Origin of the sequence: Myroides fluvii, from assembly GCF_009792295.1 — a bacterium.
In the GTDB taxonomy this organism is placed as follows: domain Bacteria; phylum Bacteroidota; class Bacteroidia; order Flavobacteriales; family Flavobacteriaceae; genus Flavobacterium; species Flavobacterium fluvii_A.
The window spans coordinates 3,679,472-3,766,904 of sequence record NZ_CP039934.1 but is presented as its reverse complement, the minus strand read 5'-3'; the positions used below and the strand labels follow the sequence as shown (position 1 = coordinate 3,766,904).

Here is an 87,433-nt window from a genome sequence, read left to right as displayed (position 1 = left end):
CTACTAATTTGAAACGTATTGTTATCAATATATTCACTTTTAAGCCAATAGAGCAAATTGATTAGTTAGTAAGTAAAAAGCTATGAAGAGAATTTATTTACTGTTCTATTTATTAATCACACTTTAAAACTATTACACTATGGAGAAAAACGCTTACTACTTAGTTTATTCTAAATTGGTTAATGTAGAATTAAGCTATTAGTGAGCACTTAAACACACAACACAAAATATGGCTTAAAGGGATTTTAAGACATATAAAAGTCCATGACTATCTCCTTGCTCTATATCGCATTTTGGGAGACATGCTTTAGAGTAAAGGAGATGGTTTTAAAACTCAATTAACTAACCCCTTGATATAACAGACTTATCTAATACTACGGCAATAATAATCTTAATGATTTAAAGCTCTCTTATATCACTTCAATTATAAATATTATGAAACTCAAATTTTAACCAATTATGGTTACAGGATAACTATGCTTTTAAGTTTCTTAATCTGTTATCCAAACTATGCCGTATCAAATAATTATTACTTATTTTACAATGCCAAATACCTTACCTGATAATAAGCAAAAAATTAAATTAATTGGAATTGTAAAAGACAGTCAAGGTGTTCTTGGTGGTGTACACATATCTACCAGTGACAATAAAGTCGCAGCAACTGATTTAAGCGGGAAATACACTATTGAGATAAGCGCAGGTGATAAAATTACTTTTTCAATGATAGGGTATAAACAGCAGACTATTACTTATTCAGATTATCACGGTTCTATATTAAATATTACTCTTTTAGAAGATAGTAGTACACTGGATGAAATTGTGGTTAATGCAGGATATTACAACGTTAAAGATCGTGAACGTACAGGAAGTATTGCTCGTGTAACTGCAAAAGACATTGAATTTCAACCTGTAGTTAATCCATTGCAGGCTATACAAGGAAGAGTTGCAGGGGTTGACATAACCCAAAGTAGTGGTGTCGCAGGAGGTGGAATGAATATAGAAATACGAGGACGTAACTTTTTAGATAGTTCTAATTCTGGAAGGAATAACCCAATGTATATTATTGATGGGGTACCGTTTATTTCGGAAAATTTAGGTAAGAACAATGGAAATTATGCAACGGAAATACTACCCAATAACATCTCTCCTTTAAATGCCATTAATCCATCAGATATTCTAAGTATAGAAATACTAAAAGATGCTGATGCTACAGCTATTTATGGCTCACGTGGGCTAATGGCGTAGTTTTAATTACTACAAAAAAAGCCAATAGCGATAAAATGCGCTTTACTATTTCTTCCTCTACTGGTTTTAGTAAAGTACCAAAGTTTGTACAGATCATGAATACCGATCAATATCTTCAAATGCGTGAAGAAGCATTTAAAAACAGTGGTGTTACTTCTTACCCAATTAATGCTTATGATTTAAACGGAACATGGGATAGAAATCGCTATACCAATTGGCAAAAAGAATTAATAGGAAACACTGCTATTGATAAAAACATTGCTTTAAACACAAGTGGAGGAAATCAATATACATTATTTAATATCAATCTTAATCACAATGAAAACACTACTGTTTTTCCAACAGACAAAGGATATAAAAGAAATAACCTCCTACTTAGTTTAAATCACCGAAGCAAGGATGATCGCCTTGCAATAAACACAACCACTACCTACTCAACTCAGAGCAATAATCTTTCTGTTACAGATATAACTCAACAAGCAATTAAATTGGCGCCTAATGCACCAAAACTGTATGATGACAAGGGTAATCTTAATTGGCAAAACGGAACTTTTGAAAACCCAATTGCTCAATTAAATGAAACTTATGAAAACAAAACAAATACGCTAATCTTAAATGCTAATTTGTCTTATAATTTTTTATCTAACACTTATTTTAAAATAAATACAGGGTTAACCAATAATAACTTTGAAGAGTGGAAAATTAGTCCTTATACAATTAACAATCCAATCTATGGACTAACAAGTGATGATTCCTCAAGTAGTAAGGCGGATCAAAAATTCAATACTTATTAGTAGAGCCTCAAATAGAATATAAAAAAATCGATTAATAATCATCTTTTAGTGTTCTTGTTGGAACAACCTATCAAACATCTACCAGTACTAATTCACAAATTAGAGGAGTTGGTTATTCTTCTGAATCACTGATTAGAAATATTGGCTCCGCTAAGCAAAAAATATATAGGAAATACGTATAATTCAACCTACAAATATGTAGCCTTATTTACTCGATTAAATTACAATTACAGCAACAAAATATATTTAAAACTTAACTGCTCGAAGAGATGGCTCGAGTCGTTTTGCAGAAAATAATAGATTTGGAAACTTTGGGGCTATTGGAGCTGCGTGGTTGTTTTCTAACGAGTCACTATTATCTGGTAATAGTTGGTTGAGCTTTGGTAAATTAAGAGGAAGCTATGGTGTTACAGGAAGTGATAATATAGGAGATTATGCGTACTTAAATACCTATAGTGTTGTTTCAACTTCATATAATTCTGAGAGCGGATTAACTCCTACATCACTTTATAACGCAGATTACAAATGGGAAAAGACAACTAAACTTGAAGGTGCATTAGAATTTAGTTTGTTTAAAGATCGAATCAATTCTTCTATTGTTTATTACAACAACCGTTCAACAGACCAATTAGTTGGTCTAACTCTTGGTTCTACCACAGGTTTTTCTTCTATTTGACAAACTCTCCTGCTGTGGTTGAAAATAAAGGATGGGAATTTACTTTGAACACTCAGAACATAGTACATAAAGATTGGAAATGGACTACTAACTTTAATATCTCATTTCCTAAAAACAAACTGCTTTCTTATCCAGGATTAGAAGAAGGTACACAAAGTAGTTTTTATGTTATTGGAGAACCATTGAATATAGTTAAAACATACCAATACAAGGGAATTAATCCACAAACAGGTTTTTATGAGTTTACAGATTTTAACAATGATGGAAAAATAAATGCTCAAGATAAAGTACTTGTTCAAAATCTAAACCCAAAATTCTATGGAGGGATACAAAATACCATCTCTTACAAAAATTTTACCCTTGATTTTATTCTATTTCAAAAAACAAAAGAACTATAACATCAATAGACTATACAACCTTCCTGGTGCCGCAATCGTAAACTTACCATTTGAAATGACACAGCGTTGGTCTATCGATAATTTAAATGCGCCTTATATAGCTGCCAATACAAATTTACCTACTTCCAGTAGTAATACTCAAGCTTTTATAGATAGTGATAATTCTATTAGTGATGCTTCTTATCTGCGTTTTAAAAAATATATCTGTCTCTTATGTTTTAAAAATACCTACTGTAAATATTGAATCATTACGAATATATCTACAAGGGCAAAATCTTTGGACAATCACTTCCTATAAAGGAATGGATCCAGAATTTGCAACTTATGGGTATTTACCTCCCTTGCGCACATATGCATTTGGAATACAATTAATTTTTTAAAGCTTTAAATCATGAAAAAATATATCATAACCCAACTACTTTTTTTGATACTGGTCATTTTAACCACCTCATGTGAAAGCATGATTGAAGTTGACTTACCTGAAAATAAAATCAATGAGAAAGATGTGTATCAAAATATAAACACCACTAAAGCAGTGTTATCAACTATTTATTCCAATATAAGAGATAAGTTCTTTCTCTCTAAAAACAGCAGTGGTTTAGCATATAGTCTTAGTCTTTACACAGATGAATTAGATTATTTAGGTACTTCTACCAATGATTTATACTTAAATACGATCAATGCAGATAACAATAGTAGCCGTTTATGGTGGGATAACGCATATCAAAGCATCTATACTATCAATGCTTTTATCAATGGTGTTAGCCAATCATCTGCTTTTGAAAAGCAAATAAAAAATCAGTTATTAGGAGAAGCATATACTCTTAGAGCTTTACATTATCAGTATCTAATACAACTCTATGGAGATATTCCTTACACAACTTCAACAGATTATATCTTTAATACAAGTATTTACAAAACACCGTATCATTTAGCACTGATTGAAATTGAAAAGGATTTTTACATGCTGTAGAACTTCTTTTATGAATACAGGGACAATCAGCGGTTTTATGTTAACAAAGCAGTTGCGGAGTTACTTCTTGTAGAGAATTATTTACTGCAAAAAAAATATAGTGAAGCTGAAAGCCTTGCTCAAAAACTGGTTTATAATTCGTTGTACAACATTGAAATGAATCTTGACCAAACTTTCAAGAAAACTGCAAAAAGTACACTATGGCAAATCAGTCCACTACAAAACTCTGCTGCTACACCAGAAGCAAATCTATATCTATTTACGTCAATTACCCCAACAACAACGGTGTTAAGTAAAAAGCTAATAGATTCTTTTGACACTAACGATATGCGTTTTAAGCATTGGATAAAAGAAGTGAAATCTAATGAAAGTGTGTTATATGGTGTTTATAAGTATAAAAACAAAACAATAATACTGACGAGTACTCTGTTTTTTTCAGAATAGAACAAGCCAACTTTTTGTTAGCTGAAAGTCTTTATAGACAAGACAAAATTTCTGAAGCAGTACAAGTAATCAATACTGTACGAATCAAAAGAGGATTAAATGGTCTGCCTCTAAATATTACAAAACAAGAATTTGAAACACAATATCTTACTGAATCAAATAAAGAGTTTTTCACTGAATCTGGGCATCGATTCTTTACTTTAAAAAGACTTGAAAAACTACAGATACTTAAGGATGCTAAACCTAACTGGAGAGAATTTCATCAACTTTTTCCTATACCTGAGAAACAATTACTAATCAATAAAAATCTTAATCCTCAAAACAATGGATACTAATACACCTAAATCAATAACAAAACGTCTACCTATTTATCATTCATTGTTAATGCTTCTTTTAATTATGGGATGTAAATCACTTGATAAAACATCTCAACTAGCAGATAACAAAATAACAATACAAGGTAGAGTGACTGTAAAAGCAACGGATTCTGTACCACTTGGACTAACAACCATGAATATAAAGAACAAATGGGTGTGGAAAAACCAAGAACTACAAGTTTATGGAGAAAATGAAAGGGTGTTTGTAGATAAAAAAGGATACTATAAAATTCAAATAGAAAAAACAGATACTCTTGTTTTAATTCCAAACTATATCATTTATGGAAGGGACACAGCTGCTTATACTTTTACAGATTTCACAAAAGATGAAATACTAAATATCTCTGTTGAACCAAAGAATAAAGAATATGAGGCTCAAGTTAAAAATAATCCTACATTAAAAAATTACTTGGATAAGCATGTACAAACTGTAGATCCTGAAAAACTCATTACAATTAAGGGGAATATTTATAGTAAGAAAACACAAAAACCACTAAAAAACGTCGATGTAGGATCAGCTTTTAATAATAATACTGAAGGGACAGGTACTTATCATTTAACAGATACAAATGGTGCATTTTCTATAAAAGTACCAAAAGGATCTATGTGTAGCGTGTGGTCTTTATCTCCTAATGTTATTCGTTTTTATCCTCAAAATGATACCATTGTAAATCTTTATATGTAATTAGTTATGAAACATATTATAAATAGCATCTTGTTAGTACTGGCATTCTTGCAATTTGATTATGCAAATGCCAGTTTACAGCAAGATACTTTATCTATAGATGATAGATGGAACACTGTTTTTCCAAGTAAATTAAGTCCTGATGCTAAGTGGGGTCTTATCAGTAAAAGGTACCAAAACAAGTTCAATAAAAGCAAAGACTCTTTATTGTATATCAATACTTTAACTAAACAAAAAGTAGATATTGCTCACTTAAAAGATGTTTCCAATAATTTGCTTTACAATGATCTTGTTGTTGGAAAAGTTAATCAAGATATCATAATAGAAAAAATTGGATATCCATCAAGTAAATTACTTGTCAATAATATAAGAAAGTTTACAACCAAAGCTGTTGAAAATCAAAATCTATTAATCACTTTATCTTCTAACAATGAAATAAAAATTAGTATAATAAATAGTAAAGGACAGATTGACCGTGTTTTAATTAGTGATTTGGAAATAGGAAATTACTTTATAAACAGCAATAAAACAAAACTGGTATACCAGAAAAATGATACAGAACAATCGGTTTTTGTTGTTGATTTACAAACATTTAAAAATCAAAAGATTGATTCTTTTGACTACAAAATAGAAATGCTGTATTGGAACAAACAGCAAGATGTATTTGCATTTAAAGATACAAAAAACACAGTACATCTTGTTAACACTACAACTAATAGTGCAAAGTCCATAAAACTGAACGAAAAACAAATTGAGCGTTTTGAAATCAATTTTTACAGTAACAACGATGTGTTTGTCAGGTATAATGTTAAATCTGATAAGGAGATTCCTGCCACTGAGTATCTTGATATTTGGAATGGGAATTCAAAATTCTTATTTCCTAGTAATTTTAGAAGAAAGTATGAGATTATTTATAAAGCTTTTGTCTATAATTATCAACGTGATACTCTTGTAGAACTACACAGAACAAGAGAAAACGACTATGAATTTATTGATTTACCCAATCATCTCCTCGCTTATAATCCTTTTGATTTCCAGGACTTTGATAGTTACTTTGCAAAAATAAAGTACACACTTGTTAGAACAGATAACTTTGACTCTTTATTCTCAACTATTAGTAGAAGTAAACAATATTTAATACCTTCTCAAGACAATAAGTATGTTTTGTATATAGATAATAACAATTCAAAACAGTGGAAAATAGTGGATGTCCAAAGTAAAAAAACAATATCAATAACATCTGATACAGAGTATCGATTCATTCCTATGTGGTCGGAAAATTCACAGTTTGTTTTTTATGTAAATAATGATTTTCTAATTAAACTTAATGTGAAAAAGGGCACCCATCAAAAACTATTTAAAGTAAACAATCAATCACAGTTTACTTTTTTAAATAGTTTGACTAATAACAGTATTAACAATACTTTAGATACCAATAAACCAATCTTATTATTAACAAGTGATGAACAAGTCTCTTCAATTTATAAAATCAATAAAAACAAAATTGATACAATAGTAGAAATTAAAGATGATAATATTTCACAAGCTCGTTCAAGTTTAAAAAGTCTTACCAGTAAAGACCTTAGTACATTTATTTTTACTCAAGAGAATTACAATAAAGCAACTGATATTATGCTATTGAGAAATAATACGGTTTCAACATTACTATCAAGTGATATTCCTAAAGAGCTTTATTCTTGGAAAAAGAAAAAGAGTATCTTTTTTAAAGATAAATATCAAAAAGAGCTACAAGGAACACTTTATTATCCCAAAGATTTTGATTCAAATAAACAATATCCGATGATTGTATACACTTATAATTTCAATAGAACAGATACCAACATCTTTGAAGTTCCAACGCTTTTAAGTCAAATAGGATTTAATATTCCTTTGCTAACAGAACTGGGTTATTTTGTTTTTTATACTCAAACCTATGTTTCTGAGCAAGGTCCTGGAATATCTGCATTAGAGTGTATAACTAAAGGGATTGAAGCCATAACGCAAACCGAATCTTCTATTGATTCCAATAAATTAGGACTTATTGGGCACTCATTTGGTGGGTATAAAAGTAGCTTTATTGCAACTCAAAGCAATCTATTTAAAGCGGTTGTTAGTGGTGCAGCTGCTCATGACTTAATAGGAGGGCTTACCTATAGATATAGTAATATGAGAAATATACCGGATTGGTTCATGACAGAAAGTGCTCAATATGCATTTAATCAAAGTTATGCAGAAAATCCAGAAAAGTATTTGGCTAATTCTCCAATCTTACATGCACATAAAACAACTACTCCTATACTACTTTGGACAGGTCTTTTAGATGAAAATGTATATTGGGAAAATACCCGTAAAATGTATATTGCCTTAAAACGGTATCAAGTACCTACTATTGCTCTTTTTTACAAAGATATAGATCATGCCTTAGGATTAGATCATCCTATAGAATCCGAAGATTTAACAAAAAGAACTATTGATTGGTTTGATTACTTTTTAAGAGATAAAAAAGAAATTAAGTGGATAGAAAAGGGAATTAATTACGACAATACTTCTTGGAGTCCTTTGGATAACTTTTAAAATAAGAGAGCACCTAAAACATAGGTGCTCTCCGTTTTTACTTAATATTTACAATTCTGTAATTTCAAAAAGTGGCCTGTAATCATTTAAATTAGAATCCCAACCATACATTCTTGTTTGCTGGTTATTTACTTCTTCATAATAAGCAACTGTAGTCTCATCCAAAGTACAGTCTTTTCTATCTACAATAGTAGCTATTGGATAAGTACTTCCTACCTTATAGTGTAATGTACCAATGTATGGTGTTTGTGATTCAGCAATTTTTGTAGCTTCAATTTTATTATCAGCTTTATTACTAGCATTCATTGTGAATGCACCTACGCTTAGCATTGCAACAACGGCAAATGGCATAAGTAGGTTTTTTATCAAATGTTTCATAATGTTATCGTTTTTAAATTATATAACAAATCTCGTGTCTGTTATAAAAATGGTCGTCTTTTAAAGTTAATCTATGTCTCTTATTCACCGTAGTCGATTTATGTAGCTACCCTAAATCGAACTTTTCTATCCCTACTATACGTGTACAAAGTATAGTATTACAGCTTCAACTAAAAAAAATATAATCATGAAAAAATTCTATGAGGTAAACTTACAACTCTTTGTAATTCAAAACAATACGTGTTTTCCGCATATTTTCATAGTATAATTAATTCTATCATTTAAGTAGTAGAGTATTATTTTTATTAATAATAGCACAAAGTTAGGCAATGCCTTGCGGTTCGCTAACAAGAAATTCCCCCATAAATGCTTGACTAAAGTCTGCGCTTTATTGCGTTGCTTGCGCTCGCTAAGCCATTACCAATTGTGGTTCCATAATTAATTTAAAAATTTAATAGTATGGAAACTAAAGTTTTAAACAAAGAATGGCTTATCGCCTCAGAAGTAGAATTAATTTACAAATCAAAAGTAAAGGCTTCACAGAGACCTCAGATTACATCTTCTTACAGTGCTTATCAAATAGCATTAAAAGCGTGGGATGGTAATAAGATTGAATTATTAGAACAGTTTAAAGTCCTTATGCTTTCAAACAACAATAAAGTACTTGGAGTATTAGAAGTTTCCTCAGGAGGAATAACAGGTACAATAGTAGATTTGAGAATCATTTTTTCCGCTCTTTTAAAAGCGAACGCTGTGGGATTTTTGCTTATACACAACCATCCGTCAGGGAAATTAGCTCCAAGTGATGCTGATAGACAAATTACAAGAAAGATTAAAGAAGCAAGTAAAATACTTGATATTAATCTTTTAGATCATTTAATTATAACAGTAGAGAGTTACTACTCTTTTGCAGATGAAGGCATCTTATAAGGTGCCTTTGTTTTTTTAAAGAAGTAAAACTGTAAAAGTACTTTTACAGTTTTACTTCTTTAGTATTTTATTGAAATACTTAAAAAATAGGTTTGTTCTTTTCATTAAAGCTTGTGGTTATCTGTTGTTCGAACTCATTGAAATGATGTTCTAATAGATTATATAAATAAGCATAGATAGTAAGTTTATCTTCTGCGATGACCTGAACAATACGAGAAAGTACCTTATGATGCCCAGTATCTATATACACCGATTTCCCATGACGTGCTGTGCTTTTGACATCTTTAAAAAAGACTTCTTCATAATTTGTTGAATCGCATTCTTTAGTAGAGTTCTGTTCTTTTTTTACACGTCTTTTTTTCTTTTGGTTCATCCACAGTATCTTCCTCTTCATCTCTTATACCAGGAGCATTGAGTTCAGCCTCTGTAAATCCATTAGGTCTTAGTCCATCAACCATTAGTGCCATCATAGCTTCTTCGTCAATAGCACGTTTCTTTTTAAATTCTTCTTTCATAATTACTCATTTTATATCTGTTTATTTATGTTATTAGTTAAATGTTATGCTACCTTTTGAGTTGCAATTCCAATGTTTAAGACATCAAACTGTATAAAGGTTTTATTAACAGTCAATTTGTGTGTTTGATCGTTGGGAGCTATGTAAAGTTATAGCTACGATATTGCGTTTGTCCAACAAAAATATTGCTTAGACAAATAACCAGAGATATGGACTCACTATTTAAAAACAGGTCTTTAAAGAGTTAATTTGGCGTTTACTTATAGGTGTATAAACAGTATTTATATTATAAAAAACATATTGTAAATATGTTGAAAAAGTTACCGAAAAGTAACAGCAAGTTATGTTTTGAGGCACTCCAAATAAGGTTCGAGCTTTCAAAACTACTTGCTCTTGCAGAGGGCTAGAAAACTACTCCGAAGTCGTGAGTTTTTGTTTGAATAGCAGATAGACTCAAAATAATGTGGGGTTTACGGATTTCCGTAATATAGTTAGAGAAAGTTTTAATATGTTTGCTACAATTTTAGTTAAATATATTTGACAATGACGCTATATGAAATTCATAAGAATAATGAGATAAGCGTTCGCTCATACAATGTTTGTAGAGCTAACGGTATTGATAATATTAATACTTTAAAAGAATACTATTTAGCTAATGGTTCATTTGAGAAACTTCAAAACTGTGGATATAAGTCTAATAAGGAATTAATTGACATTTGCAATAAATTTCATTTAATTATTGAGCAAAATATGATCAAAGAATCATATAACGAATCGATAAATAAAATACAGCTTAATTTAACAAGGATACAAAGAGAAGTAATTAATAGCTTTATCTATGCTAATACAAATAGTCTTTCTGCAAGAACTAAAAATGCTATTTCACTGTTTTTAAATAACAACTTTAGTATTAGAAATTTCTCAGAAAAAATTTTATCTAATAAACACTTCAATATTGGCACTCTTGAAAAATATAGGAAAAAAATCAATTCCTGAATTAGAAAATTATATTTCAATAATAAAAGATTTTATAGCTAACGTTAATGAATCTGCTGATGAGAGACAGCTAATAATATTAAAGAACAATTTTCTAATTCAACGAACGTTCTCCTTGCCACAAATTCCAAACGAAATTTTAGAATCAGAATATATATTTCTACTTACCAATTTCTTATTAGATAAAAATGTTTTATTTACTGAAAATCAAACAATTATATTAAAACAAGCACTAAAAATATATCAAGGTGAAAAAGAATTAAATCTTGAAGAAATTGCAGAAAGAAACAATTTAACAAGAGAACGAGTAAGACAAATAAGGAAAACTTGTATAGAAGAATTGTCTAATAAATTGTTATTTATCAAGAGTTTCAATGATAATTTGTTTCAAAACTATGGTTTAGACCTATCTGCTAATTTACTTGAAATTAAAGAAAATATAGTAAATAGAGTTAACACATTGAATAGAACAAACTTTTCTAAAGAATTTATTGGATATATACTTGCTGTTTATTTAAGTGATGATTTCTATTTATTAGGCAATATAGAAGATCTATTACTCCCTAAATTTTCCAACAGTAGAAGTCGACATAATTGAGCAATTTTTATCTTATAAACAAATACCTTTCAATAATTGATTACACTTCATTTGTTAATGATGTAAGCGAAAGAATAAATGAACGCATTGAAGAAACTTATACTTTCAATTTCAAAAGCTATTTATCACGTTCATTAAAGATTTCGATGTTGAGACTATAAATACAGCTCTACCGATAGCAGAAAAAATACTTATCGATGAATTTGGATTGTATCTAGATGTAAATGATAATCTTATATTTCAAAGAAATACAGTAAAACAGGTATTTGAATATGCTATTGAAGTATTAGAAAATATAGGAGAACCATCCAAATTAATAGAAATATATGATCTTCTTGAAAAAAACAATCCTGGAATTACTAAAAGCCATGATGCTTTAAGAGGTAGTCTGCAACGAACAACTGAAATTATTTATTTTGGACGAAGTAGTACTTATGGCTTAAAAAAATGGGAATCGGAAAGAAATAACATAAAAGGAGGCACAATCAAAGATATTGTGACAGAATACCTTAAAAAAAACAACGAGCCTATTCATATTTATGAAATTCTAGAAGAAATTCATAAATTTAGAGCAGACACTAATGCTAAAAATGTAATTACTAATTTAAAACTTGATCCTCAAAAACAATTTGTGATTTTTAATCAAAGTTTTATTGGGTTAAATAACAATAGTTACCATTCTAATTTAGTTGATTTGCCTAAATTTTTAGGTAAAGCGATAACAAAACATATAAGAAAAAATCACAGCATAGACATTGATACTTTAAATCACTACTATTGTGGATTATTGAATATCACTAATAAAAATATGAATTACATTATACAGCAGCTTATTGATAATAAATTCATTAATATAAACGAAAAAAAAAATTGACTGTATGAAAATACTAGAAAATAAAATACGCCAAACGTATCCACCCGAGCAACGACATATTTCATAACCTAATGTAAGATAGTAAGTTTGTCTCAAATAATAAAGAGATGAGCAAACAAGAAATGATGTACTCTCATGTAGAGGATTACAAAGCAAGTGGATTAACCCAATCAAGATACTGTGAAAGCGTAGGAATTAAATTAGCAACATTTAGTTATTGGGTAATAAAGTATAAGAATGAAAATATTCAAAATTCATCGGAGTAACTTTATCACTATAAATAAAGAGCATATTACTGAGAGCAAAGAATACGATATTATCTATCCTAATGGAGTGAAACTTCGTGTAGAAACGAAAGATTTAAATGAACTCTATTCATTAGTGAACCTTGTCTAATGTTTAGTCTGAGTAGTAGTCACCAATTCCATTTATATAAATCAGCTTGTGATATGCGTAAGAGTTTTGATAGTCTGTGTGGCATTGTTCAAAACGAGCTTAATCAAGTAGCTCACAATGGCAGTGTGTACGTCTTTATCAATCGTCGAGGTAATCAGATGAAACTTCTGCACTGGGAAACAGGAGGTTTTGTGTTATATCACAAGCGATTAGAACAAGGTACTTTTGCCTTTCCATCTCATAACAAGTCACAGATAAGTTGGAGTGATTTAGTACTTATGATAGAGGGAATTCAAGTGATAAAAAGTAGTCAAAAAAGACGATTTTCATGAAGTAAAACCGTCTTAAATTCTTGTATAAACAAGGCTTTTGACGTATATTTACTTCATGGAAATAGACTTAGAAAACTTATCGAAACAAGAACTTTTGGCACTTATAAAACAGCAGTCAAAACTATTTCCAAGCAAGAGAAATAAATACTAAGTTAGAAAAGAAAGCTACTGAGTTAGAAGAAAAGACCTCTAAACTAGAAGAAAAAAAATACGATACTGGAATATCGAGTAAAGCTACTTGAACGCATGAAGTTTGGTCAAAGCCGAGAACGTTTTGAGGATCCTAATCAAACTCAGTTACCTTTGGATGTTGAACAAGCAGTCTTAGAGGAACAAGAAGAAGTAATCAAACAAGAGATTACCTACACTCGTGAAAAGAAGAAACATCCAGGACGAGCGAAACTTCCTGATCATTACCTGTAGAAGAAATAGAAATTCACCCAGAAGGGGATCTATCTGATAAGGTCTGCATTGGTAAAGAAATTACAGATGTGTTAGATTATGTTCCTGGTTACTTTAAAATCAAGCGTTACATCCGATATAAATACGCGACCAAAGACAAAGAAGATACCCAAATTAGTATTGGATTACTCCCAGAGCGAATTATAGATAAAGGAATAGCTTCAGAAGGACTTCTATCAACTATATTGGTTGACAAATATGTAGACCATCTTCCTCTATATAGACAAAAGCAACGCTTTTCAAGAGAGAATATCGATATTGCTTCCTCTACAATAGATGGTTGGGCAGCTCAAAGTATGGATGCTTTGAAGCCACTATACCAAAAGCTGGTGATGGACATCAAAAACGAAGGTTATCTTCAAGTTGATGAAACCACCATCAAAGTCTTAGATGAGAAAAAGAAAGATAAATCTCATCTTGGTATTATTGGGTGTATCACGCACCTATATCCAAACTCGTGATGTTTAATTACAGTCCTACTCGTGCTAGTAGTGCTGCATTACCCATATTAGAAAACTTCAAAGGATACCTGCAAACTGATGGTTATAGCGGGTACAAAAGCCTATGGAAATAAGTCAGATGTTACACATCTTGGGCTGTTGGGCACACGCTCGTCGTGAATTTGAGAGAGCATTAGACAATGATAAAATAAGGGCTCAGCATGTACTCGTAGAAATACAGAAATTATATGCTGTAGAGAAAAAAGCAAAAGAACAAAACTTAGCTCCTGACCAAATCAAGAACTTCGTCTAAAAGAGAGTTTACCTATTATCAATGAACTGGGTAAATATATGTTCGCTCAGATGAAACTTACATTACCTAAAAGTCAAATAGGTAAAGCTTTTGCTTACTCACAAACAAGATGGGATAACCTTAGTGCGTATTTATACAATGGAAACTTACAGATAGACAACAACCTTGTAGAAAATGTAATTAGACCTGTAGCCCTTGGACGTAAAAACTATCTCTTTGCTGGTTCTCATGATGCTGCGCAAAGAGCAGCTATGGCCTATACATTTTTCGCTAACTGTAAAAACATGACGTTAATCCATACCAATGGTTAAAGTATGTTCTTGAAAATATTCAATCCATAAACCACAAGAATATCACAGATCTATATCCTCATAATTATAAGAAGTTAATTACAAACATTGTAGAATAATAGTTACTCCTCACAAGATGTACTTGCTCGGGTGCATACGTCTAAAGGAGTCATTATAACGTTACTCAATCCAAATTTTGAATTACTAGCTTGGTAGTGGATCAATTCCCACCGATGTAAATCGCGCATGCATTTGCTATATGTAGTGGTGCTACCAATTTTACTGCGATTCATTAGCTCGGATCGGTTAATACCAAAGCTAGAAGCAAAGTGGAGGTTGTTCCAGATTTGAAATAGAGAATAATATAGAGCAATATGCGAAGGAGTTGCCTCTGTATTTGTTCTGAAAAATTCTGATAAAGCATTTAAGTGCCTAATGTAATTTGCCATGGGCTACAAGGGTTTATGTTAATAATAATGTCAAAATTAGGATGTGTTTTTGTTATGTTAGTTTTAGTTAATGTTTGGTATATTCTTATTTTTTGTTTATTGTTTGTTAATTATATTTATTAATTAAGTGTTTGTTGATTATTTCATATTTTTAGCCGTTTTATCATTGTGATAAATAAGATGTAAATCCATAAATTGATTAATGAAAAATTTAAATGAAGCTTTAAGGAAAAAAGAAAGGATTATGAATCAATATGCTCCCCATTTTGTCATGAATGAGAGAAGTTTGATCATTAGCGCAGTGCAACTGAAAAATTTGCTAGTAGAAATGCAAGAAATTACGAGTAAGAATCAATTTCGATCTCGCAAAAAAGAAATTGTCTTCTACAGCAAAGACCTCATGGATAGCATAGCCCGTTATTTTTTTATCAATGAAATAGGCCTTTTGTGTAGCACGATGCCACTAGATCAGTCGCTAAAAACACTTTATCTCAATCAGAAATGGCAGTACTACTGTAGTTTTAAAAAGCAATATTACCAACAGTATAGCGCGTACTGCACTGAAAGTGAGGTGCTAGATTGGCAAGCAATCAAACATTATTTCCAAACCAATGATCTACAGTATGCATTTACCTTTTTTGATCCCGACCATGACTTTTTATTTTCTGCTTATTTTAAAGGGCTGCAACTTATTTTAGAACAATTAGAATACGCAATGTCTATTTCTTCAGTTTTAACCAATCACCAGCCTTTGCGGTGGACTAAATCTAAGGTAGACTTAAGCTTGTTGGTGTACGCCTTGTATGAGTTTAATAAAAATGATCAAGAAAAAGTATTGTTAATTGAATGGACAGATGCTTTTGAAAAACTATTTGATACCTCAATTAGCAAGAACTTCCATCAAACCTTAAGTGCTTTTCAGAAGCGAAAAAATATAGATCACACTATTATTTCTCAATTAGCCGACATTATTCAAACCAAATACATGGATATAGAAGTGTAAGGCAATGCATTTGTTTTCAGAAAAACCTGTTTAAAACTAAGGAGGTTCTAAACCTCCCTAGTTGTTTTGAATAATTCAGCTTGCTATTCTTCTTCTTCAGTAATTTGGCTTACCGCTGATAGGATACCTCCTGCAACTGCCATATAAGTTGCAATGGTGGTAGCAATAACGGGTAGGGCCACTGGAGCCGCGAGAATTCCTCCGCTAATAGCGACTAAACTTAAGCCAATGGTTCTTAGCGTTTTGAAGAACTTTGGTGTTGGTGCTTTGGCACGTCGAATGATTTGTTTCATAATTTCCCTCTTTTTATTAGATTAATAATTTCGTCTTCAGACGCTTCTTTAATAGTTAATTGTAGCAGTTGATCGGTGGGTATTGCTCCTGCGTGTTCTAATAACCGTTGCAGAGCTACCTTAGAACGATGTCCCCAAGTGGAGCTTATAATTCGACTAACGGGGGCAATGCATCCTTGTAATTCTAGTTGTACATTGTTGGCAGAATGAAAGAGAATGCCGTGGCGATTGGGCACCTTTTTAATTGCCATGTGATGCTTAAAATGTTCCGTATAACGCGGTTGTACAGGATAAGTTCCCTCAGGTATACAAGAGATATACGCCTTGTTTTGTAACCAGGGTAATTCTAGCGTAAAGCAGATGTTTTTATCATTAAACTGCAGTAGCCCATGGGTGGCATCAGAAAGGTAAACCCGGTGTAATGTTAATTTATTCATCGATTCATGTTTATTGATTATTGACTTCAAAGGTGAATGAATTGTAAAAAACAGAAAATAGGTAGGGGAATCGTTTGTCCTAATTTGTCCTAATTTGTCCTAATTTGGGATAAAAAAGGAGTAAATGTCCTCTTCTGGTTTACTATGCAAACAACTAGTGAACAACTAGAAAATAGGTCTGTCGTTTTCTTACCTTCAACCGCGTATTAACTTCGAGATATTAGCAAGGAATGGAACAGCGAAAACCAAAAAAAGCAAGAATGATTATTTATGCCGTTGATGTTGTAGAGATAACGGGTAAAAGCTATAAAACGGCCTTGAGACTTTTGATTGCCGTGCGGATTTTTTACGATAAACCACCTGGAACCTTTGTTTCATATCGAGAGTTTTGTGCTTTTATGGGGCTGGATGAACAAGAGGTATTGGAGATGCTAAATAAGTAAAATGAAAGCATAACGGAGAAAAAAATGCCTAAAAGAGCCTTAAATGAAAGTTTAAGGCTCTTTTATTTTGTCTAAACCCTTTGATATTCCTAGTGGTTGCTGAGCACTTTTTGTATGTACCATTAGATCTTCTTTATGGGTTTGTTTTGTCTTTCTTTTGGGTTTGTTTGGTAAAAGGCCCTCAAACCAAGCAAACACAAGCATACCCAAAACAAACCTAAAAGGAACTATAAACTTGTTGTTGTTAGTGTGTTGATTAATAGCGTTTTGTGGTTTTTTGTGCTGGACAAAAGTGGAAGTTTGTGCCCATTTTAGGACAAAAGAGGAGGTTTATGCCCATTTTAGGACAAAAGTGGAGGTTTATGCCTATTTTAGGTCAAAAGTGGAAGTTTATGCCCATTTTAGAACAAAAGTGGAAGTTTTCACCTTTTTTAGGACAAAAGTGGACAAATACGGAAGGGGGTATTGTACGTGTTTTTTTGTTTTTTTAGTATTGCAATGAGAACATTAGTGAAGGTAGCTACGACGCATAATCTCAAAAATTAGTAGTAATCAAGTAAACGGTACAATCATGGGAAAAATGGATAATGGATTAACAGGTGGTTTTAGAGGAAAACTCGGAACACTTGTAGGAGCAAAGATGAACGGACAGTATATTGTTCGCAATGCACCCAAAAAAGGAGGAAGACAACCAACACTGGCTCAGTTGAATCATCGACAGAAATTTAGATTGGTTTCTAAATTTTTGCGTCCGATAAACAAAGTAATCAAGCGCTTTTTTGATCCAGATACGGAAGCTAAGTCTAAACTAAATGTCGCTTTAGCGTATCACCTGAAAGAAGCGGTGAAACAGGTGGAGGGGGAGTATGTGATCGACCTTGAAAAGGTAGTCATAACCAAAGGGATTCTCCTCACTATTTTTGTGGATCAGGTACTCTTAGAAAACAAAGAATTTACCATCACTTGGAGTGCAAACCCGTTGTTTAATAGAATAGGGGCAACAGACGCACTGACGCTTATTCTCTATCAAAAATCAACCAAATCTCTGTTTGTTTTTGAAAATGTAGCCAAACGAGATGCAATGGAATTTAAATTTCAATTACCAGGTAGTTTCGAAGATACTGGGTATGCACTCTGGGGTTTATGTTAGATGAAGCAGGAGTTGAATGTAGTTCAAGTGTCTTTCTGGGAGAATATTAGATGGTTAACGGTTAACGGTGAACAGTTAACGGCTGATGAGTTAATTGGTTAGAAGGGTTAGTTGGTTAGAAGGGTTTCCGCTTAAACATTCTAACCCTTCTAATCGCTCTAACCCATCATTTAAAGTGAATAAAAAAATTGTTTAAAAATAAAAAGGCATGGCAAAATTAGAAAATGGAATTTTCGGGACGTTCAGTGGAAAAGTAGGGAATATAGTAGGGGTAAACATAGGAGGAAGGAACTATATAAGAGCTGCTCCTCGCAAATCTTCAAAAGAACCATCCGCTTCTCAGTTGAAATACCGCGAAAAGTTTAAGCTGATTTCGAGTTTTCTTCGTCCTTTTAATCCAATATTTACGCGTTATTTTGGAAATGATCAAGGCGTGAAGTCACGCGTAAATCAAGCTTTATCGTACCATATCAGAGAGGCAATGGTGGAACAAGATGAAAATTTTAGTATTGATATGGAAAAGGTGGTTTTGAGCAAAGGCACTCTTCCTCTGGTTAACGTGATTGATGTTCATACTGAAGACTGCTCAGTTACGTTAAATTGGACGCTTATTGAAGGTGCTAATTTCGGAAATGGGGATGATTTACTTACTGTGGTGGGGTACAATCTGCAAAATGGAAATCTTATGATACACGAAAAAGTGGCTACGAGAGACGCCTTAACAGCAAGCGTATTGTTGCCAATGATTTTTGAAATAAATGGGTTTGCAGTCTGGCTGTTTTTTACTAATAGGGAAGATACCGAATGTAGTACAAGTGTTGTGCTACTAGTAGATTAAAAGGGTTGATTGTTGTTTGTCGTTTGTCGTTTGTTGTTTGTTGTTCGTTGTTCGTTGTAGAGATTCTCAATCTTTAGAAAATTTACTCTTTTCTTCTTTATCTCATTAGGTTTAAATTTTATTTTGGTATTTGATGAATATATCTCACAGGGTTTATATTGGTTTTGGTGTTCGATGAATCTTCACTACGTTTCGATTTTCGTTACGCTACGATTTCTTCTTTCCTTTTTTGAAGTGATTGACGGATGCGATTTATCTCATTAGGTTTATATTTTATTTTTGTACTCGATGAATATATCTCACAGGGTTTATATTGGTTTTGGTGTTCGATGAATCTTCACTACGTTTCGATTTTCGCTGCGCTACGATGTATCCTTCGTCGAAATGACATGACAGGAATGATTGACGAGCGTTGATTGACGGATGCGATTTATCTCATTAGGTTTATATTTTATTTTTGTATTCGATGAATATATCTCACAGGGTTTATATTGGTTTTGGTGTTCGATGAATCTTCACTACGTTTCGATTTTCGCTGCGCTACGATGTATCCTTCGTCGAAATGACATGACGGGAGTGATTGACGAGCCTTAAAAAATTGTCTATAAAAGACAAACATACTTACCGCAGCAAGAACTAAACCGTTAACCGTTCACTGTTAACCGTTCACTGTTCACTGTTCACTGTTAACCGTTCACTGTTAACCGTTAACCGTTCACCGTTCACTGTTAACCACTTGCCCCCCAGCATGACGCCTCGACACAGAAGATACCCAACAAAAAAAGCTTAATCAACCGATTAAGCTTTTATATTTTCACTTTGAATACTATTTATTTTGAATCAGCTTTTCCAAGCGGTTCATCATGTCGTCTTTTTCTTTCAGCATACGCTCATACAACGCAATCTTTTCTTCGTGAAGCTGAACAATTTTATCAATAGGATTATTATTAAATACTGGACTATAATTTACCAATCCTTGTGTGTCATGAAATGTACTAGATATAATATTAATCGCTTGTTGTTCATCAAAATTCTCAATTGCTTCAACGGGTATTTTCAACACTTTTGAAATCTGTTGTAAGAGGGAATGATTAATTACTTCTTTCTGTTCCAGTAAAGAGATCTTCTTTTGATTCCAATCTTCTCCTAAATCAAAGGCAAGAACTTCTTGCTTGATTCCAAGCATTTCTCTAAAACGCTTTACATTTCTTCCTTGGTGTACTGCATGTTCCATACTTAATCGCTGAATTAAAAGGCTCAAAGATAAAGCCAATGATTTAAAAAGACTGAATGGTAAAGTTAGAAAATTATCTGGTAAAATATCCTACAACATGAATATTATAACGGATAAGCTCATCTTTTGCTTTTTTGTTTGTTGTAGAACAACCGTCAACAAACAACAATCAACCCTCAATTCTTTCGATTAGCGAACAAATGTCTACTCAGAAAACCCAAACCGTTAACAGTTAACCGTTCACTGTTAACCATTTTGAACACCCAGCACAAACCTCACAATAAAAAAAGCAACTTCCAAAGAAATTATTTGGCAGAAGAAGACCAAATAGTTCGCTTCCTACTACTAAAAATCACTGTGTTTAAGCAGACAAAGACACTCTATATTGCATATCGCAATATGAAATATATGCAACAATCAAAACGTAATTTAAAACCACAAGACATCCTAATACTCTTAAAAATCATTACTTTAGGAACACAAACTTGGTATCATCATACCATAGCACAAGAGTTAGGACTAAGCCAGTCAGAGGTTAGTCAATCGCTTAACCGTTCAAAGTATGCTGGTTTAATAGATCAAGCAAGGAAAAAAGTAAACAAAATAGCTTTTACAGCGTTTTTATTACATGGTGTGGCTTATGCTTTTCCACAACAGCCAGGTGCTATTGTGAGAGGCGTTTTGACCGCACACGCTGCTGAACCCTTGAACAAAATAATTTCTTCTACTGAAAAATACGTTTGGCCTTATGCCAAAGGTCTAGAAAGAGGACAAGCAATCGAACCATTATACCCTACTGTAGTAGAGGCAACATTAAGCGATAAAAAATTATATGAACTACTAACATTGGTAGACGCCATACGGGTAGGGAGAATTAGAGAAAAAGAAATTGCAAAAAAAGAATTAGAAAAAAGAATATTGAATGCATAATAAAGTTATTACCTAGCTTTAGTAGCACAAGTGGCTAAAGGCTTGAAAGAGTTAAATGAAAAAGTGGTATTCGTTGGTGGTGCTGTGATTAGTTTATATACCGATGACCCTGCTGCAGACTAAATTCTTCCAACGACAGATATTGACATGACGGTAGTGATTGACGGGAACAAGTACAAATTGATTCCACACACAGTACCCACGCACGGCATGTCTCCTCGACGAAGGAGAAATCGGAGATTCATCGAACTCCAAAACAAAATATAAACTCGGTGAGATAGGTCGCATCCGTTACTCAACGCCCGTTATTCAAATCTTTCGATTAGCGAACAAATGTCTACTCAGAAAATCCAAACCGTTAACAGTTAACCGTTCACTGTTAACCATTTGACCCCTAGCATGTCCTCGACACAGAAGATACCCAACAAAAAAAGCTTAATCGGTTGATTAAGCTTTTACATTTTCACTTTGAATACTATTTATTTTGAATACTATTTATTTTGAATCAGCTTTTCCAAGCGGTTCATCATGTCGTCTTTTTCTTTCAGCATACGCTCATACAACGCAATCTTTTCTTCGTGAAGCTGAACAATTTTATCTACTGGGTTAATTGTAGCATTATTAATATATAGAGCGTGCATTACTGCATTATCATTATTAGTAACTGTGTTGTTAATAATATTAATCGCTTGTTGCTCATCAAAATTCTCAATTGCTTCAACGGGTATTTTCAGCACTTTTGAAATCTGTTGTAAGAGGGAATGATCAATTACTTCTTTCTGTTCCAGTAAAGAGATCTTCTTTTGATTCCAATCTTCTCCTAAATCAAAGGCAAGAACTTCTTGCTTGATTCCAAGCATTTCTCTAAAACGCTTTACATTTCTTCCTTGGTGTACTGCATGTTCCATACTTAATCGCTGAATTAAAAGGCTCAAAGATAAAGCCAATGATTTAAAAAGACTGAATGGTAAAGTTAGAAAATTATCTGGTAAAATATCCTACAACATGAATATTATAACGGATAAGCTCATCTTTTGCTTTTTTGTTTTTTGTTTGTTGTTGGTTGATTGTTGTTGAGATTTTCTGAGTAGACATTTGTTCGCTAATCGAAAGATTTGAATAACGGGATCTATAAGACGATGGCTATTCGTTTTTAACCATATTGTATCGTATTCAAAACTAAAAGCTTTGCGACCTTTAGCTTGATGGGCAACTAATACCCCTAATAAGATAGGATGAAGTAATCCTACCCAATCTGCGTAAACATATATAGCTGTTTTTTGTGTGGCCATTTTATAATAAATCTAAATCTTGTAATTTTCTACCAAACACATCATCTGATGCAAGCTTTAAAAAATCATCTTGTAAGCCTAACACACGCAGTACATTGAAATAAGCCCCCATAGCCACGCTAGCTTCGCCTTTTTCTATTAAATACAAGGTAGAACGAGCAATACCCGCACGTTCAGCTACTTGAACTGCAGTTAACTTTCTACGTTTACGAGCAAGCTTTATGTTTTCACCCATTTGCTCTAGTAACGTTTTAAATTTTGGTAAGACGATTGTACTCTTCATGTGAAATGATTGATATTTCATACAAATATAGCTTAAGTGTATGAAATATCAATCATTTTTGGTTTTTAAAAGAGTGAGAGAGTGAGAGGGTGAGAGGATGAGAGGATGAGATTTTCTGAATAGCCAAATTGTTCTTTAATGGAAAGAGTTACACAAAAAAACGTAGAAGTATAACAAGTGTGAGTACTGTTCACCTCATAAGTTTTATGAAATTTGAATGAGTAGTGTACTACAGTCCTAATTGATTACAAACTATAATTCGAAGATTAACTAAAAAAAAAGGGGCGTTCACTAAATTATACTTGAAAAACTGTGGATTAAAGCAGTTTTTTGCTTGCAAATATAATAGTAGATGAAAAGGATATTTATTTTTCTTGTATTACTAGTAGGAGCTTGTACGGTGTATAGTTGTAAAAAAGGAGGAAAAGTAGTTGAAAAAGTTTCTTCTTCCAAAGGTGGGAAGAAGGTAATTGAAAATTTAAGCGGTCAGTCTACGGACTTGACTAAAAAATATTCTTTTTCGAAGCCAGCAAAGCAAGCGTTAACTTATTTATCTCCAGGTCAATTAACAGAATTAACCACAGATTTAGATCGATTGAAAGGCAAGGCATTTGAAAAATATATAGTAACAAGTCCTGAGGGAATAAAAGCGTATAACGCATTATATGCTTCCCAAAATTTGAGAGTTAGAGTTCCTAGCTTAAAAGCTTATGAAAAGCAAATTGCCAAAAATCCGAAACAAATACCGACGCTTCGAGTTGGGGATTTGGAGCATCGAACTCGAGATGTTTTCGACAAGCGATTAGCTGAAGTAAATGAAAAATTCAAATCATGGGAAGTTCCTTTCTCTAAACGAATTATTGATTTGGAGAAATTTAAGGTAGAAGGGCTCTTTCCTAATTTCTTTAATCATACACTTGCTAAAATTGATCTTCCTTCTAAGTACTATCAACAATCCAATAAGAATCAGTTTGCCTATGCAACATACCAACTGAAAGAACAGTATAAAAGAGATCCCAAAGTAATAGAAACAAAGTTGATTCAACTTAATAAAGGGAAAAGTTATAGCTATACTGCGGATGGAGTTACAAAGGAACTCAAAGATAAGGAGCTGTTAGCTAAACAAATAGAAGATCTTAAAAGTCCGCATGGAGATAAAATATTTGGTTTCACTTGGCATCATCATGAAGACGTAGGTAAGTTAGAATTGGTGTCGCAGCAGGTACATAATGCAGTGAGTCATACAGGGGGTAATCTTATTTGGGGAGGTCTTCGATAGATTAATTAATAGATATAGAACAATGAAAAGAATTCATTTCGTACTGATCAGTATGTTCGTTTTTTTTATTTCTTGTGGAGATAAGGACGCGGAGGCGACGTCAAGCGAATCAATTGATGTAAACGAAAATAGGGAGTTAAAAACGTATTATGAATCATTAATTAAACTCGATCCATATTATTCGAATATCAATATTTGGTTTCAGGAGATTGGAACCCGATTATTGAATGTAGAGAAAGGGGAGTTATATACGATTTTTGAAAGAAAGATTATCGAAGACAAAAACATTGCAAAAAGAGAGGCTTTAGTCCATTTACAATATTTATTGATTACCAAAGAAGCATATTATATATTAGTTTTTAAACAAGTGGGGCAGGATGTTGAGCTTACTGATATTCTGCGAATTAATCGAGGAGGTTTTTTTAGTAGTGATCAAATGGAAAAGGTTTTTTATGAGAATAATCTCATAGCTAATGTTGAAAGTTTAGGTAAAGTTAAAACTAAATTTTATGTAGAAAACAAAATACAATATTTCGTTTATACAAGTGAAAATTTAGACGAAACAGAGATAATTACTGTATTAGATTTAGGAAAAGAAAGAAAATTTTAATATGAGAAAAATAATAATTGCCTTAGCTTTTTTTTCTTTGATAGGATGTAAAAAAGAGAATTCCGCAGAAAATGAAAGGATTATAAATGAGATTTTAAATCATCAATCTTCAGAAGTTCAGGTAGACGAGAGTTATTCGCTTGATAATTATGAAAATAATTTTGATTTATTAATCAAAAAATATGATTCAAAAATGCGTGTTGTTTTAGCGAAGCAAATTGACAACCAATTGACAATGTACAATAGTTTATTGGTAGATTTATCCAAAGTTAAAAAAACATCAATCTCGGATGAAGAGTTCAAGTCTAATGTAGAAAAATTACAACAACAAGTTTTAAAGGATTTAGTTGAGAGTGAAATTGTTGTTAATGTGGATTATTTTGAGTTTTTGAACGAATTACATGAATTGACACAGCAGTATAAAAAACTTAATCCAGGTGCAAAGTTAAAGCGATATGATGCATTAGATCGAATCGAATTAAGTGAAGGAGTTAGACAAAAAATAGAAGAACTGGCTCAGGATGAAAAATTAAAAGCGGATACGAATGTAGGAGAAAAAGTTTTGGAGGGATTGAGCTTTTTAGCTTATGTACCCAAAATACCTGTCCTAGTAGTTGGTTCTGCTGCAGATTTAGCTTTGCAGTTTAGAGAAGAATTACATATAGCGAAGAAGAAAGAAGCGTCGGGATATCATGCACAGATAGATAAAGAAGAGTTGATTGATCGAATTAAACAAAATTTGCCAACAGATATTTATGATGTAAAGTCTAATTCTTTCTCGACTAAGGCTTCAACTAAAGATCGTAATAAAGCAATTGCAACTACTTTAAATCAAATTAATCGCGCTAATTTAGATTTAGAGCGAGATTTTAAACTTTACCACAATATTCGCAATAATCCAAAAGGAAGAATAGGAGATTATAGTGATGGAATATGGACTGTACATTATCAAAATATGCTTAAAATTAAAAATGAAAATTTAAAAGCATTGAGTGCTAAATAATACAATAAATGAGAAAAAGGATGTTCAAATGAGCATCCTTTTTTTTGTTTGGTTGTGGGTGAACAGTTATCATTGATTGGTAGATTTTCTGAATAGCCAAATTGTTCTTTAACCGAAAGAATTGCGCAAAAAAGCGAAAGCAAATCTAACTTATCGGTGGGGACTTCTAACGATTGAGAATTTCTACACCAAACACCAAACAATCATCAACCATCAAAAAAATAAACGGCACTTTGTTCATCGTAGTAGAAAGAGGGTGAGTTCTCTGGGTGAATTGTATTAATGGCAATTGGTCTAGGTTATTACCCATAGCGCTCGTAGGGGCTAAGCGAATTATAATCAGCCGTATGGCTAGGTGTAGCTATTTTATAACAAAAATATAAAAAATACCTTTGTTGTGATAGTTTTAACAAATAAAGGAGTGTACACAGGAACAATAAAAATAGGAGGTGTTTTCGGGGTGGTTTTCTTGTTATGTACTCAAAGTCTAAAAACACAAACGCATGGGGACTCTGTTAGTGCCACATAAAAATGGAACGTAGGGTATGATTATAGACTCAAGCTAGTCGGTTATTGTATCAACCATCATTAGTTGTACGGGAAACACAACTACCTATACGGCTAAGGATGATAAAATTACTTCGTATAAATCTAAAATTAAACTTTAAACTCACTATCTCATGAAACCGTATTACGTCTTATTAGCACTGTTTTGTGGTTCTGTTTTACATGCACAGGATATTCCACAAACAAAAACTGAAACCGATAGCATGGCTCATCCCGTAAAGGGAAATCTGATAAAATTCAACCCCGTTCCATTGGCATGGGGAACAGGTTCTCTAACCTATGAACGCAAAGTAAAAGGCAGATTGGTTGCTGGCGCAACCGTAAATTATCGTCCGCAAAGTGGAGCGCCGTTTAAAAGCACCCTGCAAAAAGTGTTTGAGCGTGACGACAGTGAAGGTGATGCTACTTTTGAAATTGAGAAACTAAAGTATTCAAACTTTTCCTTTGCGCCGGAAATCAAATTGTATTTGGGCAAAAAAGGAGCTTTTCAAGGATTTTATATCGCCGCTTTTGCCAAGATTGAAACCACTAAAATAAAGTATGAGTACCAGTTTGAGGAATTGATACTGTTAGGGGAGGATCCGAATCTTCCGTTGACTGGTAATATCAAGGCTTTTTCGGGTGGAATTTACTTTGGCGTTCAATGGCATTTGGGCAAAAATATTTATCTGGACTGGCAGATTATAGGTGGAAATTATGGCTCGGCAAATATCGATATCAAGGCCAATAAAAACTTATCGGCAGAAGAGCAGGCAGAGCTACAGGGGTTTGCAGAAGATTTGAAAGACAGCTTTGACAAGATTGATTATGAAATCAATGACAAGGGGATTAGGCTCAAAGGAAAAATGCCTTGGGCAGGTTTGCGTACTGGATTGAGTGTAGCCTATCGATTTTAAGGAGGCGTCTTAGCACAGCTAAACATAAGAGAAACAACCAAGTAGAAAATCTCATCAGGTATATGCTATTCATCAGGAATGACAATAGTTAAGCCTTTAAAAAAAAAATAGGGATTAATCCGTTTTTTAGGATGGATAATTACGGCTTGTAGCAGTAGTGATGATAGCACAAGGCTTGTATTACACAAGAAGACATCAGCAGGTTTTAAAGTAAAACAGAGGCTTTTTCTTCCAATCTCACATCACCCTCTCCTTGCGATACTGCAGCTTGTAATACACATCCAATTTCGAATTAGGTATGGTAGATGGGATCTATGGAATCAATTAAAACTAAAACAAACGGCGAAGCCGAAAACCGGACAGAGTAGGCAAAGTTAAATTTAGCGTAGTATGAAAACAGTTAAAATTTTAAAAAACATGGGGTTAGTTCTTTTTTTAGGACTACTAATTACGGCTTGTAGCAGTGATGATAACAAGGGCAGTGGTGAAAATGCGGAACATTTTAAAAATGTGCCTAAAGGAGAAATTGTACCAACAGCAAAACGCTTTGTTACCTTAACTGGATACGAAGAAAACACCGGAAGGGGAACCGCTGTAGCGACACTGAATACGAACACTCAAAAGTGGTGGAAGTACACGGATGGAAAAATAATATACCATTGCGACGGAATAGATGAGGTTGATGATGCGGGTGAATCAGGTGATTATTTTGCCTTTTCGCCAGATGGAATACTTTATTACAAATATGGAGCAAACGGAACTCCTGAAGGTGATAGCAATTGGAGATGGACGGATAGCTCAAAATCAAAAATTATAGTGAGTGCCGAGGGAGAGGACAGCATGGTGTATGAATTTACTGCGCTCAATCCCAATCTTGTGGTTTACGCAACGTATCTAACGGAAGGAAATTGTAGTTTATTGGCCTGGGTACGCCTAGGAAGCAATTAATATTCGGTATTGGAACGAAGCAATAGAAAGAAGAACATAGAGGAAGTCAAATTAAAATGGAATTTATTATGAATCAAATACTGAAATTTTCAAAAACAGTGGGGCTAATTCTTCTTTTAGGATTAACAATCGTTGCATGCAGCAGCAGTGATGACAATGGGGGAGCGAGGACGTTAAATTTTTAGAAAACGTGCCTAAAGGAGAAATTGTACCAACAGCACAACGCTTTATGACCTTAACGGGCTATGACGAAAATGCAACTACAAAAGCAATGGCTACAACGGCATTCAATGCAGGTGCGCAAAAATGGTGGTCTAAGGTAAAAATTGGAGCGGTATACGGAACGGAAAAAACGGAACATCAAGCCGATTATTTGTTTTGGGCATTTTATCCCAATGGGAAAATATATTTTAAATACCTACCCGGAGATACACCCATAGAATATGCTGATTGGAGATGGACAGATAGTTCGAAATCCAAAGTTACACTTAGCTTTTCTACCCATGATGAAGAATTAGAATATAAATTCACAGAACTGAATAGCTCTGGATTTATATATGCTCATATAGTTTCTAAAGACGGATTCACTTCAGTTTTATGGGAACAATACAAAGCAGGCAAGTAAAATAGAAGCATAACTAATGCAAAAGGCGAAGCCAAAAACCGAATAGTGTAGGTACAATTAAAATGATAAGAAAATGAAAATACGTAAACTAGTAAAGAGCATGGGATTAATTCTTTTTTTGGGATTAACAATAACAGCTTGTAGCAGCAGTGATGATAATAAAGACGACGATCCTGATAAAATCGGGTTTTTCAATCCGAAAGGAGATTGGAAATTAACGTTAGAATACGAAAACAAGACGAGAGTCTATACTTTTAGCACAAATGAAGAGGGTATTTCTACTGATGCTTATGGTCCATTTACCAAAACGACAGTATCGCATAGTAATAAAGCACTAAAAATGAATGCGGATTGGAAATGGGAGTACAACGGAGAGGATACCATGGATATCGATCTGAGGTCCAAGTTTACCATTTTATATTTTGATGCTGATAATCCAGAAGCCAATACGTTTAAAACCAAAGTTCATTATAATTATGTGAATGGTAACAGCTCAACTTGCTACATTACTTTAGAAAGAACGTCAAAATCAGATAACCCTAATCCTAACCCCAATCCTAAAAAATCCATTGAGGGAATTTGGGAACACAGCAATTCAAAATATCAACTAAAGATAGAAGCAAGCAAAGCGATTATCTATAATTTGGATCATGCGCCTGTTTATTTTCCCAAAAAATTAGTAGGGGATACCTTTTATGATAGAATTACAAAAACAGGAGAAAAAACATGGAGTGCAGATGCGTATCAGTGGAGATTTACCGATGATGATTACGAAAATGGAAGATGGGTAAACGAAGGAAATGTAACACTGGAATTAAGCACAGATGGGAATCAGCTTTATCAAGGAACAAGAATGTTTAAACGAATTAAATAAGAATTTGTAAATTTTAAATTATGAAAAAAGTAGTTTTAGTAGGTGCCGCTCTTTTTGCTTGTGTTTTAGGAGCAAAAGCTCAGGAGATTAAATGGGGAGCAAAAGCCGGAATTGATTTTGCAACTGTAAAAGTTAAAATGAATGGAGGCTTTTTTGGCGAAACAGTCGAAGCTTCTGAATCTGAAACCGGTTTTTTTGTAGGTGGTTTTGCCGAAATCGGATTTTCTGAGAAATGGTCTGTACAGCCCGAAGTGCTTTACGTAGCTATAAAAGATGCCAGTATGCTGAGCGTACCCGTTTTAGCTAAATACAAGGTAGCTGAAAAGTTTAATTTGTTAGCCGGACCAAGTTTAAATTACAATTTAGACTGGGAAGACGAAAAGTTTAAAGTAAATCTTGACTTTGGGGCAGCCTATACTATCACAGAGAATATTGGAGTAAGTGCTAAATATTCTATGGGATTTGGGGATATCAAGCTAAATGGTGTGTTTATGGCAGTTGAATACAAATTTTAAAATGGCGCTTTAATAAAATACCCTCAAAAGGGTATTTTATTTTAGTACAGATTAACGGGTATCGGTTAACTGTTAACTGTTAACTGTTAACTGTTAACTGTTAACTGTTAACGGCTGCGATCTTCTGAATAGCCAACTTGTTCTTTAATGGAAAGAATTACACAAACCTCAACGGGGGTGAAATCGTGAAGTTGTGAAATCGTGAAGTTGTGAAATCGTGAAGTTATAGATTCTCTACAAAGAGCAACCCTCACAAAGAGCAACCCTCAAAATAAATCACCATATTATGAAAAAACTACATCTTATTTACGCTGCCTTTATCCTAGGTAGTGCAATTTTTTGGAGCGGATGTTCCAAAAATGACAACGACAACCCTGATTCCGATCCTAAACAGGAAATTACAATGCCCAAAGAAGCTTTTCAGCTTCAAATTGTAGAAGCGCAATTTTCACAACCGCTTTTGCAGGAAGAATACGATGCCGATTTGGGTGGAGTTCCGCTTAAGCTGGTTCGTGCAGAAGACAATACCTTAGTGTTTTACGTTCCGGGAACAACTGCCCTAGGAACAACGACGTTACATATTCCAAATCTGGATGTCAATACCAAATTTGAGGTAAAAGAAAGCTTGCTAAATGGCAGTGAAGATGTGGTTTTAAAACCTTTGTTTGAAGATCTTAGCCTTATCAAAAGCGCAATAACCGATGAGGAATATTCCGCTTATTTAGCCAATACCCTAACGGCATTTGAGGAGTATTACAAATCCCTTTCTAACGACGACAAAAACCAAATGGCGTTGTTTTATCAAGTAAACGAAAGCTGGTTTAACGAGATTTTAAATGTCAATCAACCTCAGGGTTTTACTACATTGGGTGTCGCTTCTACATTGGTTAAAACAAAAAAACTTTTGGCTTCTGTAATAATTTTTGCCGGAAGTGGGTACATTTTAGCGCTGCCAGGCACTGGGATAGAGAAATCTCTAGTAACTGTTGCTGGGGTAACCGCCGGTGTATTAGCTTGGAAATATGCCACTGAACTCGTGAATGAAATCAATATTGTAGATCGTGTAGTCAATCAAATTCAAGGCAATCAAATAACCAAAACTACGTTTGAAACACAGGGAATTAGCTTTACACATAACAAAGCTCAAAATGTACATTTGTACACCGGAAACAGAAGTGTAACTGCTTCTGATCAGTCGAATACCGCTGAAGGAACGGGAATCTTTTTTGACGCTTACGGACGTTTGACAAAGGCAACCGAAAAAATAAACAACCTTATTCAATTTGTAAACGACCATGTATTCTTTGCTAATATTTCGAAAATACCCGTTCACGAAATACCTGATTCTGCCGAAATACAAAGCACTGCTTTAACCACCGAAGACTACAAAAACCTACAGTTTACTGTATCTGATGCCAATGTACAACTGTCTGACCTAGCATTTGAAAACGGAGCAATACGCATGAAAATGACTGTTAAAAATCCGGATACCGCAACGGGAAACAGTCTGAAAACTACTTTAAATTACACGTATCAAAACGAGTTTAGCAATACTACGGGAAATATGCCGATAGAAATAAAGCTAAACAAAGAGGGAACGTTTGACCTTGTTGGAAATTGGAAGTTAACCATACGCATTAATAATAATCCTCCAAAAATATACAATATGGAAATGGATGAAAGCGGCATCTGGGTTATAGATCAGGTACAAAACCCCTCTGCAGACTACCAAATCGAGATGAGATATAACGAAGGAGTGATATACCTCTCTTTTGATGGCGGAGAACCTTACGAACTAGAAGTAAACGATGTAAATGATACTGTTTTTGAAACTCAAGGAGAAGATAATGACCGAGGACAGATTTTTTATTATTACGTAAAATTAGAACGTTTGTAACTTGATGGAGAGAGGAGAGAGGAGTGAATTCTTCTGAGTATTGAGAATTAGTGGCACTGTCTCTTAAAGTGTGTAAGTTCAAAAATAAAGCTTGGGTTAGGTTTTTCTTGTAAAACCTAACCCTTTTGTGATATAGGATTAGAAATTGATCAATCATATTTCTTGAAATTTTACGTCTTGAAGCGATTGTGCTAATTTCTATTTGATTCCTCTTTTTATAGGTTATGCCTTAGTTTTTTAAAAACGTTTCAATCGATACATAGTTGCTATCTGCTTTGAATTCTTCTGGAATAGTCTGAAGTAGCAATTGTAATTTTTCTTTTGAAATTTTGTCTTTAATGTAGTTCAATGTTGATACTGCGCTAGCACATGTTGGATATCGTTCTATTAAAATTACATTTTTATCTACAAAGTAAAGTTTACCAATGCTGTCTATTCCTTCAAGTAATTTTTCAGCTGGTAGTTTATCTGAATTATCTTTGGTATATTGTTCAAAGGTGCGTTTCCACTCGTTTCCAAATTTTTTAGCATCAGAGTCAAATAACCGGCAATTAGACTGGTTACATGATGTAAGTGCTGCAAAAACAATAAGTATTAGATGGTGTTTTTTCACTTTGTGAGTTTTAGGTTGTACATGCTATTTGAGTGCTAGGCGATAGTGACTAAGAATGGAAACGGATGTCTTCGATTCAGGGGACATGAAGTTGATTCATCATGCCATTTCACCACTTTATTTTACTTTGATTACAGGAGATATTTTGAAATTCTCATTGTTTGGTTCGTTATACGCATCTTCCTTTTTTTCTAAATAAATAATATTAGCGGATTCACTTTGAGATACAACATTTTTTACCTTCATATCCAAGATAAAAAATTGCTCAATTTTTGTTTTTTTATTTATTGTGATTGTTCGTAAGTCATCGCATTCAAATAATTGAAGACTTTTTAGGTTCACAAGAGGTTCTATATTGAGTTTTTTTATTGGATTTCCTTGAATATACAACGAAGTTAAATAGGGAAATGGGGTTGTAAATCTCAGTTCTTTTAATTCATTTCTAAAGGCATAGAGTCCCTTTAAATTGGGCATATGCTCAAGTGTTAATCGAGGTCCTAGTTGATTGTCGCCAATGAAAATTTCCTCTATAACACTATTGCCATTTAAAACACTCATATCCGAAATGCGATTGGTATTGGCATATAGTATTCGCAGTTTTTTAAAGTGCTTTAGATCATCAAGGGATTCAATATTTTTATTCGAGATTTTTAATTCTTCTATAGATTCAATTTCACTTCTTTCAATTTGTCCGTTATGGTTAGTATCGAAGCCCAATTCAAGCAGCGCGTTTTTAAAATTAGGGTCTTTAAAATCAATGCTTTGTGCGTAAGTCGTTGATAAGGCAAGGAATAGAGCAAGTGCGCTTATTTTTTTCATAGGGTGTAAGGTGATTAATATAGGAGGTTAAATATAAGAGGAATTTGATGATGAACAAAAAAGGATGAATGAATAAGTGTTGATTGTTGTTGGTTATTGGTTGTTGAGGGGGTGAGATGATGAGGTGGTGAGAGGGTTGACTGTTGATGAACGATCGCTGCTCAACAAAATTAAAAATTATACCCTTGTACAAGTAGAATACAACTGATTGGCTAATGCTGCAATATCCTCTTTTCTTTTGAGGGGTTCAATCCAATGGGAAGGAATGCTGTCATACCCATATAAAAATCCCGCTAAAGCCCCGGTGATAGCGGCATTAGTATCCGTATCTTTACCTAGTGAAATTGCTTTTAAAATAGCCTCTTCATAACTTGTTGTCGTAAGCAAGGTATGCAAAGCAATTTCTAAACTTCCCACCACAAAACCTTGACTATTGAAAACAGTAGGAGAAAGGGATAAAAAATCCTCAGAAAAAAGACGTTCGAATGCAGGGTTTTGGGCGTACTTAGTTCCTAATTCTTCCTTCATTTTTACAAAAGCCAAAGCTACATCTTTCGCATAGTACAACTGTTTTGCATACATCAGGTAGATAAAACAACTATCTACGGATATGGGATGCGCGTGGGTTAAACTGCTAAAATCGCGTATATAGGGATAAGGATCTGTAATCGTTTGATCATATAAAAGAGGGAGGAGTAGAGGTGCTATGCGCATTAAGGAACCATTGCCATTGTCGCGCTCCGTGTTGAGTCCAGCCGTTCTCCAATTGTAATCCCTTGCAAAGTTTTCAATAGCCAATAAGGTCGTTCTCCCCACGTCAAAAGTATGTCCGTCTGTAGTCCAATACCCCTTTCTCAACCACTGTTTAAAGCGATCCATCAGATCGTTTAAGTCTGTTTCACCAGCTGCTAGATATTCAGCCGTACAAAAAGTTAGCGAAGAATCATCGCTAAAAGTGCCAACGGGTTTGTTCCAAGAACCAAAAGGAGAAAAGCGGTTGAATATATCCTGGTAATTTGATTGTACAGAAGCTAGATTAATTTCTGCAGGACTTTTAAATTCAACCGGTACTCCCAGTGCATCCGCTACGGCGAGACCAAATAAAAGATCTTTTGCGAGGTTTGACATGATTTAATTTTTGATTGGATTCTTTTCAAAAATAGAGAATTTAATCGGCAACCCAAACGGAAAAAGACATATGAAATTTTTCACGGTAACCCTGCTTGTGTGGTTCCATTAAAAGAGTGGTTGCCTGATGAGATCCTGTTACTGGCTCTGCTCACTGTTTCCTTATTCTATTTTGGTCGTTTAAATGGGGTAAAGAGCCCTTTTTTATGCGTCAAATATCAGAGAGAAGAGCTTTATTGTCAAAATAAAGGAGAAAGAGTAATTGTGGCTGGTAAAGCGAGAACCTTCGCTAAGGCACAAATCTAGATCGATTAAGCCTTTGGATTTCATCCTCCAACACGAATATGTATTGGAGGATGTATCTAAAATTGTCAGGTTTGTAGCTGTTTATAGCTTGTAGTGAAAATGCTTTTTTATTACTTGATCGTCAAGGGGGAAAGTTCCCAATTTTGAACGATAAAAACACGGGTATCGCGCTCTTTGAAGGTGTTGTTTTTCAGCGAATCTTCGTTAATAAGTATATGGGTTAACTTAGGATTGTCCTTCCATTTTTTTAAGGTATTTCTCAGTTTCGTTTTTAAAAATGAGGGAGCTACATTAAACGCTTCTCCTTCATAGTCTTCGCCCTGAAGTGAAATGGTGAAATCACCATGTCCTTTGTGATCTGTTATACCTAAACGCAAAGTAAATGTCGCTTTTTTGTATTGACTTACTAGGCAAAGTATTGGAACTGATACGATTTTAAACTTTAAGTGAACAAGAGGGAAAACGAAATACTATATTTTTGAAAACTTTAAGATAGTAATACGTTGAAATAATGTACTTCTAAGTGATATAAGTTGAATTCTAAATTTTTCAAGGTACTTATATTTGATTTTAACTTTGCTTAATTCATTGCGATTTAAATTATAGCCTATGATAAGAAAAGTATTGTCTATTGTACTAGTAGGTACAACGATTAGTTTAATTGGATGTAAATCTAACGGTAGTGAATCAGCAGATTTGATCTATTACAATGGTGATATTATTACCATGAGTGAAGACACGCCAAACTATGTAGAGGCGGTTGCTGTAAAAGACGGAAAAATTCTATCTGTAGGAACAGTAGAAGAGGTCAACAAATACAAAAGTAAGGAGACCAAGTTGGGCGTCAGTTGGTCAAACTGTTTATTCTATTTCCGGACTGATGCCGATAAACGATATAATTTACTGTGTTTAGTATATATTTTTTACCTTTGGGTAAAACGAATTTCTTATGAACTTACACCTGTTATATCGAATAAGCTTTTTTGCGATGCTATCATTCTTGTTTGTGTCTTGTAAGACCAACCCAATACCAGAAAAGGCAAAAGCAGTTGAAAATTTTGATGTTAATCGTTATTTGGGAACTTGGTATGAAATTGCGCGGTTTGATTTTTATTTTGAAAAAGATTTAAATAATACCACCGCTCAATACAGCTTGGATGAAAAGGGAAATCTCAAAGTTTTAAATCGAGGTTTTCACGTTAAGGATAAAGAATGGAAACAAGCTGAAGGCATAGCTAAGTTTAGGGGAGAGCCAAACGTAGGAGCATTAAAAGTTAGCTTTTTTGGTCCTTTTTATTCCGGTTATAATGTAATTGCATTAGATTCAGCGTATCAGTATGCCTTAGTAGCAGGAAAGAATTTAGATTATGTATGGATCTTGTCCAGAGAAAAAAGCATACCGGAAGATATTAAACAACAGTACTTGACCCTAGCGAAAGAGATTGGGTATGATGTATCTCGTTTCATTTGGGTTGAACATGACCAGAACGATAGTTCATCGGTCAAGCAGGAAGAGCAAGCGAAATAGTGATAATTAAAACAGGAAATACCCAAGCAATGCACCTGTTAAAACAATAAAAGCACTATTAACTTTTTTAAATGTAAAAACGAGGATACCACTAAGTAAAGCGACAACAAGTGATTGCCAATCTGTTATTACTTCTTTTGTCATTGTTAAACATACAGCTATAATTAGTGCAACTGAGGCAATGTTTACAGCATCAAAAAAAATAGATAACCCTTTAGAGTTGCGTAGTTTTTTCATCAGAGGATTTAGTAGGGCTACTAGAATAAAGGACGGTAAAAAAATTGCTAGGGTTGATAGGATAGCTCCTGTTACGTCATTAATTTGGAAACCAATAAAAGTGACGGAAGAAAAAACGGGGCCTGGTGTGAATTGTCCTACAGCAATAGCATCTATGAGTTGTTCTTTAGATAGTAAGCCTGTTTGTACTAGTTCTGTGTCTAAAAAAGCAAATAGCACATAACCACTTCCATAAAGTATAGCGCCTATTTTAAGAAAAATCCAAAATAGCTGCATATTGGTGGTATTGTAAAAAACATTTTGAATGATAAGTAACCAAGGTAAGGGAAGAAAACTTTGTAAGGTATTTCGTGTAGTATTGATATAAAACACGGCATAAGCTAAAATTCCAGCCCCAAACATCAAAATGATTTCACTAATGCCCATTAAAGAAGCAAGTAAGACTATAAGACCTAAACAGGCTAAGAATGAGGATTTAATAGATTTTTTTGCTAACGGAAAAACAGCTCCCAGAATAATAGCGATAATTGCAGGTTGGACTCCATAGATAAAGGGTTGAACTTGGGGTAGTTTTCCATAACTTTTATAAAAATAGGCCACTAAACCTGTAAGTATAACAGCAGGAAGAATAAAGCATAGTCCTGCGATTATAAGTCCTTTCCAACCCGCTTTATCATAACCAATGTGAATAGCCATTTCTGTACTGTTAGGACCAGGGATTAAATTCGTAGCTCCAAGGAGATCTAAGAAGTGTTGGTCATCCATCCATTCTCTTTTTACAACTATTTCTTCTCTCATCATTGCAATATGAGCTGCTGGCCCTCCAAAACCAATACTCCCTAGTTTAGTGAAAACTTTCGCTATTTCTTTGAGACTTACTTCACCTTGTTTGGTATTCATATCTTAAAACTTTTTAATGATACAAATGTGATATAATTAGAAGCTAAAATTGGGTGAATTTGAAAAAAGAGTGGCACTTTACATTTCTCGAAATGATTTAGGAGTAATACCCACGTAGCGCTTGAAGTATTTTGTGAAGTAAGAAGAATCATTAAAGTTTAGGTTGAAAGCAATTTCACTAATACTATTTTCAGTGTATAGCAGTTGTCTTTTTGCTTCACCAATAATATGTTCTGCCAATATTTCAGATGTGGGTTGTTGGAGTGTTTTACGACAGATAGCATTTAGATTTTGTGGTGACATTTTAAGTTTTTTAGCATAATAGGCAACACTGTTGTGTAAATTATTTGTTTGCTTTAAAAGATCTTGAAACAAGGTAATCGTATCGCTTTGACTGATGGAAGTAGAAAAAGAAGTAGCTGTTGCTATAATCTTAGCCAATAATGCTTTTAGAATACCTTCTGTTACAGTGAAATCTTTCTCTGATACAAGTAGTTGAAATAATGCATCGATATTTTGAGTTTCATTTATTTTTATGCAAGTAAAAGGATTTAATTGGAAAATGAGATCTCTTAATTTATAATCTAAGGAGGCTTGTAAGAATTCTTTTTTTAATAGAACTACAAAGCCTTTAGGTTCACTTGTAATATCCCAAAAATGTACTTGTTCCTTTCGTATAAAAAATAGTGTAGGAGGGGTTATCGAAAATACAGTTTGATCAATTGTATGGAAGCCTGTTCCCTTGCTTAAATAAATAATTTCGAAGTAATTATTGTGTTTGTGAGGAATTGTTTTACGAATTTCTTGCCTAAAAGGAGAAACTTTTATTAGCGCCGTTTTTTCAATTTTATTTTTTAAGGAAATGATTTTTTTCAATTAGTTATGTTTTTGAAATTAGAGTTTTTAGTGCGTGCTCTTAGAGCTAAATTAAGATTTATTGTGACAAGAAAAAGGGCTACTATCATTAGTAATGTTAAATTATGAAATCCTCATTTTTATTTGGTAAGCTTTCCTTGATCTTCTCATCGATATCATATAAGACTGTACATAATTGTCTACTACGCATCTTTAAAGCTTCTATAGCTGAAAATGGATGAGATCTATTAACACTGTGAGTAGCATCTACTATAATTGCTTTGGATTTTATAATCTCTTTGCTTATAGCTAAACGAACTGTTTCTCCTATAAGTAGTTTTAATAAATCAGTATCCGATAACCTTAGTTTTCTAAACTTAGTAAGATACTAGCATTGATTACATCTTCTTCAGGAGCCATCCCTAAAAAGTATTTTAATGACATATCAAATCGAGAACGTTCTACAACAGCAACATCCGAAATATCATAGTTTTTTTTAGTTGATACTTAAAAAGTTTTATAGGAGACTCAGCTGTACGACCATTGTCTAAGCAATACTTAGTAATAAGCTCATCATGTGCAAAAGAGAAATCTACTAAAACATTAATCTTGCGTAAGATCTTATCTTTTGGAACGATAAGATCATATAAACCTGAGTAAGAACTCAAGAATAAAAGTTACCAAGTTTACACTGTTGAGAAGCTAACAGTTGGTAAAACAATTACTAGTTTAAAAAATAAAGATAAATAGAAAGAGGTAAACTATAAAAGCAATTCGCTATATAGTTTACCTCTTATTGAGACCTTATTTTACCGAAAAGGAACTTTTTCAGTGCCCTCTTTTGTGGGTTGTCCCTTTTTTTCATAAGTCTATCAAAAAGATTGTTGAAAATACCCAAGGATAAATGCGAAAAAAAGGAGATAAAATAAGAAATTGATCCTTATACGGGGAAATTCAGGGAGTGAAAAAACACCAATCAGGTCAGATAAGGGGATAATATTGCCTTGTACGCTCTCTTTTCATGATTTATGAATACAGAATTAAACTGTATTTTGATTGAGTTATAAGTACAGTTAAAATATTAAAAAAGTTAAATATGATTGATAATTCATAGAAAGAGCTGTTCTATAGTAGCTAGCAAAATTAATTTTTTATTTTTGAAAATGTAAACTAGTTATAACATTAAAAAAGAAGGATTATTTTTATGAGGCAGTTAGATCAGACCCCAATTGAGAGGATGATATCACCCGTACAACGATTTATTAAACAAGAAAAGTCAGGTGGTATGGTATTAGGATTAAGTGTAATTATAGCGCTTATATTAGCCAATACCTCTTTAAAAGAATATTATCATCATATTTTAGCGTATAAATTTGGTTTTCAATGGGCTGGAAATAGTTTTTTCGAATATAGTTTACATCATTGGATTAACGATGGATTGATGGCTATTTTCTTTTTTGTGGTAGGCTTAGAGCTGAAAAGAGAAATTGTAGGAGGAGAGTTATCGAATCCAAGAAAGGCAATGTTACCTATTGGAGCAGCATTAGGAGGAATGGTTGTTCCTGCAGCTATTTACTTTGTTTTAAACCCAAGTGGAGAGATGTCTAATGGTTGGGGAATTCCTATGGCAACGGATATTGCATTTGCTTTAGGGGTACTTTATTTGTTGGGAAGTAGAATTCCGCTAACACTAAAAGTATTTTTAACGGCTTTAGCGATTGTTGATGATCTAGGAGCTGTACTTGTTATTGCATTCTTTTATACTTCTGAGATTTCAACTTTACATTTAGTACTAGGTGCTTCTATATTGGTTATCATGTATTTAGGTAATAAATTGGGCGTTAGATCTATACTTTTTTATGCTATTTTAGGCATAGGGGGCGTATGGACAGCGTTTTTACTATCTGGTGTTCACGCTACTATTGCAGCGGTATTAGCCGCTTTTACAATTCCGGCTAATGTTAGAATTAGTGAACAAGTATTTAGTGAAAAAATAGAGGGACTTTTAGGTAAATTCAAAGCAATCGATCCCGATAATACCAAACCGACCTTAACGAATGAGCAGTTGCATATTTTGGAAGAAATAGAAAAGAGCAGTGCTTCTGCGACACCACCTTTACAGCGATTAGAGCATATGATGCATCCTATGGTTACTTTTTTAATCATTCCTATTTTCGCTTTAGCCAATGCTGGTGTGTCTTTAGCTATTGATTTTGACCTTTTGTTTAGTACAAACGTAGCCCTTGGAGTAGCCCTTGGCTTATTGGTTGGAAAGGTAGTTGGAGTAGTGGGGTTTACAGTTGTTTTAGTCAAATTAAAAGTAGCTCCTTTTCCTGAAGGGATGAATATTAAAAATCTTTTTGGATTAAGTCTTCTTGCAGCGATTGGTTTTACCATGTCTTTATTTGTAACTTCATTAGCCTTTACAAGTGAGGAATATATGACTCAAGCCAAGATTGGTATTTTTGTTGCTTCTATAATTGGGGGAGTGATAGGCTACTGCGTTTTGAGCAAAGCAAGTAAAACGATAGCAGATGACAACTAGGTTTTTTGATTACATCAACCTTCATAAAGGAGAAGAGAAAGGGGAGAAAGTTCTAGAAAATATTAGAGCTAATATTACTTTTAAAGGAGCTAATTTATGGATTTTAGCTTGCGCCATTATTATTGCATCAGTAGGGCTAAATGTAAATTCAACAGCTGTAATTATTGGAGCGATGTTAATATCGCCTTTGATGGGACCAATTGTAGGGGCAGGATTTGCCTTGGGAACGTATAATTTTTTATTGCTTAAAATCGCAATAAAAAACTTAGTCATCGCTACCATTGTTAGTTTGTTAGTCTCTGCTATTTATTTCTATATCAGTCCTTTTAAGGATGTTCAGTCTGAATTGTTAGCTCGTACTTCTCCGACAATTTACGATGTTTTGATTGCGTTTTTTGGAGGTCTTGTAGGGGTTATTTCTATTACAAGAGTTGAGAAAGGAAATCCTATACCAGGAGTTGCTATCGCTACTGCCTTAATGCCTCCGTTATGTACAGCCGGCTATGGCTTAGCTACATTTAATATTAGTTACTTTTTCGGAGCTTTTTATTTGTATACTATTAACTGCTTTTTTATTTGCATTGCTACTTTTTTAGTGATTAAGTATTTAAAATACCCAATAGCATCTACTTTAGATACTCAGAAAGAAAGACGCATACGCTATGGCATAAGTTTGTTGATTGTAGTGATGATTATACCTAGTTTCTACTTGGCTTATACTTTGTTTCAAGAAAAGAAATTTACCAAAACGGTTGAGGCGTTTATTGATTCTGAGTTTATTGATCGAGGGTATACTGTGATTTATAAGAGAATTAATTACAACACTACACCTAAAAAAGTAGAGCTAGCGTTTTTAGATAAAAAATTAACGGAAGATAATGTCTTACTGTACAATAGGTTATTAAAAGAAAGAGGTCTAGACAATGTAGCGCTTACATTTAAACAAGATGAAAAGGATATTAAATCAGAAATTTTAAATGAACTCAGTAAACAAGATCGATCGTTTGCAGAGAAAGATATCATCATTAATGACTTAAAAAAAGAATTAGCTAAATATAAAGTGAATGAGCCTAATCTAATCAATGAAATTACTATACTTTTTCCCAGCTTAACAGAAGTATCAATAGGAAAAGTAGAACGATATAGCAATACTGATAGTATTAGACTGGATTGGTTGATTCTTTATAATCAAAAAGAAGAAGAAGTTCCAATAGATGGTAAACTGCTCAATGATTGGTTAAAAACACGCTTAAAAGCGGATAGTATACTACTTGTTCAGGGCAATAAACCCCTAATAGGCCAGGTGAATCGTCCAATAAAATAGAAGAGGTTAACCGTATAAAAAATAATCCCATGTGAAAGATTAACTTTACATGGGATTGTTTTTTTTATCGAAGTTTATGATTTGTATTACTACTTACAAACATTTCGTTTTTGTTTTCTGAGATAATTTCAATAAAGCGCTCATAGTGTTTTAGCACATCTGAAATAAGTTCATTTTTAGTGAAAATATGAACATCATACCCTTGACGTTGATCACCAAAGTAAGACATGGGATAAAATGTTTTATTGGAATCTACATCGGGTAAGTTATCTTCAGCTAATAGGTAGTCTGCAACAATTTTAGATTCTGTTTTCACTCCATAAATGAAGTTGTTGATAAGATCGTGTTTAATTTCTATTTCCAGTTTATAAGGATGATCATACCTGTTAATTTTGGCATCGATATTATTTTTTGCAAATTCTGCTTCGAGATCTTCAAACGCTTTTTTTACTGTGGTGTCAATAAATTCATGTACGGTTTGTTTATCATCAAATGAAACAATTTGTTTTAGTCTTTCTTTCCACGTGTCTCCAGACCAAGTAATTGTTGTACTAGAAAAATCAGTGTCATAATATTTTTGGTCAATGGTTAAAGCTTTAATTAAGCTGATAATAAACAAAAGCATAATTATTGAAAATGGAAGAGCCGTAATAAGTGTCATGCTTTGTAAAGCAGCGAGTCCTCCTGCATTTAAAAGCAACAACGATAGGGTAGCTAATAAGATACCCCAGCCAATGGTTTGCCATTTGGGTGATATTTTAGCATTTTTTGTAGCAATACTATTCATAACATACATCCCAGAATCAGCCGATGTGACAAAAAATATAATAATAATTAAAATGGTTAGAAAACTAGTAATTTGGCTTAGCGGTAAATAATCTAAGAATTTAAACATCAAAACATCAGGATTACTAGCAATAGCGCTTAAAGCTCCATTTGCGATGTGCATATCAAACCAAATGGCGCTATTTCCAAATACCGACATCCAAATAAAGTTAAATAAGGTGGGTAAGAGTAATACAGCTGCGATATATTCTTTTATGGTTCTCCCTTTTGAAATTTTGGCTATAAAGAGTCCTACATAAGGAGACCAAGAGATCCACCATGCCCAATATAAAATAGTCCAATCATAAAACCAGGGTTGGGTTTTTTCATCGAAAGCGTGTGTGTTAAATGTTAGATTGAAAAAATTGGTAATATAATGTCCTATTCCTTCTGTAAAGCTTCCAATCAAATAGACAGTTGGTCCTAAGATTAATACGAAAAGCAATAAAATCACAACGGCAATAATATTAATACTGCTTAGTAGTTTTACCCCTTTGTCTAAACCGCTTACAGCAGAAATAATGGACAAAGATACCAAGACAGCTACAATGAGTATTTGATAGATGAAATTATTTTCTGGAACGATTCCCAATTGCTGAAGACCAGAGTTTATTTGAACAACTCCAAAACCCAACGTAGTGGTAATACCAAAAAAAGTACTGCAAAGCGCAAAAACATCAATTGTATTTCCCCATTTTCCCTTTATCCTATCTTTTAACAAGGGATAGAAGCAACTTCTAAGGGATAGTGGAAGTTTATATCGGTAAGCAAAATAAGACAGTGCTAATCCCACTATGGCATAGATAGCCCAAGCGTGAATTCCCCAGTGAAAGAAGGTATACATTTGAGCATCTCTAGCGCGTTGTACGACCGTATGCTCACTAAAGGCCTCATTTGAAAAATGTTGGATGGGTTCTGCTACACTAAAATACATTAGACCGATTCCCATTCCTGCTGCAAATAGCATTGAAATCCAAGAGAAAAAAGAGTATTCAGGTTTGCTATTATTACTTCCGAGTTTAATCGTACCGTATTTACTAAACATCAAGTAAATGAGAAAGAGTATAAATGCTGTTACAGACCAAACGTATACCCCATTCAGATTGATAAAAATGAAATTTTTAATACTATTTAGCAGTTGGTTGGTTTGGCTCGGTAATACAGCAGCTAGCAGACTTATTCCAACAATGAATAATAAGCTAGGCAGAATAACTCCTTTGCTTAAGGTTGTTCTTATTTTTGGGAAAAAAGACATATTTCTTTGTTTTAGGTGTTATTTATTTTGTAAAAATAGCTAAAATGATAGCTTATATCAAGCTTTTTAAAATAGAAAAGAAAGGTAAGGTTCAGTTTTTGAAAAGAAGATGTCGTTTGGTATAAAATCTACTTGTGTTCCCTAGCACAAAAGATTGGTGCGCTTGCTTTATTCTACTCATTTTCCTAGGTATTAAAAAATAATATAGGCGTATTAATAGCACGAACAGTTTAGAAGTAGAAGTTAAACAACAGTCATTGGACTAGTACAATGTAATTGGTTCGGTTATACATCCTTTGCTGATGATGGTTAATTATCTTTTTTTGATTCTTTTTTGTTAGTTCATATGACTCTTATGTTTTTTTGTATTGTATTGGTAGTTAATAGGTTGTGATTTGTTTAAAGTGGTTGTTCTTGCGGGTTTCTCAATTTGAATAGAAAAAAAAGAATAAATCATGTTTACCTTTTTTAATTTTTGCTATTAACTAGGAGAAGAATAGTTCAACTGTTGTGATCCATAGTCTCAGTGTGTTGATATTTCTCAAGAAAAACGTAAAACTTAAAATGATCAATAAACATGATGAAACGCGTAAAAAAGAAAGCTACCCCTTTTTATACTATAGGGCTTTTAGCTTTAGGTCTTTTAGTAGTAGGTTGTAGTGTGGAAGAGCAAGCGACTGATGCTAAAGAGGCTAATCCGATAGAGGTAGAGCCTCCAATTGTATTGGACTGTAATTATTTTAGTAAAAATCCCGATGCTGTTTTAAGAGATAATCCAAATGCTCCAGTTGATTATGTGGTGACTTGTCATTTGAATATTGAAAATAATGTCTCTATTGAACCTGGTGTTGTAATCGCTTTTGAAACAGATACAGGGTTTTGGATAACCAGAGAGGGCTCTTTGCAAGCAATAGGAACAACAGATAAGCCAATTACGTTTACAGGTGTAGATAAAAAAAGAGGGTCTTGGGGAGGGATTTTCTTCGCTACCAATGATCCTAAAAATGAGATGACTCATACCATTATAGAATATGCTGGTGGAAAAGCTATTTCTAAAGCAACAAATGAAGTAGGTGGGATAGTAATAGGAGCACAATCGAGTTTACGGTTCACCAATAACCTAGTACAGCATTGTAAAGGATGGGGGGTAAGTCTTTATTATACAACGAATGAAGCTCAAACAATCATTGAAACAAATACATTTAAAGAAAATGAGAAGCCTTTGCAATTAACTATGGCTTATTTAGGGTTGTTAAAAGGAGATAATAGGTTTATCGATAATAGTTCGAATAAAGTAGAGGTTTCAAGTCAATTAGCCATTTCAGGTACACAGACAATGAGTAAACTATCTGTTCCGTATTTAGTTCGTGGCCTTTTTAATTTTGAGGTTGGTAAAGAAGGTAATTTAACAATAGAAAAAGGTACAGTTATCGAGATGGCTGCAGATAAGCGAATTGTGGTTAAGGGAAGCTTAAAAGCTGTTGGAACGGCGGATGAAAAAATTATAATAAGAGGAGAAACGGCAGCAGCAGGAAGTTGGGGTAATATTATTTATCATAATTCTAGCCCAAACAACCAACTTAAACATGTTGAAATCCTACATGCAGGAGGAAATCCTAAAGCATATCATTTGTATAGGGGAGCAGTAGCACTTGATAAAAATAGTAGACTATCACTTGAAGATACGCATTTTGAAGGTATATTTTCTTGTGTTCTCTATCAACAGCAACCTAGTGTATTAACAGGTGGAGAACGCATTACCTATAACAATGTCAATCAAGCAGGATTAGAGGATTGTAAAACGCTATAGCATTAGAATTTAACTTATTAAAATAAAAAAACGAAACATACAAATACGAAATAGAATGAAATATATATATACTTTAATGATTGCTGTATTGCTTTTTAATACGGTACAAGCGCAAGAAGGATTTCGAAAGTTGGGCATCGGTGCGGAGTTAGCCTTGCCTATGGGAACTTTTGGCGATGTCTACGCTACTGGTTTTGGTGCCTCAGCTAAGGTCTTTTATGGATTAAATGCGGATGCTGATCTAACAGCTACACTGGGATATATCCATTTTGGTGTAAAAAGCGATACGTTTGTTAGTGGACATGTAGGCATGATTCCTCTTCAATTTGGCTATCGCCATACATTTGGTGGCTTCTATGCTGAACCTCAGGTGGGGGTTGCTTTTTTGCAATCAAAAGTGAATGTAAAAGGAGTAGCAGGTCTATTTGACGGTGCATCTGGAACGAATTCGGCAACAAAGTTTTCAGTTGGCTTAGGTGGTGGTTATGAATTTGGAGATTGGGATTTAGGGCTACGCTATCAACTTGTTGATCAAACGAATTTCCTTGCTTTGCGTGTAGGGTATAATTTTTCTTTATAAAAAAATGAAGTATGAGAACAATTTTTACTACTAGCTTCGGAAGTCTAATTATTTTACTACTATTTGGGTGGACGATTACCTCCTGCTCAAAGAATGATTTGGCGGATTCAACGTCTCTAGGAGAAGGGAAAACCCAATTGTCTATGAAGGTAAATGGAGAAGATTGGCAGTCTAGTTTGACTACCCTCCTTACAGAGCAACAAGAAAATACACAAGGAGAAATTTATTTTTACCTTTACATTAGTGCACACAGCATTATAGATACCAACAGCGCTACTGAAGAGGATCTTGTTGAAACTATGGGATTATATGTAGCAATTCCAGCGCAGAAGTTTAAAGATCCTAAGGGGGTCTATCCGCTTGTCCTTAAAGAATTCGAAGTAGGGACTGCATGGGGCATTTTTAATTCGGATCGAGCCCTTCGCGCTACGACAACCTATGTTTCAGGTGATGCCAATCATCCGGATAAACAAGTAGGAACTTTAGAAATAACAAGTGCTGAGGTTGGGGAGCAAACCGTTTTTGGCTATCCAACAGGAGTGGAAGGTTATACAAAACTTTCAGGTACGTTCAGTTTTGATGTATATCCGCTTGATGGAATAGGAGCTAAGTTGAATATGACCGAAGGAAAATTTACTATCACTGAAGTATTTGAATTTAATTTATAGTCTCATGGGTACAATAAGAATGAAAAATGGGAGAAATACCTTGTTTCAACAAGGCAGGCGCTTGGTTGGAATAATGGTAGGAATAGCACTTTTTTTAAGCTGTTCAAAGAATGATGATGCAGCTTATGTTGAACTAGAACAAGCGGTATTGCTAACACCAGCAGATCAATTAATGGAGGTGGATTTTGAAGGACTTACCTTTGAATGGCAGGCAATTCGTCTATCGGATGACCGAGAAATATATTATACCTTGTATTTGGATACGATTGATTTACCACAAAGTAGGCCTGTAGAAAACTTAAGAACAACCACCTATCGTTTACAAAATATACTCAGCCCTGATACAACTTACTATTGGTATGTTGTTGCCAAAGACGCTAAAGGAAATACGAGTAATAGTAAAATAGGTGTGTTTAAAACACGTAAACTTACAACCGAAGAGTTTATCCGTGGTAAATGGATGAGAGATAAGGAGTTTAGAGGTGAAGTGGAGGTGTCTTTAACCGCTTGTGAAAGGGAATCGTTTTATCATTTTTTCGCTGATTATACCTTTTTAGGTCAATCCTATGAAGAGGAAGAGGAAGGTTGTGTAGATAGTGAGATACTGGCGAGTACCTATCGACTAGTGGGTAAGGACACTTTATTCATTACTACTAAAGCTGGTGAAGTACCTATGAGAATAACCCAGCTAACGAGTACAACACTCCAGTTATCCATAGGTAATTTGCGGAATGTTTTTAAAAGAACGGAAGAAGGTTCTCACTTGAATACACTAAAAGAAGAATACAAATGAAAAAAGAAAAGAAACAGTTTAGAATCTACCTAGGGCTAATGCTATGCTTTATGGCTATTTTTTGGTCTTGTTCAAAGGACGATGGTATCCATCAAGAGGTTGAAGTTGTAGAAGATAAGCAGTTGAATTTGTTCAGCTCCCTGTCTGAAGTAGAAGAAAATGAGGAAGTAACTTTCAAAGTTTACCTTGAAGATGCCGCAATAGAAGCTGCTATTTACATTGATGATCAACCCATAACAGGTAGTTCATATCTTTTTGAAAAAGAAGGAAACTACAAGGTTGTCGCAAAAAAAGAAGGGTACTTGGATAGTGAGGAACTTTGGATCAAGGTATCGACTAGTTTAACCGATCTTTATATTGTAGGAAATCAGTATGTCGATGGAAAAAACAGAGCGGTCTACTGGAAAAATAAAAAACTACATGTACTCACGGATGGTACAAGACACGCTTTTGCTACGGACATTTTTGTCAATCAAGGAAATGTATATATCGCAGGTTATGAAATGGATAGTTATAACCCCAATGATAATCCTACTGCTTTGTATTGGAAAAATGGCGTTCGTTATGAATTAACAGATGGAAGTCAATACAATATAGCGAGTGGAATATTTGTCGATGGTGAGGATGTATATGTAGCAGGAACGTCATATGACGGTGTGGAAGTTACAACCAAATACTGGAAAAACGGTACAGAGATAAGCTTAAACACTTCGGGTAATTACGGAGGTGCCGTGTCGATTACTGTTGAGCAGGGTGATGTTTATGTAGCTGGAGCTACTCAAAAGAACGATAACGGACCTGAAACAGCTAAGTATTGGAAAAATGGCGTTGCTGTTCATCTATCGGATGGAAAAAAGAGTGCTAATGCTCGTGCCATGTTCCTGGATGCTGGAAGCGTTTATGTGGCCGGACATTTTGATGGTAAGGCAGTCTATTGGAAGGATCACATCCTGCACTATCTTGATGGTGGTGAGTCATCTTCTTATGCGAATGCTGTGGTTATAGATAATGGAATTGCACATTTGGTTGGGCAGGTAAGTAATGGACGTCATTATGTAGCTACCTATTGGAAGAATGGAGTAAAGGAATTCTTGCCTTTAGGAGAAGGTAAACAAGAGTCTAGGGCCAATGATATTGTTTTACATCAAGATACCACGCATATTATAGGATATGAAAACGATGGAAAGGGATCAAACTATGTGGCTAAGTACTGGAAAAATAATCAAGCATTTAATTTGTCTTCGGGAGAATATAGTACTTATGCTAATGCTTTGTTTGTTGTTGAAAAACAGTAAACAGTCTTGGAGCTTATTCTCATTTAACCCTTAATTTTTCTCATAAATGTTACCTCCTTGTAGTTTAATTCAACTGCAGGGAGGTTTTGCGCAGTATGGGGTAGATGGGCGGAGTACATTTGCAAGGCATAATACCAAATCAAACTAATGGATAAGTAAAAAAAGAAAGACTTATGCAAGGAAATCAGAGGAACTTCCCTTTTTTACATCCTTCTTTCTTAGTAAAAGAAGTTATTTAGATTTATTTATTTTAACATAAAAAATACATTTTATTTACTATAAGACGTCTTAAGTTGGTGTAAAAGTCTATGTTTGTTTGAAGGATAGAGGGGGGGGGTGTTCTGAAAGGAGAAATAAATTGGGTCGTGTAAATACTTACAGGAGTAAGGAGCATAGTAATGAGTAGAGAAAAAAGAGTAATCAAGCAAATACAAGCTGGCGAACAAAAAGCAATAGAAGAAGTGTATATGCTGTACAAAAAGGAATTTACGCTATTCGCTGGGCGTTTTGCTATAAGTGAACAAGATACGGCTGATATCTATCAAGACAGTATTATCGCAATGTATGAAAATATCCTTGCGGGAGACCTGAAAGTCTTTAGTAGTTCTATTAAGACGTATTTGTTTGCTATTGGAAAATATAAAATATACAATCGTTTAAACGTAAAAATAGTTACGGAAGATTTTGTTGATTATGAGTTTTTATTAAAACAAGAAAAAGAAGAAGAATGGGCAATAGAAGAAGAACAGCTAGCACAAGTGCTAAGTAGTTATCAATTACTAGGGCATAGGTGTCAAGAAGTACTTACGTTGTTTTATTATGAAAATTTATCTATGGAACAAATCAAACAAAAATTGAATTATGCATCTAGCGATGTAGTAAAAAGTCAAAAATCACGTTGTATCAAGCAACTTAAAGCATTAGTATTTAAAACAAAATGAATATAGGAGATTTAATCGACAAGTTCGTTCAAAACAAAGTAACTGCCGAAGAAAAGGCCTTGTTAAAAAGACAAGTGGAGGAAGATCAAAAGATAAAAGAAGAGGTTGTTTTTCAATTGTCGCTTGCTCAAGCTATCAAGAAAGATCAACGTAATAAGTTAAAAGAACGCTTGAAACAGTTGGATCAACAGAAAAGTATTCACAATAAAAAGGGAGTATGGTTTCGAATTGCAGCTGTTTTAGTTGTCGGATTAGGCATAGCTTACTGGATTAATACCCCAGAAAATTATGATAAAACGTATAAAACATATTTTGAAGTGTATCCTAATGTTGTGGCTCCTACTGTACGCTATACAGAAACTACAGTAAGGAAAATCGATCAAGCATTTAATGCTTATGACAGTCGAGATTATCATGTAGCTACTGAACTGTTTTACTCTCTATGTCAGGAAGATAACACAGAAGTTAGTTGTTTTTACTATGCGATGAGTTTATTGGCAGATAATCAAATTGAGAAAGCCATTGAGGTACTTGAAACAACAAGTTGGCAGAATAAGGGCAATTATGAAGGACAAATAAATTGGTATCTGGCCTTAGCTCATCTTAAGTTACAAAATATAGCGCGCGCACAATATTATTTAACTAAAACTATTGAATTGCAATCAAGTAAAGCGAAAGAAGCTCAAGTATTACTAAAGCAAATAAAAAAATAAAGTAAAAAGTGTAAGGGTAAAACCTACGATTATTAAACCTTTTTTAGAGTAGATTATACTTCACTTCTAGAATTGTTAAATAAACAAGTATGAAAAAAATAATTGTTTTTTGTGTAATCTTTTATTCCATTTTTGTTCCAGCTCAGACATCCTGGCAAGGACATACAAAAAAAGCTGATTCACTCGATTTGAATCAGCATTTTAAAAGGGCTATAGATTATAGAGAAAAAGCGATTGAACTAGCTGAGAAGGAAAATAAATACATTCGTAAAAGTTTAAGTGCACAGTTAAGATTTACGCAAGCGGAATACCTAATAGCTACATCAAAAGCATATAAAGAAGGGTATGATGAGATGTTGGAAAGTGTGGAGGTACTCATGGAGTTAAGGGGGCATTTAGGTGATAAATCTGAGATTAACCCTGAAAAAATATCCCATATGCATAGGCGATTAGGAATGATTTCTTATAATTTTTTGAGAAGTAAACAACAAGCCTATGAGCACATAAAACAACAAGTGATATATAATAAAATGAGTAAGGAAGTAGATTCAATACTTTTGCTTAAATCGTATCACTCTTTGGCCCTAGTAACCACAAATCTTGGAGCGTTTCAGGAATCTCTAACCTATTTTAATGAATTGATTGACCTCGCTCAAAAACGAAAAGATAACACCATGCTAGCCATAGCATATCGAGATTTATCTGTACTTTATAGTGATCGTTTTCTGTACATGCGATCGAAAAGTTTGAAATATTTAGAATTAGCTCGGACCGTATCAGAATCAACAACAGAATCTTCTATTTATTATCTAATTAATATTTATATGGATTTAGGAATTGCTGAAACTAATATTGGAAACTATAAAAAAGCAGAGGGTTATCTTACAAAAGGCATTGAGCTGTACCGAAATAATAAAGACTCAATTCAACGTTTAAGACAAAGCCCTATCGGTGTTTCCCAAGAATTAGCGTATTATACTAACATGATTTGGCTTTATTCTGCTGAGAATAACGAATCGATGTTGGTGAAGGTATTGTCAGAGATCGAATCGCTTGTTCAAACAGAAAAGTTACGTTCCTATGAGTATGATACCTATACCTATGCTTTGCAATTAGCAGGGGAATTCTATGCTAGAAAGGAATCAGAAAAAGCCTTGGAATACTTTAAGAAAGCGCTAAAAATTAATAAGCAATATGGAGAGGTTGATCAACACAGTGAACTAAATGGTAAAATAGCTGTTTTTTTTCTACAAAAGAAAGCTTATTCAAAAGTACTACAATTAGTAACTGTTTTAGAAAAGAACCCAACCAATACAAGTTTGGTCAAACAAAATTTGTCTTTCAGTAAGGCAAAAGCTCTACTTGAATTGAAGCGTACAACAGAAGCTATGCAGGAAATAAATAAGTTAATCAATGAAAACACGCCAGTGGCCTTTCATCTTCTTTCAGACGAAGTGATCAACTATCAACCAGGGTATAACATACAAAATGCATCCCGTTATTGCAGTTTAGCAGAATCTCTGCCCTCGACAAATGAGGATTTACTTTTCTTGAAAGAAAAGTTATATTGGCTTGCATTAGTGGAGTTTCAAAGTAATCTAGGAACTACTCCTTTGAATGACAAGCTTCAACAAACTTTTGATCAAATTGTCAGTGGATTATTGACGTTTGCTTCAAATGGAACATTTTCAAATCAAAAAAACAACCAACTCCTTACCTTTATGGAGGTTGTAACATCGCAAGATCTGATCAATACGTTTCTTCTAAAAAGGAGAATGACTGGTAATCAACAGTTGTATGATTTAGTGGAACAAGAACAAGAAACACGAGCTTATCTAACATATTTGAAAAAAGAATACTTAAAATCAAAGAGTCAACATATAGCCCAAAATATTTTTGAAAAAGAGAAAGAACTCCGTGATCAAACGAGCCATTTACTTGCTTCATATAAACAAGGAATAGCTTTTAGTATTCCCGAAATTCAGGTAGAAGAATTAGTCAATAAAAAAATTGTAAAATTTAAAGTTAGTGGAGATAAGTTAGTCAAGATTGAATTAGATAAAGGGAAGGTGACCTATCAGCCTATTGAAAATTATGCAGATTTGAAGCTCGATATAGAGACATACTTATATTCACTTACTAATGTAAGTACGCCTATTGACGTGATTAAAAAACAAGGTAATCATCTGTTTAATAGGCTGTTTCCTGCTGGTTTTGAGAATTCTCCTTTAACCGTTATTATTGCTGATGATATTTTGCACTATTTACCTTTTGAAGTTTTAGTGCACAACAATAAATACCTTATTGAAGAGCATACGATTTCGTATGCTCCCAATTTCTTTTTTTTAAACAAACAAAAGGAATTTAAAACATCTACTTCAACTAAACAAGTTGTCTTATTCGCTCCAGAATATGAAGGAAAAGTTAGAGCTAATATTCAAGCAGTTCGAGGAAGTAACTATTCATTAAAAGGAGCTGAAGAAGAAATAATGGAAATAGCTAAACTTATTCCAAATAAAATATTTAAGGGACCTTCAGCATCTAAGTCCAACTTTAAATCTCTACGGGAGGAGATCTCTATTTTACACTTGGCCATGCACTCAGATTTAAATTACGAAGATGTTGAATTGAGTAATCTCGTTTTTTCTAATACGGAACAAGATCATAAAATGTATATTTCGGAATTGTATGGGCTTAATTTGCAGGCTGATTTGGCTGTTTTAAGCGCTTGTAATACAGGTATAGGAGGGTTTAAAGATGGAGGTAATTTGGTTTCTATACGACAAGCATTTAATACTGCTGGAATTCCAACAACTATTGCTAGTTTGTGGAATGCTCCGGATCTATCGACAAAACAGATTATGATTTCGTTTTACAAACAATTACTTGAGCAAGATGATAAAGCAACTGCTTTGCGAATAGCTAAGTTAAAGTATTTAGAAATGACAGAAGAAGAGCAACTAAAACATCCTTTTTATTGGGCTGGGTTCATTCTGTCTGGTGATGAATCATCTCTAGTTTTAGCAAAAGAACCGAATAAGAAAAATGGAATATCTTATGTATTTGCAATCTTATGTGTGGTTACTTTCTTATTTTTTATCTTAAAGAGAAAAAAAATATAATTACTTTTCCTAAGTAATAGATCAAAAAATGAGCTAAAAAGTATAAGGTTTTATTGCAACTAATTTAGAAGTTGATCATCGTATTTTATATAGTATTACGTCATTCTTTCAAAGTTAGAAAGTCGTTAGATTATTCCTTTTAAGGGTTAAACAACTATTCAAAGTTTACCCCTATTTTATCTCGAATTTTACCTAATCGATATCGTGTTTTAATCTTGAAAAAGAGGGTTATTTACGATTTTAGTATAGATGTGTAAAGCTGCACTTTTATTTAGTTCTTCAGTAATAAATTCAGCTAAGTTGCTAATGTTTTTTTCCGATAATTTAAAATGTTGATAAGCAAAATGTCCCCATTTCCCCTTGTTCTTTGTAAATTCTTTTACAAGGCATTTCTTTTCGGTTTCATCAAAGTTAAAATTATCAAGTTGGAATTTGCTTCTAAAAGTCTGCAATAAATCATGCTGTAGTTCCACAAAGAAACGGAGTTCCGGTTTTCCTTGAACTAAATTATCATATACCAGGGTAATCATTAGGTTATTGTTCTTTTTATTTTTTAGATATAAGATATGTCGTTGATCGAAATGGATCACCTCAAAATTTTCTTCATAACTGTCCTTTACATCATTCAATTGTTTAGCTATATGTTGTTCATATTGTTTTTTTATTTCAACAATATCATTGATTTTCTCCGTATTTTTTAGGTAAAAATTCACTTGTTCCATGTTAATTGTTTTAGATTCATTTATTACATTTTTGTAGAATTCCTCAAAGAGAATGTTGTATTTCAGTTCGCCTTGTTCTTTGTTTGTTTCATAGGCTACATACATCGCTAGAATTAATTCTTCGTGGGTAATATTGATAAAATGTTCCGTTAATTCTGCTTGAGAATATTTTTTTATACTTAGAACAATCCCGACTTTATTTTGATTTGTGATACTGTTATAATAGTCTTTTAGATCATTAGCTAAATGATGACCTACTTTATTTTCAATAATTATAGACGTTTGTTTGTCTTCGATTACTAAATCGATTCTACCACCTTTTAGTGTTGGTTCTTCTGGTTTCAAAATGTAAGAGCTTTGTAAGTCGATTTTAGTTTTCGATACGCTCTTTTTGTTTATTACTTCAAGAAATGTGTCAATATAAAGTGTACCTAGATTATGTCGTGCATTACAATCGAAGAAAAAAGCATATAAATTAGTCCACAGTTCTTCCCTTCGAGTCATCTTAGTAGCAGAAAAGAAAGTATCTTGGATATGAGTGGTGTCGGGTAATTGACAGTTGTCTAAAAAATCTTGTAATTCATTCATATTATTTGATTTATATTTTAAATTGTGTTACGCTATCTGATATATTTGCGCTAATTTTTTAACGCGTTCTTTTACTAGATCTCTGAGCATAACAGGTTCAATCACCTCACAAATAGGGCCATGACGCATAATCTCTAATAGAAAATCATGCGTAGGATGGAGAAAAAGCTCTAAGGTAAAATGGTTTTGATCTTCGGCAATAATGCGCTGGGAGTGATGAAAAGGCAGTGATTTTACATACTCCTTTTGTTGAATGTCAAATTGCAAGACTACCTTTTGAGCGGCTTCGTAGCGCTCGATTCCAAAAGCGTGTTGATAGGACTTTTCAATGTTTATTTTGGGGCTATTTCCTCTTTCGTTTGTGAGCACTAAATTGGCCACTCGTTCTAGTCCAAAATTCCTAAAATCTTTGACATCAAGGTCATAAGCGATTAGGTAAAATCGGTTTTGAGATTCTTTAATGGCTATGGGTACGCAACGTCTGGCACTAGGTTCTTTAGAAAAACTCAAGTGATCAAAGGCGATGATCAGGTGGTTGTCTATGGCGTGGATGAGGCCATTAAAATGCTCACTTCCAGAGGATTTTCTCTTTTCTAAAAAAATGCTTTTTCCCACTTTTCTATTTTGCTTTAAAGCGGAAATTAAATCAAAAGATTCCAGCGTTCGTTGAATGGTTTCATCCTCTGCATATTCCTCACGTTCAATTTCATACGCCTGCTTACTTCGATTGTAAGCAATCTCAATACCCCAAATGGAATCAATTTCTTTTAGATCTCGTTGCAGGGTTCGTTGACTAATTTCCAATTGATAGCCAATTTGATCTTGGTTGTTATTTAGGTAATGGAGGATATCCTCATAGGTACTCGGTCTTTTTCGCAGTAGTTCGATGATGAGTAAGTGACGTTTTATAAAATCGCGCTTGGCCATAAGTTTAGGTGTTCTTTCATTACAATATCGGGTTAATACCACATCTTTTTCATTAAATTATTTGAATATATCATTTTTTTTAGGGAAACCTATTTTTGGGTTGATCCAAATGCAAGTACACGTCTCCTAGGTGATAGGTTTGACGAGTATGGAGGACTAACTCATGTCCCATGGGAGTCATTTCGATTTGGAGGGAACTACCAGAGAAGGTTTCGTTTTCTAAATCCGATCGTCCGTTGTCTGATAGGGTTTTCTTAACCTGTTTCAATTGTTTGTCATCGAGTTCAATAAATAAAAAGGCCATGTGTTTTGTTTTATGGTTCTTTGGCAAATCTAGGGAGGTACTCCGTCAAAATATGTCGTTGATTCTTATTTTTTAACGGACACGGTTTGTCTTTGTCGGCTAGTACTTTTGGAACAAATAAAAAAGAAGTTTTATGAAATTAGCCATTATTGGAAGTCGCAGTTTTGAGGATTATCCACTTGCTGCGATTCACATTCAAGAAGTTATTGAAAAGGAAAATTTAAAACTCACCCATATTGTATCAGGGGGTGCAAAGGGGGCGGATCAATTGGGTGCTCGTTTTGCTCTGGCGTATCATTTAGAACTGATTGTATTCAAACCCGATTGGAAGCGATACGGCAAACGCGCGGGGTTTATTCGAAATACCGAGATTGTAGCCCATGCAGATTGTATTCTTGCTTTTTGGGATGGACAATCTAAAGGAACGAAAGATTCAATTGATAAGGCGACTGGAGCGGGAAAAAAGGTGATTGTCGTTTATGTTTAAGCTCAAAAAAGGGATGTTTTTAGTAAGAAAAGAGCATGTTTACTCAAATAAAGTTGGGCTTCCCTCTTTATTTATAGGAGGAATGAAAGCGCAGTTCTACTTTAGAACCAAATTTGATGCGTATGCCTAGATATGTAGCAACGGTTATCCGAACTTTTACCAACGAACAAGTTTACCTGGAAAAGGGGATGCGCGTGGAGTTTGTTTCCTTTTCTCCGCCTTGGATGGACAATGGAAAAGTAGTGCAACAAGCTTTTATGCGAGTATATGGTATTGACTTCTCAAAAGGGGGCGGATGCAGTCCTGCTTTTATTGAGGTGGTGGAGATAAAGTATCCTTAAAATAATTTAGTGCATAAAATGGGAACTTCAATTAACGTTGACTTTACCATCTCGGATAATAACTAAATAGAAGTAAAAATGAACAAAGAAAATATTTATAAAAAAATATATCACATTGCAACAGAACTTTCAAAAAAGGATCTAACGTTTACAAGGGCTGATTTAGCTTTTGAACTTAAAGAATTTGGTATAGATGGAGATTCTTTTGAAATAAGTAAACTTGTGTGGCAAACCTATGAAAGATACAATGCAGATCAAAAAATCAACTTATCTTTTTTAAATAATGAAGAGAGTAAGCATTTGATAGATGAGTATAAGGTGTATCACAATATAGAACTTGGAAATCAAGATAAAGTGGTTCAAGTCATAATGGATGTAAGTAAAAAAGTAAAGGATGAATATGTAAAATTAACCCATTCATTAGGAGAGCAGACAGCAGATTTAAGTGGCAATCGAGAAAGTTTGAGTTGGATGTTGTTAAAAGGCACAAATGAATTAGGCCATGTGAGTGATAAGGCGAGAGTTTTGTATGGTCAGTATTCAAGGATGATTTTCGATTATGAACAGTTTAGAAATTCTGTAAAAGATGTTATTAGTCAATATGTTTCGCTTCGTGATGATGTAGCTGTTCTGTATCGTGATTATTCGATGAATTTAATTGATATTTTCGGAGACTCTATTAAACAAATTGCACCAAACGTGTTTGATTTTGAAAAGATTCAATTCTTAAATACACACCAAATGTTGAGTGAAATTAATACAGAGTACGCTAGGATTGCTACCTCATGTGGTGTGCTTATGGGAGAAATTGGAGATAGTTTTAAGCATACATTAACAAAGGTAGCTTCGCATTTAGGAAAAGCAAAAGGTAATAAAGCAATGTTACTTTTATCTGTAGTTGATATGGTAGGGCATTATACTGATGCGCAAGAAAAAACGCTAATATTAAAAAACGAATTTGAAGTTTTTAAGAATAAAATTCAATATGATGTAGCTTTAGTAGGTGGTGATATGCGCAGATTGATTGCGATTTATCGCGTGATAGAAGAGTTATATGTACCTAAAGCTTACACTTTCTATCAGTATGCTAAACAAGTAATGGATAAAGAATTGATAGGAATCATTTCCTCCGTTTATTCAACCCCAGAACTAAAAGAGCTAAAAGCAGAACGCGATGTATTGCTAGAAGAATTTAATTATCTAGGTATACGAATCAAGGATACACAGATGAATAGTTTCAATTACAAAGAAGAAATAACTCGAAATAACTCGTTAATCGAAGATGGTAAATCAGAATATGAACTTGCGATTGCTTCAAAACCTTCGAAACCTATTCTATTTTTTTTAGGAATTGGAAAAAACTCATATAATAGAGCTGTTTATGAATGGAAAAATACATGTTCGGCTGTAATTGATAGTTATGAATTATCAAAGTTGAAGTTAAAACTTGATAGTGATGAACTAATCCACAATTTGGAGCTGTTGAAAAAAGACACTCTAAGATACAATGAATTGACGTTACAGCTTAAATTAAATCAAAAAGAAGTAGCAAAAAATATGCAGGTTGATCGTGCATTAAAATTACAACTGTTAGCACATTTAGAATCTTACGTCAAATTATTGCGAATAGCAAAAGATATAGTGGATAGTAAGTTAGATTATCAACTGGTAACACCAACACAAATTGAGAAATATAAATCAGAAGTTTTACCAACGGAGATTCAAGAACGTTTAAATGAATTTACAACTCGTTTAAAAGAAGAATTATTAATTGACGAAGAAGAAGCTCAGTTTGATATGATGTCAATGAATAAAGATGAATTTGCTGATGATACGATGACTAGAATTATAAATAAACAAGAGCAAGATGTAACAGTTAAATACGAAAAGGAAACTGTAGTTACAATGATGCATGCACAGAATAGATTGGTAAATAGTGGAATTGATATCTTCAATCAATGGGTTAGATTACAAACCAATAAGAAAATAGGGGAAAACCAAAAAGAGTCTTACGAAGAACAATTGAATCTTATTCAGAATAAATTTAAAGAGGATATGAAAGGTATTGATAATAAAGGAGTTGTGTTGAGGGGTGTTATTCAAAAAATCAATGCTTCAGATAATCCAAAGGAATGGAAAGAAGGTTTATTGATGTTGGGAGAATTGAGCGATGAAAAGTTTACAATAAAAGATATTGAGGATATTTTAAAAGGAAATAAAATAATAGAGATTTAAAATGGAAAGTAGAAGAGTAAGTGTTGCAAAAGAAGGATTAAGCAATACAAATTATAAAGAAGATATAGCAATTAGTAAATCTATTGAACAGGAAATAAGAAGACAGAAGATGAAAACTGATGCAAGATTAAGAATAGAAGAGTCTCAATCTTATCGTTCCTTAAGAACAATTGCAACGGTGATGGATAAATATTTTATTGATCCAATATTAGGTTTATTTCCGGGTATTGGAGATGCGTTAAGTTCCTGTTTATCTTTTCCATTTATATATGTTAGTTTGTTTAAAATAGGATCTATACCACTTACTTTAGCTGTGATATATAATATCTTAAAAGATACTCTTTTGGGGATGATTCCCTTTTGGATTGGAGATATAATAGATGTTTTTAATCGAAGCTATTTGCAAAATTTACGTCTCATCGTAGGTTTTGTGGAGGATGATCAAGAAATTATTAAAGAAGTAAATAGAAAAGCCATTAAGTCTTTCATAGGTATTGCTATCCTATGTTTTTTAATTTATTTAATGATCAAAATTGTAGCTTCAATTATTAGCTGGTTTTCGGAATTGTTTTCATAAGGAATTATATAGCTGATATAGAAAGGAGTTTACTCATAAAACTAAGAGTTTTACTTCATCTTTGGATTAAGGGGGAGGGTAAATGCTTTTATTCTGTTAAGATTTTGAAAGAAGCTCTCCCATTTTATTTATAGGCGAAGGGAAAGAAAAAAAAGAGAAGAACCTCACACTTAAACAAACTACCCCTAACACCTTCTATCACTGACAAATAGCTTAATTAGCTATTGCTAAATTGTTAATAATAAGTGAATATTATTTGAAAGTTAGTGGTATCTGCTTTAATTTGATGTGTACTTCTTAGTAATAAGGAGTAACTAGTGAAGATTGTTTTTTATCAATGATTGTTTTGCCTTACTAACAAAATAAAAAATTGAAAATAAAACAAGTAGTATATGAAAAAGAACTTGATTGTTGGAGCATTTGCATTAATGACTTCTTTAGTGAGTGCACAGACGAAGATTAGCAGTACGAGTATTGGGGTTAATTTGGGAGGGTTGGTTTCCCTAGTTTACGATGATGCTTCCGTTTTAGGACTGAAAGACAGTCAATGGAAACAAATTAGAGCGTATCAACGCGATTGTGAAAGTCAATATAGCAGTTGGGCGAGTTCTAGTCGGTACAGTGAAGATGAACTCAACCGAAAGCGAGATCAGCTGTACAGAGAGGTGCGAATCAAAATTGGGGATATTCTGACCATTGAACAGCAAGAAAGATGGAATGATAACGCGTATGCATACACCCATTATCACCCTTATGATCACAAAAAGGAGCACCATTACCACAAGAGTAATAAGTACAAGAATAAACACAAAAAGAAAAATAAACACAAGCACGAGCATTGTGATTAATAGAAGAGAACGCCTATACGCGTTCTCTTTTTTTGTATTTTTCTTTTTTGCCCTTTCTGTATAGGACTGCCAAAAATAGAGCAATCAGCCCACAGCGTACATCCGTTTATTTTCAGTTGGACGCCACACCAACTCAATGCGACGAGTGGATTAACTAAGCTTATGAAGGTTCAAGGTGCTGTAAATTAGTTATTTATTGCCATTTATACTAATTTTTATTTACTGAATTCACTCAATAGAGGGAAGTATTTCCTACTTTTATCAAAAGGATAATCATGAAAACACACACCTTAGAAACAGTCAGGTTAACACTTAATCAGCCTCATCTAGACGATATACCACGTCTTGTAGAGATTATGAAAAACCCGGTATACAACAAGAATACAACCAATATTCCTTTTCCATATACCAAAGAGAATGGAGCGTTTTGGGTTAACTTGGCGTTAGACGGATTAGTACAAGGAGACAAATACATCTTTGCCATTCGACTAAAGGGTAGTCCTAGTATTATAGGAGGTATAGGCTTGGGAATAGATAAAACCAACAATAAAGCAGAAATGGGCTATTGGCTGGATGAACACTATTGGAATAAAGGAATGGGAAGTGAGGCGGCTAAAGCTTTAGTAGCATTTGGTTTTGATACCTTGCAATTACACAAAATAGTAGCCACTCACTTTACCTATAACAAAGCCTCAGGGCGCATCATGCAAAAGATAGGAATGCAACAAGAGGAAGTGTTAAAAGCACAGGTACTCAAGAACGGTACCTATTTGGATCTTGTAGTATACGCCATTGTAAAGGAATAAGTGCTGGAGAACAACAGTCAATTAAAACAACGACAATCGGTATTTTAAAACCTAGAATTCATCCGGCTTTATTTGGCATGTCGAAAAACACCTATTTTTCATGGTTAATTCAATTCAATTGCTGAACTTTGACTAAATACCGTTACGCATGATAGACAATCAAATTAATGCAGATGAGTTTGTTTCCAAGTTCATGGACATGGGTAGGAATCATTTGATCTATATTCGTACTCCAATTAAAATTTTTTCCCTTAAGGATATCGCACCTTACCTCAAAATTCCAATTCCGCCTATTTTCTTTGGGTACAATTTATTGATTCACCTGACGAAAGGCTATTTTACCCAACGAATTGATTCAACCGTTTTTACGGTAGAAGCACCTGCGGTATTGCTGTGTAACTATGGTTATATTTCCGCCATTGAGTCTGTGGATAAATCGGCAGAAGGGTATTGTGTGCTGATTAAAGAACACGCCATGACCTCCATGTTTCGCGAAACGCAGATTTTGAATATTTTCACCATCTCTCCTTTACTCAACCTCAATGCGGAAAACAGTGCGGCACTTAGTAGTCTGCTTGATTTACTGTATAGTGAAATTCACAGCGATAAACCCTATAAAGAGCTGTATGAAAGCTTGTTCAAAACCATTGCATTGAAGGTGATTAAGCTGTCAGACTCGACAACATCCATCGAACGCAAGCAAGAGATTGCCATTGCGTTCAAACAACTCGTGCATTTGCACTTTAGCAAGCACAAGACCGTCGATTTTTATGCCGATCAGCTCAAAGTGTCAATTAATTACTTGAATCGCTGTGTTTCTGCTGTATATCAAAAATCATCCAAGCAACTGATCTTGGAAATCGCCATTATTCACAGCCAACTTTTACTGCTGGAAACTAATAAGAGTGTTGCAACCATTGCCTATGAACTCGATTTTGTCGATCCGTCTTATTTTGCTCGACTTTTTAAAAAACACGTGGGCATTACGCCTTCAGCATACCGAAAGATATAGTTTCAGTTGTCTAGTAAAGATGCACGATTTGTCCTAGTTTTAATCTGAACTATCATATTTGTTTCGCAATCAGATTCTTAAATTTGTTCAACGTAGTGTTTGATCGTTTTTGTCCTTATAGCTGACTCCATCGTTAATCGATTTTTTGGCACATAGGGGAAGAAACGGTCAATCAGCGGTAGATTTTTAATTGAAAAAAAGGAGATAGTTATGCATGCAGTAATAGAACACATCGAATTTAATACCTATATCGCAGAATTCAAGAAGCGATTGAAGTATTTGTTTCGCGAAAAATACAATTATAATGATATGGGGTTAACCCGTGATTTTCCGGCTGAATTAATGGAGGAAATCATGGAGGAAAAACCATTAGCAGTAGCTATTCCGACCATGTACGGCGGGCGAGGAGTACAAGTAAAAGAGTGCTTGCAAATACTTGCGGCTGCTTCGTATGAGTCGTTGCCCTTGTCGTTGATGTTTGGGATTAACATTGCGCTTTTTTTGGAACCTCTAGCAAAGTACGGGCAACCAGCGGTACAGCAACGCGTATTTCACCAGTTTATGGAAAATAAAGCTATGGGCGGCTTGATGATTACGGAAAAAGCCCATGGGAGTGATGCCTTGAATATGAAAACAGCCTTTGAGCACAAAGAGGGAATGTTTCACATTAAAGGACAAAAACACTGGCAAGGGTTGAGTGGTGCGGCTGACTTTTGGTTAGTAACTGCAAGAGAGAGCAAACCCAATGGCGAATTATCTCGAGATATTGACTTTTTTGTTTCTGAAAACAACAGAGTGGAACAACATATTCCCATGACTCACCGCTACAATAACCTAGGGCTGTATGCGATTCCGTATGGTATTAACGAAATTGATATTGCCGTTCCTTCAGAACAAAAATTAGTAACGGAAAGCACGGGAATTAAATTAATGCTCGATACGCTACACCGCAGTAGATTGCAATTCCCAGGAATGGGGTTGGGCTTTATTCAAAGGCTGTTAGACGAATCATTGGCGCATTGTCAAGAAAGACAAGTAGGAGGAGTTCCACTATTGAGTATTGATTCAGTGAAAAATCAAATTGCCAAGATTCAAGCGGCTTATACGCTGTGTTCAGGGATGTGTATTTTCAGTGTAGCAACCAGTGGCATTGAGAACGACTTGGCTTCGATGAGTATTGAGGCTAATATACTCAAAGCGGTTGTGACGGATTTAATGCAAGAATCGGCTCAAATTAGCTTGCAATTAGCAGGTGCGAATGGGTATCGCTTGGACCATATTGCAGGGCGATCTCTAGTTGATTGTAGACCCTTCCAAATTTTTGAGGGATCCAATGAGATGTTGTATACGCAAATTGCGGAAGGAATTGTAAAGCTGATGCGAAAGGCGAAGGAAACCAATCTATATCGCTTTTTACAAGGATATGAACGCACGAATCTAAGTGTGGATTTATTTCAAACCTATTTCGATTTTACGGTGGATAGTACCGTAAAACAACGCAATATGTTGCTTATTGGCAAGATGCTTTCTCGTGTTATTAGCTTTCAATTTGTGTTGCAAATGGACGACTTTAATCCCCAACTGGTAGAAATTACCCGTCAACAGGTTGAGGTGGATTTAGCCGCTTTTTACGGACAATTTAAAACCCAAAATGACGTAGATCCTATCTTGGATTATCAAGTAAATTCAGATTGGACGCGTTTTTAAACGAAGGCGTTTACGTGCTAAATTATAAAAAAGAGTCAAGTAGTTTGCTGCTTGACTTTTTTTGTGGTTCTATTGTTCTGCAAGTGTTAGGTATTTTACGTCCAAGAATAAAATCGTCTTTTAAGGCGTAAGGTAACTTCTATTTTTACCTTTATATATGTTGCTTTTTGATAGAAATTAGCGGTATCTTATCCGTATCTTTAAAACCTCATTAAACGAAAAAACATGAAAATTGGAGCAGATGCTTTGGGAGTAAGCAAAAAAGACGCAATCAAGATTGTAAGCTTAGTTATTGTAACTTATATTCTTTTGGGGGTACTACTGGATTGGCTATTTGATCGTAGCTTAGTTGCATGGTATTACTATTTGGTGAAAGGCGTGCTCTTTGGTGTATTTTTCTCCTTGGTGTTTTACTTCTTTATCAAGAAGATGACCAAGGGAATTTTACTTAAATTAGATTTACCCTTAGAAGAAGGTGAAGTTTTGGAAGCTTATGGCGTGGCCAATTTGTTTTTAAAAGGACAGGCCATTGGTGGAAAACTTGGGATAACCCAAGACTATTTACTCTTTCATTCACACAAGTTTAATTTTACAAAAAAAACGGTACGCATTGCCTTTGCCGATATACAAACCATCCAACCGTGTAGAACCATGGGGGTGATCGATAACGGGGTAAAGGTAAAATTAGCGGATCAAACCTGTCGTTTTGTGGTGAACGATCGAGCAAAATGGATGGAATTGTTGCAGATGAAACTGAAGTAAAAAGCCTTCTTTAACTCTGTCCATCGCCTTATTAGAGGGATTTGTTTGGTATATCCGTCCATACAATGTTTTAAAACCTAGCATTCATAGGGGGTAAATCCTGTTTTTTGTATTTTTGTACAACACTTTTTTAAAGTATTTCAAACGAAAATCAACGGATGAGTTTTAACAGATGAATGTGAGGAGGTAGTGAATTTTAATGAATATGTTCTCTTTTTTATGTCATTTTTCGCTGATAGAATCAAGATAAAATTCTTTTCTACTTGATCTCAAAGTAGGAAAAATAGTATCATAAATACGTTTGTACGGGTCTGGTCGAAATACCATTTCTTTTATAAAAAATACAAACAATTCTACTTGTGATTTGGTGAATTTATATGAACTCATTCAAGTTATATTTTTCTGTTTTTTATAACATGAAAAAATAACGTGTTACATTTTTGCTGTTTTTATAACATGAGGAACTTTAATCTGCATTCAACTTATGTAATTGTGTAGCTTCATTTAAAAAGCGAAAGGAGCTACTTAGAAATGAATGGGAACTGTTTTGTCTTTTCTACGCTAATTTCTTTGTTGTGCATTTAGATTTCTATAAAAATAGGGTAAAGGAATGAGATAGTAATTTTTTAATTGATTAAAAATTAAGTAGCTCGAATAGGAAACAGCTCCTCTTTCTATAGTTCAATAATCAGTTCTTTATCAAATCCATTATCTCTTTCATCTAAATAGCCATGTGGGTTACAAATAATTGTAGTTTCGCCAATTTTATAGTTACACGGTGTGTGAATATGACCGTGAATCCAATACGTTGGTTGATGTTCCCTTGTAATACTCGTGATTGCCCAATAGATAAAGTACTTTTTTATTGGGTATGTACTTTTTAATCCATTCGATTCCCTTACTACCCAAATGGGTATCTCCAGCGAATATAACCAGATCAGTCTTGTCAAAAGACAAAGGAGTACCACTGCCAAATTCTAAGTGTAAGTCGCTAATTAGTTGTATTTTCATGCTAGTAAAAGAGGGAACTGACAAATGTTTTTAAAGTATTAAAGATAGAAGTTTTTGGATAACTTTGAATATTGGTAAAAAACAAAGTTAGTTTTCATCGTTTATTTAAATACCATGTTAGAATCAACTGAAAAAGTACTGTACGTTGACAATTTAGATGAAATTCCATCGGATTCCTTTATTGCAAACTTATCGCGTAATATAAACCTCATTATAGCGTTTTCTGCCAATGTCGAACCTGAAAGACAAAGAGTAGGAGAAGACCTCAAATTAAAGTTTCCACATCATGCTGTGGGGATATATAGGAATGAACCAAAAATTGGTATTCAAAAATTGATAACGGATGAGGAGATCGACTCGAATCAAACTGTATTAGAACAATATGCTTTAGATTATCGAGAACTGGCAACAAACTTGATTTATGGATTAGCGGAACAGTTGAACATCGATTTAAAAAATGAGATACCCTACGTTGCTTTTCTTAACTATTGGCAAGCAAAGGGGCAAAGTGGAAGGTATAAGGAATGGACGTTTTTTTTTCATGGCTTGCACTGTCATTTTTACAACACTAAAACCAAGCAAGAGATTGAAGTTCCAATCGCCTTCGGATTGGAATTTGGAGCTTTAGATCCCTATTTCTTCTCTACCTACATAAAATCCACACCACAATATCAACCGTTACCCGTTGATATTTATGATGATTATTCAGATGGACGGAGAATAATTGAACGGTTAACCACAAAGGGTGTTTTTGAAAAAATCAATGCTACTTTACCTAGCTATTTTGGCACGGTTCCCACGAATAGAACAAACAAAGTAGCGGTTGAAACCGTTGAACATATGATAGACCTACTTAAACCCAAACCAAAATTTAGCTTGCTTAAGTTTCTAAAGTTCAAAAGGTAAGAATAGGAGGTTACAATGTATTGGTGACAAGGTCTGACCGAAATACTCACTAAAGCCTTTGTTATCAATAAAATACAATTATTAGTCAGTAAAAACGCCTCGAAAGGCGTTTTTATTTACCAATCTAAGATCTACTACTGTTCCAGCAATACCACCTGATGATATTTCAAGTATGCCAAGTACTCTATTATTGTTTGAAAGCATAAGTACTTTAAATTGTTCTAAAAGTTCAATCTTATTTTCATCCCAAGCTTTTAAAGCTATTTCAAAAGCGGAGTAAGAAGATTCAATTCTTGGTCTTTCAGATGCTTTAACTTTTGACTTGTAGATTAGTTCTATCTCTGATGCCACTAACCAATTGCTGTTTAAAAGTATCCGCCCGAACAAGTACATCTTGTGCAGTCTAAAAATTATTCTGCTGAGTCTGTAATTAACTTCTTATAACCATGCGGATATAGCGCTGTAATATTCTTGTGGTTGATGGATTGTATATTTTCAAGGACGTATTTTAACCACTGATAAGGATTAACGTTTGTTCATCTCTTTAGTATTTGAGACAAACTTACTATCTTACATTAGCTCATGAAATATGCAGTTGGTCGGGCAGATACGAGTATTTAAGATTAGTGAAAACGAGTTGATTTATTGATTCTCTTTCCTCTATGAGTTTTCTTGATAACTAACTAATTTGGAAGGGTTTTTATTAACTAGTTGATATTTATACAAAGGATTTATAAATAGTAAAGCCTCCGTGTAGGGAGGCTTTATTTTTAATAGGCTTGAATTAAAACTTCTGAAGGAATATGCAATTTTTTGGTTAAGGTGCGTATCATATCTAATGATAATTTTCGCTTTCTATTTAAAATTTCACTTGCTCGACTTTTTAATCCGATCATTTCCGCTAAATCATTTTGTGTGTAGCCCATTTGCTCCATTCTAAATTTAATTGCTTCAATAGGATCTGGTAGATCCATAGGAAAATGTTCTTTTTCATATTTTTCAATCAACATTCCCAAAATCTCCAATTCATCACTATCCTCTGTTCCTGGAAGTGCATCAAAAATCAACTCTAGTCTTTCTAAAGCTGCTTCGTAATCTTGTTCTGATTTTATAGGTTTCAATTTCATAATTTAAATGGTATTAGCATTAATTTTATCATATTCTGCGTGGGTCCCTATAAAGCGAATCCACATCATTTGATGCCCAAAGTTTATCTTGACAATTAATCGGTAATGATTTCCTTTAATATTAAAACATATTCTATTATCGTCTAATATACTTGCGCTTGGATATTCGGCCTTTATTTCATTACTATTTTTCCAAGTTGCTTTTTCTGCCTCTTGATACCAAGCCTTTAATTGTTGCTCACTGTCTGCATGTTTTGTCCAAAACACACGTAACGTTTTCATCGCTATTACTCTCAATTAAAATAATTTATACAAAGTTATAATATATTTCCCAATTCGGGAACTTTTTTTAAATGTTTTATTGAGTTATTCTCTAAGATGTAATCAACCCCTCAGTTTAAAACCCAAACTTAAGCTCAGGAATAAGCTCAGAGGCCTCTTTCATTTTACTATCAATGATCTTGGCATAGACTTGAGTCGTTCTAATCTCACGATGTCCTAAACGCTTGGAAACCGTGTAAATATCCGCTCCATTCTCTAAGAGCAGTACTGCATTAGTATGTCTCGCACTATGGAAGGTAATATGCTTGTGAATACCTGCCCGGTTACACCAACGGACAATTTCATTATTGTAAATAGCAGAGTATTTAAGATTAGTAAAAACGAGTTGATTTAGTGATGAGGTTAGGGAAACTCATTTAGTAACCCATTTGTACCACATAATTTTAAAGTGGGGTACAAATGGGTTACTAAATATAGAAAATAAGGACATTTTATAAAGATATTTAACACTTAATTATTTGGTTTTTAAAGTATTTCAAACCAAATAAAAGTATTAAAAAGACAGGTTATTTCCCGATACAATATCTTATATCGCTTGATTTATAATTAGTTATAGTAATTATGTGATGCAGATGTGGTGAGTTAAAATTATAATTTAAACGTTTATCAATTCTATCTCTTGCAAATACATTTGTCTATAGGTACTCGATTTCCTTGGTGTATGAAAGAAAGGAAAAACATCACTATCAATGCTGTTATCAAAATTTATTTCAGCCGATTCGTCTCCAACCTTTTCAATTAGCATATCCTTTGGGTATATAAAATACGCCGGTATTATATTATCATCATTAATTCCTAATTCTTTATAGATTGTATTTAATCTGGTATATCCAGCTAGTTGTCTTGCGTCTTCCATTGATGGATTTCCTTTTTTGTATCTAGGTTTGTACTTTGCATCTACAACTGCTTTAAGACCGCAATTCGTATTTAAAATAAAATCTGGTTCTTGTCGATTGACTTTAAAATGGTATTTTACTTCTCCTTCATTTGGAAATTGTTCACGTAGTTTCTTAAATGTATACAACTCAAAGAGCTTACTCATGTCAATCCAAAATGGAGGATATTTTACTTTATTTATTTGAGTAGGTTTTGAAATATTATTGTCTATCAATTTTAATATCTGATTACCTAATTCAATGGCCTTGTTATAATTTCTATAGAACGGATTGTTTTCTTTATATTTTAATTCTCTAAATGATTGATTGCTAATTTGTTGAAAAGCTCCTTGGTTGAAGACTAACAATTCGTGTAAGTTGTTTGAAAACTCTTTATTAGAGCGATAGTCATTCAGTAAGGATGATATTTTTTGAAGTACAAATTTTAGAAATTGGTTTACCTCTGTATCATAACCAAATTCTTGATATTGACAAACTGTTTTGGTAAGTCTATTTTTAAGAATATTTTGTTTGATCTGCTGTCCAACCAAAACTTTACCTTTTACACGATTAGTCAAATTAGCTGTAACAGTATAATAGGACTTTTTGAGTCCTTTTTTCACCATGCTTTTTACTATAGCTAAGTATTGAGCTAAGAGAAAAGGGGTTAATAATAGCTGCTGTGTCGTTTCGATTTCAATCCACGGCTCTTCCCATTTAGTTTGAGTTAACCCTTCTAAATGATCAAAGTTTTCTGAATCTGTTAAGGCTTCTATCAGCATTTGAATATAATCAACTTTTAGGACATCATTAATTTTAGGTTCTATATAAACATTCAACTCTAGTTTAGGAAACCGATCTAACCCTATATAATAGGTAGATTTTATGGCACAAGAATTTACACTCATGCTTTCTACGTCCCTAAAAAAGGAAATAGAGGCGCATAATGAATCTTTGTTGGATTGAAAGTGAATAGAATCTTCTAGAATTTCACCAGAACAATACTGTTCCTTTTGTGAAACAGCATTAAAACGTTCCCAATGTACTTTTTTTTCGTGATAATATTCGAAATGTTCAGATATCTTGAGCATACTTATAAAGAATTAATGATCTCTCTTGCCGTTTCTTTTAATATACCATCTTTGATATATTCTTCTAGAATTGGTTTAATTTCATATTTTATTCTTAGGTTAAAATCAATCGAATTTTCTTCTATTTCATCTCTGTTAACATCTTTATTATATTGTTTCATGAAGTAAGAATGACCAAGCCACACATCCTTAGGATCAAAATCATGAGTTAAATGTTCCGATCTTTCAATTACAGTAGCATCATTATTATAATCTATTTCAGAGTTATAATCCTTAACAAATAACGAAGCAACTTTCGCAAACTTCGCTAGTTCAAAACGATTTCCTAATTCCGAAGTTAAGTTTTTTGGCAGTACATCCACAAAAGCAAACCTTCTGCGAATGGCATAATCGATATGACCAACCGAACGATCGGCTGTATTCATGGTACCAATAATGTAAAGGTTTGGAGGTAATACTAATTTGTTATCATTATCAACTGCATACATACTCTCAACCGCTTCTCCACGATATTCTAAAGCATAAATTAATTCACCTAAGACAGAGGAAAGGTTAGCTCGATTGATTTCATCAATAATTAACACATAGTTCTTTAATTCAGTACGATGTTGAAATGGAATGGAGTCTTTAAATGTTTGTTTGAAAGTATAATATTTTTCAACAATCTTAATAAAATAAGTTGCATGCTGACGAGTTAATTCTTCAACATCTGTCATTTTCTTAATATCTTGACGTTCGGTTGCTCCTGAATCAATAATTTTCTTTAATTCAGAAAATTTCATATTTAATCCCTTACTATGTGCAACCCAATTATCCCCTTTATATTTAAAACGTGTTTCGTCTGCTGAAAAAAGATAAACAGCTTCAGTTATATCATATTTATGATGTTCGTTTTGCGCTAGCTCATCTTTAATATTTTCAATAAAGGCCTCAAAGATTGAACTGTCTTCATGAATAACTACATTTATTTTATTAGATTCAAAATAATTATCTAATGCTTTTTGAGCAAAGTCAGCTAATAATTTATTTTCAGCTTCATAAATAATTCCATCTCCATCTTCGTTAGGTTTGGAGACAATTCCCCTTACAAAATCTTCGTAGGTGTAACTAGGGTGAAACTGTATTAATTTAAATTGATCGTTCCCTTCTAAGTCTTTTACATCTTGCAAGTTCAGCATTTCTATAGCTATCAATTTGGCTTCTCTTGTTTTCCCAGTGCCTGGAGGACCTTGGAGAATGATTTGTTTCTTATAGTTTATGAGGTTTATTCGCTCAGAATTCACTCTGTTTATATTGCCATTCATGATTGATAGTAGGTATTGATAGTATTTTTGTCCTTTTAAAACATCAGAGTCATAATCTGTTATTATCGTTAGTGTTTTTAAAACTAAATCGAAATCTATATCCCATTCACCTTTTTTGATCCATTTTACATTTCTGATACTCGCATATTCTTCACGTTCAGCATCGAAAATATAATCAGATATAACTTCACCATATCCTAAAAGTTTTCGCTTGCCTTTCTTTATTAGTACAATATCGCCAATTTGCATGTTTTGGCAAAAATCCCAATTGGCTGTTGCATCATTCTTTTTAGAAGATTCTGTTTGGTATATCGCTTGGAGTTCTTTAACAATATCGTCTTTTGATATATATAATGATAAATCTCCTAAATCATCCCAGCCTAGTCCAATAATAGATTTCTCATAAAATTCATTCCAAAGACGTGCATTTTCACCAGGTTGATAGAGCCAATAATTCACATTAGAGTCCATCGCTTGATTTAGAGTTATTGCATTAGCTCCTTTGCTTTCCAAGTAAGTATTCATCTTTTTTCCAACACCAGGATTATTTTTGTTTTCATTGTCATAAATGGTTTGATAATTAGTTGAAAGAAAATCTAAAGCATAATTATAGATAATTTTATTCGGATATAATTTACCTGCATGCTCTATCGCATAATCTCTATAATTTTGACTCTTGTCCCAAGGATTTTTATCAGCTTGTTCAAAGGCATATTCCAATGCTTCTTTCCATGCTTTTTTCTCTAATTCTTCCATTATCGATTCTTATTAAAATTTCATTTATGTTGATAGATTCACACAATTGATTCTTATAAAAAGTTGAAAAGTTTACTTCAACACTTCTGCAATATGCCATACCAAACGCTCTCTTGTGCCTAAATCTAAGGCTCTCTGTCCACTAAGCATACTTGTAAAGAAAATCTTAGTTCCCTTTAATTCTATAGGCTCAGATATAACATGTGTTCCGATAGTTTTATCAAACTCAAATTTGATCCAGTCTCCTAACCAAACACCAACTTCATTACCATTTTTATCATGGTGTCTATTCATACCTAAAAAGGTTCTTATCAAAGCATTACTTGCCACAATTACTTTTGGTTTTGTACGTAATAGCCTTTCTTTTAGAACCTCAAGCTGTTGAAAAAGAAAAACACGCCCTTCTTCATTGCTCATAAAAATATTTTCGATTCGAGCTTGCTTCGTTTCCCTGAAAACAAAAAGATCAAAATGAGTCCACTTTAAGTCTATTTGATACTCATTCTTTAACTGTTCTTCAATACTGAAAAAGGGTTTGAAATAATTTAAATCTTTAGAAAACTCTTTTGTCCAAGGAAATATTCCATCAATTACATCTCCTCCAAATGAAGGATTCATTCCAAGAAAAAGAAGATTTGCGTCTGTTTCGTTTTCATCATACTGAAAAGTTATTCCTCTCTGTATGATTTCTTGAATATTATTAGTTAAATGAGAGTTATTACTGGTAATTGATTTGTATTTTTCAATTAATTCGTCTAAATTTTTATACATGTTTTTGTTAAGTAAAGTGATATATTTTAACGTAAAAATATCAAAACAAAACATAAGAAACTAAAAGAAAAATGTGAAGCGTATATAATTCTGAGTATAAAAAGAAAAAAGCCTTCAATTCGAAGGCTGTAAATTATGATAAGTTATATTTGAATAATGGTAAAAAGTGATTTTTTCGATCACTTAAAGTCTCATTTTATTAATGATTTTCCTTTAACTTATATTAAAAAAACGATCGAAATAAGCTTTCAATTTCTCCAATACCGTTTCCTTTTTCTTAGCTAAATCACCTGTCGGGGAGAATCTAGAAACAGGAGGGAGGATGCCTGCAAATGAAGTTCCTGCAGATTGTATTTCACCATTCTTGAAAGAATTATCAACGAAGGTTTTGGTTTCTTCTTCTTTTAAGCCTTCTTCTGCAATGATCTTATTTAGTTCAGCTTCTTTTTGTTCTTTTACATAGTTCTGCCAGTCTTCATCTACATTAGATGATGGTGTTAGCGAATCGACAAACTTTTCAATTAACTCTTTTTTGTTTCTCAAATCAATACTAGAGTCGATAGCCTTTTGAATATTGACGATAATCTCTTTGTCCTTCATATTACTTTCGTAGTATTTACGGATAAGCATCAGGATATAGTCGATATTGATTTCTACCTGTTTAATCAACTCCATTTCGAATTCAATATCGTCTACTACATTTTCACGATCGCCACCGCTTTGACCTCTAAATTGATTGTACAATTCGATGTACATACTGTGGTAATCTTGAAAATCTCGGTCTGATAGAATTTCTTTTCCAGCAAAATCATCAAAAGAATTCAGAATGTTTTTCAGTTTTAAAAGAGCTCCATATAGCCGAATAAACTCTTTTTGAGCTTCCTCTCCAAGAATATGTACACCTATTGGAAATCTTTCCAATAGTTCTTGAGCTAATTCTTCATAACCTTTAATATCTTTTTTGCCATCATTATAACCGTAATAATATTCATCAAAGGTTTTCAGCAATACAATTCCACCAGCATCTCTATTTCCAAAAAGTGCTAAAGCTTCGTTGGTATTCTCTTCCAAGTTTCGGAAACAAACGATATTTCCAAAAGTCTTAATAGAATTTAGAATTCGATTGGTTCTTGAAAAAGCTTGTAATAAACCGTGCATACGCAAGTTCTTATCCACCCAAAGTGTATTCAAAGTAGTCGCATCAAAACCAGTTAAAAACATATTTACTACAATTAGCAAATCGATTTCTCGATTCTTCATGCGTAGCGAAACATCTTTGTAATAGTTTTGAAATTTATCTGATGATGTATCATAATTGGTTTTAAATTCCAAATTATAATCGATGATAGCATGATCTAAGAAATCACGATGCGATGCACTCAACCCTTCTGTTGATTCTGAATTTTCATCTTCAACACCATCTTCTTCCGCATCATTTTGTCCAAAGCTGAATATCGTAGCGATTTTTAATTTGCGTAATTCTGGGACTTCTTTTTGCTGACGTTTAAACTCTTCATAATACAACTTAGCAGCATCAATAGAAGAAACCGCAAAGATGGAATTAAATCCGCTCAGCCTTATTTTTTCCTTGATTTCTTCGATCTTGTTGCGATCTTTTGCCGACGACACTTCATGCACGTTGGCAAGTGTAGTCATGTAATACGGCTTAGAGTTGCGCATTGTTTTTTGATCGAAATGTTCTAGAATATAGCCTACATTATTAGCGATGTATTGAGGTGATAATAGAATTTTTTCGCGATCAATATCTCTAACTTTTTGGTCTGTTATGTCTTCTTTTTCTTTTATTGTACGGATATAATCTACTCGGAAAGGCAATACATTTTTATCGGATATTGCATCAACAATCGTATAGGTATGAATAGCCGATTGATGACTGGTTTCAGGACAATTTATTGGATTGCCGTGTCCATAACAACCAAACGCCTGAACGGTCGTTTTTAAATGTGGTTTTCCTCCGCTGTTCGAATTTTTTGCAAAAATAGGTGTTCCTGTAAAACCAAAGAGAAAGTATTTCTTAAATGCATTGGTAATCGATTCGTGCATATCACCAAATTGTGATCGGTGGCACTCATCAAATATAAAGACGACAGGTTTGCCATAAATACGATGATTTTTCTGTTTCTTAATTAAAATCGACAGCTTTTGAATTGTTGTAATAATAATCCTTGCATTCGGATCATCTAATTGTTTCTTTAGGACTGCTGTATTGGTGTTACTATTAGCCGCACCTCTTTCAAACTTATCATATTCTTTCATTGTCTGGTAATCCAAATCTTTGCGATCAACTACAAAGATTACTTTTTCAATAAAAGGCAATTTACTTGCTAACTGTGCCGTTTTGAAGGAAGTTAAGGTTTTTCCTGAACCTGTTGTGTGCCATATGTATCCGCCTGCATCAATGGTTCCATATTTTTTATAGTTATTAGAAACATTGATTTTCAGTAAAATGCGTTCGGTTGCTACAATTTGATAAGGTCGCATGACTAGCAACAACTTATCCGAAGTAAACACACAATATTTGGTAATGATATTTAAAATAGAATGTTTGGCAAAAAAGGTTTTTCCAAAATCCATTAAATCTAAAATAGGGTTATTACTACCATCTGCCCACCAGGAAGTAAACTCGTAGCTATTACTAGTTTTTGATTTCTTTGAACCTTGTCTCTCCTTTTCTTTTAAATGCGTATAACGTGTAGTATTGCTATAATACTTGGTTAATGTGCCATTTGAAATAACAAACAACTGTACAAATTGAAACAAACCACTATCTGCCCAAAACGATTCCCTTTCATAACGATTGATCTGGTTAAAGGCTTCTTGTAGCGAAACACCACGTTTTTTTAGTTCGATATGCACCATAGGCAAACCATTGACCAAAACGGTAACATCATAGCGATTGGCACGTTTCCCTTCAGCTGTTTCGTACTGATTGATGACTTGAAGCAGATTGTTGTGAATATTCTTTTTATCAATGAGATAAATATTGCGCAACGAACCATCTTCGCATTCTAAAGCCTGAATATAATCTTCTTGAATTAATCGGGTTTTATCTTCGATATTGCTGTTGGGGTTAGACAGTTTACCTTCAAAAAATTGTTTCCATTCTTTTTCTGTAAACTGATACTCATTGAGTTTTTCTAACTGTGCGCGCAGGTTATCTACCAATTGCTGATTGCTTGTAATAGGCAAAAACTCATAGGCTTGCTTTTGAAGCAATTCAATAAAAGCTTTTTCTAATTCGGCTTCGGATTGATATTTTACATCTCTTTTATATTCGGTAGTGTATTCTGAAACGACAGTAGATTCTGAGTTTTCCGAAATAAGGTTATAATTGGTTGCCATATGCTTACATTCGATTTACTGAGCCACAGCTATTGGCTCAAACGTTAATAATTTTTCTCTATAATACTCATATTGTTGTCTGCGTGCTTGTATCTCTGCTGGCAATCCTGTAGAAATATCATTGACTAATGCATCAAATTTGTCTAAAATAGATACGATGCGTTCTTGTTCTTCTATTGGTGGGATGGGAATTAATATTTTAGCCATATCTTTTGCTGAAACATCAATAACTTTTGTACCTTTTGCATAAACTCTTTTTTGTTTTGAAAAATGAGCTGTTTGAGTAAAATAGGCGAAGAATTTCCCTATGATATCTTTTGAAGGTTTAAAAATCGTAGCATGACCGCCAGTAACAGCTTGTTTATCTCCAAGATATACAACGGCTTTTCCTACATCTTCTAAATTTTCACTGGTATTAGTTATTACAACATCTCCACAATTAACTTTTCGTAGTTTTTTTGCAGTTTCTGTAGAAACAAAAGAAATTGTTTTTGAAGTAAAGATGCCATAATAAGTATATATTTGACCGTAATGAATAGCAGGTACGCCACTTTCAGTGAAATCCGTTTTGGGTAGTCCGTTACCTCTTACCAACTCACCAATATTCCCTAATGCTTTCCACTCCACATTTTTTCCTTCAAACGAAAGCATTTGATTACGATAGTAATCATATTGGTGCGTACGCGCCTCCAGCTCAGCCTCCAGCTCAGCCTCCAGCTCAGTAAACTTGTCGAGAATGCGTACTATTTCTTTTTGTAAAGGAAGTGGTGGAATCGGGATTCGAAAGTTCTTCAACATTGGAAGAGTAATATAAGGTATTGATCCTTTTTTAGAATGTATAAATATATATTCTCTTAGATATTGTTTAAAATAAAAATAGATATACCAAATATTTACTTCTAGAAATTCACTTAAAACGTATGTTCTTTGATATGCATTAAATCTTCCTTTATAATAGTTGACATGCCCCACTTGACTGCCATTTCCAGAAACTAAAATAGCTTCGGTATCAAATTTATATTCATCTATTTTATAAGGTTTAGAATCACAAGTGAAAAATGGATATCTACCATTTTCGACCATAGCATTTGCATTTAACTTGCCTGTAGAAATGTTTTGACAAATTTCACCAAGCTTTTTATATTCCACCCCATCAGGACAATACTGCGCAATCAAATTTTCTATCTTACTCATTATTTTTTCCTTTTTGGGTTAGTTTTTTAATTTCTTTGTCAAAGTCCGAGACTATTTTTTGGGTTTTGTTAAACCAGTCGTATTCTTTTTCTGCCTTAGCAATAGCTTGTTTATGCGATTTTGTTTCTTTACCTTCCAATACTTTAAATTCATTAAAATTTAAAAACTTATCTACACTGTTTGCTAAACTTTCCATGGTAAAGGTGTTTTCGCGCTCAATTAAATTTTCGATATAATCAAAGTAAGAGGTTACGGTACGTTCAAGCTGTTTAATTTCTTTTTCTTCCAGATAATTTTTAGCTACCGAAGTGTCTAATTTTAAAATACGCCCATCCGGTGCATTTTTCCATGTAATTAAGCCCATATTTTCCTTCTGTGCATCAGCTTTTTTATAAATAATTTCGGCTGCTGTATGGCCTGTTATAGCAAAATGAAATTTATTTTGTACCATAGCATAGAAGTTCTTGGTAATTTCTGATTGCGGATTATAATCGATACTGCACTCAGCAAAAATATCGGTAATTTGCTGGTACACTCTTCGTTCACTCGCACGAATCGAGCGAACTCTATCTAGTAGTTCACGAAAATAATCTTTTCCAAAAGCCGTTTTACCTTGTTTTAAACGTTCATCATCTATGACAAAACCTTTGGTTATAAACTCTTTTAAAGTATTGGTTGCCCAAATACGGAATTGAGTTGCTTTTGAAGAATTTACGCGATAACCAACAGAAATAATCGCATCAAGATTATAGAAATTGGTTTCTTTTGTTTGTGTTTTTTCTGCAATAGCGCCATGTGGAGTGGTTGTTTCCATTTTGGAAATAACCAGTTCTTCGTCAAGTTCGCCTTCTTCAAAAATGTTTTTTAAATGCTTACTGATTGCAGGTACCTTAACATCAAAAAGCTCTGCCATCGCCTTTTGTGTAAGCCAAATGGTTTCGTCCTTTACCACCACATTAATCTTGGTATTGAACTGTGGTGTATTGTATATTAAAAACTGTAATTCTTTATTCATAACTTCAGCTTTTATTTATTTTCTAAATCATTCACAATAGCATCAATAGCCATGCGTAACTCTTGTTGCTTTATTACAATATCTTTAATGCGCTGATTTAATTCTACAATGTTTATTTTCTCTGTAGTATCTTCTTGTTCTACATAGCTACTTACAGCAATATTGTAATCGTTCTCTGCAATCTCACTGTTTTGTACTAAACGTGCAAAATGATCGACACTTTCTCGAGAAATAAATGTATTTAAAATCTTTTTGCGGTTGTCGTCCGATAATTTATTCTTATTTCCTCCACGCACAAATTCGGCAGAAGCATCAATAAACAAGGTTGCATTATCTTTTTTACTTTTCTTTAAAACGATAATACAAGTAGCTATGGTTGTACCAAAGAATAAGTCGGGCGGTAATTGAATTACTGTATCAACATAATTGTTATCAATTAAGTATTTACGAATTTTTTGTTCTGCACCACCACGGTACAATACCCCAGGAAATTCAACAATAGCCGCCGTTCCAGAAGTTGCTAACCACGAAAGCATGTGCATGGTAAACGCTAAATCAGCTTTAGATTTAGGAGCTAAAACGCCAGCAGGTGCAAAACGAGGATCGTTAATCAATAGTGGATTGGCATCACCGTCCCATTTAATAGAATACGGTGGATTAGAAACAATGGCGTCAAACGGTTCGTCGTCCCAATGCATTGGATCCATCAAGGTATCGCCATGTGCGATATTAAATTTCTCGAAATTAATATCGTGCAAAAACATATTGATACGACAAAGGTTATAGGTTGTAATATTGGTTTCTTGACCATAAAAGCCTTGGCGCACATTGTCTTTACCCAATACTTTGGCAAACTTTAATAACAAAGAACCTGAACCACATGCAGGATCATACACTTTATTTACTTCTGTTTTACCGACAACTGTAATTTCAGCTAATAACTCAGAAACCTCCTGAGGTGTAAAAAACTCACCACCTGATTTACCTGCATTACTAGCATACATGGTCATCAGGTACTCATAAGCATCACCGAAAGCATCAATATTATTATCTTGGTAATCACCTAGTTTGAGTCCAGCAATTGCGTTTAGTATTTTAGCTAAACGTGTATTACGTTGTTCAACTGTTCCTCCTAATTTGTTGCTGTTCACATCCACATCGTCAAACAGTCCTTTTAAATCATCTTCACTTTCGGTGCCGTTAGCTGAGGATTCGATATCTTTAAAAATGCGATGTAAATCCACATTTAAATTTGGATTGTTCTCAGCATTTTTTTGTACGTTTTGGAATAATTCGGAAGGGAGAATAAAAAAACCTTTTTCAGAAACGGTATCTGTTCTACCAAATTCGGCATTTTCATCTGAAAGTTTCGCGAAATCGAAATCAGTATTCCCTGTTTCCCATTCTGCTTTATTGATATGTGTTGTTAAATTTTCTGAGATAAAACGATAAAATAAAATCCCTAAAACATAGGATTTAAAATCCCATCCATCAACACTTCCTCTTAAATCATTAGCAATCTGCCATATGGCACGGTGTAATTCGTCACGCTCTTGTTCTCTTGTCATTTGTAATAAAAATCTGATTTGCTTTATTTATGGGTTTGCCATGGGCTACCTTTATTAAGTGAGTTTTATTTTGAAAAAATAAATAAAATTCAAAGGCTAAATATACAGCTAATAATATAGGGAACCATTAGAAAACAAAGGAAAGTTATTCAACTAATAAGATCAATTTACAGCCAGAGCATATTATATTTTGATCTAGTATGTTTTTCATTTAGTTGTTCTATTTTAAATTTAATAAAAAACAAATCTGATGATTTTGGGGTCATCCTTTACTTGAATTGGAGACTACAAATTAATCAAAGGCTTCATGTTCTAATCTTAGATTTTGTACTTGAATTCACATTCCGAGCCCTCAATATCTTGTGTTAGTATTACTTCAGTAAAAATTATTGTCTTGGGTAAATTTAAACTTTCCAAAGTATCAATCAACCCCTGTCTGTCATCAACATCATATAAACTTTCACCATTCGGTTTTTCACCGCCTATCCAACAATTTGCTCCATCTCCAATTGCAGCACTGAAGTAAATAGGAATATTACTATAAAGAATGCAATGTAAATGAAAATCTTCATGACCTTCAAGTATATATGATTCACTTATTATATCTAGAATTTCAAAAGGTTTCTTCAACAATTTATCTATAAACTCACTGTTATTTTGAACTTTAATTGGTCTGAATAATTTCTTTAATTTGGGAATTAATGTGAATACTCGGGATGGGTCTAGTCCTTCATCTATTTTTAATTTCATGTTATTTATTTTAAGTTACTATTGCAGTTGTTTCATGTACTCAATTAGATTATAGTGTATCTAATTTGACATTGCTTTATAAAAAAGGTCAAATTATTCTATTCTTTAGGGTTACTATGTTGTTTTTGTTAGAAAAAGTATTATTCTTGGTGATGATGTTATTCAGTTATCTCCCAAGTCAATTTAGCCCCCAAAGCATTCAATACTTTAAATACAGTAATAATCTTTACATTCGCGGTGCTCTTTTCTATTTTAGATATTTGAGCTTTTTGAACCCCAACCAATTCACCCAGTTGAGCTTGGGTTAACCCTTTTTGTTTTCGGAGGATTCTAATTTTGGCACCTATTAATTCAAATTGAATTTTAGATTCAAACAAGTCGCGTTTAGGTGTTCCAATAGGACCTATTTGTTCATCGATGAGTTGATCTAAAGGATATGTTTTCATAGTCAGCTGATTTAAAGACCTAAAAATACAAAAGTTTCTTAACAAAGAAACTTTTAATAATTTCATCAGGATAAACACTGAATAATGAACGGATAATAAAATCAATAAAATACACTAATCCGAATATAATCCCCACCATCAATCCCCATATACCCACATCCACATCGAACAAAATCATGATTATGAGTAGAAGTTAATATCTCTAAACATTTAGGACACATCCGTTGATTCTTAGCCAGTCCTTTATCTCGATACAAGCGATCAATTTCTGCAAATTTAGCCTCCTCTTCAGGGCTGAGCTTTCTATCCGCTTGAAGTTGTTTCATAAAATCATCCATAAGCTAGTTGTTTAATTGTCTGTACAATAAGTTGAAATATAATGTTCTATTAGATTGATATCTAAAGCGTAGTTGTCTTTTTCAATGTTTAAAACCAGTGTCGTAACTTCCGAAGTAAAGATACCGAGGTTTTTCCATTCTTGAGAAAGAGAAGGATGATTGTCTAAGAGTATTTCTTCCACCTGGTTGTAAAGCGAATTGCTATAGTGAGAGCTCAGGAATTCAGATAACATAATTCTTTGAGCTTTGGAACCTAAATGAGATAATTGTTCTTTTATTTCACTTAAAACCGCATTTGTGTGTATTGTCGCATTTGGATTATTTTCCAGAAACCAATTGTTGATGTATTGTTTTGCTTGCATAGTATTTGATTTTTTTCTTTTCTAAGATAAGGATTGTCTGTTTGAATTAAGTAGATATTCTCTACATTTGTATTTGAAAATATTATAAACAAGCGTGAGCTGTCGTTTTGGTAACGGAAAACTAGGAATCTTCTCAATACACCAAAAAGCGACAGACTTACGCCCGTGCCTTTTACTGGCGTGGGCTGAGTCGTCGTGGTGTAAGGTATCCTAGTACCTCCGTTTCCGATTGATCTTAGTTCCGCGCCTTTTTATTTGGCTATGAACACCATTCCTTTATTACCTATACTCAATCAACTTTTATTTAATCGCTCAACGGTTGCTTTTGATCATAATGATCATTTGGCCTTGTCAGCAGATTTTATTCAAAGCATACCCTTGCTGTTGAAGTATCAAGTTTCTCCCTATTGGCTCTTGCAAATTCATCAAGCACTTCAAAATTTAGATTCTAATGCAAAGACCCAAGTACTCCAATACACTTTAAATAGAGAGCTGCACCAAGTTGTTATGGCCAAAGCTGTATTTGGCGTATATCCCGAGTCTATAGGAATTGTTGATTTTGATTTAGCAAAAGATGGATATGCATTTGTTTATAAAAATGAAGTATCAGATGCGTTGTTGTACTTGGTGTATGAGATTGTTTTTAAGTGTGTGTACGATTCTGTTTCTTTAGAGGATAAATTCGTATCAAAAGAAAAATACACTGCATTTTGTTTTCGTTTGTCTGAATCCTATCACCTTTAGTTGATTCGCTTTGACATCACTGCATTATAACTTGTAATAAAGAATTCATATTCATCTCTACTAACAAGTGTACGTAGTTTTTCAACAAAAGCATCCTGATTCAACTGGCACGACTGTAAAAGTAAAATCAAGTTCCTGATGACGAAATCATAGTGAAACTCTAGAGGGTGAGAAAGGGTATCATCGTCTGGATCTACTTTGAATATAATATCACGTCGGGTTCCTTCTACTTTTTTATCGAGTGTTTTTATAAATCCAATAATCATATTGGTTCGCTCTTTCATTAAATCTGCTATTTCCTTTTTTTGTTCCTGTAAGGAGTTCGTTAGCAGCTCCCGATAATTGATGGGTTTTGTTTTGGCTTCTAAATCCAAATCTTGGATAAAATCATTGGCTATAAATGTATTGACAATCGTGCTCACGATATGTAAAATAGGCTTGCCCGTTTCTTTGGATAGCTGTTCTAAGTGTTTATAAGTTTCACTGTATATTTTGACTGTTTTTCGGGTGTGGTTACTCATAAGTGCTTGTATTTTATGTTGTTACTGTGTTTAGACTACTGTGTGTAAGTTCTTAATTTATGATCTTAAGTTACAATTAATTGATTTTTAATCGATTACCTCCCGAATGGGCAAGTTGGGTCGAACTTTTGTACGACGCCGTCTTGCTCTATTTCATAGAAGTGTTTTCTGCCTAGAAAAGGAATTCGGAGGAAAAGAAAAAATAGCAAGAAATTGGTAAGCTAAGAGGAAAGAATAAGGAGTGCTGTTTTCCTTTAATTTATCCTGTTGTTTTGTTCCCAAAGAACTTATCTACTAAATTTCAAGATGACTCTCTTTTGACTTTTTTGCTTCGCTACAATTTATCATCTGCTCTAAAATCAGTTTTTTACTTACCTAATTACCTAAGGCTCTTAATTAATTGATTATTAGTTAGGTATAGTTAAAGGTAAGTTGTTTTTTGAGCTACCTTCTTACCTAAATAACAGTAAATAGGTAAGTAGAAAATTATCTTACCTACCTAAGTAAATGATTGTAAATCAAATCAATATAAGTCTTTAGGTAAGTAGGTAAGATAAATTAGAGTATGGAGCAATTACTCTTTAAAACCCCAAGGAGAGTCTTTAAATTTGGCCTTAGCCAAATAACCATACACCTGTCTTTTTGCATGTTTAATTCGATTAAATCCATGTTTTCTTAATGCCGTTCCAATTTGTTTGTGGTTTAGTTTATGTCCCATAACTGAAAGCTCTGTTATAATCTCAGTGGCTGTTCTAAAATCTTCTATATCTTGACTAGATTCATAGAATCGCAGAACAAATTCACTCTCAACCGTTTGAATTGTAAACCGTTCATTTCTCTTTTCATTAGCCATCACTTCTTCAACAGAGAGATCTGATTTAAATGAAGGCTGGTGTTTATAGATATGATAGGCTTGTGCCCAAAAGTGATCTATATTACACTCTTGACTATAGGCAAAATTGATTCTACCCAGCACATCAAATACAATCCAGCGTACGCTGCCAGTTTCGTCATTTAGAAATTCAAGTTTATTTGTACTGCCAACAAAACTGCAAATGCGATAGAGTAGGGAGGACTTCTCAGCATACGGTAGGCGTTCATTGACCGTAGTTTGAGAGATAATTGATTTGATGGAATTGATATCGTATTTACCCAGGATATCCAACTCTTCAATGTTGATGATAAACGCTTTGCATAACTTGATGCGATCATCTTTGCTAACTCCTATATTTTCATAGTAGTAACGCTTTAGTGGTTTAGGACAAAGGTTCTCTAAGTAGGTAGATTTACCCGCATTTTGTTCTCCATTTCCCAAGATTAAACAATGCTTGTTGATCTGTTCCGGGTGAATGACTGTTTTTACAGCACGAACGGCCCATTTCGTTAAGTGATGAGCAAAGAGTGCATTGTCATCTGTATTGACATAAGAAGCGTATTGTTTAATATAATCTTTGCCATCCCAAGTAGGTAATTCTTCAAAGTAATCGATAATCGGATTATATCGCTCGATGAAATGGCTTTTTAAATATGTTTTTAGAGCCTGTGGACTGACATTTAGCTTTTCTCTGTGCAAGTGGATCAATAGAGAAGATTCGTTGAATTCAAGTGAGCTGCTTGAGTTTCGACTAAAAATTTCAAACTCCAAGGATATTTCGTTAAACTTAATTGTAAAGTACTTGCTGAGTTCTTCGTGAATTTTATCATACACCGAATCCTTGCGTGATGATACGTCATATACGCTTGCTTCTTCCATTAAATAAATAGTTGATTGATAAGAGTATAATGCGTATATTTGCAGCATACTCTTAGGAGTGAGACAATAGTAATCTGAAGCGTTCAAAGGGCAATTTTGAACGCTTTATTTTTTTCTGTTTTTAAAGGTGTATTCCAAGGCTTGTTGCTCTATTTGAGAAACAGATTGACTTTTATTCTGAAGTAGCCATTCATCAATTTCGGACTTCAAAAAGAATAGAAATTTACCGTTTGGTTTTGAATAGGGGATGACATTTTTATGCACAAGTTTGTATATGTGCGAGCGTGTAAAGCCTGTGTAGTTGATTAGATCCTCCACATTAAGTATTTCTTTTGTTGAATCAACAATTAATCGCTCTAATCGATTTAACTTTTCTAGAATAATTTGATTTTCCATTGCTTTCTGTTTTTAGGATTATGAAAGCAAAGGTGTAGTATTAGAAAGAAAAATAAAATAAGGAAAAAGGTAATTTACTGTTTTATAGTCGATTACTTTATCCGTTTTTTGTTCTCCATTTCGAAAAAGCTGTTTTTAAGTTGTTTTGATCAATAGATTTCCCATTTCTTTTGAATTTACGTACAATAAAATGACACATTTTACTTCGTTCTTCTTCAAATAGATCTAATATATCTTCCGCACAAATTGTATTTAGTAGTTCGAAAATTTTTATATAAGAAACTTGTCTATTTCTGCTTGTATATATGCAATTTAATGCTAAGTCAGCACCTAATGGGTTACTAACAAACAAACTTAGAGTAGAAATGTCATTATTAAAATATGGGAGATATTCTTCAGCGATTTTTTTTGACTTTTCATCGTCTATATTTTTAAAAGTAAATGAATTGCTAGTAAAATTGTTCTCTTGTGTTTTGTGTGAAGTTAAATTAGAATAGAGATTAATTGACTTATTGCCTTCTCCTTTGATAAAATCAATAGTTGCTTTAATTTTCTTCTGGTATTCTTTTACTTTTTGTTCAAAGCGAATATCTTCTTGTTCCTGGGCGATTTGCTCTTTAATTTGCTCTTCTATCTTTTTCTTTTCATCCGAATCAGTTGTCAAAGAGGGTGTATTGAATAATATTTTATTTTGGATGTAGATAACGTAAAATAGAATGTTACTAACTAATAGAATAGCGTATAGTACAAGGTTTAGTTCTTCAAAAACAGTTCCAGCCACCCAAATACTTTGAAAAGAGAAATAAGCGAAAAAGAGTGTAGTTAACCCAAGTATAAGTTTTAGGCGGTCGTTTTGTTTGTCCCAAATCACTGTTTGTCCTAGTAAATAAGGATAGATCTTTTTGAAATAATACTGTCCGAAGTTTAGTAGTAAACAGGTAAATAATATAGTTGCCGTTGTGATTAAAAAT

The 87,433-nt window shown here is 33.6% G+C and carries 91 protein-coding genes and 3 pseudogenes (1 of these 94 only partly in view); 54 read left to right on the top strand and 40 right to left on the bottom strand.

All coding sequences use genetic code 11. From position 1 onward, the window contains the following. The first annotated feature begins 510 nt into the window (after positions 1–510). From FBR08_RS17040 to FBR08_RS16675, 9 genes are all read left to right on the top strand, one after another. A complete protein-coding gene (locus tag FBR08_RS17040; protein WP_233266162.1) occupies positions 511–1,245 on the top strand; it encodes a TonB-dependent receptor plug domain-containing protein in 735 nt (244 codons plus the stop codon). 35 nt (positions 1,246–1,280) lie between these two features. Next, on the top strand, positions 1,281–2,039 hold the full coding sequence (locus FBR08_RS17035) for a SusC/RagA family TonB-linked outer membrane protein (RefSeq protein WP_233266161.1): 759 nt from the start codon (positions 1,281–1,283) through the stop codon (positions 2,037–2,039). Positions 2,040–2,412: 373 nt separating this feature from the next. Next, on the top strand, positions 2,413–2,715 hold the full coding sequence (locus FBR08_RS17030) for a hypothetical protein (RefSeq protein WP_233266160.1): 303 nt from the start codon (positions 2,413–2,415) through the stop codon (positions 2,713–2,715). A gap of 14 nt (positions 2,716–2,729) precedes the next feature. After that, positions 2,730–3,113 (top strand): hypothetical protein, encoded by a 384-nt coding sequence (locus FBR08_RS17025; protein ID WP_233266159.1) that lies wholly within the window; start codon positions 2,730–2,732, stop codon positions 3,111–3,113. Positions 3,114–3,537: 424 nt separating this feature from the next. Then, positions 3,538–4,086 carry a RagB/SusD family nutrient uptake outer membrane protein gene (locus FBR08_RS17020; RefSeq protein WP_233266158.1) on the top strand — a complete coding sequence of 183 codons (549 nt, stop codon included), beginning with the start codon at positions 3,538–3,540 and terminating at the stop codon, positions 4,084–4,086. A gap of 156 nt (positions 4,087–4,242) precedes the next feature. After that, a complete protein-coding gene (locus tag FBR08_RS17015) occupies positions 4,243–4,530 on the top strand; it encodes a hypothetical protein (RefSeq protein ID WP_233266157.1) in 288 nt (95 codons plus the stop codon). Positions 4,531–4,544: 14 nt separating this feature from the next. Next, the gene (locus FBR08_RS17010; protein ID WP_233266156.1) at positions 4,545–4,865 is read left to right on the top strand and encodes a RagB/SusD family nutrient uptake outer membrane protein; all 321 of its coding nucleotides are present in this window, start codon (positions 4,545–4,547) and stop codon (positions 4,863–4,865) included. Continuing rightward, complete coding sequence (locus FBR08_RS16680) at positions 4,855–5,592, top strand: hypothetical protein (protein WP_158963196.1); 738 nt, start codon at positions 4,855–4,857, stop codon at positions 5,590–5,592. Before FBR08_RS17010 ends, FBR08_RS16680 begins: the two co-directional genes overlap by 11 nt. A 6-nt stretch (positions 5,593–5,598) precedes the next feature. Beyond that, positions 5,599–8,166, top strand: a complete 2,568-nt coding sequence (locus FBR08_RS16675) for a prolyl oligopeptidase family serine peptidase (RefSeq protein ID WP_158963195.1) — start codon at positions 5,599–5,601, stop codon at positions 8,164–8,166. Positions 8,167–8,214: 48 nt separating this feature from the next. Here FBR08_RS16675 and FBR08_RS16670 read toward each other — a convergent pair whose 3' ends face one another. Next, positions 8,215–8,544 carry a hypothetical protein gene (locus FBR08_RS16670; protein WP_158963194.1) on the bottom strand — a complete coding sequence of 110 codons (330 nt, stop codon included), beginning with the start codon at positions 8,542–8,544 and terminating at the stop codon, positions 8,215–8,217. 459 nt (positions 8,545–9,003) lie between these two features. Here FBR08_RS16670 and FBR08_RS16665 point away from each other — a divergent pair, with 459 nt between their 5' ends. Continuing rightward, complete coding sequence (locus FBR08_RS16665) at positions 9,004–9,474, top strand: JAB domain-containing protein (protein WP_158963193.1); 471 nt, start codon at positions 9,004–9,006, stop codon at positions 9,472–9,474. A gap of 79 nt (positions 9,475–9,553) precedes the next feature. On the opposite strand, the gene FBR08_RS16660 is transcribed toward FBR08_RS16665, so the two are convergent. Both FBR08_RS16660 and FBR08_RS17005 read right to left on the bottom strand, forming a co-directional pair. After that, positions 9,554–9,868 carry a DUF3408 domain-containing protein gene (locus FBR08_RS16660; protein ID WP_233266155.1) on the bottom strand — a complete coding sequence of 105 codons (315 nt, stop codon included), beginning with the start codon at positions 9,866–9,868 and terminating at the stop codon, positions 9,554–9,556. Continuing rightward, positions 9,798–9,989: a hypothetical protein gene (locus FBR08_RS17005; RefSeq protein ID WP_233266154.1), complete on the bottom strand. Its 192-nt coding sequence runs from the start codon at positions 9,987–9,989 to the stop codon at positions 9,798–9,800. The genes FBR08_RS16660 and FBR08_RS17005 overlap by 71 nt, the downstream gene beginning before the upstream one ends. A gap of 543 nt (positions 9,990–10,532) precedes the next feature. On the opposite strand from FBR08_RS17005, the gene FBR08_RS16655 reads away from it, so the two are divergent. The 7 genes and pseudogenes from FBR08_RS16655 (at position 10,533) to FBR08_RS16625 (ending at position 16,142) form a co-directional block, all read left to right on the top strand. Beyond that, positions 10,533–10,985, top strand: a complete 453-nt coding sequence (locus tag FBR08_RS16655) for a hypothetical protein (RefSeq protein WP_158964093.1) — start codon at positions 10,533–10,535, stop codon at positions 10,983–10,985. After that, positions 10,954–11,583 carry a sigma factor-like helix-turn-helix DNA-binding protein gene (locus tag FBR08_RS16650; RefSeq protein ID WP_199268613.1) on the top strand — a complete coding sequence of 210 codons (630 nt, stop codon included), beginning with the start codon at positions 10,954–10,956 and terminating at the stop codon, positions 11,581–11,583. Before FBR08_RS16655 ends, FBR08_RS16650 begins: the two co-directional genes overlap by 32 nt. A gap of 208 nt (positions 11,584–11,791) precedes the next feature. Beyond that, entirely contained in the window at positions 11,792–12,457 is a 666-nt protein-coding gene (locus tag FBR08_RS16645; RefSeq protein WP_158964091.1) for a hypothetical protein, read from the top strand. A gap of 107 nt (positions 12,458–12,564) precedes the next feature. Next, positions 12,565–12,723 carry an IS66 family insertion sequence element accessory protein TnpA gene (tnpA, locus tag FBR08_RS17000; protein WP_233266153.1) on the top strand — a complete coding sequence of 53 codons (159 nt, stop codon included), beginning with the start codon at positions 12,565–12,567 and terminating at the stop codon, positions 12,721–12,723. Positions 12,724–12,852: 129 nt separating this feature from the next. Beyond that, positions 12,853–13,185, top strand: coding sequence for an IS66 family insertion sequence element accessory protein TnpB (gene tnpB / locus FBR08_RS16635; RefSeq protein WP_262885170.1), 333 nt, complete (start codon positions 12,853–12,855; stop codon positions 13,183–13,185). 216 nt (positions 13,186–13,401) lie between these two features. Next, positions 13,402–14,809, top strand: a pseudogene (tnpC, locus tag FBR08_RS16630) (IS66 family transposase); the annotation flags it as partial. Positions 14,810–15,383: 574 nt separating this feature from the next. After that, positions 15,384–16,142 (top strand): hypothetical protein, encoded by a 759-nt coding sequence (locus FBR08_RS16625; RefSeq protein WP_158960349.1) that lies wholly within the window; start codon positions 15,384–15,386, stop codon positions 16,140–16,142. An 83-nt stretch (positions 16,143–16,225) separates the two neighbouring features. Here the strand turns inward: FBR08_RS16625 and FBR08_RS16620 are convergent, their stop codons facing one another. Further along, positions 16,226–16,435 (bottom strand): hypothetical protein, encoded by a 210-nt coding sequence (locus FBR08_RS16620; RefSeq protein WP_158960346.1) that lies wholly within the window; start codon positions 16,433–16,435, stop codon positions 16,226–16,228. Beyond that, positions 16,432–16,872, bottom strand: a complete 441-nt coding sequence (locus tag FBR08_RS16615; RefSeq protein WP_158960344.1) for a DUF5675 family protein — start codon at positions 16,870–16,872, stop codon at positions 16,432–16,434. The genes FBR08_RS16620 and FBR08_RS16615 overlap by 4 nt, the downstream gene beginning before the upstream one ends. 230 nt (positions 16,873–17,102) lie before the next feature. On the opposite strand from FBR08_RS16615, the gene FBR08_RS16610 reads away from it, so the two are divergent. From FBR08_RS16610 to FBR08_RS16595, 4 genes are all read left to right on the top strand, one after another. Beyond that, positions 17,103–17,315: a hypothetical protein gene (locus FBR08_RS16610; RefSeq protein ID WP_158960341.1), complete on the top strand. Its 213-nt coding sequence runs from the start codon at positions 17,103–17,105 to the stop codon at positions 17,313–17,315. A 332-nt stretch (positions 17,316–17,647) separates the two neighbouring features. Further along, on the top strand, positions 17,648–17,806 hold the full coding sequence (locus FBR08_RS16605) for a hypothetical protein (RefSeq protein WP_158960339.1): 159 nt from the start codon (positions 17,648–17,650) through the stop codon (positions 17,804–17,806). Positions 17,807–17,886: 80 nt separating this feature from the next. Beyond that, positions 17,887–18,465, top strand: coding sequence for a DUF6266 family protein (locus tag FBR08_RS16600; protein WP_158964087.1), 579 nt, complete (start codon positions 17,887–17,889; stop codon positions 18,463–18,465). Between the two features lie 208 nt (positions 18,466–18,673). Next, complete coding sequence (locus tag FBR08_RS16595) at positions 18,674–19,303, top strand: DUF6266 family protein (protein ID WP_158960333.1); 630 nt, start codon at positions 18,674–18,676, stop codon at positions 19,301–19,303. An 826-nt stretch (positions 19,304–20,129) separates the two neighbouring features. Here FBR08_RS16595 and FBR08_RS16590 read toward each other — a convergent pair. Continuing rightward, on the bottom strand, positions 20,130–20,537 hold the full coding sequence (locus FBR08_RS16590; protein WP_158960331.1) for a helix-turn-helix domain-containing protein: 408 nt from the start codon (positions 20,535–20,537) through the stop codon (positions 20,130–20,132). Positions 20,538–20,846: 309 nt separating this feature from the next. On the opposite strand from FBR08_RS16590, the gene FBR08_RS16585 reads away from it, so the two are divergent. Further along, positions 20,847–21,467: a hypothetical protein gene (locus tag FBR08_RS16585; protein WP_233266152.1), complete on the top strand. Its 621-nt coding sequence runs from the start codon at positions 20,847–20,849 to the stop codon at positions 21,465–21,467. Between the two features lie 491 nt (positions 21,468–21,958). On the opposite strand, the gene FBR08_RS16580 is transcribed toward FBR08_RS16585, so the two are convergent. The 3 genes from FBR08_RS16580 to FBR08_RS16570 form a co-directional block, all read right to left on the bottom strand. Beyond that, complete coding sequence (locus FBR08_RS16580) at positions 21,959–22,375, bottom strand: helix-turn-helix domain-containing protein (RefSeq protein WP_158960328.1); 417 nt, start codon at positions 22,373–22,375, stop codon at positions 21,959–21,961. 90 nt (positions 22,376–22,465) lie between these two features. Beyond that, entirely contained in the window at positions 22,466–22,759 is a 294-nt protein-coding gene (locus tag FBR08_RS16795) for a hypothetical protein (protein WP_199268612.1), read from the bottom strand. A gap of 1 nt (position 22,760) precedes the next feature. Then, complete coding sequence (locus tag FBR08_RS16570) at positions 22,761–23,063, bottom strand: helix-turn-helix domain-containing protein (RefSeq protein WP_233266151.1); 303 nt, start codon at positions 23,061–23,063, stop codon at positions 22,761–22,763. 331 nt (positions 23,064–23,394) lie between these two features. Here FBR08_RS16570 and FBR08_RS16565 point away from each other — a divergent pair, with 331 nt between their 5' ends. From FBR08_RS16565 to FBR08_RS16525, 9 genes are all read left to right on the top strand, one after another. After that, positions 23,395–24,321: an HNH endonuclease gene (locus FBR08_RS16565; RefSeq protein WP_158960325.1), complete on the top strand. Its 927-nt coding sequence runs from the start codon at positions 23,395–23,397 to the stop codon at positions 24,319–24,321. 22 nt (positions 24,322–24,343) lie between these two features. Next, a complete protein-coding gene (locus tag FBR08_RS16560; protein ID WP_158960322.1) occupies positions 24,344–24,931 on the top strand; it encodes a hypothetical protein in 588 nt (195 codons plus the stop codon). A 1-nt stretch (position 24,932) separates the two neighbouring features. Beyond that, on the top strand, positions 24,933–25,934 hold the full coding sequence (locus tag FBR08_RS16555) for a hypothetical protein (protein ID WP_158960320.1): 1,002 nt from the start codon (positions 24,933–24,935) through the stop codon (positions 25,932–25,934). Positions 25,935–26,614: 680 nt separating this feature from the next. After that, complete coding sequence (locus FBR08_RS16550) at positions 26,615–27,397, top strand: hypothetical protein (protein WP_158960317.1); 783 nt, start codon at positions 26,615–26,617, stop codon at positions 27,395–27,397. 390 nt (positions 27,398–27,787) lie between these two features. Further along, positions 27,788–28,345 (top strand): hypothetical protein, encoded by a 558-nt coding sequence (locus tag FBR08_RS16545; RefSeq protein WP_158960314.1) that lies wholly within the window; start codon positions 27,788–27,790, stop codon positions 28,343–28,345. A 190-nt stretch (positions 28,346–28,535) separates the two neighbouring features. Further along, the gene (locus FBR08_RS16540; RefSeq protein WP_158964085.1) at positions 28,536–28,970 is read left to right on the top strand and encodes a hypothetical protein; all 435 of its coding nucleotides are present in this window, start codon (positions 28,536–28,538) and stop codon (positions 28,968–28,970) included. 73 nt (positions 28,971–29,043) lie between these two features. After that, complete coding sequence (locus FBR08_RS16535; protein WP_158960308.1) at positions 29,044–29,844, top strand: hypothetical protein; 801 nt, start codon at positions 29,044–29,046, stop codon at positions 29,842–29,844. A 20-nt stretch (positions 29,845–29,864) separates the two neighbouring features. Further along, entirely contained in the window at positions 29,865–30,359 is a 495-nt protein-coding gene (locus tag FBR08_RS16530; protein WP_158960304.1) for a porin family protein, read from the top strand. A 286-nt stretch (positions 30,360–30,645) separates the two neighbouring features. Further along, complete coding sequence (locus FBR08_RS16525; protein ID WP_158964083.1) at positions 30,646–32,256, top strand: hypothetical protein; 1,611 nt, start codon at positions 30,646–30,648, stop codon at positions 32,254–32,256. A 229-nt stretch (positions 32,257–32,485) separates the two neighbouring features. Here the strand turns inward: FBR08_RS16525 and FBR08_RS16520 are convergent, their stop codons facing one another. From FBR08_RS16520 to FBR08_RS16505, 4 genes are all read right to left on the bottom strand, one after another. Beyond that, positions 32,486–32,869: a hypothetical protein gene (locus FBR08_RS16520; protein WP_158960295.1), complete on the bottom strand. Its 384-nt coding sequence runs from the start codon at positions 32,867–32,869 to the stop codon at positions 32,486–32,488. A gap of 117 nt (positions 32,870–32,986) precedes the next feature. Beyond that, positions 32,987–33,688 (bottom strand): leucine-rich repeat domain-containing protein, encoded by a 702-nt coding sequence (locus FBR08_RS16515; RefSeq protein WP_158964081.1) that lies wholly within the window; start codon positions 33,686–33,688, stop codon positions 32,987–32,989. A gap of 177 nt (positions 33,689–33,865) precedes the next feature. Further along, a complete protein-coding gene (locus FBR08_RS16510) occupies positions 33,866–34,816 on the bottom strand; it encodes an ADP-ribosylglycohydrolase family protein (protein WP_158960290.1) in 951 nt (316 codons plus the stop codon). 416 nt (positions 34,817–35,232) lie between these two features. After that, the gene (locus tag FBR08_RS16505; RefSeq protein ID WP_158964079.1) at positions 35,233–35,499 is read right to left on the bottom strand and encodes a hypothetical protein; all 267 of its coding nucleotides are present in this window, start codon (positions 35,497–35,499) and stop codon (positions 35,233–35,235) included. 232 nt (positions 35,500–35,731) lie between these two features. Here FBR08_RS16505 and FBR08_RS16500 point away from each other — a divergent pair, with 232 nt between their 5' ends. Then, complete coding sequence (locus FBR08_RS16500; protein ID WP_158964077.1) at positions 35,732–36,139, top strand: hypothetical protein; 408 nt, start codon at positions 35,732–35,734, stop codon at positions 36,137–36,139. Continuing rightward, a complete protein-coding gene (locus tag FBR08_RS16495) occupies positions 36,072–36,650 on the top strand; it encodes a lipocalin family protein (RefSeq protein ID WP_158964075.1) in 579 nt (192 codons plus the stop codon). Before FBR08_RS16500 ends, FBR08_RS16495 begins: the two co-directional genes overlap by 68 nt. Positions 36,651–36,656: 6 nt before the next feature. Here the strand turns inward: FBR08_RS16495 and chrA are convergent, their stop codons facing one another. The 3 genes and pseudogenes from chrA to FBR08_RS16995 all read right to left on the bottom strand — a co-directional run. Beyond that, positions 36,657–37,787: a chromate efflux transporter gene (chrA, locus tag FBR08_RS16490; RefSeq protein ID WP_158964073.1), complete on the bottom strand. Its 1,131-nt coding sequence runs from the start codon at positions 37,785–37,787 to the stop codon at positions 36,657–36,659. Between the two features lie 78 nt (positions 37,788–37,865). Continuing rightward, positions 37,866–38,663, bottom strand: a complete 798-nt coding sequence (locus tag FBR08_RS16485; protein WP_158964071.1) for a helix-turn-helix domain-containing protein — start codon at positions 38,661–38,663, stop codon at positions 37,866–37,868. 109 nt (positions 38,664–38,772) lie between these two features. Then, a pseudogene (locus FBR08_RS16995) lies at positions 38,773–39,310 on the bottom strand (transposase); the annotation flags it as partial. A 536-nt stretch (positions 39,311–39,846) separates the two neighbouring features. Here FBR08_RS16995 and nhaA point away from each other — a divergent pair. Together nhaA and FBR08_RS16470 are read left to right on the top strand one after the other, a co-directional pair. Next, positions 39,847–41,187: a Na+/H+ antiporter NhaA gene (gene nhaA / locus FBR08_RS16475; protein ID WP_158964069.1), complete on the top strand. Its 1,341-nt coding sequence runs from the start codon at positions 39,847–39,849 to the stop codon at positions 41,185–41,187. Continuing rightward, positions 41,177–42,511, top strand: a complete 1,335-nt coding sequence (locus tag FBR08_RS16470) for a DUF389 domain-containing protein (RefSeq protein WP_158964067.1) — start codon at positions 41,177–41,179, stop codon at positions 42,509–42,511. Before nhaA ends, FBR08_RS16470 begins: the two co-directional genes overlap by 11 nt. A 64-nt stretch (positions 42,512–42,575) precedes the next feature. Here the strand turns inward: FBR08_RS16470 and FBR08_RS16465 are convergent, their stop codons facing one another. Further along, entirely contained in the window at positions 42,576–44,591 is a 2,016-nt protein-coding gene (locus tag FBR08_RS16465; protein ID WP_158964065.1) for a BCCT family transporter, read from the bottom strand. 577 nt (positions 44,592–45,168) lie between these two features. On the opposite strand from FBR08_RS16465, the gene FBR08_RS16460 reads away from it, so the two are divergent. From FBR08_RS16460 to FBR08_RS16425, 8 genes are all read left to right on the top strand, one after another. Next, entirely contained in the window at positions 45,169–46,401 is a 1,233-nt protein-coding gene (locus FBR08_RS16460; RefSeq protein ID WP_158964063.1) for a hypothetical protein, read from the top strand. A 55-nt stretch (positions 46,402–46,456) separates the two neighbouring features. Continuing rightward, entirely contained in the window at positions 46,457–46,981 is a 525-nt protein-coding gene (locus FBR08_RS16455) for an outer membrane beta-barrel protein (protein ID WP_158964061.1), read from the top strand. An 11-nt stretch (positions 46,982–46,992) separates the two neighbouring features. Next, positions 46,993–47,649 (top strand): hypothetical protein, encoded by a 657-nt coding sequence (locus FBR08_RS16450; protein WP_158964059.1) that lies wholly within the window; start codon positions 46,993–46,995, stop codon positions 47,647–47,649. Between the two features lie 4 nt (positions 47,650–47,653). Next, positions 47,654–48,442, top strand: coding sequence for a fibronectin type III domain-containing protein (locus tag FBR08_RS16445; protein WP_158964057.1), 789 nt, complete (start codon positions 47,654–47,656; stop codon positions 48,440–48,442). Next, entirely contained in the window at positions 48,439–49,737 is a 1,299-nt protein-coding gene (locus tag FBR08_RS16440; protein ID WP_158964055.1) for a hypothetical protein, read from the top strand. The genes FBR08_RS16445 and FBR08_RS16440 overlap by 4 nt, the downstream gene beginning before the upstream one ends. 398 nt (positions 49,738–50,135) lie before the next feature. Beyond that, complete coding sequence (locus FBR08_RS16435) at positions 50,136–50,678, top strand: RNA polymerase sigma factor (RefSeq protein ID WP_158964053.1); 543 nt, start codon at positions 50,136–50,138, stop codon at positions 50,676–50,678. Continuing rightward, the gene (locus tag FBR08_RS16430) at positions 50,675–51,391 is read left to right on the top strand and encodes a hypothetical protein (RefSeq protein ID WP_158964051.1); all 717 of its coding nucleotides are present in this window, start codon (positions 50,675–50,677) and stop codon (positions 51,389–51,391) included. The genes FBR08_RS16435 and FBR08_RS16430 overlap by 4 nt, the downstream gene beginning before the upstream one ends. Before the next feature lie 89 nt (positions 51,392–51,480). After that, complete coding sequence (locus FBR08_RS16425; RefSeq protein WP_158964048.1) at positions 51,481–54,513, top strand: CHAT domain-containing protein; 3,033 nt, start codon at positions 51,481–51,483, stop codon at positions 54,511–54,513. 209 nt (positions 54,514–54,722) lie between these two features. Here FBR08_RS16425 and FBR08_RS16420 read toward each other — a convergent pair whose 3' ends face one another. From FBR08_RS16420 to FBR08_RS16410, 3 genes are all read right to left on the bottom strand, one after another. After that, positions 54,723–55,823, bottom strand: coding sequence for a PD-(D/E)XK nuclease family protein (locus tag FBR08_RS16420; RefSeq protein ID WP_158964047.1), 1,101 nt, complete (start codon positions 55,821–55,823; stop codon positions 54,723–54,725). 27 nt (positions 55,824–55,850) lie between these two features. Continuing rightward, positions 55,851–56,750 carry a helix-turn-helix transcriptional regulator gene (locus FBR08_RS16415; protein WP_158964045.1) on the bottom strand — a complete coding sequence of 300 codons (900 nt, stop codon included), beginning with the start codon at positions 56,748–56,750 and terminating at the stop codon, positions 55,851–55,853. A 79-nt stretch (positions 56,751–56,829) separates the two neighbouring features. Next, the gene (locus FBR08_RS16410) at positions 56,830–57,054 is read right to left on the bottom strand and encodes a hypothetical protein (RefSeq protein ID WP_158964043.1); all 225 of its coding nucleotides are present in this window, start codon (positions 57,052–57,054) and stop codon (positions 56,830–56,832) included. Between the two features lie 133 nt (positions 57,055–57,187). On the opposite strand from FBR08_RS16410, the gene FBR08_RS16405 reads away from it, so the two are divergent. The 9 genes from FBR08_RS16405 to FBR08_RS16365 all read left to right on the top strand — a co-directional run bounded on the left by FBR08_RS16405 (position 57,188) and on the right by FBR08_RS16365 (position 65,829). Then, a complete protein-coding gene (locus FBR08_RS16405) occupies positions 57,188–57,541 on the top strand; it encodes an SLOG family protein (protein ID WP_158964041.1) in 354 nt (117 codons plus the stop codon). 122 nt (positions 57,542–57,663) lie between these two features. Continuing rightward, a complete protein-coding gene (locus FBR08_RS16400) occupies positions 57,664–57,882 on the top strand; it encodes a DUF6140 family protein (protein WP_158964039.1) in 219 nt (72 codons plus the stop codon). 78 nt (positions 57,883–57,960) lie between these two features. After that, positions 57,961–60,117, top strand: coding sequence for a hypothetical protein (locus tag FBR08_RS16395; RefSeq protein WP_158964036.1), 2,157 nt, complete (start codon positions 57,961–57,963; stop codon positions 60,115–60,117). Between the two features lies 1 nt (position 60,118). Next, complete coding sequence (locus FBR08_RS16390) at positions 60,119–60,694, top strand: DUF4112 domain-containing protein (protein WP_158964034.1); 576 nt, start codon at positions 60,119–60,121, stop codon at positions 60,692–60,694. A 392-nt stretch (positions 60,695–61,086) separates the two neighbouring features. Beyond that, positions 61,087–61,542 (top strand): hypothetical protein, encoded by a 456-nt coding sequence (locus tag FBR08_RS16385; RefSeq protein ID WP_158964032.1) that lies wholly within the window; start codon positions 61,087–61,089, stop codon positions 61,540–61,542. 275 nt (positions 61,543–61,817) lie between these two features. After that, complete coding sequence (locus tag FBR08_RS16380) at positions 61,818–62,348, top strand: GNAT family N-acetyltransferase (RefSeq protein WP_158964030.1); 531 nt, start codon at positions 61,818–61,820, stop codon at positions 62,346–62,348. A gap of 148 nt (positions 62,349–62,496) precedes the next feature. Further along, a complete protein-coding gene (locus FBR08_RS16375) occupies positions 62,497–63,360 on the top strand; it encodes a helix-turn-helix domain-containing protein (RefSeq protein WP_158964028.1) in 864 nt (287 codons plus the stop codon). 210 nt (positions 63,361–63,570) lie between these two features. Beyond that, complete coding sequence (locus tag FBR08_RS16370; RefSeq protein ID WP_158964026.1) at positions 63,571–65,067, top strand: acyl-CoA dehydrogenase family protein; 1,497 nt, start codon at positions 63,571–63,573, stop codon at positions 65,065–65,067. A 225-nt stretch (positions 65,068–65,292) separates the two neighbouring features. Next, positions 65,293–65,829, top strand: a complete 537-nt coding sequence (locus FBR08_RS16365) for a PH domain-containing protein (protein ID WP_158964024.1) — start codon at positions 65,293–65,295, stop codon at positions 65,827–65,829. Positions 65,830–66,600: 771 nt separating this feature from the next. On the opposite strand, the gene FBR08_RS16360 is transcribed toward FBR08_RS16365, so the two are convergent. After that, on the bottom strand, positions 66,601–66,840 hold the full coding sequence (locus FBR08_RS16360) for a metallophosphoesterase (protein WP_199268611.1): 240 nt from the start codon (positions 66,838–66,840) through the stop codon (positions 66,601–66,603). Positions 66,841–66,954: 114 nt separating this feature from the next. On the opposite strand from FBR08_RS16360, the gene FBR08_RS16355 reads away from it, so the two are divergent. Further along, positions 66,955–67,746, top strand: coding sequence for a DUF6896 domain-containing protein (locus tag FBR08_RS16355; protein WP_158964022.1), 792 nt, complete (start codon positions 66,955–66,957; stop codon positions 67,744–67,746). Positions 67,747–67,827: 81 nt separating this feature from the next. On the opposite strand, the gene FBR08_RS16350 is transcribed toward FBR08_RS16355, so the two are convergent. From FBR08_RS16350 to FBR08_RS16280, 15 genes and pseudogenes are all read right to left on the bottom strand, one after another. Beyond that, positions 67,828–68,139: a JAB domain-containing protein gene (locus FBR08_RS16350; protein WP_262885169.1), complete on the bottom strand. Its 312-nt coding sequence runs from the start codon at positions 68,137–68,139 to the stop codon at positions 67,828–67,830. Positions 68,140–68,516: 377 nt separating this feature from the next. Next, positions 68,517–68,873, bottom strand: a complete 357-nt coding sequence (locus tag FBR08_RS16345; protein ID WP_158964020.1) for a helix-turn-helix domain-containing protein — start codon at positions 68,871–68,873, stop codon at positions 68,517–68,519. Positions 68,874–68,876: 3 nt separating this feature from the next. Continuing rightward, the gene (locus FBR08_RS16340) at positions 68,877–69,170 is read right to left on the bottom strand and encodes a type II toxin-antitoxin system HigB family toxin (RefSeq protein WP_158964018.1); all 294 of its coding nucleotides are present in this window, start codon (positions 69,168–69,170) and stop codon (positions 68,877–68,879) included. A gap of 100 nt (positions 69,171–69,270) precedes the next feature. After that, positions 69,271–69,537, bottom strand: a pseudogene (locus FBR08_RS16335) (tyrosine-type recombinase/integrase); the annotation flags it as partial. Positions 69,538–69,810: 273 nt separating this feature from the next. Then, complete coding sequence (locus FBR08_RS16330; RefSeq protein ID WP_158964016.1) at positions 69,811–71,181, bottom strand: 5-methylcytosine restriction system specificity protein McrC; 1,371 nt, start codon at positions 71,179–71,181, stop codon at positions 69,811–69,813. A 2-nt stretch (positions 71,182–71,183) separates the two neighbouring features. After that, on the bottom strand, positions 71,184–73,241 hold the full coding sequence (locus FBR08_RS16325; RefSeq protein WP_233266150.1) for an AAA family ATPase: 2,058 nt from the start codon (positions 73,239–73,241) through the stop codon (positions 71,184–71,186). Positions 73,242–73,313: 72 nt separating this feature from the next. After that, positions 73,314–74,012, bottom strand: coding sequence for a hypothetical protein (locus tag FBR08_RS16320; RefSeq protein WP_158964014.1), 699 nt, complete (start codon positions 74,010–74,012; stop codon positions 73,314–73,316). A 213-nt stretch (positions 74,013–74,225) separates the two neighbouring features. Further along, positions 74,226–77,375 carry a type I restriction endonuclease subunit R gene (locus FBR08_RS16315; RefSeq protein WP_158964012.1) on the bottom strand — a complete coding sequence of 1,050 codons (3,150 nt, stop codon included), beginning with the start codon at positions 77,373–77,375 and terminating at the stop codon, positions 74,226–74,228. 15 nt (positions 77,376–77,390) lie between these two features. Continuing rightward, positions 77,391–78,569 (bottom strand): restriction endonuclease subunit S, encoded by a 1,179-nt coding sequence (locus tag FBR08_RS16310; protein WP_158964009.1) that lies wholly within the window; start codon positions 78,567–78,569, stop codon positions 77,391–77,393. Continuing rightward, entirely contained in the window at positions 78,562–79,584 is a 1,023-nt protein-coding gene (locus FBR08_RS16305; protein ID WP_158964007.1) for a virulence RhuM family protein, read from the bottom strand. Before FBR08_RS16305 ends, FBR08_RS16310 begins: the two co-directional genes overlap by 8 nt. A gap of 11 nt (positions 79,585–79,595) precedes the next feature. Next, on the bottom strand, positions 79,596–81,152 hold the full coding sequence (locus FBR08_RS16300) for a type I restriction-modification system subunit M (protein ID WP_158964005.1): 1,557 nt from the start codon (positions 81,150–81,152) through the stop codon (positions 79,596–79,598). A 318-nt stretch (positions 81,153–81,470) separates the two neighbouring features. After that, complete coding sequence (locus FBR08_RS16295; RefSeq protein WP_158964003.1) at positions 81,471–81,902, bottom strand: hypothetical protein; 432 nt, start codon at positions 81,900–81,902, stop codon at positions 81,471–81,473. 158 nt (positions 81,903–82,060) lie between these two features. Beyond that, positions 82,061–82,348 (bottom strand): helix-turn-helix domain-containing protein, encoded by a 288-nt coding sequence (locus FBR08_RS16290; RefSeq protein ID WP_158964001.1) that lies wholly within the window; start codon positions 82,346–82,348, stop codon positions 82,061–82,063. A gap of 101 nt (positions 82,349–82,449) precedes the next feature. Then, complete coding sequence (locus tag FBR08_RS16285; protein WP_158963999.1) at positions 82,450–82,686, bottom strand: DUF7695 domain-containing protein; 237 nt, start codon at positions 82,684–82,686, stop codon at positions 82,450–82,452. 11 nt (positions 82,687–82,697) lie between these two features. Then, positions 82,698–83,048, bottom strand: coding sequence for a hypothetical protein (locus FBR08_RS16280; RefSeq protein WP_158963997.1), 351 nt, complete (start codon positions 83,046–83,048; stop codon positions 82,698–82,700). A 261-nt stretch (positions 83,049–83,309) separates the two neighbouring features. On the opposite strand from FBR08_RS16280, the gene FBR08_RS16275 reads away from it, so the two are divergent. After that, positions 83,310–83,792 carry a hypothetical protein gene (locus FBR08_RS16275; protein ID WP_158963995.1) on the top strand — a complete coding sequence of 161 codons (483 nt, stop codon included), beginning with the start codon at positions 83,310–83,312 and terminating at the stop codon, positions 83,790–83,792. Here the strand turns inward: FBR08_RS16275 and FBR08_RS16270 are convergent. The 4 genes from FBR08_RS16270 to FBR08_RS16255 all read right to left on the bottom strand — a co-directional run. Beyond that, entirely contained in the window at positions 83,789–84,313 is a 525-nt protein-coding gene (locus FBR08_RS16270) for a hypothetical protein (RefSeq protein WP_158963993.1), read from the bottom strand. The genes FBR08_RS16275 and FBR08_RS16270 overlap by 4 nt on opposite strands. 574 nt (positions 84,314–84,887) lie before the next feature. Next, positions 84,888–86,114, bottom strand: coding sequence for a VapE domain-containing protein (locus tag FBR08_RS16265; RefSeq protein ID WP_158963991.1), 1,227 nt, complete (start codon positions 86,112–86,114; stop codon positions 84,888–84,890). 57 nt (positions 86,115–86,171) lie between these two features. Continuing rightward, positions 86,172–86,462 (bottom strand): helix-turn-helix transcriptional regulator, encoded by a 291-nt coding sequence (locus FBR08_RS16260; RefSeq protein WP_158963989.1) that lies wholly within the window; start codon positions 86,460–86,462, stop codon positions 86,172–86,174. A 97-nt stretch (positions 86,463–86,559) separates the two neighbouring features. Then, positions 86,560–87,433, bottom strand: partial view of a hypothetical protein gene (locus tag FBR08_RS16255; RefSeq protein ID WP_158963987.1) — the 3' portion only. Its footprint extends 8 nt past the window's final position; 874 of the gene's 882 nt are visible here — the last part of the coding sequence; the start codon falls outside the window, past its right edge — the gene reads right to left on this strand; the stop codon is at positions 86,560–86,562.

Excerpts from the sequence above, each read along its gene's own strand:
- FBR08_RS17040 (WP_233266162.1), top strand. The coding sequence starts at position 511 with ATGCCGTATCAAATAATTATTACTTATTTTACAATGCCAAATACCTTA.
- FBR08_RS17035 (WP_233266161.1), top strand. The coding sequence starts at position 1,281 with ATGCGCTTTACTATTTCTTCCTCTACTGGTTTTAGTAAAGTACCAAAG.
- FBR08_RS17015 (WP_233266157.1), top strand. The coding sequence starts at position 4,243 with ATGAATCTTGACCAAACTTTCAAGAAAACTGCAAAAAGTACACTATGG.
- FBR08_RS16680 (WP_158963196.1), top strand. The coding sequence starts at position 4,855 with ATGGATACTAATACACCTAAATCAATAACAAAACGTCTACCTATTTAT.
- FBR08_RS16675 (WP_158963195.1), top strand. The coding sequence starts at position 5,599 with ATGAAACATATTATAAATAGCATCTTGTTAGTACTGGCATTCTTGCAA.
- FBR08_RS16670 (WP_158963194.1), bottom strand. The coding sequence starts at position 8,544 with ATGAAACATTTGATAAAAAACCTACTTATGCCATTTGCCGTTGTTGCA.
- FBR08_RS16665 (WP_158963193.1), top strand. The coding sequence starts at position 9,004 with ATGGAAACTAAAGTTTTAAACAAAGAATGGCTTATCGCCTCAGAAGTA.
- FBR08_RS16660 (WP_233266155.1), bottom strand. The coding sequence starts at position 9,868 with ATGAAGAGGAAGATACTGTGGATGAACCAAAAGAAAAAAAGACGTGTA.
- FBR08_RS17005 (WP_233266154.1), bottom strand. The coding sequence starts at position 9,989 with ATGAAAGAAGAATTTAAAAAGAAACGTGCTATTGACGAAGAAGCTATG.
- FBR08_RS16655 (WP_158964093.1), top strand. The coding sequence starts at position 10,533 with ATGACGCTATATGAAATTCATAAGAATAATGAGATAAGCGTTCGCTCA.
- tnpA (WP_233266153.1), top strand. The coding sequence starts at position 12,565 with ATGAGCAAACAAGAAATGATGTACTCTCATGTAGAGGATTACAAAGCA.
- tnpB (WP_262885170.1), top strand. The coding sequence starts at position 12,853 with ATGTTTAGTCTGAGTAGTAGTCACCAATTCCATTTATATAAATCAGCT.
- FBR08_RS16625 (WP_158960349.1), top strand. The coding sequence starts at position 15,384 with ATGAATCAATATGCTCCCCATTTTGTCATGAATGAGAGAAGTTTGATC.
- FBR08_RS16620 (WP_158960346.1), bottom strand. The coding sequence starts at position 16,435 with ATGAAACAAATCATTCGACGTGCCAAAGCACCAACACCAAAGTTCTTC.
- FBR08_RS16615 (WP_158960344.1), bottom strand. The coding sequence starts at position 16,872 with ATGAATAAATTAACATTACACCGGGTTTACCTTTCTGATGCCACCCAT.
- FBR08_RS16610 (WP_158960341.1), top strand. The coding sequence starts at position 17,103 with ATGGAACAGCGAAAACCAAAAAAAGCAAGAATGATTATTTATGCCGTT.
- FBR08_RS16605 (WP_158960339.1), top strand. The coding sequence starts at position 17,648 with ATGCCCATTTTAGGACAAAAGTGGAGGTTTATGCCTATTTTAGGTCAA.
- FBR08_RS16600 (WP_158964087.1), top strand. The coding sequence starts at position 17,887 with ATGGGAAAAATGGATAATGGATTAACAGGTGGTTTTAGAGGAAAACTC.
- FBR08_RS16595 (WP_158960333.1), top strand. The coding sequence starts at position 18,674 with ATGGCAAAATTAGAAAATGGAATTTTCGGGACGTTCAGTGGAAAAGTA.
- FBR08_RS16590 (WP_158960331.1), bottom strand. The coding sequence starts at position 20,537 with ATGGAACATGCAGTACACCAAGGAAGAAATGTAAAGCGTTTTAGAGAA.
- FBR08_RS16580 (WP_158960328.1), bottom strand. The coding sequence starts at position 22,375 with ATGGAACATGCAGTACACCAAGGAAGAAATGTAAAGCGTTTTAGAGAA.
- FBR08_RS16795 (WP_199268612.1), bottom strand. The coding sequence starts at position 22,759 with ATGGCCACACAAAAAACAGCTATATATGTTTACGCAGATTGGGTAGGA.
- FBR08_RS16570 (WP_233266151.1), bottom strand. The coding sequence starts at position 23,063 with ATGAAATATCAATCATTTCACATGAAGAGTACAATCGTCTTACCAAAA.
- FBR08_RS16565 (WP_158960325.1), top strand. The coding sequence starts at position 23,395 with ATGAAAAGGATATTTATTTTTCTTGTATTACTAGTAGGAGCTTGTACG.
- FBR08_RS16560 (WP_158960322.1), top strand. The coding sequence starts at position 24,344 with ATGAAAAGAATTCATTTCGTACTGATCAGTATGTTCGTTTTTTTTATT.
- FBR08_RS16555 (WP_158960320.1), top strand. The coding sequence starts at position 24,933 with ATGAGAAAAATAATAATTGCCTTAGCTTTTTTTTCTTTGATAGGATGT.
- FBR08_RS16550 (WP_158960317.1), top strand. The coding sequence starts at position 26,615 with ATGAAACCGTATTACGTCTTATTAGCACTGTTTTGTGGTTCTGTTTTA.
- FBR08_RS16545 (WP_158960314.1), top strand. The coding sequence starts at position 27,788 with ATGAAAACAGTTAAAATTTTAAAAAACATGGGGTTAGTTCTTTTTTTA.
- FBR08_RS16535 (WP_158960308.1), top strand. The coding sequence starts at position 29,044 with ATGAAAATACGTAAACTAGTAAAGAGCATGGGATTAATTCTTTTTTTG.
- FBR08_RS16530 (WP_158960304.1), top strand. The coding sequence starts at position 29,865 with ATGAAAAAAGTAGTTTTAGTAGGTGCCGCTCTTTTTGCTTGTGTTTTA.
- FBR08_RS16525 (WP_158964083.1), top strand. The coding sequence starts at position 30,646 with ATGAAAAAACTACATCTTATTTACGCTGCCTTTATCCTAGGTAGTGCA.
- FBR08_RS16515 (WP_158964081.1), bottom strand. The coding sequence starts at position 33,688 with ATGAAAAAAATAAGCGCACTTGCTCTATTCCTTGCCTTATCAACGACT.
- FBR08_RS16510 (WP_158960290.1), bottom strand. The coding sequence starts at position 34,816 with ATGTCAAACCTCGCAAAAGATCTTTTATTTGGTCTCGCCGTAGCGGAT.
- FBR08_RS16500 (WP_158964077.1), top strand. The coding sequence starts at position 35,732 with ATGATAAGAAAAGTATTGTCTATTGTACTAGTAGGTACAACGATTAGT.
- FBR08_RS16495 (WP_158964075.1), top strand. The coding sequence starts at position 36,072 with ATGAACTTACACCTGTTATATCGAATAAGCTTTTTTGCGATGCTATCA.
- chrA (WP_158964073.1), bottom strand. The coding sequence starts at position 37,787 with ATGAATACCAAACAAGGTGAAGTAAGTCTCAAAGAAATAGCGAAAGTT.
- nhaA (WP_158964069.1), top strand. The coding sequence starts at position 39,847 with ATGAGGCAGTTAGATCAGACCCCAATTGAGAGGATGATATCACCCGTA.
- FBR08_RS16470 (WP_158964067.1), top strand. The coding sequence starts at position 41,177 with ATGACAACTAGGTTTTTTGATTACATCAACCTTCATAAAGGAGAAGAG.
- FBR08_RS16465 (WP_158964065.1), bottom strand. The coding sequence starts at position 44,591 with ATGTCTTTTTTCCCAAAAATAAGAACAACCTTAAGCAAAGGAGTTATT.
- FBR08_RS16460 (WP_158964063.1), top strand. The coding sequence starts at position 45,169 with ATGATGAAACGCGTAAAAAAGAAAGCTACCCCTTTTTATACTATAGGG.
- FBR08_RS16455 (WP_158964061.1), top strand. The coding sequence starts at position 46,457 with ATGAAATATATATATACTTTAATGATTGCTGTATTGCTTTTTAATACG.
- FBR08_RS16450 (WP_158964059.1), top strand. The coding sequence starts at position 46,993 with ATGAGAACAATTTTTACTACTAGCTTCGGAAGTCTAATTATTTTACTA.
- FBR08_RS16445 (WP_158964057.1), top strand. The coding sequence starts at position 47,654 with ATGGGTACAATAAGAATGAAAAATGGGAGAAATACCTTGTTTCAACAA.
- FBR08_RS16440 (WP_158964055.1), top strand. The coding sequence starts at position 48,439 with ATGAAAAAAGAAAAGAAACAGTTTAGAATCTACCTAGGGCTAATGCTA.
- FBR08_RS16435 (WP_158964053.1), top strand. The coding sequence starts at position 50,136 with ATGAGTAGAGAAAAAAGAGTAATCAAGCAAATACAAGCTGGCGAACAA.
- FBR08_RS16430 (WP_158964051.1), top strand. The coding sequence starts at position 50,675 with ATGAATATAGGAGATTTAATCGACAAGTTCGTTCAAAACAAAGTAACT.
- FBR08_RS16425 (WP_158964048.1), top strand. The coding sequence starts at position 51,481 with ATGAAAAAAATAATTGTTTTTTGTGTAATCTTTTATTCCATTTTTGTT.
- FBR08_RS16420 (WP_158964047.1), bottom strand. The coding sequence starts at position 55,823 with ATGAATGAATTACAAGATTTTTTAGACAACTGTCAATTACCCGACACC.
- FBR08_RS16415 (WP_158964045.1), bottom strand. The coding sequence starts at position 56,750 with ATGGCCAAGCGCGATTTTATAAAACGTCACTTACTCATCATCGAACTA.
- FBR08_RS16410 (WP_158964043.1), bottom strand. The coding sequence starts at position 57,054 with ATGGCCTTTTTATTTATTGAACTCGATGACAAACAATTGAAACAGGTT.
- FBR08_RS16405 (WP_158964041.1), top strand. The coding sequence starts at position 57,188 with ATGAAATTAGCCATTATTGGAAGTCGCAGTTTTGAGGATTATCCACTT.
- FBR08_RS16400 (WP_158964039.1), top strand. The coding sequence starts at position 57,664 with ATGCCTAGATATGTAGCAACGGTTATCCGAACTTTTACCAACGAACAA.
- FBR08_RS16395 (WP_158964036.1), top strand. The coding sequence starts at position 57,961 with ATGAACAAAGAAAATATTTATAAAAAAATATATCACATTGCAACAGAA.
- FBR08_RS16390 (WP_158964034.1), top strand. The coding sequence starts at position 60,119 with ATGGAAAGTAGAAGAGTAAGTGTTGCAAAAGAAGGATTAAGCAATACA.
- FBR08_RS16385 (WP_158964032.1), top strand. The coding sequence starts at position 61,087 with ATGAAAAAGAACTTGATTGTTGGAGCATTTGCATTAATGACTTCTTTA.
- FBR08_RS16380 (WP_158964030.1), top strand. The coding sequence starts at position 61,818 with ATGAAAACACACACCTTAGAAACAGTCAGGTTAACACTTAATCAGCCT.
- FBR08_RS16375 (WP_158964028.1), top strand. The coding sequence starts at position 62,497 with ATGATAGACAATCAAATTAATGCAGATGAGTTTGTTTCCAAGTTCATG.
- FBR08_RS16370 (WP_158964026.1), top strand. The coding sequence starts at position 63,571 with ATGCATGCAGTAATAGAACACATCGAATTTAATACCTATATCGCAGAA.
- FBR08_RS16365 (WP_158964024.1), top strand. The coding sequence starts at position 65,293 with ATGAAAATTGGAGCAGATGCTTTGGGAGTAAGCAAAAAAGACGCAATC.
- FBR08_RS16360 (WP_199268611.1), bottom strand. The coding sequence starts at position 66,840 with ATGAAAATACAACTAATTAGCGACTTACACTTAGAATTTGGCAGTGGT.
- FBR08_RS16355 (WP_158964022.1), top strand. The coding sequence starts at position 66,955 with ATGTTAGAATCAACTGAAAAAGTACTGTACGTTGACAATTTAGATGAA.
- FBR08_RS16350 (WP_262885169.1), bottom strand. The coding sequence starts at position 68,139 with ATGTACTTGTTCGGGCGGATACTTTTAAACAGCAATTGGTTAGTGGCA.
- FBR08_RS16345 (WP_158964020.1), bottom strand. The coding sequence starts at position 68,873 with ATGAAATTGAAACCTATAAAATCAGAACAAGATTACGAAGCAGCTTTA.
- FBR08_RS16330 (WP_158964016.1), bottom strand. The coding sequence starts at position 71,181 with ATGCTCAAGATATCTGAACATTTCGAATATTATCACGAAAAAAAAGTA.
- FBR08_RS16325 (WP_233266150.1), bottom strand. The coding sequence starts at position 73,241 with ATGGAAGAATTAGAGAAAAAAGCATGGAAAGAAGCATTGGAATATGCC.
- FBR08_RS16320 (WP_158964014.1), bottom strand. The coding sequence starts at position 74,012 with ATGTATAAAAATTTAGACGAATTAATTGAAAAATACAAATCAATTACC.
- FBR08_RS16315 (WP_158964012.1), bottom strand. The coding sequence starts at position 77,375 with ATGGCAACCAATTATAACCTTATTTCGGAAAACTCAGAATCTACTGTC.
- FBR08_RS16310 (WP_158964009.1), bottom strand. The coding sequence starts at position 78,569 with ATGAGTAAGATAGAAAATTTGATTGCGCAGTATTGTCCTGATGGGGTG.
- FBR08_RS16305 (WP_158964007.1), bottom strand. The coding sequence starts at position 79,584 with ATGAATAAAGAATTACAGTTTTTAATATACAATACACCACAGTTCAAT.
- FBR08_RS16300 (WP_158964005.1), bottom strand. The coding sequence starts at position 81,152 with ATGACAAGAGAACAAGAGCGTGACGAATTACACCGTGCCATATGGCAG.
- FBR08_RS16295 (WP_158964003.1), bottom strand. The coding sequence starts at position 81,902 with ATGAAATTAAAAATAGATGAAGGACTAGACCCATCCCGAGTATTCACA.
- FBR08_RS16290 (WP_158964001.1), bottom strand. The coding sequence starts at position 82,348 with ATGAAAACATATCCTTTAGATCAACTCATCGATGAACAAATAGGTCCT.
- FBR08_RS16285 (WP_158963999.1), bottom strand. The coding sequence starts at position 82,686 with ATGGATGATTTTATGAAACAACTTCAAGCGGATAGAAAGCTCAGCCCT.
- FBR08_RS16280 (WP_158963997.1), bottom strand. The coding sequence starts at position 83,048 with ATGCAAGCAAAACAATACATCAACAATTGGTTTCTGGAAAATAATCCA.
- FBR08_RS16275 (WP_158963995.1), top strand. The coding sequence starts at position 83,310 with ATGAACACCATTCCTTTATTACCTATACTCAATCAACTTTTATTTAAT.
- FBR08_RS16270 (WP_158963993.1), bottom strand. The coding sequence starts at position 84,313 with ATGAGTAACCACACCCGAAAAACAGTCAAAATATACAGTGAAACTTAT.
- FBR08_RS16265 (WP_158963991.1), bottom strand. The coding sequence starts at position 86,114 with ATGCTGCAAATATACGCATTATACTCTTATCAATCAACTATTTATTTA.
- FBR08_RS16260 (WP_158963989.1), bottom strand. The coding sequence starts at position 86,462 with ATGGAAAATCAAATTATTCTAGAAAAGTTAAATCGATTAGAGCGATTA.